The organism is Azorhizobium oxalatiphilum (genome assembly GCF_014635325.1).
GTDB lineage: Bacteria > Pseudomonadota > Alphaproteobacteria > Rhizobiales > Xanthobacteraceae > Azorhizobium > Azorhizobium oxalatiphilum.
Genome location: NZ_BMCT01000002.1, coordinates 451,000 through 566,342 on the forward strand (window position 1 = coordinate 451,000; position 115,343 = coordinate 566,342).

The window sequence follows — 115,343 nt, forward strand, 5'->3', positions numbered from 1 at the left end:
CCGATGGGAATGCCGGCACGGATGGGCGGCCCGCCGGGCAGGCCGGTGATGCTCATGCCCCCGCCCATGGCCTGCACCACCTGATCGAAGGCCGGGCGGTGCGGGTCCGGCCCGTCGCCGCCGAAGCCCGTGACCGAGCAGGTGATGATGCGCGGATTCACCTGCGCCAGCCGCCGGTGGTCGATACCGAGCCGCTGCGGCACGCCGACGCTGAAATTGTCGAACACGATGTCCGACACCCGCACCAGATCGAGAAACACCTCCCGCCCCGCATCGCTCTTCAGATCGATGCAGACGCTGCGCTTGCCGCGATTGAGGGTGAGGAAATAGGCGCCCATGCCGTGGCGCGCGTAGTCCGCGCTGTCGGCGAGCAACTGCCGCGTGCCCTCGCCCTTGCCGGGCGGCTCGATCTTGATGGTCTCGGCGCCCAGATCGGTGAGCAGCATGGTGCCATAGGGGCCGGACAGCATATGCGTCAGGTCCAGCATCCTGATGCCGGTCAGAGGTGTCATGCGCGTTCTTCCCTGAAGATTTATTCTTGTCTTCCTCTTCTCAAGCAAGCCGGGTGCCATCCGGCCAAAGCGCGCAGGGAAAAGGGTTTTGACGCGCTCTGCCGGGCGGCTATGTTGCAGGGATACGCAAGCCGCCAGAGCTTGAAACAGCGAATGAAACACGGACCAACAGTCCGTGACGGGAGGAGACAACCTTGGCTGCCGCACTGCGCGCACGGCCGGGCGAACGCCTGCGCCTGTGCTTCCTGAGCTATCGCCACCTCACCCATCTCGCCCGCACGGTGCTGGACGAATATGCCCAGCGGGCCGAGATCGAGGTGGTGGACCGCGCCTTCGAGGGCGCCCTTGCGGTGGCGCAGGAGCGCGAGCGCATGGGCACGGTGGATGCCTTCGTCAGCGCGGGCGCCAACGCCTCCTATCTGCGCGGCTCGCTGAAATCCCCCGTCGCCACCATCAATGTGGGCGGCTACGATATCCTGCTGGCCCTGCTGCGGGCGCGTGAGCATTCCGACCGCGTGGGCATCGTCACCCATCGCCGCACCATCCCCGAGATCGACGCCATCAAGGAGCTGCTGCGCATCGAGGTGACGCAGGGCGCCTACCAGACGGCGGAAGAAGCCTCCGCCCGCGTCAAGGAGATGGCCGCGCAGGGCTTTCCGGTGATCATCGGCTCAAGCGTGGTGATGGAGGCAGCGGAAAAACTCGGCATCCACGGCATCCTGGCCTATTCGCTGGCCGGCGTGCGGCAGGGGCTGGAGGATGCGCTGGAGCTGGCCCGCATCGCGCGGCTGGAGAGCGCACGCTACGAGCAGCTCAACGGCGTGCTCCAGCATGTGCAGGAAGCGGTGCTGGCGGTGGATCTGGACGACCGCATCACCGCCGCCAATCCGGCCATGGAGACGCTGCTGGGCCTCAGCGCCGGCGCGGCCATCGGCCGTTTCGCAGTCGAGGTGGAGCCGGAACTCTCGCTGGCGGGCGTTCTGGCCGGCGGGGAAGCGGAAAAGGGCATCGTGTTGCGCATCCGGCGACGGGATTTCATCGCCAACCGCATCCCCATCCGCGAGCATGGACAGATCAGCGGCGCCATGATCACGGTCTATGACGCCCGCACCATCTCGGAGGCCGACAAGAGCCTGCGCTCGCAGGCCCGCCGCCGCTCCGTCCTCTCCACCCGCTATGCGCTGTCCGACATTCGCGGCACCAGCCCGGCCATCGAGCGGGCGCGCGGCACGGCGGCCCGCTTCGCCGCCACCGATCTCACCGTTCTGCTCTCGGGCGAGAGCGGCACCGGCAAGGAAGTGTTCGCGCAGGCCATCCATAACCTGAGCGCCCGCGCCGGCCGCGCCTTCGTGGCGGTGAACTGCTCGGCCTTTCCCGAGAGCCTGCTGGAGAGCGAGCTGTTCGGCTATGAGGACGGCGCCTTCACCGGCTCGCGCAAGGGCGGCAAGGTGGGCCTGTTCGAGGCCGCCCACACCGGCACGCTGTTCCTCGACGAGATCGGCGACATGCCGCTCACGCTCCAGACCCGCCTGTTGCGGGTGTTGCAGGAGCGGGAGATCGTGCGCCTCGGCAGCGTGGCGCCCATTCCCGTGGACCTGCGCATCATCGCCGCCACCCACCAGCCGCTGGAGGAGCTTGTGCGCCAGCGCGCCTTCCGCGCCGATCTCTATTACCGGCTCAATACGCTCAATCTGCGCCTGCCAGCCCTGCGCGAGCGGCCCGAGGACGTGACCGTTCTGGCGGAGGGCTTCGTCACCGCCTGCCTGCTGCGCATGGGCAGCCGCCTGCCCGCTCCGGCGGTGGTTGCGCCCCTTGAGCGCTGGCTCACCGCCTATGACTGGCCGGGCAATGTGCGCGAACTGGAAAACCTGTGCGAGCGCCTGACCATGCTGGTGGTGCATTTCGGCAGCGCCGACGCCATCCCGCCCGACATATTGCGCCACGACTGCCCGGAGCTGTTCCGGCACGGCCCCGCCCCGGATGTGGCGCCGGAGGACGAGCGCGCCTATGTGGCCGGCGTTCTGGCCGCCTGCGACGGCAGCCGTCAGGCCGCCGCCCGCCGCCTCGGCATGAGCCGCGCCACGCTCTGGCGGCGCATGAAGCAGTTGGGGATCGGGGGGTGATGGGCGGGTGTTCAGGAAGGTGAGCATCCGGCGACGTCGCCCGCCCCCTTTCGGCTCAAGAAGCCGGCTGTCTCGCCTTTGTCAGGCAACGTATCAGCGACAGAAGACCGTCATGCCCGGGCTTGTCCCGGGCATCCACGTCGCGCCGACGGTGCAGACCTCCGAAGTATGTTCCTGGCCGCTGGGCGTGGATGCCCGGGACAAGCCCGGGCATGACGGTTCCTCTTGATGACGCACGCCGGGGACAGTTTGCCCAGTGGCAAGGTGGATGACGCGACCGACGCCGGACGCCCCCTCACCCCGCCTTGCGCCCGCCCTCAGCCTCCGCCGCCTGCTGGCGCTTCAGCCAGGCCATGGAGCGGCCGCCCAGCTCCGCTTTCAGCGCCCGCCCCCCGCCTTGCCTGCCCCTCCCACCCCTCCCCCGCAAGCGGGAGAGGGCTTTCCCCGCCCGGCTTTCGGGCGCGAGGCAGCGGCAAGCGCAACAGGCTCCCTCTCCCGCTTGCGGGGGAGGGTTGGGGAGGGGGAAGGACGCGACCGACGCCGGACGTCCCCTCACCCCGCCTTGCGCCCGCCCTCAGCCTCCGCCGCCTGCTGACGCTTCAGCCAGGCCATGGAGCGGCCGCCCAGCTCCGCTTTCAGCGCCCGACCGGCGAAGGCGATGGCCTCGCTGAGCAGGGCGAGGTCGACCCCGGTGACGAGCCCCGAGCCTTCCGCCAGCAGCACCAGATCCTCCGTGGCCAGATTGCCCGCCGCCCCCGGCGCGAACGGGCAGCCGCCAATGCCGCCCGCGCTGGAATCCAGCCGCCGGATGCCGGCGGCGATAGCGGCATAGGCGTTCGCCGCGCCCAGCCCGCGCGTGTCGTGGAAATGCACGCCGACCCGCTCCGCCGGCAGGCTTTGCAGCAGGTCCGCCAGCAAGGACGTCACCTGCCCCGGCGCGGCGGCGCCGATGGTGTCGGCGATCACCACCTCATGGGCGCCGAGGTCCGCGAAATGCTCCGCCAGCCGGATCACCTCGGCGGGCGCGACCTTGCCCTCGAACGGACATTCGAACGCCACCGCCACATAGGCCCGCACCCCCATGCCGGCGGTGCGCGCAGCCGCGATCACGTCTTCGGCGGCAGCGATGGCCTCGGCGCGCGTCATGCCGATGTTGCGCACATTCATCAGCTCGGTGGCCGCCACCACGGTCGCCACCTGCGGCGTGCGACAGGCCAGCGCCCGCTCGAAGCCGCGCCGGTTCATGGTCAGCGCCGAGACGGCCACGCCATCGAGGGCGCGACAGCCGGCGATCACGTCCTCGGCGTCCGCCATCTGCGGCACCGCCTTGGGCGAGACGAAGCTCGCCGCCTCGATGCGGGTCAGCCCCGCCGCCGCGAGGCGAGCGATGAAGTCCAGCTTGTCGGGCGTCGAGACCTGAACCTTCTGGTTCTGCAAGCCGTCGCGCGGCGCAACTTCCGTGATCAGCAGCCGGTCCATGGCGCCGCCTCCCTGTTATGCGTCCGGCCCGTCCCGGCCGGCTGCCGCGGATGCAGCAAGCGTCATGCCAGCGGATGCGAGGGCGGGAATGCGCCGCCGGCCGGCCGTCGTGGCGTTTCGTGCAACACCGCCGGCGCCCGCATGAAACGCGCGCTGAGGCATCAGCCCACCGCCACCGTCTCCCGCATCTTCCGGCCGGCCGGTACGGCAGCGCCGGGCGCGCCCAGCGCCAGTGCCGCCAGTTCCACCAGCAGCGTGGCGCTGCGGCCGGCCACATCGCGCAGCGGGTTCAGCTCCACCAGATCCAGCGAGCCCACCTGCCCGCTCGCCCCGAGCCGGATCATCATGTCCCGCGCCGCCGCGAGGCCGAAACCGCCCGGCACCGGCGTCGAGACGCCCGGCGCGAGGCGCGGATCCAGCGCATCGAGATCGAAGCTCACATGCAGATGCCCATCCGCTGCCGCCACCCGCGCCAGCAGGCGATCGAGCACCGTCAGCAGTCGCCCGCCCTTGAGGCGCGGCATGGGCAGAACCTCCACGCCGCGCGCCGCCAGCAGCGCCCGCTCGGGCGGATCGAGATCGCGGGCGCCCAGCAGCGTCACGCGGGCCGGATTCACCGGCGCATGCCAGCGGGCGTCCAGATGGGCGGAAAAGGCCGGCTCGCCGCAGGCCAGCGCCAGCGCCATGCCGTGCGGATTGCCGGTGGGCGAGATGTCGGGCGTGTTGAAATCGCCATGGGCATCCACCCACAGCACGAACAGCGGCCGATCAACCGCCGCGCAATGGCGCGCCACGCCAGCCAGGGAGCCCATGGAGAGGCTGTGGTCGCCGCCCAGAAAGACCGGGCGCTCGCCAGCCGCAAGGCTCGCTTCGGCCCGCAGGCTGAGCGGCCGGGCATAGGCCAGCACCGCCTCCAGCCGCTGCGCATCGGGCGCAGCCACCGGCACGAGGGGCGCTTCGGGATGGTCGGGCACCACATCGCCGTGGTCGCGCACCAGCAGGCCGTGATCGGTCAGCCGGTCGGCCAGCCCGGACAGGCGCAGCGCCGCTGGGCCGAGGCGCGCGCCGGGGCGGCCGGCGCCGATGTCCAGCGGAACGCCATGGAGCGCGACGGGCGCGAAAAGCGAAAAACCTCTCTCCATCTCTCTCCTCCGGTGCGTCGTCGGAAAAAGATGGGGTCTGGAAACGTCAGCCGGAACCCGAAAGACTGGCCAATCTGCGCAGACCATTGCACATTATGTAAGGCTCAACCGCGCAAATTGAGAGGTGCCGCATGCTGGATGACCTCGACCGCCGCCTGCTCGCCTTGCTGCGCGCCGACGCGCGCCGTCCGGTGGCGAAGCTGGCCACGGAGCTTGGCGTCTCACGCGCCACGGTGAGCGCCCGCATCGACCGGCTGGTGCGGGACGGCGTCATCCTCGGCTTCACCATCCTCACCCGCCCGGCCGAGGGCGAGGAGAGCGTGCAGGCGGTGACGATGGTGGAAGTGGACGGCAAGCATGCGGAGGCGGTGATCCGGCGTCTCAACGGCTTTCCGGAGATCCGCGCCCTCTCCACCACCAACGGGCGGTGGGATCTGGTGGCGGAGATCGAGGCACCGACGCTGAAAGCCTTCGACGATCTGCTGCGCGCCATCCGCCAGATCGACGGCATTTCGGCCAGCGAGACCAGCATCCTGCTCGGCGCACGCAAGGCCACGCGGCCCCGGCCGTGAAGGACGGGGCCGCGCTCAGGGCGTCAGGATCGGATGATCAGGGGGTCGTTTCGGCGATGATCTTGCACAGGCCCTCGCGCACCACGCCTTCGCTGGTGAGCTGGCCGGCCTGAATGTTGAAGATGGCGTCCACGCGGGTGCCGGTCTTGGTCTTGCGGGCGGTCACGCGCAGGGTCTGCGCGCGGCCGGAGCCGGTGGTCTCCTGCACGGCGTCGATGGCGTTCAGCTCCTTGTTGGTGCGGATGCCGTCGAAGCCTTCCGCCGCCACCGCCTGCGCCAGCCGCTTCAGCGCCGCTTCGGGCGTGACCTTCGGGAATTCCTGCCAGGTGCGGAAGCTCATGGCGCTGAGGCCGGGCACGCCGCCCACGGAGAAGTTGGCCTCGCAGGACGCCGCATGCGCGCTCGCGCCCGACAGAATCAGGACGGCGGCGATCAGAACTGGACGCATATTCACTCTCCGGGAAACAGTCTCTCTCCGGAGACCGTCGCGGGACGCCATCGGAGACAAGACTCTTGTCAGACGTTGCGCTTCTCGCATGGCAATTCCGCACGCGGCAATACATTTATCATACTATACTATTCTATGAACGCGCGTTTATTCTTGCGCGGTATCGAAATACAATCCAGCCGCCATGGCAGGCACATCCTGCCCACGCAGCGCTGGCTTGGCCGCGTACGGGACAACAAAAACAAAAACAGCGACTTTTTGTGCAACAGCGGTATGATGCAGAGGAAGACGCATCGTCCCCACGCTTGCACTGCCCCGTCTATTGGCTTCCGAGCATTGAAACTGAGCCTATTCTCCACGACTCTTGCAACCTGCGCGCGACATCCCCAAAGGCATGCGCGCACCGCTGCACACAACGGCCCCGCCCCCACCGCCATGCCCCTTCCCGTCCTGCCCCTTCCCGCCCTGCTCATGCCCGTCCTGCCCCTGCCTGCCCTGCTCCCCCACGCAGCCCGTCCCGGCGAGCGCTCCCATGGCGGATGATCCGCACGAGGCCCCTGCCCGCCGCCCGCTGCCCAGGGGCGCCCTGGACACCGGCCCCGATGGGGATGGAACCCGCCCGCGCCGCGCCCTCATGGACATCCTCCATGCCCTGCCCGTGGGCGTGGAGATCTATGACGGCGACTTCAACGCCGTCTTCTTCAACAAGGCCGCCGACGACCTCTTCCTCTACAAGGAACAGGTGGTCTTCCATCACGACGACTGGTGGGAACTGGGCTTTCCCGATCCGAAAGTGCGCGCCGTCGTCATCGCCGAATGGGAACAGGTGCTGGCGCAGGCCCGCAAGGTGCCCGGCAGCGTGCAGAGCGGGGAATGGGACGTGCGCTGCCGCGACGGCCAGCAGCACAATGTGCGCTTCCGCTTCTGCTTCCTCGGCGACATCTATGTGTTCGTGCTGTTCGACATCACCGAGCAGCGCCGGCTGGAGGCGGAACTGCGCCGGCTGGCCAATGTGGATCCCCTGACCGAGACCTTCAACCGCCGCCGCTTCGTCACCGAGGCGGATGCCGCTTTCGCCGCCTGGCGCCGCAACCGGCGCGATTTCGCTTTGCTGATGCTGGACATCGACCACTTCAAGGCGGTGAACGACCAGCACGGCCACGGCATCGGCGACGATGTGATCCGCCTCGTCGCCAGCCGCTGCCAGCGCGCCATCCGCGAGGGCGACGTGCTGGCCCGCATGGGCGGCGAGGAATTCGCCGTGCTGCTGCCCGACACCGGCGAGGCGGATGCCCGCCGGGTGGCGGCCCGCCTGACGGAGTCGATCTCGGCCACCCCGCTCGCCATCGACAGCCTGCGCCTGCCCGTGGGGGTGAGTATCGGCGGCACCACCGCCGGCGATGCCGACGAGGATCTCGACGCCGTGCTGCGGCGCGCCGACCGGGCGCTCTATGCGGCCAAGAATGCCGGACGCGGCCGGGTCATGTTCTACGCCGTGGGGTGATCCCTGTCCCTGCGGCAGACGTTCCACAGTCTGGAACCCGTCTGGCCGGGGTTTGGACGCGGGGGCCAAACCTGCTATGGCCCCGGCCAAGCCGCGCAACCCCAGCGCGAGAGACAGGTCGCAGAAACAGCGCCGAGGACGAGCCATGTTCCCCGAGAGACTGAAGGAAGGCTATCGCGCCTTCATCGACGGCCGCTTCGCCAGTGAGCGGTCCCGCTACGAGACCCTGGCGCAGGCCGGCCAGAAGCCCGAGATCATGGTGATCGGCTGCGTGGACAGCCGGGTGTCACCGGAAGTGATCTTCGATGCCGCCCCCGGCGAGCTGCTGGTAGTGCGCAACGTGGCCAACCTCGTGCCCCCCTATGAGAAGCACGGCGACACCCAGCACGGCACCAGCGCGGCGCTGGAATTCGGCGTGCAGGCGCTGAAGGTGAAGCACATCGTGGTGCTCGGCCATGCTTTGTGCGGCGGCATCCGCGCCTTCGCCGACGAGATCGAGCCCTTGTCCCCCGGCGACTTCATCGGCCGCTGGATGTCCCAGATCGCGCCCGCCGCCGAGAGCCTCGGCCCGCGCAAGGCCGAGGATGGCGATGCCTATCTGCGCCGGCTGGAATTCGCCTCGGTGGAGCTGAGCCTGAAGAATCTGATGACCTTCCCCTACCTGCGCCAGCAGGTGGAGGCGGGGGCGCTGCAGATCCACGGCGCCTATTTCGGCGTGGCCTCCGGCCGCCTTCTGGTGCGCGACCCGGCCACCGGCCAGTTCGAGCCCGTGGCGGATGCGGGCGACGCCCGCCTCGCCATGTTCCGGGCCGAGCAGGCGTGAGCGGCGGGCCGGGACGGTGAAGACCGTCCCGACGGAATTGCAATGCAACCAACGCCGAGCTGCACTGCATACCTCGCAGGAGATTGCATGGCTCGGACCGCCTGGAGCAGCTCCAACATGGCGGATTTGCAGGATTTTTCCTGACAGAGCGGTCCAGAATCGCGCTTTCGCGTCCGGCCGATGCACACGACTTTCACACGACGGTGAGATGACAAATCCGCCCAATCGGATAGGTTGTCCTCAGCCATATGGGACTGCCCCCTGAGTGGCCTCCAGACGCCTCGCCCCGGTTCGCCGGGCGGGGCGTTTTGTCTTTTGGGGCCGGCGTATGTCACCCGTATTTCACCGCGTTGCCCCCGCCGCCTCCAGCAGATCGAAGCTCGCCAGCACCGTCTCCGCGTGCCGCGCCATCAGCACGGACGCCGCCAGCCCCTGCCGGCCGCGCACGGCCTCCACAATGGCAAGGTGCTCGGCATAGGCCGCCCGGTGGCGGCCGGGCTCGAGGCGGGTGGCGAGCAGGCGCACCCGGTCGATATGCGCCTTCACCCCATGCAACAGACGCCACGCATCCGGCAGGCCGGCAAGGTCCGCCAGCGTGGCGTGGAACGCCTCGTCGGCGGCGAAGAAGGCCAGATCATCGCCCCGGTCCGCGGCCGCCTGCTGAGCTGCCAGCACGGGCGCGAGGCGCGCTTCCACTTCGGCGAAAGGCTGCGGGCGCATGGCGAGCAGCCGCACCACCTCCCCCTCCAGCGCCCGCCGGATCGCGACGCCCGCATTGAGGCTGGCGCGGTCGATGGCCGCCACCGCCGAGCCCACCTGCGGCCACGTCGTCACCAGCCCGTCCTGTGCCAGTTGCTGCAAGGCGGCCCGCACGGGGGTGCGCGAGACGGCGCAGGCGGCGGCGATGTCGCTTTCGTGCAGCGGCGCGCCGGAGGGCAGGGTTGAGCGGATGATCAGCATCCGCAGCGCCGCATAGAGCTGCGGGCCGATGGGCTGGGCGCGGTCGATCCGCACGCCCGACAGAGAGGCGGCGAGGTCGAAGCCCGGCAGGGTGCGTTTCACGCGCGGCATGGCGCCTCCCCCGCAGCACCCACGCCGCTCACGCGCCGCCCCAGAGCGGATGGCGGAGCGCGGTCATCACCCCGCGCAGCTCGGCGAGGCCCTTCAGGCGGCCGATGGCCGGATAGCCGGGCTGACCGCCGCGACCGATGTCGTCGAGGATGTCCTGCCCATGATCCGGCCGCATGGGGATTTCCGCATCGCGCCGGCCCAGCGCCCGGCGGCGCGCCTCCTCGGCGTGCAGCGCGGCGATGGTGGCCACCATGTCGGTCTCGCCGGCCAGATGCTCGTCCTCGAAGAAGGAGCGGCGCAGCCCGTCCACCGGCTCCTGCCGGCGCACATTGCGCAGATGCACGAAATGGATGCGATCCCCCAGCCGCTGCGCCATGCCCGGCAAATCGTTGTCCGGCCGCACCCCCAGCGAGCCCGAGCACAGGGTCACGCCATTGGCCGGGCTGTCCACCGCATCGAGGAAGAAGCGGTAGTCGGCCTCGGTGGAGACGATGCGCGGCAGGCCCAGCAGCGGGAACGGCGGGTCATCGGGATGGCAGCACAGGCGCAGGCCCAGCTCCTCCGCCACCGGCACCACCTCAGAGAGGAAATCCACCAGATGCGCCCGCAGGCGCTCGGCCGGGATGGCGTCATAGAGAGCGAGCTGGTCGCGCAGGCTGTCCAGCGTCCAGCCCTCCGCCGCGCCCGGCAGGCCGGCGGTGAGATTGGCGGCAAGGCGCGTGCGGGCTGCCTCGTCCATGGCCGCATGGCGGGCGGCGGCTTCTTCCTTCAGGGCGTCGCCATAATCGTCCGCCGCGCCGGGGCGGGCGAGCACGAACAGGTCGAAGGCGGCGAAGTCCACCAGATCGAAGCGCATGGCATGCCCGCCGTGGGGCACCACGTAGTGGAGATCGGTGCGGCTCCAGTCCAGCACCGGCATGAAATTGTAGCAGATGGTCTCGATGCCGCAGGCGGCGAGCGAGGCCAGAGACCGCTTGTAGGCGGCGATATGGTCGCGCCACGGGCCGGTCTGGCGCTTGATGTCCTCGGAGACCGGCAGGCTCTCCACCACGTCCCATGTGAGGCCGGTGGGCGCGTCGTCGGGGCCGCGCACGATGACCTGCCGTTTACGGATTTCACCTATGGTCCATTCCTGCGCGGTGGGGATGTGGTGCAGAGCGGTGACGATGCCCTGCGCCCCCGCCTGCCGCACCGCCTCCAGCGACACCTTGTCCGCCGGCCCGAACCACCGCCACGTCTGCCGCATACGCGCCTCCCCGCATCATTCTGGTATTCTTGGATTCAAGTATACCAGTTTACAGAGCGCGCGAAAGCGGTCTTGCGCGCCCTCAGGAGAGCCGGGGCTCGCGGCTGCATTCCCCTGCATCCCCTTGCCACGGCAAGACCTGCCGGCAGTCTCGCACGGCCTCGCCCGGCCGGCGCATCGCCGGGAACAGCAAACGTAAGTTCACCTGACCTCATCTCCCCTCCTCTGGCGTCCAGTGCAGGCACAAGCGCACAGGAACAGCGGCCAGATTCCGCAGAAGACCTGCGCAACACGCCCTGATTGCACTCCAGTCCTCAACCAATACTGCCCACCTGCGCCCCAACATTCGCCGAGCCGGTCCAGCACACGTGATGAAGAGAAAGTGAAACCAAATAAACCATCCTCACGACCTGCACCGAATCCCCCCAAAGATGTGCTTTTTCTGCAATAGACGGCGGACTGTTTTTGCTTAAATTCAAGCTGGGGCCGCAGGTAAGGGGAATCATTCCCCTATGGTTGTGGTGGGGGGCTAAATCGTCAGGGCTGCCGGCGAAGACCGGGGCGCAAGACCTTGCGGGCGCAGAGCCGGTGGGGTGTGCCCGTGGTTCACCGGTCGGCTGCTGGCCCTGTCCGCATCACAGCCAGAGACCACGCGGTCCCCAAAGCCGCTTCCGCACGATGCGGAGGCCGGCCATGGATCTGTCGGTGGGGGCTGATGGTGGGGCAGGATCGCGCGGGTAACGGTCACAAGCATAGCGACCGCAAGCGTAACGACCGGGGAACGTCCGTTCACGCCGAGGAGCGCCATGCAGGCAGCCACCCGGCAGGCGGGGCCATTGCGGGCGAGAGGCGCAGGAGCGCCAGCGATGTCCGGTCCACCGATGTCCGATCCGTGTCCGAACGCCAGAACACCGGCGCCGTCGTCCTCCACCAGCCGCAGGCGCCGGATGGCGCCCTTCACCAGCCGCAGGCGCCGGATGGCGCCTTCCACCAGCCGCACGCGCCGGATGGCGCCCTTCACCAGCCGCAGGCGCCGGATGGCGCCTTCCACCAGCCGCACGCGCCGGATGACGCCCTCCGCCAGCCGCAGGCGCCCGATGCCACCCGGCGTGTGCTCGTGCGCCGCGCCACGCGGCTGTGCGCCACCACCGCCCTCACCGCCGCCGCCCTCGTCGGCACGCTGCTCCTGTCCGCGCCATCAGCCCGGGCGCAGACGGTCAACACCTGGCTCGGCGGGGGCAACAATGCCAACTGGCTGACCTCCGGCAATTTCACGCAAACCCTCGCCAACGACCAGGCCCTGCATTTCGCCGGCGGCACCCAAACCACCAATTTCAACAACAGCGGCCTGTCCTACTACAGCCTCACCTTTGACGCCGGGGCCGCAACCTTCTTCATCCACGATGGTCTCGTGACACCGAACAGAATCAACCTGTCGAACGGCATCACCAACCTGTCCACCAGCCGCCAGTTTATCGCGCAAAACATCAGCCTGATTGCGTCACAGACCTTCCAGGCCAGTGCGGGCGATCTCGTCATTCAGGGCAACATCTTGGGCTCCGCCAGCCCCGCACCCAAGTCACTGACGATCGATGGCGCCTTCAATACGGAAATCAATGGTCTCTTCAACGGCACCGGCGACATTATTTCCCTGATCAAGATCGGCACGGGCACCCTCCTGCTCAATGGCGTGAACGACTATCAGGGCGCCACCACCATCAGCGCCGGCGTCGTCACCCTGCAGTCCTCCGACGGCCTCGGCAGCACGACAGCGGGCACCTCCGTCGCCTCCGGCGCGGCGCTGCAGCTTCAGAACGGCGTGGCCGTGGGCAGCGAGGCGCTCACCCTCAACGGCACCGGCATCGCCAATGGCGGCGCGCTGCGCAACATCGCCGGCACTGGCTCCACGCCGGTGAACGACAACAGTTGGGCCGGCGCCATCACGCTCGGCAGCGACACCCGCATCAACAGCGATGCCGGCACCCTGACCGTGTCCGGGGCTATCAGCGGCACCAATACCAACCTGACGGTGGGCGGCGCGGGCAACACCACCCTGTCCGGCGGCCTCACGCTCGGCACCGGCGGCCTCACCAAGGACGGCAGCGGCACGCTGACGCTGAGCGGCACCAACAGCTATAGCGGCACCACCACCATCTCCGCCGGCACGTTGCTGGGCGGCGCCATCAACGCTTTCTCCGCCACGTCCAGCGTGACCCTCGCCAACACCGCCGGTGCCCTGCTCGATCTTGGCGGCTGGAACCAGACGGTCGCCGGCGTCAGCGGCGGCGGTACCTCCGGTGGCAACATCGCGCTCGGTGGCGTGACCCTGACCATCGCGACGGATTCCTCTTCCTCTTTCACCTATGCGGGCCAGATCTCCGGGAGCGGGAACCTCGTCAAGTCGGGCGACGGCACACAGAGCCTCACCGGCGCCAGCACCTACACCGGCTTCACCTTCATCAGCGGCGGCGTGCTCAACATCCGGAACGCCACCGCGCTCGGCACCACGGCCGCCGGCGCCAGCGTCTCCTCCGGCGCGGCGCTGGAGATCCAGGGCGGCATCGCGGTGGGCGCGGAGACGCTGACCATCGTCGGCACCGGCGTCTCCAATGGCGGCGCCCTGCGCAACGTCTCCGGCACCAACAGCATGGCCGGTGCCATCACCCTCGGCGGGAGCACGCGCATCAACAGCGATGCCGGCACGCTCACCCTGTCGGGGGGCATCAGCGGCACCAACATCGGCCTGACGGTGGGCGGCGCGGGCAACACCACCCTGTCCGGCAGCATCGCACTCGGCTTCGGCGGACTGACCAAGGATGGCAGCGGCACGCTGATCCTTTCGGGCACAAGCACCTATCTCGGCGACACCCTCATCACGGCCGGCGTGGTCAACGTCCGCAATGCCGACGCATTGGGCGCCAATTACGGGGGCACGACCGTCTCGACTGGCGCCGCGCTGGAGATCCAGGGCGGCATAACGGTCGCTTCCGAACGCCTGCTACTGAACGGCACCGGCATCGCCAATGGCGGCGTCCTACGCAACGTTTCCGGCGACAACGGCTGGGGCGGAAACATCACGCTGGGCGGGACCACGCGCATCAACAGCGATGCCGGCACCCTGACCCTGTCGGGGACCATCAGCGGCACCAACACCGACCTGACCGTCGGCGGAGCCGGCAACACCACCATCTCCGGCGGCGTCAACACCGGCTTAGGCAGACTGACCAAGGACGGCAGCGGCACGCTGATCCTCTCGGGCGCCAGCACCTACAACGGCACCACCCTCATCACGGCCGGCGTGGTCAACATCAGGAACTCTACGGCCCTCGGCACCACGCAAGCCGGCACCACCCTCTCCTCCGGCGCGGCGCTGGAGATCCAGGACGGCATCGTAGTCGCGGGCGAGGCGCTGACGCTCAACGGCACCGGCATCGCCAATGGCGGCGCGCTGCGCAACGTTTCCGGCAGCACCGAGTGGGGCGGATCCATCACCCTCGCAAGCGCCAGCCGCATCAACAGCGATGCCGATTTCCTTTCCCTGACGGGGGCCATCACCGGCACCAACACCGACCTGACGGTGGGCGGCGCGGGCAACACCACCCTGTACGGCGGCCTCACGCTCGGCACCGGCGGCCTCACCAAGGACGGCAGCGGCACGCTGGTGCTGCTGGGCACCAACAGCTATAGCGGCACCACAACCATCTCCGCCGGCATGTTGCGGACGGCCGGCACCAACGCTTTCTCCGCCACGTCCAGCGTGACCCTCGCCAACACCGCCGGTGCCATGCTCGATCTTGGCGGCTGGAACCAGACGGTCGCCGGCATCAGCGGCGGTGGCACCACCGGCGGCAACATCGAGACGGGCGGCGCCCGCCTGACCATCGCGACGGATTCCTCTTCCTCTTTCACCTATGCGGGCCAGATCTCCGGGAGCGGGAACCTCGTCAAGTCGGGCGGCGGCACACAGACCCTCACCGGCGCCAGCACCTACACCGGCACCACCTCCGTCACGGCCGGCGTGCTCAACATCCAGAACGCCACCGCGCTCGGCACCACGGCCGCCGGCACCAGCGTCTCCTCCGGTGCGGCGCTGGAGATCCAGGGCGGCATCGCGGTGGGTGCCGAGTCGCTGACGCTGTCCGGCACAGGCGTCTCCGACGGCGGCGCGCTGCGCAACGTCTCCGGCAACAACAGCGCGTCGGGCGCCGTCTCGCTCGTCGCCGACGCCCGCATCAACAGCGATGCCGGCACCCTCACCCTGAGCGGCATCATATCGAGCACCGGCAGCCTCACCGTGGGCGGCGCGGGCAACGTCACCCTGTCCGGCCGGCTCAACAACAACGCGGGGACGCTCACCAAAGACGGCACCGGCACGCTGGTTCTCGCCGGTGCCACCGATTCCAGCGGCACCAACCTCTACAGCGGCGCCACGACGGTTTCGGCCGGCGTGCTGAACATCCGCAAGAACACCGCGCTCGGCAGCACGGCGGCGGGCACCACCGTCGCCTTCGGCGCGGCGCTGGAGCTTCAGGGCGACATCGCGGTGGGCGCCGAGGCGCTGACGCTGAACGGCACCGGCGTGTCCCTCCGCGGCGCGCTGCGCAACATCTCCGGCACCAACAGCTGGGCCGGCGACATCACGCTGGACAGCACCAGCCGCATCAACAGCGATGCCGGCACGCTCACCGTGTCCGGCGCCATCACCGGCACCAACATCGGCCTCACCGTGGGCGGCGCCGGTGCCGTCGTCCTGTCCGGCGATATCGCCACGGGGACGGGCACCCTCCTCAAGGACGGCGCCGGCCGGCTGACGCTCTCGGGCGACAACAGCTATACCGGCAACACCGAAATCTTCGGCGGCGCGCTCAACATCCAGAGCGCCACCGCGCTCGGCACCACGGCGAGCCGCACCTATGTGTCCGATGGCGCGGCACTGGAAATCCAGGGCGGCATCGCGGTGGGCGCCGAGGCGCTCACCCTCGCCGGCGCCGGCCTCGGCAACACCGGCGCCCTGCGCAATGTCTCCGGCGACAACAGCATGGCCGGAGACATCAGGCTCGTGAGCAATACGTTCATCGGCAGCACGGCCGGCACGCTCACCTTGTCCAGCGCCATCACCGGCATCGACACCGCCCTCAGCCTGACGGGTGCCGGCAATGTCGTGCTCTCCGGCGACATCGCCATCGGCGACGCCGCGCTCAACAAGTCCGGCACCGGGACGGCGACGTTGTCCGGCGCCAACAGCTATTCCGGCACCACCTCCGTCACGGCTGGCGTGCTCAACATCCAGAGCGCCAGCGCGCTCGGCGATACGGCGGCGGGCACCGTCGTCTCCGATGGTGCGGCGCTCGAAATTCAGGGCGGCATCGCGGTGGGCGCGGAAGCGCTGACCCTGAGCGGCACCGGCGTCTCCAATGGCGGCGCCCTGCGCAACATCTCCGGCGCCAACTCCTATGCGGGCGCCATCTCGCTGGCGGCCGACACCCGCATCGCCAGCGATGCCGGTACGCTCACTCTGTCCGGCGGCATCACCGGCGCCAGCATGGCGACGCCGGCCGCGCTCACCGTGGGCGGCGCGGGCAACACCACCATTTCGGGCGTGATCGGCGCCAATCTGACGGGCCTGACCAAGAACGGCACCGGCACGCTGACGCTCAGCGCCGCCAACACCTATACCGGCCCCACCACCATCAGCGCCGGCACGCTGGCCTTGTCCGGCTTCGGCAGCATCGCCAGCTCCTCCGCCGTGCAGGTGAACGGCACGCTGGACGTTTCCAACATCGTCGCCTTTACGACCATCAACAACGTGTCCGGCCTCGGCACGCTGGCGATCGGCAGCCGCACGCTGGTTCTCAACCAGAGCACCGACAGCATCTTCGCCGGCGGCCTCACCGGCGGCGGCACGCTGGCGAAGGATGGCGGGGGCACGCTACAGATGGTGGGCGACGCCAGCGCCTTCACCGGCACGCTCAGCGTCCAGGCCGGCACCCTCGATGTGAACAATGCATCCGGCACCGCCACGGGCCGGCTGGGCGGCAACGTGACGGTGTTCTCCGGCGCGACCCTGCAGGGCGTCGGCGGCACCATCGGCGGTGTCGTGACCCTGACCTCCGGCGGCACGCTGCGGCGCGACGCCACCGCCCCCGGCACCGGCGGCCTCACCATGGGCGCGCTGGCGATGAACGCGGGCGCGCTTCTGGACGTGAGCCTCGCCACCCCGGCCACCAGCCCGTCCGCCTTCACCGTCACCGGCAATGCCAGCCTGAACGGCACGCTCAACATCACCGACCTGCCCGGCTATGGCATCGGCGTGTACCGCATCCTGTCCGTCGGCGGCACGATCACCGACTACGGTCTGACGCTGGGCACGCCGCAGTTCGGCAACCTCGTGAACACCCTCGACGTGGGCGCGCACGCGCTGGACGTGCAGGTGACGTCGGTGGACACCAGCCTGCAATACTGGAGCGCCGACGGCACCACGCGCGGCGGTTCGGGCAACTGGACCTCCACCAACAGCTGGCTCAACGCCGCCGGCGGCGCCTCGCCCTGGGGCAGCGACACGGGCGTGTTCGACGGCACCGCCGGCACCGTCACGGTGGTCGGCGCGCAGACCTTCGGCACGCTGGAATTCCTCTCCTCCGGCACCGTGGTTCAGGCCGGCGCGGGCGGCAGCCTCGATCTCGGCACCGGCGGGCGGCTGTGGGCGGAGGGCGGGACCGTCACCGCCACCGTCTCCGCCCCCATCACCGGCACCGGCGCGCTGACCAAGATCGGCACCGGCACAATCATCCTCACCGGCACCAACACCTATGCCGGCGGCACGGTGCTGGAGGCGGGCACGCTGCAGGTGTCCTCCGACGCCAATCTCGGCGCGGCCTCCGGTGCGCTCACCTTCACCAACGGCAGGCTGGCGACCACGACCTCCTTCACCAGCGCCCGCGACGTTGTGCTCACGGGCACCGGCACCCTCTCGCCCGATGCCGGCACCACTTTGACCCTGAGCGGCACGCTCTCCGGCACGGGCGGGCTCAGGCTCGACTCCGGCACGCTCGTGCTGACCGGCACCAACACCTATCAGGGCGGCACCATTCTGGCGGGCGGCCGGCTGGAAGTTTCCGCCGACGCCAATCTGGGCGCCGCGAGCGGCAGCCTGTACTTATCGAGCGGCACGCTGGCGGTGACGGGCAGTTTCGCCACTGCCCGCAGCGTTGCTCCCGGCGGAACGGTCGAAGTGGCAGACGGCAGCGTGCTCGACCTGTCCGGCGCCCTCGGCGGCTACGGGGGGCTCACCAAGACGGGCACCGGCAAGCTGATCCTTTCGGGCGCCAGCACCGCCTATTTCGGCGGCATCGCCGTGAACAGCGGCGCGCTCGAGGTCCGCAACTCCGCGGCGCTGGGCAGCAGCGCGACGGGCGGCACCTTCATCGCCTCCGGTGCGGCGCTGGAATTGTCCGGCGACATCAATTTGGGCGCCGAGCTGTTCTTCGTCTCCGGCAGCGGCATCGCCAATGGCGGCGCGCTGCGCAACCTCTCCGGCACCAACAGCATCGGCGGCACCATCGGGCTCAGCGGCGCCACCCGCATCGCCAGCGATGCCGGCACGCTGAATCTGGGCGGCCCCATCGGCGGCCCCGACATCGCCCTGACGGTCGGCGGCGCCGGCAACACCAGTATCTCGGGCATCGTCTCCATCGGCACCGGCACGCTCACCAAGGAGGGCACCGGCACGCTGACGCTGGCCGGCGCCAACACCTACACCGGCCAGACCATCGTCACCGCCGGCACGCTGGCGCTCTCCGGCTCCGGCAGCATCGCGGCTTCCGGTGGCGTGGTGGTGAATGGCGTGCTGGACATCTCGGCCAGTACGGGGGCCGCGCCGGGCATTGTGGTGGCGACCGTCACTCCGACGGGAAGCGGAACGTCCACAGGCGCCGGCGGCATAATTAGGTCGGGCAACCCCCCGGTTGAACTCACAATCGATAGTGGCGCGATTATCATCGGCGGGACCGGCGGAACATTTATCAACGGCGTCTGGACGCCCCTGACGCCGCAAGGCAGCCTCGTGCTGTCCCCCGATGCACCCGGCGCCAGCGGGACGTACCGTGTCGCCTTCACGGACAGCACCCCCGCCGACAGCAGCTTCGCCGGCATCAGCGCCATCGACCCGGCCTCCATCACCGCCTCGGCGACCGTGCCCTATACGGCGGGCGCCAGCAGCTATGTCAGCGCCAGCGGCGGAACCGGCGCCACCATCCTCAACCTGTCCGGCGCCGGCAGCGTGGTGCTGGGCAGCAAAACGCTGACGATCTCCAATGCCTCGGGCAGCTTCTCGGGCGAGATCAGCGGCACCGGCGGCCTCGCCATCACCGGCGGCACGCAGACGCTCACCGGCGCCAATACCTATACGGGCGCCACCCTCATCGGCCCCGGCACGCTGGCCCTGGTGGGAAGCGGCAGCATCGCGGCCTCCAGCGGCGTGGTCGCCAACGGCACGCTCGACATTTCCGGCACCACGGCAGGGGCGTCCATCACCGGCCTCACCGGCACCGGCACGGTTGCGCTGGGCGGGCAGACGCTCACCCTCACCAACGCCGCCTCGCTGGCCTTCACCGGCATTCCCGCCGTCTTCTCCGGCGCCCTCACCGGCACCGGCGGCCTGGTGCTGACGGGTGGCAGCCAGTTGCTGGCTGGCGCCAGCAGCTATTCCGGCGGCACCACGCTGAACGGCGGCGTGCTCACGCTCGCCGGCAACACGGCGGCGGGCACCGGCACCATCACGCTCAACACCGGCAGCACGCTCGGCCTCATCGACGGCCTCAGCGTCGCCAATGCCCTCGTCCTCAACGGCGCCGCCACCTTCAATCTGGACAGCGGCGCAGCCACCCTGTCCGGCCCGCTGTCAGGCACGGGCAGCTCCAGCGTCACCGGCGCGGGCATCATCAGCATGACCGGCAACGCCTCCGCCTTCACCGGCACCACCAGCGTCACCGGCACCCTGTCGGTGAACGGCACGCTGGGCGGCACGTTGAATGTGGGCAACGGCGGCACGCTGAAGGGCAACGGCACGGTGGGTCCGGTCACGCTCGCCAATGGCGGCAGCATCGCGCCGGGCAATTCCATCGGTACGCTCACGGTGGCGGGGCCGCTGGTCTTCTCCTCGGGCTCCATCTACGAGGTGGAGATCGATCCCACCGGCCTGTCGGATCGTATCGTCGTCAACGGCGCGGCCACCCTCAACGGGGCCGGCGTTGCCGTCACCAAGGCGGCGGGCACCTATCTGCCGGGCACCCAGTACACCATCCTGCTGGCCTCCGGCGGGGTGAGCGGCACCTTCGGCAGCCTGACGCAGGACATGCCCTTCATCAATCTGGCGCTGTCCTACACCTCCGGCAGCGTGCTGCTGGATGTGCTGCGCAACGACGTGCCCTTCGTCGCCGCCGCCGCCACGGGCAACCAGCTGGGCGTCGCCTTCGCGGCGGAACAGCTGGGCGCGGGCAATGCGGTCTATGATGCGCTGGTCTCGCAGGCGAGCTTCGCCGAGACCCGGCAGGCGCTGAATGCGCTGAATGGCGAGGTTTATCCCTCCGCCATGTCCGTCCTTCAGAACGAGAGCCTGATCCTGCGCCGGGCGCTGCTCGACCGCGCGCGGGCGCCCGTCACCGGTCCGAACGCGGCGCCGCTGGCCTATGCCAGCAAGGCTGCCGGCACCGATGTGCTGGCGGTTCCTGGCACGCCCAACGCATTCTGGGCGCAGGGCTTCGGCACCTGGGGCCGGATCAATGGCGACGGCAATGCCGCCACCATCTCGGGCGACACGGCCGGTGCCATCGTCGGCTATGACCGCACCTTCGCGGGCGCTGGCGCCGACTGGCGGCTGGGCTTCGCGGCGGGCTATTCGTCCTCGCGCTACAGCGTGGACGCGCGCTCCTCGTCCTTCTCCAGCGACAATACCCATGTGGCGGTCTATGGCGGGGCCGATTTCGGCGCCCTCGCCGCCCGCTTCGGCGGCGCCTACAGCTGGGCGGACATGGACACCAGCCGCACCGTCGCCTTCCCCGGCTTCGGCGGCCGGCTGAGCGGCGACACCACGGCGCGCACGGGCCAGGTGTTCGGCGAACTGGGCTATCGCCTCGATTTCGCCGGCACGGCCCTGCCCGGCTTCGCTCTGGAGCCGTTCGCGGGCCTCGCCTATGTGAATGTGGACATGGACGGCTTCACCGAGCAGGGCGGCGCCGCGGCGCTGACCGGCTTCGGGGCCGGCCAGGGCGTCACCTATTCCACGCTCGGCGCGCGGGTGTCGGTGCCCTTCAGCCTCGGCGGTTTCACCGGCGCAAGCACCGCCTTCCGGGGCACGCTGGCCTGGCAGCATGCCTTCGGCGACATCACACCCGAAGCGACGTTCGGCTTCGCCAGCGGGCCGGTGCCCTTCACCGTGGCGGGCACGCCCATCGGCACCGATGCGGCGCTCGTGGAAGCGGGGCTGGACATCGCCTTCAGCCCGACCACCACCTTCTCGCTGTTCTACGCCGGCCAGCTTTCCGGGCAGGACACCAACAACATGGTGCAGGGCAGCCTGACCGTGAACTTCTAGAGCAGGTTCGGCTTCGATCGCATCGCAATCAAAGCCGTAGAACACTTTCCGCCAAAGCCTTGGAGCCGGATCGGCGGGCCAGATTTCATCCATCTGGCCCGCCGATCCGTGTCCGGCTGCTCAATAGAGACCGGTTGCCGCCGAGGTTGCGCGGCAATCGAAAGCCGGGCGGACGCCGACCCGGTGGCTTGGCCAAAATCCCGCCGCAGACAGGCGCACGCTTCTGCGCGAACGGCTCCAGAGCCTGATCCGATCCGCCTTCAGAGCCGATCGATCTCCCCTCCCTGACAGTCCGGCCACAAACGCCATCCCTCGCTCGTCATGAAGCCCGACGGTTCCGGCGATGGCGACGGGCCGGATCGGCTCCGCCCTGCCGCGCGCGCTCTGCATCAGCCAGCGACGGAAGACATCAGCCGGACCGAGGCCGGGTTCGCGCTGCGCCGGCCGGATGAACCCTCCCGGCGGTGTCCCTCACCCGTCCGATGACACGGACAGGGCTACGGCAGTTGCAGTGCACACCGGACGGACGGCGCCCCACCTCCGAAAAGGCCCCTTGACCACCCACAAATGCCAAGCAACATGGAGTCATGTCGGGATTCGAATTCAATAAAAACGCGACGAAATCAGAATCCATCACGAATTATAGCTTGCAATTTCAAAGTCGATTACACGCACACTGCACATAGAATCAAAAATAAAGACCACACTTACTTAGTGTAAGGCAACCGCATTGGAGGTGGATCCCCAATCCGGGGCACCGAAAGTACAGGTCAGCGAAGACATCGGCGAAACCTTCCCAAGGGGAAGACAGGATATTCCCGCTGCTTCACCCCTCCCGGCTTACGCCCTGTTCGCCTCAGTCTTCAGGACGGGCGCGGGGCAATAGCCTGAGCATTCCGCCTTTGGAACCATGAAAGCGCTGGTTGGCCGCCTTCTGCCAGACCGGTGACATTACAAGAACAACAGACGTGCCATTCCCGAAATCTTCGGCCCGCATTTTCGGCCGCGTGACGCCTGCGAAACCGTAAGCGACCGGGCTCAGCCCGACCGCGACATCCGTCACCTGCCGGCGCGCATGCCCACCATGCGGCGCGCCCGACGCTCCTCTGCGGCCAGATCATGCTCGTCACCTCCCATCGGCCCGCGCCCGCCGTGCCGGCGCTGCATCCGCTGCTCGCCCAGGGCTGGCAGCACCATCAGCACGGCGCGTGGGAAGCCGCCGCCGGCTGCTACCGGAAATTCCTGCGCCAGACGCCGGATCATGCCGACGCCCAGCACCTGCTCGCCATGGTGCGGGAGCGGCAGGGCAAGGCGGACGAAGCGCTGCGGCTCTATGAAGGCGCCGCCCGGCGCAAGCCGGACGATGCCAAGATCTGGTTCAACATGGCTCTGCTGCTCGGCGCGCAGGAGCGCACCGCAGCGGCGGCCCAGGCCATGGAGCGGGCGGCATTCATGCCCGGCGCCCCCGCCGACGCGCTGCCCATGCTGTTCCTCTATCGCAGGCAGCTCACCGACTGGCGCGACTTCACCGCCCTCACCGACCGTCTGTCCGCCACCCGCGATCCGCAGCGCCCCGCCGCGCCGCCCTTCTTCACCTTCTGGCTCGATGATCCCGCGCTCCAGCGCATCGCCGCCACGCGCGCCGCCGCCCGCTTCCCCGCCGCGCCGCGCCGGCCGTCGCCCCGCAGCACCGGGGGGAGACGCATCCGCATCGGCTATCTCGGCGCGGACTTCCGGGCCCATCCCACCGCCCGGCTGCTGGCCGGTGTGCTGGAATGCCATGACCGCGCGCGGTTCGAGACCTTCATCCTCTCCACCGGCGCCGACGACGCCTCGCCGGAACGACGGCGCATAATGGCGGCGGGGGAGCATGTCCTCGATCTCGCCGCCGCCCGGCCGGCCGAAGCCCTGCCCCGCATCGCCGCCCTCGATCTCGACATCCTCGTCGATCTCATGGGCCACACCACCGGCGCGCGCGGGGACATCCTCGCCGCCCGCCCCGCCCCCATCCAGGTGGCCATGCTGGGCTTTCCCGGCACCTCCGGTGCGGCCCATCTGGACTATCTGATCGCCGATGCCACGGTGGCGCCGCCGGAGCTTGCCCCGCACATCAGCGAGCAACTGGTGCATCTGCCCGACTGCTATCAGGCCAATGACGCCCTCGCCGACGCCCCGCCCGCCGGGGACGCGCCCGCCCCTCCTCTCCGGCAGGAGGCGGGATTGCCGGCGCAGGGCATCGTCTTCTGCTCCTTCAACGGCGTGGAGAAGCTGGACCCGGACCAGTTCGACCTCTGGGCCAGCGTGCTCGCCCGTGTGCCGGACAGCGTGCTGTGGCTGATGGCCCCTGCGGATGCGCAACCCAATCTGCGCGGGGAGGCGGCCGCGCGCGGCCTGGATCCGGCTCGCCTCGTGTTCGCGGAGCGGGTGCCGCATGCCCGGCACAGGGCCCGGCTGGCGCTGGCGGACATCGCCCTCGATACCTTCCCCTGCACCGGCCACACCACCACCAGCGACATGATCCGTGCCGGCGTGCCCGTCATCACCCGCCCGGGGCGCGCCTTTGCCTCCCGCGTGGCGGCGAGCCTGCTGCACTGCTGCGGCCTCGATGATCTGGTGACGGCGGATGCCGGCGCTTACGCGTCGCTGGCTGTGCACCTTGCCACCGATCACGCGACGCGGGCGGATGTCGCCCGGCGGGTGGCGCTGGGCCGGAACGCCTCGCCTCTATTCCGGCCGCAACTCTATGCGCGGCATCTGGAGAGCGCCTTCACCACCATGCTGGCCCGCCACGCGGCAGGACTGGCGCCGCAGGCATTCGCCGTGGCGCGGCTGGCGGAGGCGTGAACAGCCGCGTCAGTTCGCCTTCGCCGCGTCCGGCACCACCACCACGACCCGCCGGTTGCGGCTGCGCCCATCGGGATTGTCGCGCCCATCGGGCAGTGCATTGGGGGCGACGGGATCACGTTTGCCGAGGCCCTGCACATCGAACGGCACATGCGCCAGCTTGCCTTGCGTGGCCAGCCATTGCGCCACGCTGGTGGCGCGGTCCTTCGACAGGCGGTCGTTGTAGGCGTCGCTGCCCTTGCCATCGCTATAGCCCGCCACGATGACGGGGCCGGATTTCCAGCGATCACGGATCAGTTGGGCGATGGGCTCCAGCGCCGCCTGCGCATCGGGGCGCAAGGTGGACTTGTCGTAGTCGAAAAGCAGGTCGGCGGGGAGTTGGGCGACCGTCGCCGTCGGCGTTTTCACCACCTTGGTGTCAAGCTGCTGCACGGCGAAGGAGGATGCCGCGAGCAGCAGAATGACGGACACCGCAAGCGGGATATAAAGCAGGAACAGCAGCAGTTGCGCCGCCACCAGCGAGCCTCTGGTCCAGATCCATTCCGGCACGGCCCGATCGCACCCGCAGAAATAGTTGCGGGCATCGGAAGGCCTGTCCTCGTCCGAGAAGGTGCGCTCCAGTGGAAGCGGCGGCGGCCCCTTGTCGTTGATCAGCACCCGCCATGCATCCCGCTGAAGACGCAGGCCCCGCACATAGGTCTTCGCCTCGCCGGGGCACTGTAAGGTCAGCAACTGATAGGCCACCACATAAACGATGGCGGACACCAGCAGGATGGCCGCCGTCCAGATGGCCACCTGAAGAAAGCTGAGCGTCGTGTCCCCGCCCCGACTGGCCGCATAGAGGATCACCACCCCGACCAGCGCCAGAAGGCCTGCGATGCGCGGGGCGAAATCCTGCAGGCCGTGTCCGGGCGGCGCCCACAGCCGGCGGCCGGCGCCGATCAGCAGAAGCGCGAGCACGGCCGCCAGAATCTGGCCCGCGACCGTGACCATGCCGGCAAAAGGCCCGAACCATTCGAGAGCGTGACCGCGCAGCGTGTCGGCCAGAGGCAGGAGTTCGCCCATGACGCCATCGAGGATCAAAACGCCCTCAGCGTAGCATTGGTGTGGCTGGCGTCGGCCTGATAGAGGCCGCCGTCCGGCGTCACGTGACCGCCGATCCAGCCCTGAAAACGATAATGGTTGACGGGGATGTGCGCACTCACCGGACGGGTCAGGCAGCCCCCGAAGACGACGGGTGAATAGAGAAAACGCGGCCAGTATTCGAGCTGGTATCCGTGGCTGGCACAATCGACCGTGAAGTTGATCGTCGCCACGCCGCTCTGGCTAACGCTCTTGCGGGCCGACCAGAAGCTCACGGTGAACAGGCTGAAGAAGTTGCGCGCAACCGTGCGATGCGGCTGCATCTCCACGAACCCGACCGCGCGCGCCGCCTCCTGCCATTGTTCGGCGCCCACATGCTCCTCGCCGCCGATCGCGCGTCCGCCCGCCGGCCGGCGCGCGTCCGACTGCGCGACGGCCATGATGCTCTCAAGGGCACGACGGTTGCCCGCATCGATCGGCACCAGATCGCCCGGCACGCCTCTGTCCGGCCCCACGCGCAGCTCGGGCAGGCCGTCCAGACGCCGGAAATCGTCCCGGTGGAGCACTTGCAGAAAGCGCATGACATAAGGGGCAAGGAGGATGCCGATTTCGTAATCGGCGGCGGTATCGCGCCTCAGCTCCTCATCCCGCTCGGTGATTGCCGTGGCAATCGCCTCCACCACCCGCCGCCCGCTCGGCTGGTGGGCGAACTCCGTGCTGCGCTCCGCCGCATCGGCAATGAGATCGCCGATCTGCTCGCCGATCGCATAAGCGCTCTCGATCAGCCGATCATCCAGCAACCGTATCTCCGGATCAGGCGGCTCACGATATGGTGGCATGCGCTCCTCCCGCCATCAGCATGGCGCAGATGCGCGAGGGTGAGGCTTATTCGTTCGGACAAGGGTCCTTGCCCAAAAGCGCCATTGCATAGCTCGCCTTGCGGCAGATCCAGCGCGCAAGCTTGCCGTCGCATGATGCTGCGCGGGAGCGGGACGCCTCAGGCCGGCAGGCCCTCCGGCACCCGGCGCCGGCTGAGGGCGGCACCCAGCTTCTGGCCCGGAAGCTCCACCAGATAATAGCCCAGCGCCGACAGCAGCAGCGTCAGGACCAGCGCGACGGGGATGAAGCCGCCGCCCATGCGCTCGGCAAGGCCGATGGCGAGCGGATGCAGCAGATAGGTGGAGAAGCTGATGCTCCCCAGCCACGCCAGCGTCCGGCTGCTGAAGAGGCGCGAACCGCGCACCGCCGGCACCAGTATCACCGCTGCGAACAGCAGCGGCGCGACGAGCCATGGCACGAGCGCCTGATTGAGCGTGATGTTCGGATGCCGGAAATGGCCGAACGCCACCCCATTGCACAGCGCCATCACCAGCAGAAACACGGCGACATCCAGCAGCAGGCGCGCCTGCGGGATGCCGCCCGCCGCGCCATGATAGAGCCGGCAACCCAGCATGGCGGCATAGATCATGCCCAGCCGGCCGAACGGCAGCCGGACGCCGCTCGCCACCGACAGCAGCGCCAGCACCAGCAGGGCCAGCGGCACCGCGATCGCCAGCCGCCTGTGAAACCCCTCACCCCAGATCATGAGCGACAGGGCGAACAGCGCGTACCAGCCGACTTCCAGGCTCAGGGTCCAGGTGACGCCCCAGAGCGGCTTCGCCCCGGTGTAGTCCTGCACGAGGAACAGGTTCGCCAGCCAGTCGAAGAGGCTTGCCGCGCGCACATAGGCGAAGGCCGGCACCGCGCCGCTGAAGCCGGCAAGCGCCAGCAGCGCGAAGGTGACGAGTACCAGCGGATAGATGCGGAACAGGCGCCTGATGGCGAAGCGGCTCAGCTCGAAGCGCCCGCGGGCGGCCATGGGAATGACATAGCCGCTGACGAGGAAGAACAGCACCACGCCGAACACGCCCGGCGACAGCAGGCCCACCAGCGCGGCGCCACCGGGGCTGCTCACCTCGGCCACATGCTGGAACACCACGGCGGCGGCGGCGATGAAGCGCAGCGCATCGAGACAGGTCACGCGCCGCGCCGGGTCCGGAGGGGAAAGAGACGGGGCGGCCGGAAAATGCTGCTTGGCAATCATGCTTGACTTCAACTCCGCACCGAAATGAACGGTGCAGAGTGGAACCGGCGGATCTGCTCAACAACGACCCCATTCGGGCCGGAGCCCTGCCCTTTGCGCCGTGAGAGGCGGCATGAGGCCGCCGAAAGGCTTAGGGAGCCCCCTCGCTTCGTATTCGCCATGGCCGGGTCACGCCGGCCATGGCGGGGTTTCAGGGCATCGATACCGGGCTGGAATGCGGATCAGCCCTAAAAACCTCAGAATTTGCCGCCGCGATTATAGCTGTCCACGAGGTCGTTATAATCGCGGGTCAGGCGCGGCGGGGAGCCTTCCACCATCCAGCCGCCGGAGCCGGACAGCAGCATCTTGTCGCCGTGGCTGTAAGGCACCTTGTCGCGGATGCGGCGCATCAGCTGCTTGGACGTGACCAGATAGGCCTTGGCGCTGCGCATGAAGCTGGAGCCAAGGAGCGGTTCCGCCGCCTTCACATTGGCCTCATAGAAATCCAGCGCCGGCGTGATCTTCGCAAGATCGGGCGGGTTGGCGCTTTCGAGACGGACGAGGCGCTTGGCGCTCAGCATCACCGCCTCCAGATAATAGCGCTCCTTGCGCCCCTCGGCCTTCTCGATCTCGGCCAGTCGATCCTCGGCCCGCTTGTCCTGGATCTCCTCGACCGTGGCGCGCAGGGTCTTGTCGGCGGCGGCGAAGGCGTCCCAGGCGGCGACGAGGCGCGGATGCATGGCCTTGCCCTTGGCCATCTTGTCGTCCTTGTAATTCTCCTGCTCGTAATAATCGTCCGCTTCCTTCAGCAGCGGGGCCAGCGCGACCACCGCCTGCACATAAGCGGTGGCGGCCGTCTCCAGCGCCGGCTCGTGCGGCTCCAGCGCATTCACCTTCTCCACGCTCTGCTGGCAGTCGGTGGTGTCATAGATGGTGTAGGTGCCGTAGACGATCCGCTCCTTGCCGGTGGGGCCGTTCTTGCCCACCCAGCTGAAATAGCGCTCGCGCGCATCGAAGGAACGCCCCGACAGCCGGTTGATGCAGCCGATATAGGCGTTCATCTTCTGGGTCAGCGCGTTCTGGGTCGGCACGGAGGATTGGGCGCGGACCGGGCTGCTGGCCATGGGGGCGAGAAGCCCCAGTGCACCGAGAGCGAGAACGAAGCTCCGTACGGATCTCATGACGACCTTCCTGTTGTTTTGACGATCTTGGCCCGGCACTTCCCCCAAAGGCCGGCAATGGTTTCCCCCCGGAAACGGATGGCTTGATCAATAGTTGCGGCGTTTTTCACCCAAAGGCTGGCGGCAGCATTTTTACCCAAAGGCTGGTGGCAGCATCTTTACCCAAAGGCTGGCGGCGCCTGCACCTCGATCGGCTTGCCGTGCGGCGTGGCCTTCGCCGCCGCGTCCCACGCCTCCCGCCAGTCGTTGAGCGCCTGCGCGGTGGTCACGTCGCGGGCCACCACGAGGCGTTCCAGCGCCGCGAGCCAGGCGGCATAGTCCGCCGCGCCCGAGCCCTTGGCCGCCTCTTCCGCCAGCGTGCGGGTCCACTCGGGCCAGTCGAACAGGCCCTTGCGATGGAGCGCCACCACCAGCCCGAACGCCTGCGCCTCCCACGGCGCGGCGAACACGGGCTCCAGCGCCTCGGGGCTCACGGTTTCAGGCGACGGGTTCAAGATAGCTCTCCCACGCTTCCACGCTGACGCGCGTGCCCGGCTCGGCATCCGCGCCCCACAATTCCTCGCCCGTGAAGCAGACGCTGAACAGCCATTGCGGGTTCTCGCCCAGCCCCTGCGCATGGCTGTCCGGAAACACATGGACGCCGTGCACGGTCTCGATCACGCCCGTCTTGCCCCGCGCATAGCGCGGCAGGCGGGTGTGATGGACCGGGTTCATGATGCGGGTGCGCACCGTGTCGCCCACCCTGAAGGGTGCCGGATGGGGCTCCGGCCGGCTGGCCGGCCAGCCTTTCGCCAGCGCGCCCGCCACCTCTTCCGGCCGCAGGATGCGCTTCACCGGCACCGGCGGCGTCTCGATGACGCCGGTCGCCACCTCGCGTTCTGTGGCGAGGCCGGCATTGACCATGGTGGTGGCGAGCGCCTTCAGCCAGATGCCGTAATAAGGCGAGGTCAGATATTCGCCCGGCGGCAGGCTCTCGCGGGCGGCGCGGGCGTGATCCAGCGACCACATGCCGGTGGTGCCGGCGGCGAGCGTCAGGCCCATGGCCTTGCGCTCCCACGGGGCGTGGAAGAAGGGCTCGTTCTCCTCGCGCACGATGGGGCCGAAGCCCATCATGCCGCCCATGTCCTGCGCGCCGTTCATGACAGGCTCTCCGGCAGGGAGACGAGTCCCGTGCCCACCATGGAATCGCGGCTGACGATGGCGGCGAGCGCCTCCTCGTCCCAGCCTTCGGTGCCGGTGGGGCGGCGGGGGATGACCATGTAGCGGGTCTCGGCGGTGGAATCCCACACCCGCACGGTCGTCTCGGGGGGCAGGCTCACGCCGAATTCGGACAGCACCTCACGCGGGCGGATCACCACCCGCGAGCGATAGGCCGCGCTCTTGTACCAGGCCGGCGGCAGGCCGAGCACCACCCACGGGTAGCAGGAGCACAGCGTGCAGACGATGACGTTATGCACCTCCGCCGTATTCTCGACCGCCACCATGTGCTCGCCACCGCGCCCGCCGAACCCCAGCGTGGCGATGGCGGTGGTGGCGTCGCGCAGCAGGAGGGCCTTGAATTCCGGATCGGTCCAGGCTTTGGCCACCACCTGCGCGCCGTTGCGCGGGCCGACCTTGGTCTCGTAGGTCTGGATGATCTCCTCGACCGTGCCGGGATCCACATAACCCTTGCCGACGAGGATGGATTCCAGCGCCCGCACCCTCAGCTCATAATCGGAGAGTTCGCTGCCGTGGTCATGGTCGTGGTGGGCGTGATCGTGGTGGGCGTGATCGTGGTGATGGTGGGCGTGCGCATCGTCGTGGGACTGATCGTGCCCGTCCCCGTCGTGATCGGCATCATGCATGGTCGTCTGTCCGTCTCGAACCGTCTGTCCGCGCGCCGGGGCAGCGGCGCAGGGAACGACTCCGGCGCGAAGTTTGGTCGCAACGCCGCCCCGCGTCACCCCTCCCGTGCAGCCGCATGGGGAAAACGCCGGCCCTACGGCAAGGGAGTACGGCATGATGCGCTCCTATCGACAGCGCCCGCCCCGCCCTCTATGCAACGCGGCCTGACCCGGCACATGTGCCCCGAACACGCCGGTCCTCCGGTACAGACGCTTTCAAGGCCCTTCCCATGCGTATTCTTCTGGTCAATCCCAACACCTCGGCCGACATGACCGAGCGCATGGTGGCGACCGCCTCCGCCGTCCTTGATCCCGGCGTGGAACTGGTGGGCATCACCGCCACCCGCGGCATGCCCTATATCGCCAGCCGCGCCGAAGCGGCGGTGGCCGGCAGCCTGACGCTGGAGATGATCGCCGAGAACCAGCAGGGAGCGGATGCCATCGTCATCGCCGCCTATGGCGATCCCGGCCTCATCGCCGCCCGCGAGCTGTTCGACGTGCCCGTCACCGGCATGGCCGAAGCCGCCATGCTCACCGCCTGCATGCTGGGCCAGACCTTCTCCGTGGTGACATTCTCGCGCACGCTCACCGCCTGGTATGAGGATGCGGTGCGGCTGGCCGGGCTCGATGCCCGCTGCGCCGGCATTCGCGTGCCGGATGCCAGCTTCCAGTCGGTCGCCACCGTCCAGCACGAGCTGGAAGGCGAGCTGGTGAAGCTGATCGACGAGGTGGTGGCCCGCGACAAGGCGGATGTGGTGATCCTCGGCGGCGCGCCGCTCACCGGCCTTGCCGAGCGCATCGCCGACCGCGTGCCGGTGCCGCTGGTGGACCCGGTGAGCGCGGCCGTCGGGCAGGCGCAATTGCTCGCCCGCCTGAAGGTGCGCCCGGCCCGCGCCGGCCGCTTCGCCCGCCCCGGCGCCAAGCCGGCGGTCGGCCTCTCGCCGGCGCTCGGGGCATGGATCGAGCATCGCGACTGAGGGCACTCAGGGGGCGGCGGGGTCCGCTGCCGCCTTCTCCTTGTCCTCGCGCTCGATGAGGGCGCCCGCCCAGGCGTTGATCTGGAGGGCGACGTCCCGGCCCGGTTGCGGCAGCGCGGCGTGGGGGATGGCCAGCACCTCGCCGTGGAACACCAGCACCAGATGCTCCGGCTGGTCCACAGCCAACAGATAGCGCCGCCAGCCGAGGAAGACATCGTCGGTGCGGGTGCGGCAGCGCATGCCCTCGGGGCCGATGGTCACATGGCGCGGGCCGGCATAGGTCTGCTCGAACCACAAAAGGCTGGCGAAGCAACTGTCCTGATAGGCGCGGTTGAGGCCGTTGCCCGTGAAGCGGAGCACCAGCCAGATATCGAGCATCGCCAGCGGCAGGGGCAGGAACACCCAGAGCCCATCCGCGCTGCCGCCGATCACCGGCAGCGCCCAGATGCCGAGCGCATAGACGCACGCGCCCGAGAGCGCCGCATGGCCGGCATTATCGAAAATGGCCTTGCGCCAGTAGCGCCGCCACTTCCCTTCACCCAGCAGCCACTGCTCGTTCTCATAGGCCTGATGCTGCCGGCCGAGCTGGAAGTCGTCCTTCTGGGTGGCGTCGAAGTCGTAAGCGAAGGCGATGGGTGGGGCGTCGGGCGAGGCGGGGGTGGCGGAGACGTCCGTCTCGGTCTGTCCCGGTTCGGTCTGTCCCGGTTCGGGCTTTGCCGGTGGTTCGCTGCTCATCTGGCCTCGCTGGCTGCGCCGGTGCCGCGCCGGAACCGACTGCATGGAGCACGGCTTAGACCACGCTCCAGCTGACCCAATGCCGAACCGGCGTGCTTGTTCCCCGGCGCGGCCGGCCCCCGCCCGACAAAAAACGCCATGCCCGGCAGACCCGGACATGGCGCTTCATCAAGCTTTCCTGGATGTCCCGCAGGATCAGAAGGCGGCTGCCTGGCTGTCCTTGCGGCTGTCGCAGCCGGCCACGTAGCAGCCGTTGTCACCGCGCGCGATGAGCTGGGCCGAGCCGAAGGCGAACACCGCTTCCGGCGGATCCACCACGATCTCGTGGCCGAGCGCCTTCAGCCCTTCCAGCACTGCCGGGCCGGCGCTGGCCTCCACCGCCACCTTGCGGCCGGCCACCACGCGCCAGCGCGGGGCATCCGCCGCCGCCTGCGGGTTCTGCCTGTGGCGCAGCATGCGCAGCGCCATCTGGGTGTGCCCCTGCGCCTGCATCGGCCCGCCCATGACGCCGAACGACAGCAGCGGCTGGCCGGAATGGTCCATGGCGAAGCCGGGGATGATGGTCTGGAACGGGCGCTTGCGGGGCGCCACCTCATTGGCATGGCCCGCCTTCAGCACGAAGCCGGCGCCCCGGTTCTGCAGGCTGATGCCCGTGCCCGGCACCACCACGCCCGAGCCGAAGCCCATGTAGTTGGACTGGATGAAGGACACCATCATGCCCTTCTCGTCGGCGGCGGTCAGATACACCGTGCCCGCCTGACGCGGCGCGCCATAGGTGGGCAGACCAGCGGTTGAGCGATCGATCAGTTTCGCGCGCTCGGCCAGATAGGCGGGCTCCAGCAGCGATTTCGGGTCGATGTTCATGAAGGCCGGATCGGCCACATACTGGGCAAGGTCCGCCAGCGCCAGCTTGGTGGCCTCGAGCGCGAGATGGATGGCCTCGGGCGAATCCACATCGAGCCCGTCATCTCCGAGCGCCTCGAGGATGCCGAGGGTGATCAGGGTGGCGATGCCCTGCCCGTTCGGCGGCAGCTCGTGCACCACGCCTTCCGCGAACGGCGTGGACAGCGTCTCGACGAAATCGGCCTGATGGTTGCCGAGGTCGTCCAGCGTCATGTCGGCGCCATGCTCTTTCGCATGGGCGATCATCTTCTCGGCCAGTTCGCCGCGATAGAAGGCTTCGCCCTCGGTCTGGGCGATCAGCTCCAGCGAGCGCGCCATGGCCTCGCTGCGGAAGATCTCGCCCGCCTTCAGCGCCCGGCCATCGGGCAGGAAGCATTCGGCGAAGCCCGGCTGGCCGGAGAGCACCTTCTCCGCATTGGCCCAGAGCTTCGACACGGCCACCGACACCGGATAGCCGTAACGCGCATAACGGATAGCCGGCTCGGCGATCACCTCCAGCGGCAGCGAGCCGAACTTGCGCCACAGCGCGATCCAGCCGGACACCGCGCCGGGCACCGTCACCGCGTCCCAGCCACGCTCGGGCATCATGGCCCGGCCCTTGAAGCGCTCCGGCGTCCAGGCGGCGGGGGAGCGGCCGGAGGCGTTGAGGCCGTGCAGGGCCGAACCGTCCCACAGGATGGCGAATCCGTCCGAGCCGAGGCCGTTGCCCGAAGGCTCCACCACCACCAGCGTCATGGCGGCGGCGATGGCGGCATCCACCGCATTGCCGCCGCGCGCCAGCATGGACAGGCCCGCCTGCGCGGCCAGCGGCTGCGAGGTGGAAACGATGTTGCGACCGAGCACCGGCTGGCGCGCCATCAGGTAGGATTTTTGATAGTCGAACGAGGAAAGGTCCACGAGGCTGCCTCATGCGGGGCGCGCTGCCGGTCACGGCGCGCAGTGTCGGAATACGTGGCATCCGCCGAAACAACGGACAGGAACAGGGCTTCAAGGATTGGCCCTGCGCCGCGCGAAGCGCACGATACGAGCCTGCTTCCCGACGCACAATCGCTTGCAGCGTGCGCTTGAAATCTCATGCTCGCATGCGACCCTGAGCGGAAAATTCCATGCTCACGATCGGCGCAAAGGGCGGCATATTCCTTCACAAAAGGTCGGGGCTTGGCCGAACTTTGCAATGTTTTTTCGCCGCTTCGCCCGTCTAATTGGATGACCCGAACGGAAACCAGATTTTCGACGTGGAAATATACCTCCCCGTCAATTTTTCGGGAAAAATGAATTTCCCACCTTTTATATGTCTTATATCGTTATATAACTGCCAAAGGCTTCCTGCGCCGGCTACCGCCGGTTGCGCATCAAGGAGATGAGGCTGTGTCCGACGCTGCGAATGCCCTCCCCGGCCCCGTCCTGGACCATGTGGTGGTGAATGTGATGGATCAGCTGGATCCCGCGCTCGCCGCCTACGAGAAGCTCGGCTTCCTGATGACGCCGCGCGGCCATCACTCGCTGGGCTCGGCCAACAATCTCTCCATCTTCACCACCGATTATCTGGAGCTGCTGGGCTTTGAGCCCGGCAAGAACACCAATCGCGCCGATCTGTGGAAGCATCCGCCCGGCCTCACCGGCCTCGTCTTCAAGCCCGGCGATCCGGACGCGCGCTATACGGACCTTCAGAAGCGCGGCGTGCCCGTGGACCCGCCGGCGGAATTCACCCGCCCCGTGGATGTGCCCGGCGGCCCGAAGGACGCCCATTTCCGCGTGCTGCGCATCGGCGCCGACGAGGTGCAGAACGGCCGCACCTTCTTCTGCCACCACTACACGCCCGAGCTGGTGTGGCAGCCCGAGATGCAGACCCAGCCCAACGGCGTGACCGGCGTGGCGGAATTCGTCATCGCCTCCACCGATCCGACGCGCACCGGCGGCATCTATGAGCGCATGTTCGGCCCCGGCCTGCTGCAATCGGTCTATGGCGGCGTTGCCTTCCGGGCCGGCGTGCCGGTGGTCCAAATCCTCACCCCCGAGGCCATCACCGCCAAGTTCGGCATCGCGCCGGAACTCGGCCCCGACGGCACCGACCACATGGTGGCGCTGGTCTATGGCACCAGCTCCGTGGAACAGGCCAAGGAAGAACTGGCGAAGAATGGCGTGCCCTTCGGCCCCTATGGCGCGGGCATCCTGGTGGCCCCGGCGCATGCGGCCGGCGTCATCACCGCCTTCGTCCCCGTCTGAGGGCGCCGCTTATTCGACCGGCGGCACCGCCGCCGGGTCGCAAGCAAGAGCTGAACCAACCGGACAATGACAAGAAAAGGGGACCTTATGCGTGCCGTCGTAATGCGGGAACATGGCGGGCTGGACAAGCTCGTGCTCGAAGCCGACTTCCCCACCCCGACCGCGGGGCCGGGCGAAGTGCTGCTGCGGGTGCGCGGCGCCTCGCTGAACTATCATGACGTGTTCACCCGTCGCGGCATGCCCGGCATCAAGATTCCCATGCCCCTCGTCATCGCGCTGGACGTGGCCGGCGAGATCGTCGCGCTGGGCGAAGGCGTTTCCGGCTGGTCCAAGGGCGACCGGGTGCTGGTGGACCCCATCAACCGCGTGGAAGGCGGCCTGATGGGCGAGACCCAGAATGGCGGCCTCGCCGAATATTGCGTCGCCAAGGCGCACCAGCTGTTCAAGATCCCCGATGGCATCAGCTTCGAGCAGGCGGCGGCCCTGCCCGTCGCCTATGGCACCGCCTATCGCATGATGGTGGCGCGCGGGCAGGTGAAGGCCGGCGAGAAGGTGCTGATCCTGGGCGCCTCGGGCGGCGTGGGCATCTGCTGCGTGCAGCTGGCCAAGCTGGCCGGCGCCTATGTGATCGCGTGTGCCGGCTCGAAGGAAAAGGGCCAGCGGTTGCTGGACATCGGCGCCGACGAAATTATTTACTACCAGGAAGAAGATTTTCTGAAGGTTGTGCAGGAACGTCACGGCAAGGCCAGCCGTCGCCGCAGCCAGAAGGGTGGCGGCGTGGACGTGGTGGTGAACTTCACCGGCGGGGAAACCTGGGTGAAGTCGCTGCGGACGCTGCGTCTTGGCGGCCGTCAGCTGACCTGCGGGGCGACCGCCGGCTTCAGCCCGCCGGAAGACCTGCGCTACATCTGGACCTTCGAGCTGGAGATCAAGGGCTCCAACGGCTGGGAGCCGGAGGATGTGGTTTCGCTGCTGGAGCTTGTGGGTTCGGGCAAACTGAAAGCTGTGGTGGACAAGACTTACGCGCTGGAGGACGCTGCGGAAGCCCTCCGTGTGATCGAGGATCGCGAAGTGATCGGCAAGGTGGTTGTGACGCCATGAGTGACGTGAAAGCAAGCGATGTAAAAGAAGCCCCCAAGACCCTCGATGCCGCTGGCATCCAGGCCTATCTGGATGGCTCACCCTGCATCGCCTTTTCGGGCCTCACGGTCACATCTGTCGATCATGATAAGCAGGAACTCACCATGCGCTGCCCCATGCGCCCGGAATTTGAACGGCGCGCGGGTACCAAGCAGTGGCATGGCGGTCCTCTGGCGTTCGTCATCGACACGGTGGGTGATTTCGCGGTGGGCATGATGGTGGGCCGTGGGCTCCCCACCATGAACTTCCGGGTGGATTATCTCCGTCCGGCCATCGACACGGATCTGATCGTCGTCGCCAAGGTCCGGCGGCTTGGCAAGACCGTCGGCATCGCCGACGTGGACGTTTTCAACGAGGCGGGAGCGCTGCTGGCCATCGGCCGCGCCGCTTACGCCACCCAATGATCGCCCATCCGGCACGCCCCCCAGCGGTTTGCCGGGCCCGTTAGGACCGGCGCCGGGTTCGCTTGCTGCGGCCCCGGCGCCGAGCACTCCCGCCGGATCAGCCGGGCTGCAACGACGGCCCGCCCCCGGCGCGGAAAAGACAATATAATTCAAATATATAATTCAAAAACGACCGGACCTTAGGGATAACGAGGAGGATCTACCAGATGAGGCCCATGACCAGCATAAGGTAGAACTGACCAATGATATCCAGGCGTCATTTCCTGACCACCACCGCCGGCGTCGCCGTTGCGGCTGGCCTGCCTTTGTCCGCCTTCGCGCAGGGCGCCGCGACCGCGACTCCGAAACGCGGCGGCACGCTGACGGCCACCTGGGGCGGCTTCGAGCCGCAGGCGCTTTTCGTGCCCCCGGGCGGCGGCTCCAGCCCCTATTTCACCTCCACCAAGGTTCTCGAGCGCCTTCTGCGTCTCGACACGTCGCTGAACTTCCAGCCGGTTCTGGCCACCGAAGTGACCCCCGCGGCGGACTTCAAGAGCTACACCATCAAGCTGCGCCCCAATGTGACGTGGCATGACGGCAAGCCGTTCACCGCCGACGATGTGGTCTACAACGCCCTCTCCTACTGGAAGCCGGTCTCCGCCGGTCTGGCGCTGAAAGCCCTCACCGGGGCCGAGGCGGTGGACCCGCTCACCGTGAAGCTCACCTTCAACACCACGGTGCCGGAGTTCTTCCTCAAATCCGTGCTGGCGGGCAAGGCGGGCCTCGTCATCCCGAAGCACCTCTATGACGGCAAGGAACTGCTCACCAACCCGGCCAACAACCTGCCCGTGGGCACCGGCCCGTGGAAGGTGAAGGAGTGGGTGCGCGGCTCGCACGTGGAGATGGAGCGCTTCGACAAGTATTGGGACGCCGGCAAGCCCTATGCGGATCGCCTGGTGATCCGCTGGTGGCGTGACCCCGCCTCCCGCTCGGCCGCCTTCGAGGCGGGCCAGCTGGACATCGGCTGCTTCAACCCGATCCCGGCTCCGGACATCAAGCGCCTTGAGGCGACGAAGAAGTTCGTCTCCACCACCAAGGGCTATGAGAACTCGGCCTGGATCGCCAGCATCGAGTTCAACGGCCGCCGCGACATCACCAAGAACGTCGCGGTGCGGCAGGCGCTGATGCATGCCATCGACCGCGAGTTCATCGCCGACACCATCTATTTCGGCCTCGCCAAGCCGGCCACCGGCTTCATCCCGTCCAGCAACGCGCTGTTCTACACCAAGGACGTGGAGCAGTATCCGTTCGACGTGGAGCTGGCGGCCAAGAAGCTGGATGCGGCGGGCTACCCGCTGAAGGGCAAGACGCGCTTCAAGATCTCGCTGGTCGCGGCCGGCTGGTTCGAGGAGAACGTCAAGCTCGGCCAGTATCTGAAGCAGGCTCTGGAGGACGTGGGCGTCGAGGTGGACCTCGCCATTCCCGACCGCGCCACCTCGCTGAAGCGCATCTATGGCGATTACGATTACGACATCGCCATCTCCAACAATTCCGGCCCGGTCGAGCTGGTGCCCTACTGGACGCAGTTCGTGACCACGGACGGCATCGTGAAGGGCGCGGCGTTCCGCAATGCCAACGGCTTTTCGGACCCGAAGATGGACACGCTGGTGGAGAACCTCGCCACCAACACCGACCCGGCCAAGCGCAAGGCGCTTGCCGTCGAGTTCCAGCAGACCGTGGCCAAGCAGTTGCCGATCACCGCTCTGGTGGACATCAACTCGGTGACGGTGGCCCGCTCGGACGTGCGCGATCATTCGCAGGACGCCGACTTCATGGGCGAAAGCTGGTCCCGCGTCTGGCTTGATCGCTGAGCCGTAGGGAGAGAGAGACGCCATGCGCCGCATTCTCCTGCGCCGTTTCGCACAGATCATCCCCCTCATCCTGGGGGTGATCGTGCTCAACTTCGCACTGATCCAGATGTCGCCGGGAAGCTTCCTGGATGTCATGACCGCTGAGCAGCAGGTCAGCGACCCGGCGATGATCGAGCGCATGCGCGTTCTCTACGGCATGGACAAGCCGGTCGTCGTCCAGCTGCTGAAATACATCTGGTCCGTGATGACCCTGGATTTCGGCTACTCCTACCGCCAGAACGAGACCGTTCTGGCGGTAATCGGCCAGGCTTTGCCTGCCACCGTCATCCTGATGCTGGCCTCCATCGCCATCGCGCTGCTCATCGGCGTGCTGGCCGGCGTCATCGCCGCGGTGAAGGTCAACACCATCTGGGACAACCTGATCTCGGTCGGCGCGGTGTTCTTCTTCGCCGCGCCCACCTTCTGGCTCGGCATCATGCTGATGATCGTGTTCTCGGTGCGCCTCGGCTGGCTACCGGTGGGCGGCATGCGGGACATCGGCGTGGACCATGGCGTCTTCGGCGATGCGCTGGACGTGATGCGGCATCTGGCGCTGCCCGCGCTCTCGCTCGGGCTGTTCTACGCCGCCATGTACACCCGCGTCATGCGCGCCTCCATGCTGGAGGTGTTCCGGCACGATTTCGTGCGCACCGCGCGGGCCAAGGGCCTGTCGGGCGCGCAGGTGGTGCTGCGCCACGTGTTCCGCAACGCGCTGCTGCCGGTGGTGACGCTGCTGGGCCTCCAGCTCGGCACCGTGCTCGGCGGCTCGGTGGTCATCGAGACGGTGTTCTCCTGGCCGGGCATCGGCTCGCTGATGCTCGACAGCGTGATGAGCCGCAACTATCCGGTGGTGCTGGGCGTGCTGGTGCTGTCCTCGCTCATCGTGGCGGTGGCCAATGCGCTGGTGGACATCGCCTATTTCCGCCTCGATCCCCGCATCCGGGCCCGGTGAGGAGGACGCCATGTCCATGACAAGCACCGCCTCCCCCGCCGTCACCGCCCCTACGGAAACCGTGACGCCGCCCGCCGCCATCACCCCCGTGGTGCTGTCGGGCAAACGGCGCGCGCCCTTCATCGACTTCGTCCTGCGCTTCGCGCGCAACCGGGCGGCGCTGGTGGGGCTGCTGCTGGTGGTCATCCTGATCGCGGTGGCCCTCGCCGCGCCCTATTACTATCCGCGCGATCCGCTGCGCATCGTGGGCCGGCCGGAGCTGTGGCCGTTCGCCAATCCGCGCTTCCCGCTGGGCACGGACTCGCTCGGCCGCGACATCGCCGCCGTGGTCGCCCATGGCGCGCGCACCACGCTGATGATCGGCCTGTTCGCCAGTCTGACCGCCACCATCATCGGCGTGAGCGTCGGCGCCACCGCCGCCTATTTCGGCGGCTGGGTGGACGAGGTGCTGATGCGCGTCACCGAGCTGTTCCAGACGGTGCCCAACATCATCTTCATCCTCACCGTGGTGGCTGTGCTGGGCCAGAACATCACCAACATCACCATCGCGGTGGGCGTTGTGAGCTGGACCGCCATCGCCCGTATGACCCGCGCCGAATTCCTCTCGCTCCGCGACCGCGAATTCGTGCAGGCGTGCCGGGCCATGGGCATGGGCAACATCCGCATCATGCTGGGCGAGATCCTGCCCAATGCGCTGCCGCCGGTGATCGTGCTGTCCTCGCTCGTGGTGGCGAGCGCGGTGCTGTTCGAAAGCTCGGTCTCCTTCCTCGGCCTCGGCGATCCCAACGTGGCCAGTTGGGGAGGCCTCATCGGGCAGGGGCGCACGCTGATCCGCTCCTCCTGGTACATCTGCGCCGTTCCCGGCCTTGCCATCATGCTCACCGTGCTGGCGCTCAACCTCGTGGGTGACGGTCTCAACGACGCCCTCAACCCGAAGCTGAGGGACCGCTGATGCTGGCTCTGACCGAAGACAAGCGGCCCCAGCCCGGCCGCGATGCCGGGCCGCTGCTGAGCGTGGACGAGATCGAGGTCACGCTCTTCACCCGCGCTGGCAAGCTCACCGCCGTGGACCGCCTCTCGCTGGAAGTGAAATCCGGCGAGACGCTGGCCATCGTGGGCGAGAGCGGCTGCGGCAAGTCCATCTCGGCGCTGGCGCTCATGGGCCTGCTGCCGTGGCCGCCGGCCAAGCTCACCCACGGCAAGGTGGTGCTGGAGGATCGCGACCTCGCCCGCCTTTCGGAGCGGGAGATGCAGGACGTGCGGGGCAAGGACCTCGCCATGATCTTCCAGGATCCCATGAGTTCGCTCAACCCGGTGCTGACGGTCGGCGAGCAGATCGTGGAAGTGATCGCCCGCCACGACCCCGCTTCCCGCAAGGCCATGCGCGAGCGCGCTCTTGAGCTGATGCGCAAGGTGAAGATACCGGACGCGGAGCGGCGCTTCGGCGACTATCCGCACCAGCTCTCCGGCGGCATGAACCAGCGCATCGTCATCGCCATGGCCATCGCCTGCCAGCCCAAGCTCCTGATCGCCGACGAGCCCACCACCGCGCTCGACGTGACCATTCAGGCGCAGATCCTCGAACTGATGAAAGACCTTCAGGCCGAGACCGGCATGGGCCTCATCATCATCACCCATGATCTTGGCGTGGTGGCCGAAACCGCCGACCGCGTGCTGGTGATGTATGCCGGCCGCAAGGTGGAGGAAGGCACGGTGGACACCGTGTTCGACGAACCCCTGCACCCCTATACGCGCGGCCTCATGGGCGCGACGCCCTCGGCCACCGACCAGCCGCACGGCCGCCTCTCCGAGATCCCCGGCAGCGTGCCGGCGCTGGCAGCCCTGCCGGTGGGCTGCGCCTTCAACAACCGCTGCCCCTCGGCGTTCGAGCGCTGCTTCGCGGAGCGGCCCGTCCTCACCCGTCCCGCCGCCGGGCGTCAGGTCGCGTGCTTTGCCGTTCAGCAGGAAGGAGCCTGACATGTCGATCCTCTCGGCGCGCAGCCTCTCCGTGCGCTTTGAAACGCCGCGCGGCACCCTGCAGGCGGTGAACGACGTCAGCCTCGACGTGAACGAGCGCGAGACGGTGGGTCTCGTGGGCGAGAGCGGCTGCGGCAAGTCCACGCTGGGCAAGGCGCTCATGCGCCTCGTGCCGGCGGCGGAGGGGCGCATCTTCGTCAGCGGACAGGACATCACCCGCCTCGGCTCGAAGGCCATCGCCGCCATCCGCTCCGACGTGCAGATGATCTTTCAGGACCCCTACGGCTCGCTGAACCCGCGCCATACGGTGGGCAAGATCATCGGCCAGCCGCTCTCGGTGGCCGGCTGGAAGCGGGCCGACATCAAGGCCCGCGTCTGCGAGCTGGTGGACAAGGTTGGCCTGCCGCAGGCGGCGCTCGACCGCTTCCCGCATGAATTCTCCGGCGGCCAGCGCCAGCGCATCGGCATCGCCCGCGCGCTGGCGCTGAACCCCAAGGTGGTGATCTGCGACGAGCCGGTCTCGGCTCTCGACGTCTCCGTGCGGGCGCAGGTCATCAACCTCATGAAGGACCTTCAGGCGGAGACCGGCGTCTCCTTCCTGTTCATCTCCCATGACCTCTCGGTGGTGGAGCACATCTCCGACCGGCTGCTGGTCATGTATCTCGGCCGCGTGGTGGAGAGCGGCAAGGCGGCGGACATCTGGCCCGCCCCCGCCCATCCCTATACGGCGGCGCTGCTGGCGGCAGCCCCCGTCGCCAACCCCAAGCTGGCGCGCAGCCGCACCCGGAAGACCCTGCAGGGCGAGTTGCCGAGCCCGCTCAATCCGCCACAGGGTTGCGCCTTCCACACCCGCTGCCCCATCGCGCAAGCCCGATGCCACGAGGAGCGCCCGCTGCTGCGCTCCATCGAAGGCCATGCGGGCCGGCAGGTGGCCTGCCATTTCGATCTTGTGACCCACCAGAAGACGCCGGATCTCGCGGCGACGGAAACCAGCTATGTCAGTGCTTGAAGCCCCCGTGACGGCCGTCCCTCTTGGTCCGCAGACCCGCTGGACCAATCTCGGCGACCTGATCGACCGCACCGCCGACCTCTCCCGCCCGGCCCTGATCGACCTCTCCACGCCCACCCCCCGCCAGTACAGCCACGCCGAGGTGGACGGCCTCGCCAACGGCGTCGCCCGCTTCCTCACCGACCGCGGCCTCAAGCGCGGCGACCGGGTGGCCATCCTCTCGCTGAACCGGGCTGAGTATCTGATCAGCTTCCTCGGCATCATGCGCGCCGGATTCGTGGCCGTGCCGGTCAATGTGAAGCTGCCGCAGGAGACGGTGGACTATGTGCTCGCCGACGCGGATGCCCATTTCGCCTTCGTGGACAAGGGCGGGCGCGCGTTCGTGGAGGGCAAGCTGCCGTTCGCCGAGTTTGACGATGCGGGCGAGACCGGCTTTGCGGCGGTGATCAAGCCGACCACGTTCGAAACCGTGGCGATGAACGACACCGACATCGGCCAGATGCTCTACACCTCCGGCTCCACCGGCAAGCCGAAGGGCGTTCCGCTCTCCCATCGCGGCCAGCTCTGGGCGCTGTTCATGCGCACCCAGAACGGCAAGACGCAGCCCACCGAGCGCGTCATGATCGCCCAGCCGCTGTTCCACATGAACGGCCTGTTCTCGGCCAAGAGCGCGTTCGCCACGACCGCCTCCATCGTGCTGATGCCGGGCTTCGACGTGCGCCCCTATGTGAAGGCCATCTCCGACTGGAAGGTCACGGCGCTCGGCTCCGTGCCCACCATGTTCGCCCGCATCGTCAAGGATGCGGACTATGTGCGCACGCTCGACACCACCTCGCTGAAGCGCATCATGATGGGCTCGGCCCCGGTCACTCTGGCGCTGTTCGAGCGGGTGAAGGAGCTGTTCCCCAACGCCGTCATCGCGCTGGGCTTCGGCACCACGGAAGCGGGACCTGCCATCTTCGGCCCGCATCCGGACGGCCGCCCGACGCCTCCCGGCTCGCTCGGCTACCCCGTGCCGGGCAGCGAGGTGAAGCTGATCGAGGCCAGCGACTTCCCCGATGGCTCGCAGGAGGGGGTGCTGATGATGCGCAACCCCTCGCTCATGTATGGCTATCACGGTTTGCCGGCGCAGACCGCCAAGGCCCTGCGCGACGGCTGGTACTATTCCGGCGACGTGCTGCGCCGGGACAAGGACGGATTCTATTATTTCGTGGGCCGCGCCGACGACATGTTCGTCTGCTCGGGCGAGAACATCTATCCGGTGGAAGTGGAGAAGATGCTGGAGCGTCACGCCGACGTGCAGCAGGCGAGCGTCGTGCCGCTGCCCGACGAGGAGCGCGGCCAGATGCCGGTGGCCTTCATCGTCGCCCGCCCCGGCGCCCATCCCACCTATGGCGAGCTGAAGACGTTTTCGCTCGCCAACGGCCCCGCCTACCAGCATCCGCGCCGGGTGGAGTTCGTGGACGATTTGCCGTGGGCCGGCACCAACAAGGTGGACCGCAAGGCCCTCATCGCCCGCGCCCGCGAGCTGGAGGCGAGCGGCGGCTGGTCGAAATAAGCCCTTGATCAGCTCTCCTTGAAACGTCATGCCCGGGGCAAGCCCGGGCATGACGGGGATGCACTGTTACCGGCAAAGGCGGCTTTCGACCCGTTGCGGACGCTCAAGCCTCGTGGTTTCATAGCCAGATGACAATCACCCGAAAGCTCAACGAGGACGAGTTCAGCGCCTGCTTCGCTCATCCCATGAGCAACGTGACGGAAGATGACGATGCGGTCATAGATATATGGCCGTATGTCGAAGCGATAGACTTGGACGATCTCGTCATTACGTCCCTCAATGACGTTCATCACGTCTATCGTGACGCGCATGGACGCTACGATCAGGTGCTCATCGGCACCGAACGCCGCAATGTCTTTCTCGTGATCGTCGTTGATTTACAGGCGCAAACCGTTTTCGGGCATGTGCTGCTCGATCTGAACAAGGAATATGGCGTCAGCGGCGGCCATCCGCGCACCGTCACCTGACCACCCCTTCACGGAACCCGGCGGGTCAGCCTGGATCGCGACCTTGAGCAATTGCCGGCCCCGGATCACACCCGCCCCGGGGATGACGGGCCCTTTTGCCTGAGCCTGCGTCCCCGTCCTTTGATCGTGGGAGACAACCTCTTCCCATCAAGCCTCCGCCACCAGCCTTCCACCCATCCCCCAAGCCTCCACACAGCAGCGAGCTTCGTCTCATGAGCCAGGACCTGTCGGGTAAGATCGCCCTCGTCACCGGCGCCAGCCGGGGCATCGGCCGCGCCATCGCGCTGGCGCTGGCGGCGCGCGGCGCCACCATCGGCGTGCACTATGCCACCGGCGCCGACAAGGCCGCCGAAACGCTGGCCGCGATCGAGGCCGCCGGCGCCGCCGGCTTCCTCGTCGCCGCCGACCTCTCGGGCGCGCAGCCGTGGGAGAGCGTCACCGCCCAGCTCAGGACCGAGCTGAAGGCGCGCGGCGCCGAAAAGTTCGACATCCTCGTGAACAATGCCGGCGTCTCCAAGCGCCTCGCCATCGAGGAGGTGGACGAGGCCGAGTTCGACCGCGTGCTCACTGTGAACCTGAAGGCGCCCTTCTTTCTGATCCAGTCGCTGGCGCCGCTGCTCAATGACGGCGGGCGCATCGTCAACATCTCGTCCATGGGCACGCGGGCGGCCTATCCCTTCATGGCCACCTACGCCCCCTCCAAGGCCGGGCTGGAGGCGCTGACCAAGCTGCTGGCGGTGCATTACGGCCCGCGCGGCATCACCGTGAATGCCGTCATGCCCGGCGCCACCGCCACCGACATGAACGCCGTCTCCCGCGACCCCAACGTGCGCGCCGCCACCGCGAAAACCATCGCGCTCGGCCGCGTGGGCGAGCCGGAGGACATCGCCCGTGTGGTGGCCTTCCTGGCCTCGCCGGACGGCGGCTGGGTGACGGGCCAGATCATCGACGCCAGCGGCGGCCAGCGGCTCTGAGGGGCGCCTCGCTCAATCCATAAAGCGCTCAGGCGGCGCGGCTGCCCGCCGCTCCGTCGAGGGCGAAGGCCACGGCGGCCTCCACATGGATGTCGGCGCTGTCGAAGCCGGGCAGCGCGAGGGCGTCCGGATCGAGGATCATGCCCAGTTCGGTGCAGCCGAGGATCAGGCTGTCCGCGCCCTCAGCCTGCGCCGCACCGATCAGGCCGACCAGCACCTCGCGCGAGGCATCCAGCACCTTTCCGGCGCACAGTTCGTTGAAGATAATGTCATGCGTGAGGGTGCGCCCCGCCTCGTCGGGCACCATCACCTCGATGCCGTGGCCGGCCATGCGCGCCTGATAGAAACCCTGCTCCATGGTGTAGCGGGTGGCGAGCAGCAGCGGCCTGCGGCAGCCCGCCGCCTTCAGGCGCTCGGCGGTGGCGTCGATCACATGGATCAGCGGCACCGACACCGCTGCCGCCACGGCGGGGGCGACGAGATGCATGGTGACGGCGCAGATCAGCACACTCTCCGCACCGGCCTGTTCGAGGCCGCGGGCGGCATCGGCGAGATACCGGCCGGCCTCGTCCCAGCGGCCGGCCTTCTGCATGTCCACGATGAGCTGGAAATCCACCGAGCGCATGAGGATGTCGGCGGAGTGATTGCCGCCCAGACGGTCGCGCACCGCCTCATTGATCTTCCGGTAGTAGATGACCGAGCTTTCGAAGCTCATTCCGGCGATCAATCCGAGCTTGCGCATATGTCCCTCGCCTTCAGTCCCTGATCCTGCCGCAGCTATAGCACGGGGCAGGCCCTACCCCATCCCCTCCAGCCGGCACAGATGCAGCCGGTCCTCGCTCCACACCGCCATCTGCGTGCCGTGGAAGGCGAGGCCCACCTTGCCGGGCTTCAGCTCGCCGAGGGACTGTTTCGGGGTCAGCGACAGTTGCCCGAACGGCTTGGCCGCACCGGGCCGGAAGAAGGCGACCTTGTTGGTCTTCGCCAGCCGCACCGCTTCATAAGCGTCATCGCCGCTGAACAGCAGCGCCCCCTCCGGCCGCTCCTGAATGTCGCGCAGTTCGAAGCCCGGCGGCGCCGGGGAAGGCGGCGGTTCGCTCCTGCGGCCGAACAGGCTCTTGAGGAAGCCGCCACCTTGCGGCGGCGCCGGCGGTTCCGGCTTCGTGAGGCCATAGGTGGCGACGAGATTGGTCTGGAAGGCCGGGCCGTGGTTGAGCATGGTGGCGGTGCCGCCCCGCGTCACGCAGGCCACCCGGTCGCCGGCACCGTGGATGGCGTGGATGAGCGGCGTCTCATGCAGGCTGAAGGTGCGCTCGGTCCAGCGGTCGAGCACGTCCGCCTCCTCCATCTGCCGGAAAGCCCCCACCCAGTGCAGCGCATCCCCGCGCCGTTCCAGCCGCGCCAGATAGCGCCCGCCGCGCTGGTAGAAATTGTCCGAGAACAGCGCCACCGCCGCCCCGTCGCGCAGCGGTTCCAGATGCAGCAGGCTGGGCTGGCGCCGGTGCGGGTCGGCCAGCACCATGGGGTCGGCGTCGAAATGAGCGGGATTGGCCACCGGCAGGACGTCGGGCGGGCCGCCGGCCAGATCGCCCGCCAGATCGCCCGCTAAGTCCGGCCAGACCAGACAGCTCTCTCCGCAGAACAGCGCCAGCCGGCCGTCGAGGCGGAACCAGCGGCGCTCGCCCCGTTGTGGAGCCGGCGCAGCAATGTCGCTCTTGAGCCGCCTTATCGAGACGATGTCACCGGATGCAGCGTTGACGACGGCAACGCCACTTTTCTTCTGGAAATCTTACGGAGAGAAGAAGACGTTTCGCATCGTGAAACACCACCGAGCGGATGCGCTCGAACCGGCCCTCGGCCGCGATGTGCACTGCGATGCTGGACGAAAGGGTCGTTCCGGTCATGCCGCCTCCGTCTGTTGCGTGGGCCGGATGAGGGAATAGCCATGGGATGGCCTGAAACGGCCGCGAAGGACAATGGGATTACGCCGAGATACGTCCGGACGAGAATAATTTTGCGCTACATCTGGATAATGTACTCGCCGGCATAGCGGCGCGGGCTACCGTCATTTCAGCATGTAGCTGGTTGGCACGGCGGTGGTGAACTTCATCTCTTCCATGGCCAGCGAGGACGAGAGGTTGGAGAACTCCAGCCGCGAGATGAGGCGCTTGTAGACCGCATCATAGGTATCAATATCCGGCACCACAAGGCGCAGCAGATAGTCGGTCTCGCCGGTCAGGCGCCAGGCCTCGACGATCTCGGGAATGTCGGAGATGACGCGACGGAAGGCTTCCAGCCACTCCATGGCGTGGCGCGGAGCCTTCACGGAGACGAAAACGGTGAGCGGCACATTGGCCTTGCGGCGATCCAGCAGCGCCACGCGCTTCAGGATGACGCCGTCGTCTTCGAGCTTCTTGATCCGGCGCCAGCAGGGCGTCGGGCTCAGCCCCACGCGGTCCGCGATCGCGGCGGCCGACATCAGCGCGTCTTCCTGAAGAAGGTCGAGGATCCGGCAGTCAATGGCGTCGGGCAACGGTCCTCTCCTGAGAAAGCGGTCGCGCAAAGGATGGGCCTTTTAGCACAAACATTGCGCCAAGGCCCATGGCCATTGAACCACACGCGCAGGAAAAGGATAGCTCGCTCTATGGTTGCATGGCAGCGACGGCGGCGGCGAAGAAGTCCGGACCGCCGAAATTGCCGGACTTCAGCGCCAGCAGCATGGCCGGCGCGTGATCCACCGTGCGCAGCAGCGGCACGCCGGCCGCGATCTCCCGCCCGATGGCGAAGGCGGCAAGGCCCAGCCGGTCCACGCAGGCCCCCGACGTCTCCCCGCCCGCCACGATGAGCCGCCGCACGCCAGCCTCCACCAGCCCCTCGGCCAGACGCGCGGAGGCCTGCTCGATGGCATGGCCGGACGCCTCCCGCCCATAACGCGCCTGCAGGGCGGCCACCTGATCCGGCGTGCCGCTGGCGGCGATGAGCACAGGAGTGCCCTCCAGCTTCGGCCGCGCCCAATCCAGCGCGGCGACGATGGCTGCGTCCGGCGCCGTGACCAGCTGTTCGGGATCCAGCCGCAGCACGGGCATGATGGCTTCGGCACGGGCGATCTGCTCCAGCGTCGCCGCCGAGCAGCTGCCGGCGATGGCGGCGACGGCACCGGCGACCGGCGCGCCCGTGGCGGCGTCCGATCCGCCGCTTACGCCCTGCGCCACCAGCGCGCGGGCAAGGCCGAGGCCGAGGCCCGAGGCGCCGACGGAAAGGGGCGCCTCCAGCGCCACCAGCCCCAGCGTCTCCAGATCGCGCTCGAACACCGCATCGGCGATGGCGGCCCCTGTTCCCGCCTGCGCCAGCGCGCCAAGGCGGGCCCGCACCGCCTCCGCGCCCTGCACCACGGTGGCGAGGTCCACCAGAGCGACGCCGGCCTGCGATTGCCGGGCGAGCACGCGCACGAGGCTGGAATCCGTCATGGGATTGAGCGGATGATCCTTGAGCGGGCTTTCATTCAGCGGCACGCCGTTCACGAACAGATTGCCGAAATAGACCGTGCGCCCGGTCTCCGGAAAGGCGGGGGTGACGAGCACCGGCCACTGCCCGGCCTCCGGCCCGAGATCGCCGCGCAGCGCATCCAAGACCTGGCCGATATTGCCGGCATCGGTGGAATCGAAGGTGGAGCAGATCTTGAACAGGATGTGCCGCGCCCCCTGCCTCTTCAGCCAGTCCCGCGCCGCCTGCGACTGCGCCACCGCATCAGCGGCCGGGATGGAGCGGCTCTTGAGCGCCACCACCACCGCATCCACATCGGACAGGACAAGGTCCGGCGCGGGCACGCCGATGGTCTGCACGGTGCGAAGGCCCGCCTTGGTGAGCGTGTTGGCGAGATCGGAAGCGCCGGTGTAATCGTCGGCGATGGCCCCAAGCCTGATGCTCATTTGCCCGCTCCCGGCAGAGTGACGCCGGACATGCCGGCATAAAGGCGCGCAAGCGAACTGTCGTCGTCCCGCCCCATGCCCGCGCCGGATGCGCCGAGATAGAGCTGGAGCGCGGCGGCGGCCAAAGGCACCGGATAGCGGGCGGTGCGGGCCATATCCTGCACGATGCCCAGATCCTTCACGAAAATCTCCACCGCGCTGAGCGGCGTATAATCACCGGCCAGCACATGGGGCATGCGGTTCTCGAACATCCAGCTGTTGCCCGCCGAGGCGGTGATCACCTCATAGACCTGCGCGAGGTCCAGCCCCTGCTTCGCGGCGAAGGTGATGGCCTCGCAGGCGGCCGCGATATGCACGCCGGCCAGCAACTGGTTGATCATCTTGAAGGCCGCGCCGGTGCCGGCCTCGTCCCCCAGCCGATAGAGCTTCGCGGACATGGCGTTGAGCGCCCCTTCCGCAGCCGCGAATGCCTCCGGCCGGCCGGAGGCGAGAATGGTCAGCTCCCCCTTGGCCGCCCGCGCGGCGCCGCCGGAAATGGGTGCGTCGAGATAGAGCCGCCCCATGCCCTCCAGCCGGGCCGCCAGCGCGCGGGCCCGCGCCGGGTCCATGGTGGCGCAGGAGAGGAAGACCGCCCCTTCGGGCATGGCCTCGGCCACCCCGCCGGGGCCGAACAGCACCGCTTCCGTCTGGTCCGCATTCACCACCACGCACACCACCACGGCGGCGCCTGCCGCCGCCTGCGCCGGGCGCGCGGCGGCGGTGCCACCCCCGGCCTCAAGGCGCGCGAGAGCGTCGGACGAAAGGTCAGCCCCGGTGACGGCGAAACCGGCGGCCAGCAGGCTCTGCGCCATGCCGAACCCCATGGCGCCGAGGCCGATCACCGCCACCTGCGGCTGGCCGCGCGCGGCGCCGGGCCTGTTGTCCTGTGGGGCCTGCTGCGGGGCATTCTGCTGCGGGTCGCGCGCCGGCGCGCCCGGCGCCGTGCCGCCGGTGCCTGTCTCAACCGTCATGGCCTGCCCTTCCCGTGTTCCGTCCCGTATGTCTGGCTTTGGGTGCCGTTTCCGGCTCCCTTTGGGCGCGCTTTGGCAGCGCTGCCATCCCGTAGCCTATCCCTTCCCCAAATCGTTTCAAGCCTTCCATGGCAGCGCTGCCGGAGATCCTTGCGCGCGGCGGCGCGAGATGGGACAGTCCGGCCCGAACCGGCTCCGGGATCATGAGCGAGCGCCGGACAGGTTGGGAAGGAAACATCCGCGTGGACGACCGCGTGCCCCGCCCGCCCGCCGCGACACTCGCGGATGTGGCCGCTGCCGCCGGCGTCGGCGAGAGCACGGTGTCGCGCGTGCTGCGCAGCCACGGCTCCTTCTCCCCCAAGACCCGCGAACGGGTGATGGCCGCCGCCGCGCGCCTCGGCTATGTGCCGAACCGCATCGCCGGCACGCTGGCCTCCTCCGGCTCGAAGCTGGTGGGCATCGTCATTCCCTCGCTGGCCAATATCGTGTTCCCCGATGTGCTGCGCGGCGCCAGCCAGTCGCTGGAGGCGGACGGCTACCAGCCGGTGATCGCGGTCTCGGAATATGATCCGCTGCGCGAGGAGCAGAGCATCGCCGCCATGCTGGCGTGGCGGCCGGCGGCGCTCATGGTGGCCGGGCTGGAGCACACGGCGCAGGCCCGCGCGCTCATGGCCTCCTCCGGCACCCGCATCATCGAGCTGATGGACCTCGACGGCCCCTCCATCCATCTGGCGGTGGGTTATTCCAATCTGGAGGTGGGCCGGGCCAGTGCCCGCCATCTGCTGGCGCGCGGCTACCGGCGCATCGCCTATGTGGGCCATGATCTGGCCGCCGATACCCGCGCCGCCAAGCGCCTCGCCGGCTTCGAGCAGGTGCTGCGCGAACAGGGCCTCGCGCTTCAGGATCGCGAGACGGTCGCCGCGCCCACCTCCGTGGAGGCCGGACAGGCAGGTCTTGAGCGCGTGCTCGCCCGCGCGAAAGGTGTCGAGGCGGTCTATTTCTCCAATGACGACATGGCCTTCGGTGGCTATTTCCTGTGTCTGTCGCGGGGCATCGTCCTGCCGGAGAAGCTGGCGCTGTTCGGCTTCAACGGCCTTGCCATCGGCCGGGTGCTGCCGCAGCCGCTCTCCACCATCCGCACGCCGCGGGTGGAGATCGGGGCCGCCGCCGCCCGCCTCGCGGTGGCGCCCTTCACCTGCGATCCGCCGCCGGATCCGCGCCTCGACCTCGGCTTCGAACTGGTGCCCGGCGGCACCGCCTGAGACTGGACATGTCATGACCTCTGAGACCGCGCTCCGCGAGGACATCTGCCGCTTCGCCCGCTCCCTGTTCGAGCGCGGGCTGACCCCCGGCTCATCAGGCAACATCTCCGTCCGGCTGGAGGATGGCGGCTGGCTGGTGACGCCCACCAACGCCTCGCTGGGCCATCTCGACCCTGCCCGCCTGTCGCGGCTGGATGCGGACGGCAACCTGCTCTCCGGTGACAAGCCCACCAAGGAGATCCCGCTGCATGGCGCGCTCTATGACACCCGCGCCTCGGCCCGCGCGGTGGTGCATCTGCACTCCACCCATGCGGTGGCGCTCACCATGCTGCCGGAGATCGACCCGCGCTCGGCTTTGCCGCCGCTCACCCCCTATTATCTGATGCGCGCCGGCCAGACGGCGCTCGTACCCTATTACCGGCCGGGCGACCCGGCGGTGGCAGACGCCATCAAGGGGCTGGCGGGGAAGTACAGTTCCGTTTTGCTCTCCAACCACGGGCCGGTGGTGGCGGGCGAGAGCCTTGAGGCGGCAGTGTTCGCCACCGAGGAGCTGGAGGAGACGGCGAAGCTCTATCTCCTCACCCGCAACGTGAACCCGCGTTATCTGACGCGCGCCCAGGTGGACGATCTGGTCTCCACCTTCAAATGCGAGATCGCCGACGAGGACGCACTGGACAAGCAGTGCCGCGCCGACGACTGCCCGGCGCACGGCTTCGGCTTTCTGAGCGGACGCGGGCGGGAGCCGGTGGAGGACTGAGCAGCCGCGCCACCCCTCCCGCAACGATACGCCCATGCTCCCCATCAGACCCATGGCCGAGGCGGCGGCGCACGCGCTGACGGCGAGCCGCGACACCATTGTCATCGACCTCGCCGGCACGACGACCGCGCAGGAGGCTCTTGTGCGCATCGGCAGGGTGCTGAAGGGCGCCGACAGCCCGCTCATCGCGGGCCGGTCGCTGGATGCCTTTCAGGATGTGGTGTCGGACTGGATGCTGGAGAACATCCACCATCGCCGGCATGTCACGCTGATCCACGCCGAGGCACTGCGGCGCATCGACAAGGCGCTGCTGCCTGAGATCGCCGCATGCCTCGACGAGGCGCGCGCACTGGCTATCCGCCACAGCCCCGACGCCATGGCGGTGAAGGACAATATCGTCATCCGCATCTTCGCCTGACAGGACGCCGCGCCCGGCGCCGGCCGGAAGGTGCCCCTCCCGACCAAGTCATATTGCAGTGCAACACGCTTCTATTCTTGGTCGCCGATTCTATTTCAAATGACGAAATCATCGCAGATGCAACAGGCAAAGTTGATGCGAAATGATGGGATATAAAAGCAAGCCTCAGGACAGCACCGCCTTATAATAAGGGTAGCATAGTGCCGCCTTGAGGCTTAGCCATGCATTTGACTGTCAAAACAACGCTTGTTGCCCTGTTCTGCGCCACCAGCGCCCTGCTTGCGGGCGTGTCCGCAACGTCGCTGCAGTCGTCCTACGCACGCTATCAGGCCGCCGATCGCGCGTCGGATCTGGCGGACATCAATCGCAACCTGTTCGAGATCCTCGCCAATTATCGCCTTGAGCGATCCGACGGCAACTCCCTGCTTCAGACCCCGCCGGACAAGAACCAGGCCTCCGTCACCAGCCTGAATGGCCGCCGCGCAAAGGTGGATGCGGGCATGAAGTCGGCCTTCGCCAAAATGGCCGTCGTCAGCGATCCCAAGATCACCCGCCTGAGCCAGGACCTCACCGCCGCCTATGACGCCATGAAGCGCCTGCGGGTCGAGGTGGACGCGGCAACGCCCCTGCCCATCGCCAGCCGCAACCCGCAGCTCGGCGGACGCGTCATGTCGGAGGGCGAGAAGCTGCTCGACACGGTGGCCGGCTATTCCCAGAGCGTGGAGCGCGACATCCGCCAGCTCCAGCCGGGCCTGTTCCGCTTCATCGCCGTGCGGGCGGCGGCGGGTGACGCCCGCACAGCCGCCGGCAACTCGGCGCTCGTCGTCACCGGCGCGCAGCGCGATGCCCGCCCCTTCACGCCGAAGGAGACGCTGGCCATCACGGCGGATGACGCCAACACCACGCTGGCCTGGGCGAGCGTGCGCCAGATGGTCGGTGCCGACGACATGCCCGACAGCCTGAAGGCCGCCGTCGCCAAGGCGCAGGACACCTATTTCGGCGGCCCCTTCCGCACCATGCGCGACCCGCTGGTCTCCAACCTCGCCAGCGGCAACAAGGGCGAGATCGACGTGACGCAATGGCGCGCGCAGGTCATCCCGGCACTGGAGACTGTGGGCAATGTGGGCGTCGTCGCCATGGACGAGCTGTCCAATGCCGCCGACCGCACCTCGGCCGACGCCCGCTCCTCGGTGATCACCAATGCCGGCGTCCTGCTGGCGGCGCTGCTGATCGGCCTCGCCGGCCTGTTCGTGGTGCTGCGCCGGGTGGTTCGTCCCATCTCGCGCCTCACCGACACCATGCAGGCGCTGGCCGGCGGTGATCTCACCGCCGATGTGGCCGGCACCGAGCGCAAGGACGAGATCGGCGCCATGGCCGGCGCGGTGCTGGTGTTCAAGGAAGAGATGGTCCGCAACGCCACGCTGGAGCGCGAGGCGGCCGAGGGCCGTCAGGCCGCCGAGGCCGAGCGCCGCGCGAGCATGCTGAAGCTCGCCAGCGATTTCGAGGCTGCCGTGGGCGGCATCATCGGCAACGTCTCCTCGGCGTCCGATCAGCTGCACTCCACCGCCCAGTCCATGACCGAGGCGGCGCAGAAGACGTCGAGCCAGTCCACGGCGGTGGCCGCGGCGGCTGAGGAAGCGTCCACGAACGTGGTGATGGTCGCCTCCTCCGCCGAGCAGCTCGGCTCCTCCGTGGACGAGATCGCCCGGCAGGTGCAGCAGTCGGCGGAGCTGTCCGCCAATGCGGTGTCGGAAGCGGCAAAGACCGGCTCGGTCATTCAGGAGCTGGCGCAGGCCGCCGCGCGCATCGGCGACTTCATCGGCCTCATTTCCAACATCGCCTCGCAGACCAATCTGCTGGCCCTCAACGCCACCATCGAGGCGGCGCGGGCGGGCGATGCGGGCAAGGGGTTCGCGGTGGTCGCCTCCGAGGTGAAGGCGCTGGCCAACCAGACCGCCAAGGCCACCGAGGAGATCGAGGCCCAGATCAACGCCATCCAGGGCACCACCAAGCATGCGGTCTCGGTGATCGAGGGCGTGGGCACGCAGATCCGCCGCATGAGCGATGTGGCGTCCGGCATCTCCGCCGCCGTGGAGGAGCAGGGCATCGCCACGCGGGAGATCGTGCGCAACGTGGATCAGGCGGCTTCCGGCACCAACACCGTGACCACGCACATCACCGACGTGGCCCGCACGGCGGATGCCACCGGTGCTGCGGCGAGCCAGGTTCTGGCTGCCTCCTCCGCGCTCACCGATCAGGCCCAGCAGTTGCACACGGAAATGCAGCGCTTCCTGTCCACGGTGCGCGCTGCCTAGAGCATGTTTGGCTTGGACTGCTCCGCAATCCAAGCCGAAAAACATTCTCTATCAATAAGTTGGAGTGCTTCAGTGTTTCCATGAAGCAATGAAGCGCTCCAAGGCGGATCAGCTAAAGAAAAAAGCGCGGCGGCTGTCACGAGACGGCCGCCGCGCTTCTTGTTTCACGCCCCGCCGGGCAACGGGGCCGCCAGGTCCACCAGCCCCGCCGCGCGCAGCTCGCGCCAGAAGTCGGCGGGGACCTGCTCGCGGAAGGCCGCGCCGTCCTCGGCGATGCGCTCGGGCCGGCTGGCGCCGGGGATGATGGCCGCGACCGCCGGATGGGCCAGCGAGAATTGCTGCCCCGCCGCCTTCATGCTGACCTTGTGGCGGTCGGCGATGGCCTTGATGCGGGCGATCTTCTCGGCCATGGGCGGGGTGACGGGCGCATATTCGAAGTTCGGCCCACCCACGAGGGCGCCCGAGCTGTAGGGCCCGCCGACCACGATGCCGAGGCCCCGCTCCGCCACCATGGGCATCACCCGCTGCAAGGCACGGGAATGGTCCAGCAACGTGTAGCGGCCGGCCAGCAGGAAGGCGTCGGGCTTCGGCTCCTCCAGCTCCAGCACCAGCTCGATGGGCTCCACCTTGTTGACGCCGAGGCCCCAGGCCTTGATCACGCCCTCATCGCGCAGCCGGTCCAGCGCGCGGAAGGCGCCGGTGCGCGCCTCCTCGAACTTTTCGAGCCAGCGGTCGCCCCAGAAGTCCTGCGCCAGATCATGCACGAAGGCGATCTCGATGTGATCGGTCTTCAGCCGCTTCAGGCTGTCCTCGATGGAGCGCAGGGTGGCGTCGTGGGTATAGTCGTTGACGACCTTGTTCGGGCGGCCGTGCTTGAACACCTCGCCCTTCTCGCCCTGATCGCGGGCGCTGATGTCCTCGATCTCGTCGAGGATGACGCGGCCCACCTTGGTGCTGATCACATATTCATTGCGCGGCTTGCCGCCGAGCGCCTCGCCCATGCGGATCTCGGCAAGGCCCGCACCGTAGAAGGGCGCGTTGTCATAATAGCGGATGCCGTCGGCCTACGCCGCCTCCACGGTGGCGAGCGCCTCGGCTTCGGGAATGTCGCGGAACATGTTGCCCAGCGGCGCGGCGCCGAAGCCGAGGCGGCCGGGGAGAATATCTTTCAGTGCCATGGTCAGAATCCTCTGTCCGGTTGGATGAAATCATGGCCTCCGACCGGCTCGGGCGGGGGCGTTGCCCCCCCCCGCCCGCCTGCCGCCGGCCGGTTCAGAACTCCTGCGCCGTGGGGCGCAGAACGATCTCGTTGATGTCCACGTCCGCCGGCTGGGCGATGGCGAAAGCGATGGCCCGCGCAACGGAGCTGGCCGGAATGGCCTGCTTGTAGAAATCCAGCACGGCGGACTGCGCCGTGCCGGTGGTGGCGAGCTTCAGGTCGCTGTCCACGGCGCCCGGCTCGATGGAGGTGACGCGCACCTTGCCGCCGACTTCCTGCCGCAGGCCCTCGGAGATGGCCCGCACGGCGAACTTGGTGCCGGAATAGACCGTCCCGCCCGGTGCGAAGACCTTGAGGCCGGCCACGGAGCTGAGGTTGATGATGTGGCCGCGCTCCTGCTTAAGGAAGCCCGGCAGCACGGCGGCGATGCCGTAGAGCGTGCCCTTGATGTTGACGTCGATCATGGCATCCCATTCGTCCGTATTGACTTCGGCCATGGGACGGATGGGCATGAGCCCGGCATTGTTGATCAACACGTCAAGCCCGCCGAAATCGGCGATCACCGCCGCTACGACGGCCGTCACCTGCTGCTTGTCGACCACGTCGAGCGCATAGGCCCGCGCCTCGCCACCGGCTGCGGTGATCGCGGCAACCACCTCATCCAGCTTGTCCTTGCGCCGGGCGGCCACGGCGACGCGGGCGCCCTTCGACGCCAGATGGCGCGCCGTCTCGGCGCCCAGCCCGGTGCCGCCGCCGGTGATCAGGACGATCTTGCCCTTGATGTCTTCACTCATGATTTCAATCCTTCCGACGTCCATGCGTGCCGGCCCGCGGATCATCGCAGGCCCCGGCGCGCGATCCCTCAGGCCACGTCCACCGGGTCGAGCAGCTGCGACGCGCGCTCGGCCAGATCGTTGATGTGGGCGAAATAGTGCTTGAAGTGCTCCGTCTCGCGATGGGCGGTCACGGCCGCCTGATCCACATAGAGCTCATCGAGGATGAAGCGGCCGGCATCGGCCTGATCCACCCAGATGTCCCAGCGCAGGTTGCCCGGCTCGGCCCGGCAGGAGCCGACCATGCCGGCGAGCAGCGCCTTCAGTTCCTCCGTCTTGCCCGGACGGGCCTTCAGGATGGCCACGATCTTCACGTTCGACATGTCTTTGGTCCTTGTTCGCAATTGAATCGGGTCGAAAGCGGCTAGCCGCCCGGCCATGCCTTGAGCACCTGCACACCCGGCGGCATCGCGCCGGGCCAGAGCTGGAGCAGGTAGACGTCCCGGCCCTCCAGCCCATCCGCGCTCAGCGTATCCAGCCCGGACAGGACGGCGCGGACACCGAGCGGACCCGCCGGCACCGCGAGGCGCGGCGCGGTGGGTTCGTAATCGGTGAGGCCCGCCAGAACCAGCGTGCCGGAAGGACTGGCGAAGCCCGCCTCCACCACGTGCTGGCCGGCGGAAAGGTCCGGCTCCGGCCGCGCATTGTGCCACTCCACGCGCAGCGGCACCGGCATGTTGCGCGCGGTGTGCAGGATCACCGCATACGGCCCCGCCATGAGGCGACGGGCGATGGCGGCATCGTCATAACCCTCCGGCAGGGCCGGATGGGCCGCATCGCGCAGATAAATCTGGAAGAAGTCGGCGAGCAGCGTGCCCTCGAACAGCACTTTTGCGGGAGCCCCGGCAGCGGCCTTCTGGCTGAGAGCCCGATCGGTCATGGCCAGTCCTCCCCATGCTGAGCCCAGTACAAGCAGCGTGCGCCGGCTAAACGTCATGATGGCCTTGCGGAAATGACCTCACCCGGAGCCAACTATGGCCTGTATCAGGAGAATTCGGCAAATCCGCAGGCCGCGGCGGCGGGTTTCAGCCCCGCCGCGCGCATCTTCAGGCCGCCACCAGCACGCGGTCCAGCGCCGCCACGAAGCGTTCCGCAATCGGGTGGTCCGAGCGGGGGTTCTGGCCGGTGATCAGCTCGCGATCCTCAACCACATTGGGCTCGAAATTCACCGGGGTGGTGACGACCTTGCCGCCCGCCGTTTCCAGCGCGTCCACCACGCTGAAGTAGAGCTTGGCATGCAGCACATAGTCCTCCACCACCTTCTCCTCGCTGTTGGAGAAGACGGTCATGGCATAGCCCTCATACTGCCAGCCCTTCGCCCACTCGCGGGCCTTGGCCGTATCACCGGCGATGAGGGCGGCGCGGAACTCGCGGGCGTGGGGCATGGCCGCCGTCACCGCGATCGGGCCGTGGCACAGCAGTGCGGTCGGCTTGGAGCGCGCGTGGAAGTGGCGCAGGATCACGCCGACCTCGGCATCCTGCATCAGATCCACCCCCGGCGCCTGCCCGCCGGGCACGAACACGCCGGCATAGGGCTCCAGCCCGTCCGCGATCACGTCCTTCAGGGCGCGGACGTTGGTCATGGCCGGGTCGGTGGCGAAGAAGGCCTTGGCCCGCTCATAGGCAGCCACGTCATCGCCGAAATGCTCGGCGCTGTCGGAGGCCGGATCGATGGTCGGCTGCGTGCCGTCCGGGGTGGCGAACACCACCTCATAGCCGGCGGCGATCACCGCCATGGCCGGCACCACCGTCTCGTTGAGATACTGCCCGGTGGGCGCCCATCCGCCGCCCTCAATCTCGATGCGGGTGGCATTCGAACCGATTACGAGAACCTTGCCCTTGCTCATGTCTGCCTCCATCGGATCAGGGGCCGGATTTGCGTGACCCCGTTTGGATGGGCAGACCATGCGCCTTCCCCACATATTGCAGAAGTTTATTGCTGTGATTTCAGATATTCACGTGGCATTATAACTGATGCGCTACGATCTGAACCTGCTGCCGGTCTTCCTCACGCTCATGGAGGAGCGCAGCGTCACCCGCGCGGCGGAGCGCCTCGGCATGACGCAGCCGGCCCTCTCCAACGCCCTCGCCCGGCTGCGGGTGGTGCTGCGCGATCCGCTGTTCGTGCGCGAGCGCTACGGCATCCAGCCCACCGAACTGGCGCTGGAACTGGCGCCGGTGCTCGCCTCAGCGCTCGGCCAGATCGACGAGATGGTGCGCGGCCAGCAGGAGTTCGATCCCGCCACGGCGGAACGCCTGTTCACCCTCGCGCCCAACTCCTATGTCGAGTTCGTGCTGGTGCCCGCCGTGGTGGCGCGGCTCAACGAGGTGGCGCCCGGCATCCGCCTGCGCCTCACGCCCTATGGCTCGGATCTCGCCGAGACCGGCGTCGTCTCCGGCACCACCGCGCTAGCGCTCGGGCGCTTCACCGAGGTGCCGGACAATCTGGTGGTGCAGCATCTGATGGACGACGGCCTCGCCTGCGTGGTGCGGGCCGGCCATCCCGACGTTGGCGACAAACTCACCCGCGCCACCTACGAGCGCCTGCGCCATGTGAACGTGCTGCCGCCGGGGCGGCTCAAGGCGGGCCTGTTCCAGGCGCTGGAGCGGCAGGGGCTGAAGCGGGAGGTGGCGGTGTCCGTGACGCACTTCCTCGCCATTCCGGAGATGGTGGCGGTGAGCGATTATTGCGCCACCCTGCCCCGGCTCATCTGCTCCCGCATCGCCCATGACACGCGGCTGAAGATCCTGCCGGCACCGGTGGATCTGGGCACCTTCCCGGTGGACATGGCCTGGCACGTCCGCTACCGCGCCGACCCCGCCCACCGCTGGCTGCGCGGGCTGATCAGCGAGGTGGCGCGGGAGGTGGTGGCGGGCGCGTGAGGGGGCGCGCGGGAGGGTAGAGGGGACCTGTTGCTCTGGCCGGGAGCGGTCGGCAGAATGCCGGGCGGGCAAGCCCTCTCCCGCTTGCGGGGGAGGATTGGGAGGGGGCCCAGCGGGACATATAGGGCGCGCGCGACCTGCGGGATTGGCGCAGTGGCGGGCGTGCCGGGGACCGCTGGAGACCACAGCCGCGGCGACAAGGGGGGACGGCGCTCTGCCCCCTCCCCAACCCTCCCCCGCAAGCGGGAGAGGGAGCCTGTTGCGCTGGTGGAAAGGAACCACGCCGCATCCCTGCCGCAAAGCCCCCAATAGCTAAGAGAAGGGACGCGTTGCGCGTCCGCTCAGCGTCCCCCTCACAACTCCAGCACCAGCCGCTCACCCGCCGACTGCGCCACGCAGGGCATGAGCTTGTGCCCGCGCTCCGTAGGCGACAGGCAGCGGTCGCGGTGGAGCGGCGTGCCTTCCAGATACGTCACCGCGCAGGTGCCGCAGATGCCGCCGCCGCAGGAGACGTGCACGTCCGCGCCCGCCGCGCTGAGCGCATCCGCCATGCTGGCGCCCGCCGGAACCTCGATCTCAAGCCCGGACTTCGCCAGCACCAGCGTATAGGCGCGCGCATCCGGGTCCGGCACCAGAGGCGGCGGCACGAACAGCTCCAGATGCACCCGCTCGGCCGGCCAGCCGTCGGTGAGCGACGAAAAATCCTCCAGCATGGGCACGGGGCCGCAGCAGGCGGCGCTCGCCCCCTCCGGTGCCCCGGCCAGCATGTCCGCCAGACGCGGGCGGGCGATGCGCGTGGTGTCATGCACCTGCGCGAGACCCGAGGCCACCAGCGGCGCGATCTGGTCGGCCAGCGGCGGCGTGCCCCGGCTCATCACATGCAGGCGGAAATCGCTGCGCCCCTGGGCCAGCAGCGCGGAGGCCGCCGACAGGAAGGGCGTGACGCCAATGCCGCCGGCCACGAACAGATGGAAGCCCGCCCCCAGCGGCACGCCGCCGCGCGGCAGGCTCACATGCATCTCGTCGCCGCATTTTACCTGATCATGCAGCAGCATGGAGCCGCCCCGCCCCTCCACCTCGCGCTTGACCGCGATCACATAGCGGTCCTTGGCATGCGGCGGGCCGCAGAGCGAATAGGTGCGGATCAGCCCGCCGGGCAGGAACAGGTCCAGATGCGCGCCGGGCCGGGCGGGCGGCAGCTCCCACCCTTCCGGATCCTGAAGCGTGAAGCGCTTGACGCCCTCCCCCACCTCCTCGATGGCGGTGACGCGGGTGAGGATGGCCGAGTGCCGACGCATCAGAGGCTCCGCACCAGATCGCCGATGCGCACCGTGCCGCCTTCCAGAATGCGGCAGTTGAGGCCGGAGCGGTTGATCAGCGGGTCAAAGATCACCTTGCCGGTGATCTCCTCGATGTGGCGGCAGGGAATGGAGAGGCGGGTCGCCTCCAGCAGCGTCTCGCCCAGCCAGAAGCGGCGGCCCACCAGATGGTTGAGCGGCACGCCTTCCACGGTCACGTTGCGGCGGTGCTCCTCGGGGCCGAGGTCGATCTTGTGGTCGCGCTTCAGAGCTTCCAGCGTCTCGATCTCGAACAAAGTCACCTGCCGGCCGTCCTCGGGGCGGTCGGAGTAGAAGCCTTGCTCGCGGCCGATCATGTAGCGGTCGCCCTCGATGCCCTTGCCGGCGATCAGCTTGATCTCCTCCATGGCCCGCATGGGCAGGAAGGCGCGGGCGGTGATGTGCAGATGGCGCACCACGCCGGTGAAGGCGAGGGTCGCGGTCTCGACAGAGGGTTGCAGGGTCAGCATTCTTGGGGCCTCCCGGTTGAGCGTTGAGACGGAAAAGTCCCCGGAGGCGCGCAACCTCCGGGGACAGGGACGGGATGAGCGTCAGATCAGTTCCTTGCGTGCGGTCTCCGGCGCCATGATCGTGGCGAAGGCGGTGATCAGCGCGCAGCCGATGAGGAACAGCGAGATCGGCCAGGTGGCCCCCGTCCAGGCCAGCAGCGAGGCGGCGACGAAGGGGGTGAGGCCGCCGGAAATGGCCGCGCCGATCTGGAAGCCCAGCGAGGCGCCGGAATAGCGCAGGCGGGCCGGAAACAGCTCCGAATACCAGGGGGCACCGACGCCGAACATCACCATCTGGCCGCAGGAGATGGCCACCACGATGGTCGCGGTGACGATCATCGGATCACGGGTTTCCAGCAAGGCGAACATGGGGAAGGCGAAGCCGGCGCAGAACAGGCAGCTCAGCAGGAACATGGTCTTGCGGCCGAGCTTGTCCGACATCCAGCCGAACAGCGGGATGGTGAACAGAGCGATGAAGGCCGACGCCCACACGCCGTTGAGGATGGTCGCGCGCGCCATGCCGAGATTGGCGGTGGCGTAGGAGATGACGAAGATGGAGGCGACGGAGGCGTAGGAGATCTCGGCGATCTTCAGACCCACGGCGGTGAAGAAGGGCCGGCGGTGATCGCGGAAGATCTCCACCAGCGGCGCCTGCGCCACCTGGCTCTTGGCCTTCATCTCGCGGAAGGCTGGGGTCTCGTCCAGCTTCAGGCGGATGAACAGGCCGACCACGATCAGCAGGATGGAGAGCAGGAAGGGAATGCGCCAGCCCCAGCTCAGGAAGGCGCTGTCGGGCATCTGCGAGACCAAAGCGAAGATGCCGATGGCGGCCAGATTGCCGATGGGATTGCCCACCTGCACCATGGAGCCGAACAGGCCGCGCTTCTTGGCGGGGGCGTTCTCCACCACCATGAGCACCGCCCCGCCCCACTCGCCGCCGATGCCGATGCCCTGAACGAAGCGCAGGATCACCAGCAGGATGGGCGCGAGGATGCCGACCTGCTCATAGGTGGGCAGAAGGCCGATGCAGAAGGTGCCCAGCCCCATGATGACGATGGTGGTGGCGAGCATGGCCTTGCGGCCGAGCTTGTCGCCATAATGGCCGAAGATGGCGGCGCCCAGCGGCCGCGCGAAATAGCCCACCGCATAGGTGCCGAAGGCGGCGATGGTGCCCATGGCCGGATCGCCCACGGGGAAGAACAGCTTGTTGAACACCAGCGCAGTGGCGGCGGCATAGATCAGGAAGTCGTACCATTCGACAGCGGTGCCGATGACCGACGACCAGACGATGCGGCGCATCTCGTCGGGCGCCACCGCGCCGGCTGCGGCCGGCTCCGACTGGGTTGGGGACAGGGTTCCGGTAAACGTCATGTGGTGCCTCTCTGGATTATGGTTCTGGACGCACGCGGCCGGTCCCCGTCCGGCTTCTGCGTCCGGGCGGAGGGGCGGAACTCTTATGGGTCTTCCGGAGCGGCCCCGGCCTGCCGGAAACCGCCGTTTGACAAGGCTTGCGCAGGCGCCGGACGCGCGGGCACGGCCCATCGCTCCCCGCGCGACAGCGCAGGCGGTTCGGTGATCAGCAGATCAGGAACGCAACCTGATGATCATCTGCTCATGAATGGGCTACGTCTTCGCCGCAGGCGAAGGCGCGCGGAAAGCTTGAGGGGGCGGACGGCCGCAAGGGCCGGAACCGGGGCTCGGTGCCAGGGTGTGCAAGGCCATGCGGCTGCTCTCTTCCCGAGGAGGCGAAACCGGCGCCCCGACAAGGCCCGCGATCCCGTCCATGTCGCAAAAGCAACATGTTTACTGACAGAAATCAAGCGCGCCGAAACCGTGGAAACGCGCCCCCACGGGCCGTTGCGGCGCCTAGGGGAAGCGCAGGCGCCTGTTTGCATTATTTTCCGTCAGGCAACAGGCTGGCGGGCTGGCTTTGCATGAATTTGATGCGCCGCACTGGCGAGAATTTCCGCATCACGCCCCCGCATCTGCTAAACAGATTTTCGAATTTTGCGCCGCGCGCCCGCCCCTGCGGGCGGCGCTGCGGCAATCGGGGATTTTCGCGTGCTAGACGCCAGCAAGGCCGACCGGCTCGGTCCCAACCTGCGGCAGCTTCGAACCGAGAAGGGCCTGACGCTGGACCGGCTGGCGACCGCCAGCGCGCTCACGCGCGGCTATCTCTCGCTGGTGGAGCGCGGCCTCAAGACGCCGTCCATCACCGCTCTGCTGCGCCTTGCCGAGGCGCTGGGCGTCAACATCGCGCAGCTGTTCGACCTCAATGCCAAGCCGAGCGCGCAGTATACGCTGACCCGCAATGGCGAGGCGATGCAGGGGCCGGATGGCGGCTTCGGCCTGTTCCCGCTGGCGGCCGGCCGCACCCGGAAGATGATGGAGCCCTTCCTCATGACGCCGGACATGAAGCCGGCGGTGCGCTCGGACCCGCGCTGGGCCCATGGCGGCGAGGAACTGCTGTTCGTGGTCTCCGGCCGCATCGCCATCCAGCTCGGGGCGGAAGAGCTGGAGATGAGCGCGGGCGACTGCCTCTATTTCGAGGGCGAGATCAAGCACGAGGTGCGCAGCGTAGGCCCCGTGCGCGCGCAGGTGCTGGTGGTCATCGCGTTGCCGCAGGATGCCCCGGACGCTGGCACGCCCGCGAGCTGACGCCTTCGCCCAGTTGGCGCGGGTGTCGGAACCCGCGCCGCGCCGCACCCCGGCGCTGACCGCAGGGCGCGAACCGGCCTCAGCCGAAGCGGTTCGGCCCCGCGGTGCCGCGCTGCGCCCAGAAGACGATGAGCACGATGATGCCGACCAGCGGCACCAGCGCCAGCAGCACCCACCAGCCGCTGCGGTCGCAATCGTGCAGGCGGCGGACGGACTGGGCGATGGAGGGCAGCAGCACCGCCAGCGAGAACAGGTTCGACAAGGGCGAGAAATCGCCCCGCGTCAGCCCCAAGTCCACGAGCCCGAGCGCAAAGCCGACCACCGTGGTGAACAGCAGGAAGTACCAGAATTCCGAGCGGCTGGCCCGCCCGGAGAAGGTGGCGTATTTGTTGAACGCCGTGAGGATGGCATCCTTCATGTCCACGGATGGCGGCGGCGCCCAGCCGGCGGCGCCATAGGCCCCGTGCCCGTAAGCGCTGCCCGAATATCCGCCGCCCGCGTATCCACCGCCCGCATAGCCGCCGCCCGCGCCGAGCGGCGGCGGCGCGCCAGCAGTGGTGTGGGCCGAAGCCAGCGGCGTTTCGGCCAGCGGCGCCCATCCCGGCATGTCCTCGGTCCAGACCAGGGTCTGGCCTGTCACGACCCCGGCCTCCATGAGCGCGGTCATCTGCGGCGTCGAATACGGCCCCTTCTGGACCCCGTTTTCACCATAGAACCACTGGGCCGAACTGAAATCGGACATGCGTCGCTCATCCTCCAGGGAATCCGGAACCGGAAACAGGGTCAGGATCTGGCGGAGGAATGATCGAAAGGTCAATGGGGCGGGCCGCATGCCCGCCCCTCGTGAGAAGCGCTCTCAGCCGAAGCGGTTCCGGCCCTGCGTGCCCTGCGAGGCCCAGAAGACGATGAGCACGATGATGCCGATCAGCGGCACGAACAGCAGCAGATACCACCAGCCGCTACGGTCGGTGTCGTGCAGGCGGCGGGCGGACAGCGCGATCTGGGGAATGATCACCGCCAGCGAGAACAGATTGCTGAGCGGCGAGACGCCATCCTCCAGCATGGTGCTGAACACCATCAGATCGACCATGCCGAGCACGAAGGCGGCCAGCAGGCAGAACAGCGCGAAATACCAGAATTCCGAACGGCTCGCCCGGCCCGAGAAGGTGAAATACTGGCTGAACGCCCGCTTCACCGCCTCGCCCATGCCCACCGGACGCGGGCCGGGCGCGATGCCCCCGCCGCCCACCGCCCCGTTGCCCACGCCGCCGCCCTGCGGGGCATAGCCGCCCGGTATCTGCGGCGGGCCGCCGGCCGATGCTGTGGCGAGCGGGCTCTGGGCCAGCGGCAGCCAGCCCGCCATGCCCGCCGTCCACACCACCGTCTGCGAATTGATGGCGCCCGCCTGCAGCAGCGCCTTCATCTGCTCGGTGCTGTAGGGGCCCTTCTGCTCCCCGTTGGCGCCGTAGAACCATTCGTCATGTCCAGCCATGCCCGCACCATCTTCCCAGTGAGTTGCGCACGATCCCCGAGCATCCGGTCCCCCGTCCCAGCCGGCCTGCGCCGAACGCCCGTCCGTTACGATGCCCCCGGCCTTACGCCGCCCGCGCACGGGCCGCGTCCTCGGCAGCGCAGGGCACATCGAATCCCCCGCGCCGTGGCGGGCCGGCCACCTGCCGCCTCGGCATGACGCAACGATACCGGCGCCCCATACCAGCGGCAATTGCAATCGCGCCCCGCAGGTTGTGGCGGCATCTCTCCCCTGTTCCGCCTCGGGCGCCAGATGAAGAAGAAGGGCGAAACCACGGCGCAGCGATTAACGATGCGGCCGTGCATGATACCTCACGATTGCTTGAGCACATCCCTGCGCCAATCCGCCGCCATTCCTTGCATGACACCTGCCGGTGCGGGGAAATGCGTGGCTTTATCCTGTCGGATTTCGAAACAAATCGAAACCTTCTCTTAAGACGTGCGACCGAATTTCGAGCGCGACCCAGACCACAAGGAGCCCCCGAGATGTCTGCACGCACGATCGCCACCGCGCTCGCCGTCCTCGCCCTCGCCGGATCGAGCGCCATGGCCGAGAAGGTCACGAACATCGGCGCATTCGAGGACTGGACCGCCTATAGCTACAAGCTGAACGGAAAGCCCGAGTGCTATACCTTCAGCCGCCCGACAGCCATGAAGCCGGCCCGGCTGGACCATGGCGAGGTGGTGTTCATGATCACCGCCAAATCCAACGCCGCCTCGCGCACTGAAGCCAATTTCCAGGCGGGCTACACCTTCAAGGCCGGCTCCAACGTGGTCGCCAGCATCGGCGACGACACCTTCACCCTCACCACGGACGGCAGCAACGCCTGGCTGCGCCGGGCCGACCGCGAAGCGGATTTCCTGAAAGCCATCCGCGCCGGCGACAATATGGAGCTGACCGCCACCTCGGCGCGCGGCAATGACACCAGCTATGTGGTGTCGCTGGATGGCGTCACCGCCGCCACCAATCGCATCCTCACCCAGTGCCGCTGATGCGCCGGCTCGGCGCCCTGCTGCTGCTCTGCCTTCTGTTGCCGGGTCCGGCCGTCGCCTCAGGCACGGCCCCGGCGGCGGAACCGGAGGCGCCGAGCCTGATGCAGATCGGCGCCGATATCTGGGCAGGGATCGAGGCCAAGGCCAAAGCGGCAGCGCAAGCCGGGACCGCCCCCCGCGCCCCGGCCGGCGCGACGGAAGATGCCAATCTACCGGCGCTGCCCTATTTCGCCTCGCTGAAGCGCGAAGTGACCAATGTGCGCGTGGGGCCGGGCTTCGATTATCCCGTGCTCTGGGTCTTCCGCCGCGCCGGCTGGCCGGTGGAGGTGCTCAACCGCTTCGGCAACTGGCGCCGCATCCGCGACAGCGAGGGCGAGATGGCCTGGGTTCACATGGCCATGCTCTCCAACACCCGCACCGCCGCCATTCAGGCACCCGCCGGGCAGAATGTGGGCCTGCACAGCCGCCCGCAGCCCGAGGCACCGCTCATCGCGTGGCTGGCCCCCGACGTGCAGGTGCGGCTGGAACGCTGCCGCAACGACTGGTGCCGGGTGGCGGTGAAGGGCCGCCGGCTGGATGGCTACGTGCCGCAGGCCCGGCTCTGGGGCATCTATCCGGGCGACGACTACCCGGCCCGTCCGGCTCAGCCTGCGGCCGGGACACGCAACGAGGGCTGACAGGGCGCATAAGAGAGCAACCGCTCAACACCCGCGCGCGGCAAGACCCTCACCCGCCAGAAACCGGCCGATACCGGCATCGGCGACACAGCACCGAAGCCGGAACATCCGACTTCGGCACGAGGGAGGGCTGGGAGGGAACCCCGCCTTCGGTGCAGACGCCTTTCGCTTTGGTGCGTGCTTCCCACCTGACGGATTGCTCCACATTACGCACCACGCGAAATGAATGGCCTCAAACACCCTGCAACATCAGTAATCACCCCCATCAAATACAACTATATAAAGTATTTCCAGAAAATATAATTACGACAACACGCCATACATTGTGCGGTGCAAATTCAATATCACTGCAACTGCGAGATGACCGAAACAAAATGCAACCGACATCATCCTTTTGCAGATGAGGTCAGTGCAACATGTGCTAAGGTCGCAAGTGCCCGCGTAGCTCAGCTTACGTACTCATGCATCCGTGCAGGCATCTGTGCGTAGGTCCGGGCGGGCGCAAGCGATCGATCCCTCGTACCGGGAATTCGGCTCGGAACCCGTTTGGGAAATCGGCGGCAGAAGGCCGCCGAGGGATTTTCGGTGATCCGTCAGGAGAAAATGCAGCCCCGATGCCGCGCATCGGGGCAAGCTTGCCACGCACCGGGCGCCGGAAAGACCCGGCGGACCGACCCGTCCGACTTTTCCAAACGGGCTCTCAAGTCGAATAGATCGCAGACCTGTTCAAGAAGGTTAAAAACCCGGAGGAGGCATCGATGACTCGAGCTATTCGATTGGTGTTGCCTTGTACTTTAGCAGCCTTGCTCACCATGGCCGGACCGGCCACATCCCAGACCGCCCCCCAGGCCGCGAGCGGTGTTCCCGGCCTGGCCAGCACCACGGTGATGTCCGGACGTGAATTCACCTGGGACATGGCCTTTTTGCCCGACGGCACGATGTTCTTCACCGAGAAGTGCCGCGGTCTCTCGGTTCGGCTGCCATCCGGCGCCGTCAATGCATTGCTCGGGATGAAGGATACCAAGGGGTACGCCGACACTGCGGCGGACCTGTTCTGCAGCGGCCAGGCCGGCATGAACGGCGTGGCCGTGGACCCGGATTTCGCCACTAACCGCTTCATCTATGTGTATTCGGCGTCGGACATGACCGCGCCCGGAACAAACCGGGTGCTCCGGCTGACCGTGAATTCCGATCTGAACAAGGTCTCGAACCGGCAGGACATCGTCACCGACATCGCCTACAAGCCAAAGCCAAGCGACCATCCCTTCGGAGATCCCGGCGCGCACAATGGCGGCCGGCTCCGCTTCGGCCCCGCCGACGGCTTCCTCTATGTGACGACCGGCGACACCCATAATGGCGAGGTGCCGCAAAGCCCGACCCGCATCGGCGGCAAAGTGCTTCGGATCGACCGTGACGGAAAGCCCGCGGCAGGCAACAACCCGCCCCAGGGCTTCGACCCGCGCATCTTCACCTATGGCCACCGCAACCCGCAGGGCATCTGCTTCCGCCCCGGCACGAACGAGCCCTTCACGGCGGAGAACGGGCCCTGGCATAGCGATGAGGTCACGCTGCTCAAGGCCGGTGGCAATGGCGGATGGGATCCGCGCCCGAACATGGCTGGGCGCGGTGCGTGCCCCGACAACTATTGCGGATACTCCCCCAACCAGATGGGAGAGATGGATCCGAAGGAGCGCTCGGCCTACATGCCGATGACCGACACCAAGACCTATCCCAACGCCATGAAGCCGGCCTGGAACAATGAACTGCTCTCGCAGGGCATGTCCTCCTGCGTGTTCCTGAGCGGCCCGCAGTGGAAGGACTGGAACGGCAGGATGGTGGTGTCCTTCATGGGCATCGGCATTCACGGCACGCCGGTCGGCAACCGCCTCGATGTGCTCAACATCACGCCCGACGGTTCTTCCGCCACGCGCACGACCGTGTCCCTGCCGATGCCGGCAGGGCGCTTCCGCTCCCTCGTGCAAGCCCCCGATGGCAACATCTATGTCGCCACCGATCAGGGCGATATCTACCAGCTCAAGCCCAAATGAGACCGATCGGCAGCCGCGCCAGCGACTTCGCGGCGCGGCTGCCGTACTGCCTCCAAAGAGGAAGGTGCCCGTTCACGCGGGCCGATGGCATTCAACCAGCCGGATCGTTTAGGCCGGGAGGGCCGCTGGATGACAGACCTTCGCCAACTCGCTCTTACGACCTCCATTGCGCTTTTGATCTCAACACCTGCCGATGCGAACCCCGATCTCGCCAAAGCCAAGAATTGCGTGGCATGTCACTCCCTCGAGAGAAAGATGATCGGGCCGGCCTTCAAGGCCATCGCAGCACGTTATGCCAAGGATGAGTCCGCGGTCAGTGTTCTGAAAGAGAAGGTCATCAAGGGCGGCGGGGGCAGTTGGGGCCAGATGGCGATGCCGCCCCAGCCCGGCGTCTCCCCCGAAGAAGCCGAAAGCCTGGTCAAATGGATCTTGTCCCAGGAGCCCTGATTTCGCTCGCCGGCAAGGGCATGTCCGGCTTTGATTGCTTCGCAATCCAAGCCGCAAGACATTCTCTATCAAAGACTTGGAGCGTTTCAGCGTTTCCGTGAAACGATGAAACGCTCTAGGGCAGGACACGGCTCCGCATTGCCCCATCGTCGCGAGCCGCCCGCGTCGTCCGGGGGGGCTCGTCCCGGAATGAAGCGGCGCAGGAAGGCAGCGCGCGCCTGATAGGCAGGCCGGACCAGCAGCCGGCCGGAATCGGCTGATGCCATCACCGTTTTGATAATCCATTGCTCACCAGACGCGGCAGCGACCTGCCGGCGCCGTTGCCGCACTCCATCCGCGCGGGCACACCGTCGACACACGGCGGTCGCCGGGAGAACGGAGCGACTGTTTGCTCCGCCGTGGGGGGCGCGTTGATAGCCTGCCATTGAGATCGACCGGCAGGGAGGTCCGTGCGATGGAATGACGTACATTGCCAGCAATCCATTTCGCGTCGGACGGCCAATGTCCCGGCCATTCTCCCCAGCCAATGTGCCATGGTGCGGCCATGTCCCTGTGCCATGCCGTGCCATGCGCGACTGTCCGTGACCACCACGCACGGCCGGTCCGGGCGAAACCCTTGCCCCGCAACCCTCCGGACCCGATGCGCCCGCGCACCCGGCCAATGTGCCAAACCGTGGCTCACCGGGGCCATGCGCACCCGTCCGTGGTCGCGTGTGCTACTTCAGCCGTTGCAACAATGACAGCAGCTGCGCCCGCTCAGCGGTATCCAGCGGCGTCAGCGTCTCCTCGGTGATGGCGAGCGCGGTGGGAGCGAGTCGCTCCGCCAGTTCCGCCCCTGCGGCGGTCAGGCCCACCACGAGGCGGCGGCCATCTTCCGGATCGGGGCTGGTCTCCACGAGGGCGCGCTTCACCAGCCGGTCCACCACCCCCTTGATGGTGGCCGCATCCATGGCGGTGTGCCGGCCGAGCAGGTTCTGCGAGCACGGCCCCTTCTCGGCGAGCTTGGCCAGCGCCGCCCATTGGGTGGAGGTCAGGTCATCCCCCATGCGGGCACCGAAGATGATGGCGTGCCGCTGCCCCACCTGCCGCAGGATGAATCCCACTTGATCATCAAGCACATAGGCAGACAGCGGCACAGTCCGCGACCGGCGCTTGCGGGCTCCGCTCTCGGCCATGCTCGGATTGCCCTCGGTCTTGCTCATCGCCCGCCCTGCCCCACCTCAGACCGCCAGATAGGCGTCGCGAATCTCCGGATTGGCCTCCAGCTCCGCCATGGTACCGGAAAAGCGCATCCGCCCCTTCTCGATGATATAGGCGCGATCCGAGATCAGCTTGGCAAAGTGCAGATTCTGCTCGGAAATCACGATGGAGAGCCCTTCCCGCTTCATGGTCAGGATGGCATCCGCCATCTGCTCCACGATCTTCGGAGCGAGCCCCTCCGAGGGCTCGTCGAGCAGCACCAGCGAAGGATTTCCCATCAATGTGCGGCCGATGGTGAGCATCTGCTGCTCGCCGCCGCTCATCTGCCCGCCGGGGCGCTTCCTCATCTCGCCAAGGTTCGGAAACAGCTCGTAAATCCGCTCCGGCGTCCAGGTGGCGACACCGGGCCGGGCCGGCTGGCGGCCGACGACGAAATTCTCCTCCACCGTCAGCTCGGTGAAAACACGCCTGTCCTCAGGCACATAGCCGAGGCCGCGGCGGACGATGTCGTAGGTCGGCAGCCGCGAGACGTCCTCGCCCTCGAACCTTATCTGCCCGGTGCGCTGGGAGACGAGACCGACGATGGAGCGGAAGGTGGTGCTCTTGCCGGCGCCGTTGCGGCCCAGCAATGCCACCACTTCGCCCGCCCCCACCTCGAAGCCCACATCGAACAATATATGGGCGGGGCCGTAATGGCTGTTCAGCCCGGAAACCTCGAGCTTCATGCCGCGCTCCCCTGATCTTTATCGTGATACAGCAAGCCTTCGCCGAGATAGATGGCCCGCACCTGTGGATCGCGCCGCACCTCTTCCGGCGTGCCCCGGGCGATCAGCTCGCCGCGGTTCAGCACCATCACGGCATCCGCATGCTCGAACACCACGTCCATGTCGTGCTCGGTGAAGAGCACGCCGATGCCCTTCTCCCGCGCGATGTCGGCGGTGAGGCGCATGAGGTCCACGCGCTCTTTCGGCGCCATGCCGGCGGTGGGTTCATCCATCAGCAAGAGCCTGGGATTGTTGGCCAAAGCGATGGCCAGCTCCAGCCGCTTCAGGTCGCCATAGGCCAGCTCCCCGCAGGGTCGCTCGGCCTGCTGCTCCATGCCCACGAGGGCGAGAAGCCGGTTGGCCTCGTCGCGATAGGCCGCGCCCGCATAACCCACCATGGCCCACAGGCGGTGATGGAAGGAGAGCAGCGTCACCTGCACGTTTTCCCGCACCGTCATGGAGGGGAAGGTGGCGGTGATCTGGAACGTGCGCCCCACCCCGCGCCGCCACACGGCGCGTGGCGGCAGGCCGATGATCTCCTGCCCCTCCAGCCGGATGGAGCCGGCATTGGGCCGGATCTGGCCGTTCAGCATGTTGAAGCAGGTGCTCTTGCCGGCGCCGTTGGGGCCAATGAGGGCAAGGATTTTCCCCGCTTCCAGCGCGAAGGAGACACCCCGCACCGCATGCACGCCGCCATAGGATTTGGCGAGCTTTTCCACTTGCAGCAGCGCGTTCATTCCGCAGCCTCCGCCTTGGCCACAAGGGCTGCCTCAGGTTTGGCCCCGTTCTGCCTCGGTGGCTTGAGGCGATGGCGCAAATCCTCAAGGAAGCCCACGATCCCCTTCGGGAAGGCCACCACGAGAAGAACGATAGTCGCGCCAAGGATGAGCTTGGACAGCTCGGTCTTGCTCATGAGCCAGATCGCCAAAGCCTTGTAGACAATGGCGCCGATGACCGCGCCCGACACCGTCTCGATGCCGCCCAGCAGCACCATGACCAGCCCGTCCACGGAGGTCGGGATGGCGAGGTTCTCGGGGAAGACCGAGCCCTTCAGGAAGGCCAGCAGGGAGCCGGCCACGCCCGCGAACGTGCCGGCGACGATGAAGGCAACCCATTGCGTGGACTTGCGATTGATGCCGATGGCCTCGGAGCGCAGGGAACTGTCGCGGGCCGCCCGCAGGCCGAAGCCGAAGGGCGAGAACACCAGCATCCGCAACACCCCGACGCCCACGGCGACGATGCCGAGCGTCAGCCAGAAGAAGGCCTGCGGGCTGGAGGCCCAGGACGACGGCCAGATGCTGAGCATGCCATTGTCGCCGCCCGTCACCTCCACCCACTGGAAGGCCACCGACCAGGCGATCTGGGCGAAAGCCAGCGTCAGCATGGCGAAATAGACGCCCGACAACCGCACGCAGAACCAGCCGAACAGCACCGCCCCCGCAAGGCCAAGCAAGGGGCCAGCCAGCAGCGCCAGCTCCATGGGCGCGCCCAGATACTTGACCATGAAGGCGGCGCCATAGGCCCCGAGGCCGAAATAGGCCGCATGGCCGAAGGAGGCGAGCCCGCCCACCGTCATCAGGAAGTGCAGGCTGGCCGCAAACAGCACGAACACAAGGATTTCCGTGCTCACGCTCAGCACATAGTTGCCGGCGAAGAGCGGCAGCGCGGCCGCCGCCACCACCGCCAGCGCCACCAACATCCGCTCCACACCGGACATGGGCTTCCACGGCCGGATGGACAGGCCGGCGGCGGCGCGGGGCGTGCCTTCCGGCTTGCCGAACAGGCCCCACGGGCGGACCACCAGCACCACGGCCATCACCAGGAACACCACCACCATGGAGATCTTGGGCAGGACGAGGATGCCGAAGGCATTCAGCTCAGACACCAGCACGGCGGCGACGAACGCCCCCGGCACGCTGCCGAGGCCGCCGATCACCACCACCACGAACACCTCCACGATGATGGAGAGGTCCATGGCATGGCTGACCGTGGTGCGCGGGATCTGAAGAGCCCCGCCAAGGGCCGCAAGGAAGACGCCGAGGGCGAAAACGCTGGTGAACAGCCACTTCTGGTTCACGCCCAACGCCGCCACCATGTCGCGGTCCTGGGTCGCGGCGCGCACCAGCACGCCCCAGCGGGTGCCGTGGAACAGCAACCACAGCAGGCCCAGCACCAGCGGGCCGAGGCCGATCAGCAGCAGGTCATAAGTGGGCACGCGGCGGCCCAGCAGCTCGATGGCGCCGGTGAAGCCGGGGGCGCGCGGCCCCATCAGGTCTTCCGGGCCCCAGATCAGCAGCACGATATCCTGCACCATCAGCGTGACGCCGAAGGTGGCGAGCAGCTGGAACAGCTCGGGGGCATGGTAGATGCGGCGCAGCAACAGCATTTCCATCAGCGCGCCGACCACGGACACGATGAGGCAGGCCACCAGAATGCCGCCCCAGAAGCCGAGCGGCCCCGAGAACCGATCGGTGAGCGTGAAGGCCACATAGGCACCCAGCATGTAGAATGCGCCATGGGCGAAGTTCACGATGCGCATCACGCCGAAGATGATCGACAGGCCCGACGCCACAAGGAACAGGGACGCGGCGCTGGAAAGCCCGCTCAGGGCCTGGACCAGAAGGAATTCCACGGCTCAACCTTTCGTTGAACGCTCGAGAAGGCTTTTGTTTTCTTGTGGGAGGCTGGCGGATGCCGCCCGCCTCAAAGTCTTGTCAGCCGCTCCCCGCCCCGTGAGACAGATCCCCTCTCCCGCTTGCGGGGGAGGGTTAGGGAGGGGGAATGGCGGGCGCTCAGACTTCAGAGGAACCGCCTGCAACAGGCGTTTTCCGCCTGCGGCGCCCCCTCCCAACCCTCCCCCGCATCGAAGTCGGATACTTCCGCCTTCGACACCTTGTTGCCGAAACCGGCAACAGCCGGTTTCGGGCGGGAGAGGGCTTTAACTCCTTCAGTCCTTGGGACGCAGCTTGGCGGCGTCGGCCTCGGACGGCAGGTAGTCGGCGCCGGCGCGGAAGGCGAACTCGGTCATCACGCCCTTGCCGTCCTTGATGCCGGTCTTGCCGATATAGGCGCCCATGGTGCTCTGGTGGTCGGCCGCGCGGTACACGACGGGGCCGAACGGGGTGTCCACCTTCAGGCCCTTGAAGGCCTTGATGATGCCCTCCGACGAGGTGTCGTCGGCGGCCTTCAGCGCGGCGGCGACGCTCATGACCGTGGAATAGCCCACCACCGAGCCGAGGCGCGGATAGTCCTTGTTGGCAGCCTGATAGGCATCCAGGAACGCCTTATGCTCGGGCGTGGTGATGCCGTACCAGGGATAGCCGGTGACGATCCAGCCTTCCGGGGTCTCGGCCTTCAGCGGATCGAGATATTCCGGCTCGCCGGTCAGATAGCTGACCACCGCGCGGTCCTTGAAGATGCCGCGGGTGTTGCCCTCACGGACCAGCTTCACCAGATCGCCGGCGAAGGTGGCGTTGAGGATGGCGTCGGGCTTGGCGGCGTCGATGGCCTGCAGCACCGGGCCAGCATCGATCTTGCCCAGCGGCGGCCACTGCTCGGCCACGAACTCCACGTCCGGGCGCTTCTTGGTCAGGAGTTCCTTGAACACGGCGACAAACGACTGGCCGTATTCATAATTGGGGGCGATGGTCGCCCACTTCTTGGCCGGAAGCTTCGCGGCTTCCTCGGCCAGCATGGCCGCCTGCATGTAGTTCGAGGTGCGCAGGCGGAAGGTGTAGTCGTTGCCCTTCGACCAGACGAGGGCGTCGCTCAGCGGCTCGGCGCCGAGATAGACCACCTTCTTCTGCTTGGCGAAATCCGCCAGCGCGAGGCCGACGTTGGACAGGAAGCCGCCGGCGATCATCACCACGCCGTCGCGCGACACCAGTTCGTTGGCGGCGGTGAGCGCATCGCCGGGCTTGCCGCCGTCATCCTTGGAGATGATGACCAGCTTCTTGCCCTTGATGCCGCCGGCATCGTTGATCTGCTTGAGCGCCAGCTCCATGCCCTTCTTGTAGGGCTCGGTGAAGGCCGGCAGAGCCGAGTAGCTGTTGATCTCACCGACCTTGATCTCGCCCTGCTGGGCTTTGGCCATGCCGGTCGCCAGCAGCGTCGCCGCCAGCGCCACCCCAATCATCTTCTTCATACGGTCATCCCCTCTGGTTTTTTCGACGTACCGTTTGCTCTGCAATTCGCGCGCCGAAACCCGGCGCAAATCCTATCTCAATCCGTCCTCGCCTTTGATCTCTTCCACCTTCAATCCGCCGACCCGCGGCAGCGGCCGGCCGCTATCTGTCACAGCCACCGCAACGACGATTTCATTGGCGCGCGGCGCATCGCTGATGCTGATCTGCATGCCATCGAAATGACTGCGCACGAATGCCGCGTCCTTGTGTCCCAACGGGATGTCCAGCTCTGCGCCCAGGCCGCCCCGGCGCTTGGAGGACGGGATCAGCGCCGCGCCCTTGCCCAGTACCTTGCGCACCGGCGTGCCCATCTTGGGGTGCAGAAGGGCGGCGGCATGTTCCAGCTCGCCATTCTCGCCCACGAGGGCCGCCTTGCCGTAGCTCTCGGCCTTCGAACCCTCGATGCCGAGGGCCGCGACCGCGCGTTCCGTGAGCAGGCCGCCCAGTTCCTCGCCGATGGCGATGAGGTCGGACAGGTCTTCCACATAGGTACCGGCGAACGGGTTCTCGATCACCGCCACCGCCGCTGCGCGACGGGTGGCGGGGGAGATGGGCTTGCCCATCTCCGTGTGCGTCTCTTCGAGAAAGGTGACGATCTTGCGGATTTTCGCGCTCATCGCAGGCCGTCCTCGCCCTTGATCTTGTCCGCCGCCAGACCGCCAACACGAGCATGGACGCGGGCACCGGAGGTCATCACCAGCACCAGCGCGATCTCGTTCGCCTTCGGGCCATCCGGCACGCCCACTTCCATGGCGTCGAAATGGCTGCGGACATAGGAGGCGTTCACATGCGTCACCGGCACGTCGAGCCGGGTGCCGGGCCCGCCCACCTTCTTGGTGGAGGGCACGATGGCCTTGGCGTCGCCGAGGATCTCCCGCATGGCGTAGCCGCCGGGCACATGCCAGAGCGCGCCGTGCTCGATCTCGCCGGCCGCGCCCACGATGGCGCCCTTGCCGTAGCCGTCGATGGCGCTCTTGTCGCCGCCGAGCGCCGCCAGCAGGTCGCCGGCCATGGCGACGCCGAGGGGGGTGAGGTCATCCATGAAGCCGGCGATGTCCTCCACATAGCGGCCCGCGAACGGGTTCTCGATCACGGTGAGGATCGCACCCCGCTTACGCGGCGCGGCAGCCACGGGGCCGCCTTCGTGGAAGATGTCCTCCAGCACCAGAAGACGCTTGCGAATCTTGACCTCAGGCATGTGTGCGCCCTTGTTGTGGTTGTGGCGTTACGGGAATGAAGGCAGCCCCTGCGGGACTGGACAAGCTATCGAGGCCAGCGCCGGTGCCGACGGTCTCGCCCTGCACATGCAGAGCGGCACCTGAGATCCGCCCCCGGCGCATCAGGTCGCGGGCGACGGCAAGGCCGGCCTCCAGCGCCTCAGCCCGTTCTCCGGCGGTGAGAGCCGGCACGGCGCGGGTGACGAGGCGGGCACCGAGATCGCTCTCGGGCTGAAGATCATTGGCCTGCGTCCGGACAATGCCCGGATGGCGCGGCAGGTCCACCGCATTGGCAACCACCGTTGCCGCCGCATCCGCCTGCGCGGCGGTGGGGGCGAGGATGGTGACGGCGTCTGCAATGCCCAGGGAAAAGCTGCGCCCGCGCCAGCCGCTGGTGGCGACCCCGCGCACCGGACTGTCGAAGGACAGCACCGCCGTGCCAATGATACGCGGCTGGTCGGGCCGGTCCACGAGGCCGACGGTGAAGCTGGCCCCCTCGGGCAGATACAGCGCGATGTCGCCGCCATTGTTCACATAGGCGCGGGATATCCCCGGCAGGACAAGGGCTTGCAGCACGTCTTCCGCCACCGCCCCGGCCACCGCCGCCATGGGGGTGATGAAGACCTCACCCGCGAACGGGGCCACCGCCTGCCACATGCGCCGGGCCACCGGGCCGGACACCGGACAGAAGTCCGGAGAGGCTGCCGCCCGCAGGGCCGGAAGCTCGTCGCACAAGGCATCGAGCAAGCCGGAGAAGCGCTCCGTCGCTGCCGCATAGGCGGCTCGCACCACGTCTTCGGCGCCCACCGCCTCGATCACGAGGTCGATTGGCCCGTCCTGCAGATGCAGACGGTGCCCATCGGCCAGCAGGGCCACCTGGGGCGCCCGCCGGATCGAGGGAGAGGGAGGCGTGGCGCGGGTCATGCGCTCAGCCGTGGGAACGCTTGGCGGTCTGCGGGGCGAGCGGCCAGGGATTGTCGGAGATCGGCGCCACCGGGCGCGTTCCGTCTCCCTGCGGGATGGAGGCCAGCGGCCGGACCTCACTCATATGACCGCCCAGTGCCTCATAATCCGACAGCTTCAGGGTGAATTCGATGGGCGCCACGAGGGCCGGCGTCGGCACATAGCCGAAGGCATTCTCCGGCAGACGGGTGACATCCACCATGAAGGTGATGCCGCCCCCCGGATAGACATAGACCGGCGCGCCGCCACTGGTGACATAGGTCAGCGCATCCTTGACCGAGCGGGTGAGCCGCACCGGGTTCTCGGTGACGCCCGAGCGCAACGAGCCGCCTGCCCCGGCCATGAACAGCACGGTGCAGAGGGCCGGCTCGCAATTCTCCTTCACCCGCTCCGTGGAGGCCATGAGGTCTTCCGGCATGGGTTTCTCGACAGGGGCGAGCGTTTCATCCAGCTCATAATAGGCCGAATGCTCTCCGGTGGTGGAGATGAAGAACAGGCGCGTGCCGGCCTTCGCCACCTTGGCGTCGAAGGGGCCGATGATGGAGAGCGGATCGGAGATGTTGGTGCCGCCCCAGCCGGTGCCGGGCTCGGCCACCTGAAAATAGCGGCCGGGCGTGGAGCGGCGACCCTTCATCTTGATGCCGGTATCAGGGATGTCCAGCAGCTTGCCGGCCTGATGCTCGGACAGAACGCCGGTAATGTGGTCATCCACCACCACCACCTCGTCGGCCTTGCCCAGCCACTGCTTGGCGAACATGCCGATGGTGGCCGAACCGCAGCCCACCCGCATGCGCTCTTCCGGCACGCCATTGACGATGGGGGCCTTGCCGGCCTGCACAACAACGGTTGCACCGCCGTCGATCACCAGTTCGACGGCCTTGCCGTTGCACAGGTTGAGCAGGGCATCGCAGGTGACGCGCCCTTCCTTCTTGCCGCCGCCGGTCAGGTGATGCACGCCGCCCAGCGACAGCATCTGCGAGCCATATTCGCTGGTGGTGACATGGCCGATGGGCTCGCCTGCCGCCCGCACCACCGCCTGCTCGGGGCCGAGATAGCGATCAGTGTCGATCTTCACCTTCACGCCGCAATAGCTGAAGATGCCCTCGGTCACGACCGTCACCATGTCCACGCCGTCCACCTCGGACGAGACGATGAAGGGCGCCGGCTTGTAGTCGGGATAGGTGGTGCCCGCGCCGATGGCGGTCACGAAGGTTTCGGGGCTGGAGACGATCTTGCCGTCCCAATCACCGCCCCGGTTGAAGGGCACGATGTTGCCGCCCTGCGCCAGCGTGCGGTCCAACACAACATGGGGGTCCACGCGCACCAGCTCACCGGCGTCATTGGCGTAGCGATCGCACGCGCCGGTCATGCCCGGCTTGATGTAGCACATCACCGGACAGGCATCGCAGCGGATCTTCTCGTCTGCGGCCGGACGAGGCGCGGCAACGGTTTCATCGAGCATGGCGCTCACAGCTCCCGGGGCGAAACCCCGCCCCCTCAGAAGACACCCGCCTCGCGGCGCAGTTCATATGTGTACTAATGAAATATGAGCTTAGAACCATGTCAAGCACAAGGAACGGGCACGCTGCCTGAAAGGGCAGCGTGCCTGACCTTTCACCAGAGATCGCCGGCCTTGAAAGCCGCCGTGTGCCCGCCCAGAACCGGTGACGGCTGGCCGGACACCATGGGTTCGCCGTCGATGGTGATGGGCGTGCGCACCCCGCTGATGAAGCCGCCTTCGGCCTCCGCGGACGGCATGTCGATGCGCAGGCCGCGCGCGATCACCTGAGGATCGGCGAACACCTCGTCGATCTTGTTGATGGGGCCGGCGGGGACGCCTTCCTTTTCCAGCTTTGCCAGCAGATCGGTCTTCGCAAACCCGGCCATCCGTTCCGACAAAAGCGGCACCAGCACATCCCGGTTCCGCACCCGGTCCCGATTCGTGGCGTAGTCCGGATTGTCGCCCAGCTCCGGTACGCCGAGCACGGTGCAGAAGCGCCGGTATTGGCCGTCATTGCCCACCGCGATGATCACATGACCATCGGCCACAGGAAACACCTGATAGGGCACGATATTCGGGTGGGCATTGCCGAGCCGGGCCGGCGCCTTGCCCGAGACCAGAAAGTTCATGGCCTGATTGGCGAGCACGCCCACCTGACAGTCCAGCAGCGCCATGTCCACCACGGCCCCCTGCCCGGTCTCGTCCCGCCGCCGGAGCGCCGAGAGAATGCCAACCGTGGCATAGAGGCCGGTGAAGATATCGGCGAAGGCGACCCCCACCTTCATGGGCTCGCCTTCCGGCGCGCCGGTGAGCGCCATGATGCCGCCCATGCCCTGCACGAGGTAATCGTAACCCGCCCGCTCCGCATAAGGCCCGGTCTGGCCGAAACCCGTGATGGAGCAATAGATCAGCCGCGGATTCACCGCCTTCAGGCTCTCCGCGTCGAGCCCGTATTTCGTCAGGCCGCCGACCTTGAAATTCTCCACCAGCACGTCGGCCTTGGCGACCAGCCGGCGCACCTCCGCCTGCCCCTCCGGGGTGCGGAAATCGATCACCACGGACTTCTTGCCGCGATTGGCCGCATGGAAATAGGCCGCCGAGAGATCGCCGCCATCCGCCGCCGCCACGAAGGGCGGGCCCCAGGTGCGGGTGTCGTCGCCCTCCGGGCTCTCCACCTTCACCACGTCGGCGCCGAGATCGGCCAGCACCTGCCCCACCCACGGGCCGGCAAGGATGCGGGCGAGTTCGAGTACCTTCAGCCCTTCCAGCGGCCGGGTCATGAGCGGGCTCCAAAGGCGCAAGTCAGCTGAAACGCAAACGATTTGGCGTGCATGGAGCGGTTTCTTCCCTGTTCGGACTGCGGCAGCATGGGACCGTCCGGCCGACCCTGTCGAGGGTGGACGGGCGCACGCGCCGCTTGACGCCCATTCATTAGTATAGAAACAATCTAGTCAAACAAATCGCGCAGGCCAGCCGAACAGAGGGGCGGACATGATCGCGAACCCAAATCCCGTGGCGGGCCGGAAGGCGTGCCGTGGGCGCTGCCGGCTGTCGTCCCGGCGGTGGTTTTGAGATGGCCGAACCCGTCGCCGTCACGGTGAATGGCATCGCCTACAGTTTCGCGCTGCCGCGTGAGACGCCGCTCATCTACGTCCTGCGCAACGATCTGAAGCTCAACGGCCCGAAATTCGGCTGCGGCCTCGGCGAATGCGGCGCCTGCACCGTGCTGGTGGACGGCGTGGCATCGCGCTCCTGCGTCACCAAGCTCGCCACCGTCGAGGGGCGGTCCGTGACCACGCTGGAAGGCTTGGGCACGCAGGAGAATCCACACCCTGTGCAGGCCGCCTTCATCGCCGAGCAGGGCGCCCAGTGCGGCTATTGCCTGAACGGCATGATCATGACTACCACCGCCTTCCTCGCACGCACCCCCGCCCCCACCGAGGCCGAGGCGCGCGAGGCGCTGCGCTATAATCTGTGCCGCTGTGGCACCCATGTGGAGATTCTCCGCGCTGTGATGCGCGCGGCGTCCGAAATGGGCGCGCCCGCACCGGACGCGGCCTCATGAGCGAGCCCACCCCCGTCCCCGACGACCTGCTGGCCCGCACGGGTACGCTCGCGGTCCTGCGGCCTTCCCAACATGTGAAAGGGCTGGTCCCGACCACCCCGCCGCCCGAGGGCGCGCTGGACCTGTTCCTGTTCCTCGATGATCAGGGCGCGGCGCTTGCCTTCAACGGGCATGTGGACCTCGGCACCGGCATCCGCACCGCGCTGGCCCAGATCGTGGCCGAGGAACTGGACGTGCCTCTTGGCCGCGTCACCATGGTGCTCGGCCATACCGGCGGCACGCCCAATCAGGGCGCCACCATCGCCAGTGACAGCATCCAGATTTCCGCCATCCCCTTGCGCCGGGCCGCCGCGCAGGCCCGCCACCACCTCGTGGCACTGGCCGCCGAGGCTCTCGGCCTGCCCGCTGATGGGCTGACCGTCACGGACGGCGTGGTGCATCCCAAGGCGGGCGGCAATGCCGGCATCCCCTATGCCGACTTGCTCGCCGGCCGACAGGACCGGCTCATGCTGGCCGAGAGCGTGGCGCTGAAGCCGGTGGCTGACTATCGCATCGTCGGCCAGCGCATGCCCCGCGTGGACATCCCCGCCAAGGCTACGGGCGATTTCGTCTATGTGCACGATGTCCGTGTCCCGGACATGCTGCACGGCCGTGTGGTGCGCCCGCCCTATGCGGGGGTGGATGCCGGCGACTTTATCGGCAACAGCCTGATCGCGGTGGACGAAAGCTCAGTAGCCGGCCTGCCCGGCGTGGTGGCGGTCGTCACCATGGGCGATTTCGTCGGCGTGGTGGCCGAGCGCGAGGAACAGGCCGCAGAAGCCGCCCGACGCCTCGTGGTGCGCTGGAAGGAGCCGCCCCCCATCCCGGCGGACCTGAAGGATCTTGCCGGCGCCCTGCGCGCCAATCCCGCCAAGACCCGCCTGCTGCACGAGACCGGCGACGTGGAGGGCGCGCGGAGCGAGGCCGCCCGGCAGATGGACCGCACCTACGTGTGGCCCTACCAGATGCACGCCTCCATCGGCCCCTCCTGCGCCGTGGCCGACGTGCGGCCGGACGGCATAACCGTCTGGTCCGGCACGCAGAACCCGTTTCCGCTGCGCGCGGACATCGCCCTGCTGCTTGGCCTGCCGGAGGACGTGATCGAGATCGTCCGCTTCGAGGCGGCTGGCTGCTATGGCCGCAACTGCGCGGACGACGTGGCGGCGGATGCGGCACTGCTCTCGCGCGCCGTGGGCAAGCCGGTGCGGGTGCAGCTCACCCGCGAGCAGGAGCATGCGTGGGAGCCCAAGGGCTCGGCGCAGCTCATGGAGGTGCGCGGCGGCCTCAATGCGGACGGCTCGCCTGCGGCCTACGACTTCTCCACCCGCTATCCCTCCAACGCCGCCACCACGCTGGCGCTGCTACTGACCGGGCGTGTGCCGGCGGACAATCCCGTCTTCGAGATGGGCGACCGCACGGCCATCCCGCCCTATGCCTATGACAACATGCGTGTTGTGGCGCACGACATGGCGCCCATCGTGCGCGCGGCGTGGCTGCGCGGCGTCTCGGCCCTGCCCAACTCCTTCGCCCACGAAAGCTATATCGACGAACTGGCCGCCGCCGCCGGGGTGGACCCGGTCGAATACCGTCTGCGCTATCTGCACGACCCGCGTGCCGTGGATCTCGTGAAGGAGGTGGCGGCCAAGGCCGGCTGGGAGCATCGCACCGGCCCGCGCCAGCAGGTGGTGGAGGGCGACATCGTGCGCGGGCAAGGCTTTGCCTACGCCCTCTATGTGCACTCGAAATTCCCCGGCTATGGCGCCGCCTGGTCCGCCTGGGTGGCGGACGTGGAGGTGAACAAGGCTACCGGCGACGTGAACGTGACCCGCGTGGTGGTGGGGCAGGACAGCGGCCTGATGATCAATCCCGCCGGGATCGAGCACCAGATCCACGGCAATGTCATCCAGTCCACCAGCCGGGCACTGAAGGAGGAAGTGACCTTCTCCGGCACCGAAGTGACCAGCCGGGAATGGGGCGCCTATCCCATCCTCACCTTCCCCGAGGTGCCGGTCATCAAGGTGGTGCTGATGCCCCGGCCGGAGGAGCCGCCGCTGGGCTCGGGCGAAAGCGCCTCCGTTCCCAGCGCCGCCGCCATCGCCAACGCCATCTTCGACGCCACGGGCGTGCGCTTCCGCGAGCCGCCCTTTACGCCGGACCGGGTGCGCGCGGCCCTCACTGGGGAGGCTCCGCCGCCGGACCCGAAGCCTTTGAAGAAGAAGCGCTCATGGTTCGCCATGGCCGGCGCGGCCATGGTCGGCGCGCTGGGCATGGCGACGGTGGCGCTACCGATGCGGGGCGCCATTGCCCCCATATCGCCGCCCGATCCATCATCCTTCTCGGCCGAGATGATCGCACGTGGCAAGCAACTGGCGGCATTGGGCGATTGCGCCGTGTGCCACACGCTGCCCGGCGGCAAGACCAATGCCGGCGGGCGGCCCATGAAGACGCCCTTCGGCACCGTCTATGCCACCAATCTGACGCCCGATCCCGAGACCGGCATCGGCCGCTGGTCCTATGCCGCCTTCGAACGGGCCATGCGTGAGGGCATCTCGCGGGACGGGCGCCACCTCTACCCCGCTTTCCCCTACACCGCCTTCACCAAGAGTTCGGACACCGACCTTCAGGCGCTCTACGCCTATCTGATGTCGCAGCCGCCCGTCTCCGCCCCGACGCCCGAGGCGAAGATGGCCTTCCCCTTCAACATCCGCCCGCTGATGGCCGGCTGGAACGCGCTGTTCCTGAAGCCCGGCCAGATGCAGGCGGACCCGGCCCGCTTCCCGCAATGGAACCGGGGCGCCTATCTGGTGGAGGGCCTCGGCCATTGCGGCGCCTGCCACACCCCGCGCAATGCGCTGGGCGCCGAGAAGACCGGCGCCGCTTATCTCGCCGGCGGCATGGTGGACGGCTGGGAGGCCCCTGCCCTCACCGCTTTGTCCTCCGCGCCCATCCCATGGACCGAGGACGCGCTCTACGCCTATCTGCGCACCGGCTTCTCGCCCCATCACGGCACGGCGGCCGGCCCCATGGCGCCGGTGGTGCAGGAACTCAAGCACCTGCCGGACGCGGACATCCGCGCCATGGCCACCTATCTGGCGTCCTTCTCCGGCCCGGCCCCGACGGATCCGGCTACGAAGGCGGCCGAGCTTCAGGCCAAGGCCACCGCCTCCCTGCGCCCGCTCGATACGATCGGCGGAAAGCTCTATGAGGGCGCCTGCGCCGCCTGCCATTCGGAAAGCGGCCCGACGCTGTTCGGCGTGCGCCCGGCGCTGGCGCTGAACACCAATGTCCACGCGACCAGGCCGGACAATCTGATCCGCGTCATCCTCGACGGCATCCCCTCACCGGCCGCCGCCGACCTCGGCGACATGCCCGCCTTCCGCGACAGTATGGACGACGGGCAGGTCGCCGCTCTGGTGCGCTACATCCGCGCCAAATTCGCCCCCGATGCCAAGCCGTGGGAGGGCGTGGAGGCGGAGGTTTCAAGGTTGAGGGCGACGGTGGGGACGCATTGAGGCATTTCGTCCTCCTCCCAGCCCAAAAAACCGCACATAGTCTTTGCTGACGGCAAGAACCACTGTCTGCGTCGCGGGCTGGAGCATAGTCGAGAATGAGCCTTGTTCAGAACGAGCAGACCAAACTCATGGCCAATGCTCTGGACAGGGCCTCGACCGCCTGCCTGACTGTCGGAGTTCTGGGACCGGCAGCAGCCTATCTCTATGGCATTTCGCCCGGAGCTGGCCCGGCTTCGCAAGGCGTGCCAATCCTGTTTGGAAGCCTCTTTTGGCTGGCCGCTGCCGCGGTGTTACACTATTGGGCCCGGACGATACTGGGACGCCTAATATGAACGCCCTTTGGGTCTACGCTTATGTGGTGATGCCGCTCATCGTCGTGGCGATGGGTTATGCCGCCGTGTGGCTGACCGATCCGGCGCGCTCCCGCCGTAATGGCCCGGCGGAATAAGCCCAGCCTTCCTCCCCAACTCCCGATTGACTGAGCCCTGCGGCAGGTCCTGCCCGCCCGCTGCGCAGCCTTGCCCAAAAAGTCCTCACCTTGCGCGGTTGCAACCGATTGACAGCAGCGCGGCTTGTCTTATTTTCATTTGTATACGAACAATCTGCATCGCCTGATCAGGGCGTTGCCGGACCGGGACTGTTTCCATGGCCTATGTCGTCACCGATGGCTGCATCCGCTGCAAATACATGGACTGCGTGTCCGTCTGCCCGGTGGACTGCTTCTATGCCGGGGAGAACATGCTGGTGATCAACCCCGACGAATGCATCGACTGCGGGGTCTGCGAGCCGGAATGCCCGGCCGAGGCGATTCTGCCCGACACCGATCCGCGCGCCGCCGAATGGGTCGCGCTCAATGCCGACTATGCGGCCAAGTGGCCGAACATCGCCGAAAAGGGCGAGGCGCCCGCCGATGCCGACGAGTGGAAGGGCAAGGAGGGCAAGCTGGCCCTGCTCGACCCCGCCCCCGCCACCCACTGATCTCCCACAAGAACCACCGAGCCCGATCCCATGAGCAACCTGATGGAAGAGCGCGTTCTCAGCGTCCACCACTGGACCGACCGCCTGTTCAGCTTCACCACGACGCGCGACAGCGGCTTCCGCTTCCGCAATGGCGAATTCACCATGATCGGCATGAAGGTGGACGGGAAGCCGCTGCTGCGCGCCTATTCGGTGGCGAGCCCCAACCACGAGGAGACCCTCGAGTTCTTCTCCATCAAGGTTCCGGAAGGCCCGCTGACCTCGCGCCTCCAGCATCTGCAGGTCGGCGATCCCATCATCGTCGGCAAGAAGGCCACCGGCACGCTGGTGCTGGATAACCTCAAGCCCGGCGAGAACCTCTATCTGCTCGGCACCGGCACGGGCCTCGCGCCCTTCCTGTCCATCATCCGCGATCCGGAGACCTACGAACGCTTCAACAAGGTGGTTCTGGTGCACGGCTGCCGCGAAGTGGCGGAGCTGGCCTATGGCGAGATGATCACCGAACACCTGCCGAACCACGAGTTCCTCGGCGAGGACATCTCGGCCAAGCTCATCTACTACCCGACCGTCACCCGCGAGCCCTTCCGCAATCGCGGCCGCGTCACCGATCTCATCGAGAGCGGCAAGCTGTTCGAGGACATCGGCCTGCCGGCCATCGACAAGGCGCGCGATCGCGTCATGCTCTGCGGCTCGCCGGAGATGATGGTGCAGTTGCGCGACATGTTCGAGGCGCGGGGCTTCGAGGAAGGCTCCTCGGGCGAGGCCGGCGAGTTCGTGCTGGAGAAGGCGTTCGCCGAACGCTGACGATTTCCCTGCCGGCACGGTTCCCAAGCGCCGTGCCGGAGCCTAACATTCGTATGCTTACAAATAAAAAGCCGGGGCCTCCCGTGCCTCCGGCATTGCCTTCCGGAGATTGAACAGATGGCCCACGACGCCCCGAGCGGCCCTACCGGCCCCACCAAGCTCGTCATCCGCAACATCGGCCTGCTGATCAGCGGCGACCTTGAGAAGCCGATCCTCGACGCGGATACCATCGTCGCCGAGAATGGACGCATCACTGCCATCGGCCGGCTGAAGGACGTGGACGTGGAAGGCGCCACCACCACGGTGGACGCCAATGGCGCGGCCGTCACCCCCGGCCTCATCGACAGCCATGTGCATCCGGTGGCCGGCGACTGGACCCCGCGCCAGAGCCAGCTCAACTGGATCGACAGCTTCCTGCATGGCGGCGTCACCACCATGATCTCGGCCGGCGAGGTGCATTATCCCGGCCGCCCGCGCGACGTGGTGGGCCTGAAAGCCATGGCGATTACCGCCCAGCGCACCTTCACCAATTTCCGCCCCGGCGGCGTGAAGATTCATGCCGGCGCCCCGGTGATCGAGCCCGACATGGTGGAGGACGACTTCAAGGAGCTGGCCGCCGCCGGCGTGAAGCTGCTGGGCGAAGTGGGCCTCGGCGGCGTGAAGGACGGCCCCACCGCCCGCAAGATGGTCGGCTGGGCGCGCAAGTACGGCATCCAGTCCACCATCCACACCGGTGGCCCCTCCATCCCCGGCTCGGGCCTCATCGATAAGGACGTGGTGCTGGAGGCGGACACCGACGTGGTGGGCCACATCAACGGTGGCCATACGGCTTTGCCGGACGACCAGATCCGCTGCATCTGCGAGGGCTGCAAGCGCGGCCTCGAACTGGTGCACAACGGCAATGAGCGCTCGGCGCTCTATACGCTCCGCATCGCCAAGGAGATGGGCGACCTCAATCGCGTCATCCTCGGCACCGACGCGCCCGCCGGTTCGGGCGTGCAACCGCTGGGCATCCTGCGCATGGTCTCGCTGCTGTCCTCGCTGGGCGATCTGCCGGCGGAACAGGCCTTCTGCCTCGCCACCGGTAACACCGCCCGCATGCGCGCGCTGGACTGCGGCATCATCGAAGTGGGTCGCACGGCGGACTTCGTGATCATGGATACCGCTCAGCACTCAGCCGGCAAGAACCTGCTGGAGAGCGTGCAGCTCGGCGACCTGCCGGGCATCGGCATGACCATCATCGATGGCATCGTGCGCACCGAGCGGTCGCGCAACACCCCGCCGGCGACAAAGGTGCCCTTCCTGGTGAAGTGAGCGTACGGTCGGGGTGGCGCAGGCGCGCCGCCCCGATCTGACCCCATACGGCGTCCTCCGAACCGGGGGTCAGTGGGCCGCCGGACGGGACTGGATCACCGGCGTGGCGGCCTCGAAGACGGCCTCGCGATCTGGCGCGCGCGGTGGGTAAATGCGCGTACCATTTATCATCTGTTTGATGGCTTTCGCCTCACTGCCGCAGGCCACCAGCCGACCACGCTCCCAGCCCTCCGTATACAGGGCGCCAGCCGGCCCGAGGTCGAGGATGGTGACGTAGTCGGGCGCGGAGAATGCGATGCGCTCCTCCGGGCGCCCCATCAGATCGCAGGCTGCATTGTGTCCGGCGAGTCGCCCCATGGGCCGAGCGTGCTGACAGGACATCACCGTCTTGTGCCCCGCCGCATCCGCTGACGCGCTGGCGCAGTCGCCCGCTGCATAGATGTCTGCCAGTCCCTCAACCTGCATGAAGGCATCGACCGGCACCCTGCCGAGCGTATCGCAGGTAACGCCGAGCGTGGACACCAGCGGGCTTGCCCGCATGCCGGTGGCGAAGATCACCGTGGCTGCCGGAATGTGCGTGCCGTCGCCGAGCGCGACACCATCGGCCTCCACGCCCGCCAGCACGGTCCGCGACCTGACATCGACGCCGACCCGTGCGAGGGCGTCCCTCACGATTTGCGCCCCTTCGCCCATGTCCGCCCCCACATCGCCCCGATCGATAAGCACGACACGGACTGGACGGTCATCTGCGAACAGGCCACGCAAACGCTCCGGCAGCTCGCAGGCGACCTCGATACCCACCAGCCCGCCGCCAATCACCACCGCAGTGTGCGTCGCCTCGCCCGGCGGCAGGTTCTTCAGCGCCGCAAGATGCGTGTCCAGGCGCGCAGCCCCATCATAGGTATCTACATCGAAGGTCTGTCCCGCGATGGGCACTGGCGGGAGCGTCAGCGCGCTGCCCGGCGCGAGAATGAGCCGGTCGTACTCCAGTCGATCGTCCTCCCCATCCCGTCCAGAGCGCAACAGGATGTGGCGGGTGGCGTCGATCCCGGTGACCCGTGCCTGAAGTCGATAGACCCCAATGGGAGCAAGCGTTGCATCGAGCGGCAGACGCAACGGGGCAAGATCCGTCTCATAGCAGCGCACACGGATCGTATGGAACGGGTCCGGACTGACCAGAACGATCTCGAAGTCCTTCCCTTGCGCGGCACGGGCGCGGGCCGCGCTCGCAGCGGCCCACAGGCCGGAGAACCCACCACCGACAACAACGATGCGGCTAGCCATGCCCGAGCTCCCCCGCAGGTCAGATCATGCAGACGCCCACGCGCTCACACCCGCTTGCATCAGATTTTCCCGCCATCTTGCAGCCGTCAACACGGGCAATCGGAGGCGCGGCTATACTTTGTGACATCGGCAGCGCGCGGCGGCCGATGTCACGGAATGCTTGCTGCCTCAGATAATATCGCTCTCGCAACCGGCCGGTCGGACGAAAAACGGGCACAGGAGATAAACCGCCCGACGTCTGGCTCCGACGCATAGCCCGCCCTCCTGACGGCCCCGCCATGCCGGAACATGGCGGGCGAGAGGCAGAACGGAGAGGGCTCGCACCTGCCGACACCCGCACCATTCAAGCAGGAGAGCCCTTCCCGTGCCGATGGCCGAGCCAGCCCGCGCTCAGAGCACCTGCCCGAGGAATGCCTTGGTGCGCTCGTCCTTCGGGTTGGCGAAGAACTCGGCCGGCGGACCGTGCTCCACGATCAGGCCCTTGTCGGTGAAATAGACATGGTCCGCCACCTCGCGGGCAAAGCCCATCTCGTGGGTGACGAGGATGCAGGTCATGCCCTCTTCCGCCAGTTCGCGGATGGTGACGAGCACTTCCTTCACCGTCTCCGGATCGAGCGCCGCCGTCACTTCGTCGAACAGCATGACGTCCGGGCGCATGGCGAGCGAACGGGCGATGGCCACGCGCTGCTGCTGGCCGCCGGAGAGCTGGCCGGGATAGGCGTCTTCCTTGCCCTGCAGGCGCACCTTGGCCATGAGGGCGCGGGCACGCACTTCCACTTCCTTGCGGTTCTGCTTCAGCACGTTGATGGGCGCCATCATCACGTTCTGCAACGCGGTCCGGTGCGGGAAGAGGTTGTACTGCTGGAACACCATGCCGACCTTCCGGCGCAGGGCCAGCTTGTCGAGATCGGGGTCGTTCACCTCCTGCCCCTCGACGCGGATGGTGCCGCTGTCGATGGGCACCAGCGCGTTGATGCAGCGGATCAAAGTGGATTTGCCCGAGCCGGACGGCCCGATGATGCAGATCACCTCGCCCTTGCGGACATCCAGCGACACGCCGCGCAGAACCTGCAGCGAGCCGAAGGACTTGTGAACGTCCACGAGACGGATCAGGGGCTGGTCCGGGGTCCAGCCGAATTCATTCTGGGTAACGGGAGCGGCAGCGGCCAAGACGGGTCTCCGGCGCGAAAGTTAAGATCACTGATGAAGGTGGAAGCGCCGCTCCAGACGGCGGGTCCAAAGCTCGATGGGGTAGCAATAGATGAAGAAGCAGAGCATGGCGAAGCCATAGAGTGGCGCCAGAAGATCCGGCCTCCCGCCTTCCGCCGCATGCACCTGCGCGATCAGGGTGAGCATCTCGGTGACGCCCACGATGGAGGCCTGCACGGTGGCCATGGCGACCAGCGTATAGAGGTTCATCCACGGCGGGATCATGCGCTTCACGCACTGCGGCAGGATGATCATCCACATGGTCTGACGGCGGGAGAAAGCCAGCGATTCCGCCGCTTCCCACTGCCCGCTGGGCAGCGACTTCACCGCGCCGCGCACGATCTCCGACATGTTCGCCATCACCGGCAGGGCGAAGCCGATCACCGCCTTCACCCAGTCCGGGAACGGGATGGTGGTCCCGAAGATGGTGAACTGGAACGGGATCATGAACATGGCGAAGAACAGCAGCACCAGCCACGGCGCATTGCGGAAGAACTGGGTGATGCCCCAGGCCACCTGCCGCAGCAGCGTGTTGTGGCTGATGGCCCCAAGGCCGAGGCCGAGGCCCGCGACCGTACCGAGCGCCATGGACAGCAGCGAGATCAGCACGTTGAACAGGAAGCCGCTCATCAGAAGCGGAAACCACTTGATGATGACCCCGATGGCCGAGAGCTGACCCGGCCCGCTCTGGGCATGGGCGGTTCCGGCAATGACCAGGCCGAGGCCGACGATGCCGCATCCATGCAGCAGGGTGGCCCGCCAGGTCGGGAACCGGCGCTGGCGCGCGCCCAGCTGGAACGGCAGCAGCACCGGCATGGGGTTGGCCGGCGCGGGATTGACGGCGGAGAGGGACGACATGTGAGAGGTCATTTGGCCGCTCCCTGTCCATAGCCTGGAATGGCGAGCGCGCGCTCCCAGCGATGCATGATGAAGACCAGGATGCCCACCAGCCCTGTATAGAGCAGCAGCAGCACCGTCATCATCACCGGCACGTTCTGGCTGTCGTTCCAGATCTGCTTGGAGACGTAGAGCGCTTCCGGCACGGCGATGGCGTAGGCGAGGGTCGTGGTCTTGAGCAGATTGACCAGATTGTTGTTCAGCGCCGGCAGGCAGATGCGCAGCGCCAGCGGCAGCAGCACGTGGCGATAGACGCCCATGCGCGTATAGCCCAGCGCCTCGGCGGCTTCCGTCGTGGTCCGCGGCACGGCCTCGATGCCGGAGCGGAAGATCTCCACATTGTAGGCGCCGGCGAACAGCGACAGCGAGATGATCGCCCACTGCACGTTGCTGATGATCTGCACCATCATGCCGTCTTCATTCTCGACGCGCGGCAGGATCTGCCCGAGGCCGAAATAGAAGAAGAAGATCTGCACCAGCGGCGGGGTGTTGCGGAAAACGACGACGAAGCCGTTGACGGCTGCCCGCACCGCCCGCAGAGGCGAGCCCTGAGCCCAGGCGCCGATGGCGCCGATGACGATGGAGATGAGGATCGAAACCACGGACAGATAGATCGTCATGCCGACGCCGGAGATGAACCGCTGCCGGTCATAGGCGTCATAGACGATGGTCAGGTTGATCCCGGTGGTGTCGTAAAGCTGGCGGAACCACTCCGCGACAAGATCCATGCAATCAGGCCAGTCGAACGAGGGAAACGGGAGAACGGCGGGTGGCTCAGCCTGCGCTGAAGCCGGAGCGGATCAGACTCAACGAATCCGGGCCTCTCTAAAGCACATGAAGGCCGTTCGGGCATCCGGTTAACAACAACCCCGCCCGCCCCGGAGGAGCACGCGGGGTCGCGCAATCAGGCGCGCCGCCGGGCTGGCGGCGCGCCGGGCAGGCTCAGCTGCCCTTCTTGTACTGCTCGTTCATGCGCTTGGAGTAGTCGGTGGGCTCGATGCCCCACTTCTTCTCCTCGCTGACGATGAAGCCGGTCTTCATCCAGTCGATGGTGGTGTCGGTCATGAACTTGGCGAACTTCTCCTCGCCGGGAGCAACCGCCAGAATCCACGGGGCTTCCATCACGCCCGGAAGCGGCATGGCGAAGTCGGTGTTCCACTCGGCGTCGAGCAGCTTGCCCTGCACGAAGGTCTGGTCATACAGGTAGCCGATGCACTCGCCGCCCTTCAGGGCGAACAGCGGCTTCTCGGAACCGTCGAAGGCCTTCACCTCGGCACCGTACTTGGTCGAGACGTCCTTGTTGTACCAGGCGCCCGAGGTGCCGCAGAGCACCTTGCCCTTCAGGTCTTCCCACTTGGTGACGTTCTTCACCTTCTTGGAGAGAAGGATGTTCACCGCGTCGGAATAATAGGGCGGATCGACGGCGAGCACGACCTTGCGACGCTCGGGCTTGTCCGAGGTGGTCGCGATCATCAGATCGATCTTGCCCTGCTGCAGGAACTCGATGCGGTTCGCGGAGACGACCGGAACCAGCTCAAGCTTCACGCCGAGGCGCTTGGCAACGTCGGCGGCCAGATCCGGCTCGATGCCGACGATGGCGCCCGACGGATCACGGAAGCCGAAGGGCTTGTAGTCGGCCTTCACGCCGACGACGAGGACGCCCTTTTCCTTCACCTTGTCCAGCACATCGGCGGAGGCGGCAACGGTGCCGGCCAGAAGCGCGAGGCTGGCGGCGATCAGAAGCTTTTTCATCAAGAACCCCATTTTTGTGCCATCCCGAAGCGGAGCTGCAGGACGGTTTCTGGTTCGGCGAGCAAGCGTGGTGCCGCGCCCCCGCAAGCGTGACAGCAAGTTCCATGCCACCCATACAGCTGGATGGACCAGCGGCACCGGGATCGTGATTGTCCTACCGTCACTGCGAGAACATGGCACACGCTTGAACTTCGTGCACAATAAAGATGCACCGGCTTGCCACCGAAAGCCAAGCCTGTGGACGACTCTTCATACCGCACAGCTTGGCCCCTGCCTTTGGGTGGCTAGAATGCCGCAGGACTCAAGGCGACGGGGGCACGTCCATGACCAACATTCTGGCGAAGCGAATACTCTTCTGGCTGGGGCTGGTGATCGCCCCCGTGGTCCTTGTCGCCATCGAACTGTTTCATCCGGCGAACTTCACCCAGGAACCGGGCATGTTCGCCTATCTCTGCGTGCCGCAGCCGTTCGAGACCGATCATCGTGCCCTCGCCTATTTCGGCCCGCGCTGGTGGGTGACGCTGCACATGATCCAGCTGCCCATGCTGGGCCTCGTCTCCGTCGGCCTGTGGGGCCTCATGGATGACGTAGACGGCGGTCTGGCCGGCGCGCTCGCGTGGCTCTCCCGCATCCTCACCTTCATCTTCATGGTGCTCTACACCGCGCTCGACTCCATCGGCGGTATTGGCCTCGGCCGCTCCATCCTCAATGTGGAGGCGATGCAGGCCGACGGCAGATTGACGCCTGATGAGGTCATGGGCGCCATCAAGCTGCTGAACACCGACTGGGTGGATCCTCTCACCGGCGGCGTCGGTTCCTTCATCAGCCTGGGTGGCTCCTGGGCCATCCTCGGCGCCACCCTCACCGGCGCTTCCGCCCTCGCGCTGGCGGCCCGCGCACCCTGGCCGGCTCTGGTGCTTCTGGTGGCCTTCGGCTGGCAGATCCAGGTCAGCCACGCCTCGCCCCACGGCCCCATCGGCTTCACGCTGCTCCTGCTGTCCGCGCTCTGGATTGCCTGGAGCCGCAGGAAGCTGCACAGCCGCGCCGACATCGCAGCCGTCGCCACCTGATCAGACACACCGCCGCGCTTCCGCCCCGAAGCGCGGAAACAAGAGCCGGAACGGCCAACCATAATCATGTTCGGAGGAAATCTGTGGGCAACAGGACACTTGTGCAGCCCGGCCCGGTCGCGCCGGAGCGTATCGAGAGCGTCATCGCTCCCCTGGAAGAACTGGACTTCGTCCTTGAGGCCGGCCTCACCCTCAACGAGGCCGTTGCCCGCCCCTTGCAGGCGGCCGGGCTCACGGCCGCGGCCGTGCAGTTCGAAGGCGGAACGCTGAGCCCCTTTCATTATGTGATGCCTGCCCCCTCCAGCGACCCGGCGCACGCAGCCTGGTACAGCCAGACCTATGCCCCCGAGGGCGAAACCCTGATCGAGCAGGCCAATGTGACCTTCGGGTTCCGGGACGGCGCGCCCTTCACCCATTGCCACGCCTTCTGGCGCCTGCCCGACGGCACCCGCGGGGCGGGTCATATCCTGCCGCTGGAGACTCGAATCGCTCAGCCCACGCGGGCCAGGGCCTGGGGTACGCGGCATGCGCAGATCGCGGTGCGCCCCGATGCCGAGACCAACTTCTCGCTGTTCACCCCCGAGTGTCTGGAAACGGCCGCTTCGGACGATGGGCGGCTCCTCGTGCTCGCCCGGCTGCGACCGAACATCGAGATCGGCGCCGCGCTTGAGGAAGTCTGCCGGCGGCACGGGCTCGCCCGGGCCCGCGTCCGTGGCAGCCTCGGCAGCATTGTCGGTGCCGTCTTCGACGATGCGCCGGAACTGGTGGATCCGGCGACGGAATTCCTGGTGCAGGAAGGGCATGTCGCCCCCGACGAGAGCGGTGCCCTCAAGGCGCGGCTGAAGATCGGCATCGTCGGCCTCAGCGGCGCGGTGCGTGAGGGGTGGCTGACGCAGGGGCGCAATATGGTCTGCATCACCTGCGAATTTGCGCTGGAAGGCGAGGCCGCATAAGCAGAGGCGTTTCGGCGCACTGGGTGGACGCCCGGCAGGCAATATGCGACCAGAAGCTGCAAATATGGAGAGGGACAGGGGAATGGCGGCGGACCTGAAGATCGTTCCGGTGATCCTTGCCGGCGGAACGGGCACCCGCCTCTGGCCTTTGTCCCGGCAAAGCCTGCCCAAGCAGTTCCTGTCCCTTGTCTCCGACCACACGCTCTATCAGGACACGTTGCGCCGGGTCGCGGCGCCGGACCTGTTCCACCCGCCGGTGGTCCTCACCAATGCCGATTTCCGCTTCTTTGCCCGCCGGCAGGCCGCCGAGCTCGGCATCGACGCGACGGTGGTTCTCGAACCCGTGGCCCGCGATAGTGGCCCGGCGGTGCTCGCCGCCGCCGCTTATGTGCGCGAGCGCTATGGCAAGGATGCCCTGGTGCTGGCGCTGGCCGCCGATCACGCAGTGAAGGACCCCGACGCCTTCGTGGCCAGCGTGCGCACCGCCGCCGCCGTTGCCGCCAGCGGCCAGATCGTCACCTTCGGCATCAAGCCGAGCGCCCCCAGCACCGCCTACGGCTACATCAAGCTCGGCGACAAGCTGGCGGAGGGCGGCTATCAGGTGGCCCGCTTCGTGGAGAAGCCGGACGTGGAGACCGCCACCCGTTATGTGGCGGATGGCTACCTCTGGAACTCCGGCAACTTCCTGTTCCGCGCCGAGCTGCTGCTCTCCGAAGGTACCGCCTTCGTGCCCAAGATGGTGGAAGCGGCCACGCAGGCCGTGGCCGGCATCAGCGAGGATATCGGCTTCCTGACGCTGGGGGCCGAGGCCTTCACCGCCGCTCCGTCCCAGTCCATCGACTTCGCCATCATGGAACGCACCAAGCATGCGGCAGTGGTGGAAGGCGATTTCGGCTGGTCCGACATCGGTGCCTGGAATTCGGTCCGCGAGGTAAGCCCCGCCGACGCGGACGGCAATGTCACGCGCGGCCCGGTGGCGCTGATGGATAGCCACAACAGCTATGTCTATTCCGACAGCACGCTGGTGGCCGGCATCGGGCTGGAGAACGTGGCGGTGGTCGCGACCGACGACGCCATCCTCGTGATGCCCGCCGACCGCAGCCAGGACGTGAAGGCGCTGGTGACGGCGCTGCGCGCCTCTCACCCCCGCGTGGTGGACGAGCATCTGCGGATGCATCGCCCGTGGGGCACCTATGAGACCATCTGCCGGGGCGAGCGCTTCCACGTGAAGAAGATCGTCGTCAATCCGGGCGGCAAGCTCTCGCTGCAGAAGCACCATCACCGGGCGGAGCATTGGGTGGTGGTCAAGGGCACGGCCGAGGTCACGCTCGGCAACGACGTGTTCACCCTGAACGAGAATGAATCCACCTACCTGCCCTTCGGCAGCATCCACCGTCTGGCCAACCCCGGCCGCATTCCGCTGGAGCTGATCGAGGTGCAGACCGGCTCCTATCTCGGTGAGGATGACATTGTGCGTATCGAGGATGTCTATAGCCGGGTTTAGACAGATTGGCGGCTTGGCGTTAAAGACACCCAGACCATGACACCTGTGGCGCCCGATGGCGCGCCGCGCCGGAGCCTGCGGAGACGCAAGGAAACATGACATCCATTACCCGCCTCGACATCCCCGAGGTCGTGCTCATCACCCCGCCGCGCTTCCAGGATTCCCGGGGCTACTTCAGCGAGACCTACAAGAAGGCCGCGCTCGACGCGGCCGGACTCGACTTCACCTTTGTTCAGGACAACGAGTCCCTCTCCACCACGCCCGGCACCATCCGCGGCCTGCACTATCAGGCCCCCCCCTTCGCCCAGGCGAAGCTGGTGCGCGTGGTATCGGGTTCCATCTTTGACGTGGCCGTGGACATCCGCAAGGGCTCTCCCACCTACGGCAAGTGGGTGGGCGCGACGCTGACCGCAGAGGGCGGCGAGCAGTTGCTGATCCCGCACGGCTTCGCCCATGCCTTCTGCACCCTCACCCCGGACGTTCGGGTGCTGTACAAGGTGGACGGCGCCTATTCCAAGGCGAGCGAGGGCGGGATCATCTGGGACGATCCCGACGTTGCCATCACTTGGCCGGTCAAGGAGGCCGTGGTGTCGGAAAAGGATGCGATCCTGCCGCGCCTGAAAGACCTCGACAGCCCGTTCGTCTATTCCTGAGGTGGCTCCCATGACGAAACGCGTTCTCGTCACCGGCGGTGCCGGCTTCATTGGTTCCGCCGTGGTGCGCCACCTCGTGGGCACCGGCGCCGAAGTGCTCAACTTCGACAAGCTGACCTATGCCGGCAACCTGGCCTCGGTCGGCCCCGCCGCGGACAAGCCGAACTACCGCTTCGTGCAGGCCGACATCTGCGATGCCGATGCCGTGCGCGCTGCGCTGGACGGCTTCAAGCCGGATCTGGTGATGCATCTGGCGGCGGAGTCCCACGTGGACCGCTCCATCGACGGACCGGGTGCCTTCATCACCACCAATATCAACGGCACCTATGTGATGCTTCAGGAAGCGCTGCGCTACTGGCGCACGCTCTCCGGCGCCGCGCAGGAAGGCTTCCGCTTCCACCATATCTCCACGGACGAGGTGTTCGGCAGCCTCGGCGCGGAGGGCCTGTTCCATGAGGACACGCCCTACCAGCCCAACTCGCCCTATTCCGCCTCCAAGGCGGCATCCGACCATCTGGTCCGGGCGTGGCACCACACCTATGGCCTGCCCACGGTGATGTCGAACTGCTCGAACAATTACGGGCCGTACCACTTCCCCGAGAAGCTGATCCCGCTGACCATCCTCAACGCCCTCGACGGCCTCAAGCTGCCCGTCTACGGCACCGGCGAGAATGTCCGCGACTGGCTCTATGTGGAAGATCATGCCGAGGCATTGGCTCTGATCGCCACCACCGGCGTGCCGGGCGAGAGCTACAATGTGGGCGGCCTGAACGAGCGCCGGAACATCGACGTGGTGCGCACCATCTGCACCATCCTCGACGAGGTGCGCCCGGACGCCAAGATCGGCCCGCGCGAGAACCTCATCACCTTCGTGACCGACCGCCCCGGCCATGATGCGCGCTATGCCATCGATGCCACCAAGCTCACCACGGAGCTGGGCTGGAAGGCGCGCGAAACCTTCGAGACCGGGCTGCGCAAGACCGTGCACTGGTATCTCGACAACCAGGTCTGGTGGGAGCCGCTGCGCAACCGCTATGCCGGCCAGCGTCTGGGGCTCGCCTCCTGATGCGCGTCCTGCTGTTCGGCTCCGACGGTCAGCTCGGCCGTGAACTGACCGCCCTCGCCGCCCATCGCGGCGTCGCGCTGACAGGTCTCAACCGCGCCGCCGTGGACATCACCGACCCGGTGGCGGTGGCCCGCGCGGTGGATGCCGCGCAGCCGGACATCGTTGTGAACACCGCCGCCTATACGGCCGTGGACAAGGCCGAGAGCGAGCCGGATCTCGCCGCGCGAGTGAATGCAAGGGCGCCGGGCCTGATCGCCGAGCGCTGCGCCCGCAACGGCACGCCGCTGATCCACATCTCCACCGACTATGTGTTCGACGGCACCAAGGTCGGCGCCTATGTGGAGACCGACCCCATCGCGCCGCTGGGCGTCTACGGCCATACCAAGGCGGCCGGCGAGGCCGCCGTGCGAGCGGCGGGCGAGAAGCACCTGATCCTGCGCACCGCATGGGTCTATGGCGTCTATGGCAACAATTTCCTGAAGACCATGCTGCGCCTCGCCAAGGAGCGGGACCGGCTGACCATCGTCGCCGACCAGCGCGGTTGCCCCACCTGTACCCGCGACATCGCAGAGGGCATCCTCGCCGCTGCCGCCAAGTCGGTGGAGGGCAAGGGCCGCTGGGGCACCTATCATCTCGGCGGCACCGGCGTGACCACGTGGCACGGCTTCGCGCAGGAGATCATCTCCCACGCCGGCCAGACCACGGGGCGTACCCCCGAGGTGGCGCCCATCACCACGGCGGACTATCCCACACCGGCCAAAAGGCCTGCGAATTCAGAGCTTAACTCGCGTCTGTTCGAGCGCACCTTCGGCTTCCGCGCCGCCGCCTGGCAGCAGCGCGTGACGGAAGTGGTGGATGCCCTGCTCGCCCCAACCCCTGCGGAGGCCCCGTGAAAGGCATTATCCTCGCCGGTGGGTCCGGCACCCGGCTTCACCCCATCACCCTTGTCGTGTCCAAGCAGTTGCTGCCGGTCTACGACAAGCCGATGATCTATTATCCCCTCTGCACGCTTATGATGGCGGGCATCCGGGACATCCTGATCATCACCACGCCACATGACTCGGCGCTCTTTCAGCAGTTGCTGAAGGATGGCAGCCAGTTCGGCCTGAACATCACCTATGCCGTCCAGCCCTCTCCGCGCGGGCTCGCGGATGCCTTCATCGTCGGCCGCGAGTTCGTGGGCAACGACAAGGTGGCGCTGGTGCTGGGCGACAACCTGTTCTTCGGTCAGGGCCTCTCGGACCTGCTGAAGAAGGCCAAGGCCCGCGAGACCGGCGCCACCGTCTTCGGCTATCCGGTGCAGGATCCCGAGCGCTACGGCGTGGTGGAGATGGACGCATCCGGCAAGGTACTCTCCCTCGAGGAGAAGCCGCTAAAGCCGAAGTCCAATCTGGCCGTGACCGGGCTCTATTTCTACGACAACCGGGTGGTGGACATCGCCGCAGATCTCGCCCCCTCGCCCCGTGGCGAGATCGAGATCACGGACGTCAACAAGGCCTATCTGGACCTGGGCGAACTGACCGTTTCCATCATGGGCCGTGGCTTCGCCTGGCTCGACACGGGCACGCCCGCCTCGCTGGTGGAGGCGGCCCAGTTCGTGCAGATTCTCGAGCAGCGGCAGGGACTCCGCATCGCCTCGCCGGAAGAGATCGCCTACCGCTCCGGCTTCATCACCCGCGAGCAGCTGGCGGTTCTGGCCGACGCGCAGAAGAAGTCCACCTACGGCACCTATCTGGCCAACCTCGCCGCCAACGGCTGATCCCGACCTCCCGGAGGGCGGCACCGCGCCGCCTTCCTGTCGCCCCGGCCACGAGGCATGGTGCCCGGCATCCGCGCCGGCTCTCCGCACGAAATGTGAACGACAATGCCCTACGGTTTCGCCCCGAACATTCGCGATTACTACATGCAGTCGCGCGATGCCCTGGACCGGGCGCTGGCGTCGCCGGAGTTTCTGCGGGCGACAGCGGACATCGCGGGCCTCTGGACCGAGCGCTTTGCGGCGGGCAGGAAGATTCTGCTGTGCGGCAATGGCGGCAGCGCCGGGGACGCCCAGCATATCGCCGGCGAACTGCTGTGCCGCTTCCGCTTCGACCGTGCCCCTCTGCCCGCTTTGGCCCTGACGGTGGATTCCTCCGTCATGACCGCCATCGGCAATGACTATGCCTATGACCAAATCTTCTCCCGGCAGGTGCTCGGCCTTGCGACTGAAGGCGACGTGGTGGTGGGCATCTCCACCTCGGGCCGCTCGCCCAATGTGGTGAAGGCGCTGGAAGCCGCGCGCAGCAAGGGCGCCACCACCGTTGCCTTCACCGGCGAGGATCCGCGCGATCTCGGCGCGCTGGCGGATCTGGTGCTGAAGGCTCCGTCCGCCTCCACGCCCATCATCCAGCAGATCCACATGACGGCGGCGCACATCATCTGCGAGTTGGTGGAAGTCACGCTGTTCCCGAAGCCGAACGCCTGAGAATGCCCGGCCCCGGCGCAGGCAGGACCGCGACCGCCATCATTCCCCTCGGTTTCGGCCCACCCGCCCCCGCCGCACTGGCGCGGGCGCTGGTGGATGCCGCACGCTTCGGCTTCACGGAGCTGCTGGTGCCGGTCATCCCCGAGCTTCTGGCCGAAGCTCAGCAGGCCGCCGCTGCATCCGGCATCCTGCCCCATGGCGCGCAGGTCGCGATCATCCCATGCGCGGCCCGGACGGCTGGAGTGGCCCTGGCCGACATCGGGGGACGCATCGCCACGGACGTGCTGCTGGTCGATCCGGCCCGGACCGTAGAGGCCAACTGGCTCGATCTTCCCGCCGGCAAGCACGCTGCGGTCCTTTCCGTGAGCGGCGCCGCTGATGCGCTTGCCCCTGCGGGCCTCGCCTACCTCACACCCGACACGCTTGCCGCTTTGCCGCCCGAGGCTGATCTTCCCGGCCTGCTCGCCCATCTGCTCCATCAGCCGGACACGGCGCTGTGGCACCTGCCTGCCGAGGTCACGCGGCCTGCCCGCGCGAACGAACCCACACGCCCACCCCGCCCCGCCTTGTTTCTCGATCGCGATGGTACGCTGAACGAGGACTATGGCTACGTGAGCGATCCTGACCGCCTCGTCCTGCTGCCCGGTGCTGCCGCAGCCGTGAAGCGGGCCAACGATCTGGGCTGGTATGTCTTCCTCGTCACCAACCAGTCGGGCGTCGGGCGCGGCTACTATGCCGAGGCGCAGGCCGCGGCCTGCAATGCCGCCCTTCAGGAAATGCTGCGCATCGACGGCGCCCATCTCGACGACATGCGCTATGCCGCCGACCATCCGGACGCCATCGAGCCACGCTACCGCGTACCCACGGGGTGGCGGAAGCCTGAGCCCGGCATGTTGACCGACCTCATGGCGCACTGGCCCGTGATGCGGGAGAAGAGCCTGATGGTGGGTGACAAGGACAGTGACGTGGCCGCAGGCGAGGCGGCAGGCATTCGCGGCCTGCTCTTCAACGGCCCCGATCTGGACGCGGCGCTCGCCCCTCAAATGGCGGTCCTTTGAAACCGCTAAAAAGAATGGGTGCTGCGCTGCAGCGCCTGAAATACGTGATATAGGGTGGAAGCACACGTATCACATTGCGCGTTCGTAATACGATGCGCATCACCTTGCACCGGCCGGCGGCCGGTGATTTCGAGATTTCGAGCCGGCCCGACATGAGCAATCTGAACGAAGAGACGGTCAAGAGCGTCCATCACTGGACGGATAATCTGTTCACCTTCACCACGTCCCGTGATCCGGGTTTCCGCTACCTGAACGGCCAGTTCGTGATGATCGGCCTCATGGTGGAAGGCAAGCCGCTGCTGCGCGCCTATTCGCTGGCCAGCGCCAATTACGAGGAAGACCTGCAGTTCTTCTCCATCAAGGTGCAGAACGGCCCCCTCACCTCGCGCCTCCAGCATCTGAAGCCGGGCGACAAGGTGCTCGTTGGCCGCAAGGCCACCGGTACGCTGATCCAGGACAACCTGACCCCCGGCAAGCGGCTCTACCTGCTCTCCACGGGTACCGGGCTCGCGCCCTTCCTCTCGGTGGTGAAGGACCCGGACGCCTACGAGCGGTTCGAGCAGATCATCCTCATCCACGGCTGCCGCACCGTGGCCGAGCTCGCCTATGACGACTACCTCACCAAGGAGCTGCCGAACGACGAGTACATCGGCGAGCAGGTGAAGGAGAAACTGGTCTACTACCCGACCGTCACCCGCGAGCCGTTCCGCAATCAGGGCCGCATCACGGCGCTGATCGAGAACGGCAAGCTGTTCACGGACATCGGCGTGCCGCCGCTGAACCCCGCAGAGGATCGCCTGATGCTTTGCGGCAGCCCCGCCATGCTGAAGGATCTGGTGGAAGCGCTGGAAGCGCGCGGGTTCAACGAGGGTAGCCAGTCGAGCCCAGCGGAATATGTGATCGAGAAGGCGTTCGTGGAGCGCTGACCGCACGCCTCCAGATGAGACGAAGGACCGGCCGGACACCCGCGCCGGTCCTTTTTCGTTTCGAAGCCGGCTCGGAATACCGGCGCAATGAACGGAGACGCCAGCGGGACGATATCGCCTGTCGCCAGAACGCCGGCCTCCGAAGCCGCCTCCTAAAAACGCAGTTGAGCCCCCACACGCCTGCGCAAATCCGCATTCGCACACCAAGCCCCATGTAGTGACTACAAGGCATTCCCACCCCCTCAGGCCAATTTCTTATAACTGTTCCATTCAAGCCTGCGGCAAGTTGAGAGACTGCTGACCCGTTGCTATGCATGGCTTCGAAATATTCTGATTTCGGAAAAATCTGTCTGGGGCCGGTGCCATTTTCTGCATCGCGTACCGCAGGCTTTTCCGGTCGCGTGGGTTCAAGCCACGCGGCGGAAGCGTGGTAGGCATGATCAAGGCAGTTCTTTTCCAGTTGCACTGGTTCTTCGGCATCACGGCCGGCATCGTGCTCGGCGTGGTGGGCCTCACGGGCGGCATGCTGTCGTTCGAGGACGAGATTATCAGCGCGCTGAATCCCGGCATCATTACCGTCGCGCCGCTGCCCTCTCCCCTGCTCACGCCCGATGCGCTGCTCGCGAAGATCCGGGCCGCCGAGCCCGATCGTGCCGTCACCATGCTCGTCCTGCGCGCAGAACCGGACCGCGCGGCCCGCGTCCTGATCGCGCCACCGCCGGGTACGCAGGGGCGGGGTGAGGTCCGCTATGCCAATCCCTATGACGGCGCCCTGCTGCCCCCGCCCCGTGGGCAGGAGACGATGCGCTTCATCATGCAGATCCACCGCTGGTTGGCGGCGGGCGAGGTGGGCAAGCAGATCGTCGGCGCCTCCACCGCCATCCTGATCTTCTTCGCCCTCAGCGGGCTCTATCTGCGCTGGCCCCGCAATGCCCTGTCGCTGAAGCGCTGGTTCACGCTCGACCTGTCCAAGCGCGGCCGCTCGCTGTTCTGGGAGCTGCATTCGGTCATCGGCACATGGGTGCTGCCCTTCTATCTTCTGGCGGCGCTCACCGGGCTCACATGGTCCTACGAGTGGTACCGCATGGGCTTCTACGACGTGCTCGGCGCCCCCCGCCCGACCGCCCGCGGCACACCGCCCGCAGCCCCGCCCGGCCAGCAGGCGCAGCAGGGCACGCGTCCCAACGGCGAAGGCGGCGAGCGCGGCGGCAATCGGGGCCAGACCGGCACGGGCGGCGGCAACCGCGCGACAGCCGACCTCGCTACCCTGTGGCCCGTTTTCCTGAAGGAAAGCGGCGGCTATGAGCAGGTCATCCTGCGCCTGCCTCAGGGCGGAAGCGGCAGCACGCAGAGCTTCCAGTACCTGCCCCTCCACGCCCCCCACGACCGCGCCAGCAACACGCTGGTACTGGACGCCGCCGGCAAGGTACGCGAGCACAAGCGCTATGCGGACCTGCCGCTCGGCCAGAAGCTGGCAGGCAGCATCTTCCCGCTACATTCCGGCAGCTTCTTCGGGCTGCCCGGCACTATCCTCATGATGGTGGCCAGCCTGCTGATGCCGCTGTTCACCGTCACCGGCTGGTTGCTGTATCTGGATCGTCGCCGGAAGAAGCAGGCCATCGCCCGGCAGTCGGATGTGCTGGACGCGCCCCATTCCCCCGTTGCCGCCGCCCTGTCCGCCGATGTGGCGGCACCGGTTCTGGTGGCCTTCGCCAGCCAGAGCGGCACCGCCGAGCGCCTCGCCTGGCAAAGTGCTGGCGCGCTCAAGGCCGCCGGCTTGCCCGTGGAGGTGAAGGCACTGGGCGCGCTCGGGCCGGACGCGCTCACAGCCACGCGCCGTGCACTGTTTGTCGTCTCCACCTTCGGCGAAGGCGAGGCACCGGATGCCGCCCGTGCCTTCGCGCGCCGGACCATGGCTGGGACGGCGGCGCTCGGCCAGCTCGACTATGGCGTGCTGGCGCTTGGAGAGCGGTCCTATGACCGCTTCTGCGGCTTCGGCCGCGATCTGGATGCCTGGCTGCGCACCCACGGCGCCACGCCCTTGTTCGATCGCGTGGAGGTGGACGGCGAGGATCCGAGCGCGCTACGCCACTGGCAGGCACAACTGGGGGCCATTTCCGGGGCCACCACCCAGCCGGACTGGGTGCCGCCCGCCTATGGCCGGTGGCGTCTCACCATGCGGCAGCTACTCAATGCCGGCAGCCAGGGCCTGCCCAGCTTTCATCTTGCACTTGAGCCCATGGATGCAGCGGATCTCGCCTGGATTCCCGGCGACATCGCAGAGATCGGCCCCCACAACGCGCCCGCCGCCGTTGAGGCGTTCCTCTCAGCCACCGGCCACACAGGTCAGACCCAAGTGGCGACCGATACCGGTATTCGATCGCTGCGCGACGTGCTGGCCGAGCGCCTCCTCCCCGCCCCAGCCGAAGTGGCCGGCCGCACGCCGGACGATCTCGCGCGCACGTTGCCGCCTCTGCCGCATCGGGAATATTCCATCGCCTCCATCCCGGAAGATGGGCGGCTGGAGCTTCTGGTGCGCCAGACGCGGACGGATACGGGCTTCGGCCTCGGCTCCGGCTGGCTGACGTCCCATGCGCCCAAGGGCGGCGAAATCGCGTTGCGGGTCAGGCGCAACTCCGCCTTCCACCCGCCCGCCGGCGACCAGCCGCTGATCCTCATCGGCAACGGTACCGGTCTTGCCGGATTGCGGGCGCATCTGAAGGCACGGATCCGCGCGGGCCATGATCGCAACTGGCTGATCTTCGGCGAGCGCAATGCCGCCCACGACTTCTATTTCCGCGACGAGATAGCCGGATGGACGGCATCGGGCGGACTGGAACAGCTCGACCTTGCCTTCTCGCGCGATGGCGGCACGCGCTATGTGCAGGATGTGCTGGCCGCAGGCGCGGACAGCCTGAAGGACTGGGTAGCGAACGGGGCCGCGATCTATGTGTGCGGCAGCCTCGCAGGCATGGCGCCGGCCGTGCATGACGTGCTCGTGCGCACGCTGGGAGCGGACCTGCTGGAACAGATGGCCGAAGATGGCCGCTACCGGCGCGACGTCTACTGATCGCGCCGGGATTGCTCAATAGAGGCCGGATCAGTCGAGGACGGCGGCCTTCAGCAGGCAGACCATGAAAGCGTGCGCCGGCACGTCGCCCACGTTGCGGATGATGTGCTGGCGGTCGCAGCGATACCGCAGCGTCTCGCCCGCCTTCGCGCTTTCCACCACGCCGCTCACTTCCACCTGCAGCTCGCCTTCGATCACCGAGAGGCATTCCACCGAGCCCAGCTGATGGCCTTCGCTGTCCAGCACCCCGCCCGGCTCAGCGTGGAAGTCGTAATATTGCAGCCATTCGACGGTCTTGATCCAGCCGATGATGGCGAGGCGGCACAGGCCGTCCTCGGACTGGAGCATGGGCGTGTCGGCGCGGGTCAGCTTCTCCACGAAGGGCGCTTCGTCCGAGGCAGCCAGCACGCGCTCCACCGTCACGTCCAGTGCCTGCGACAGGCGCCACACGGTGGCAAGGGTGGGATTGGTTTCGTTGCGCTCGATCTGGCTGATGATCGACTTGGCAACGCCCGATTGCTCGGCGAGGTCGGACAGCGAGAGATTGTAAGCCTTCCGCAGGCGCTGGATGGTCTTGCCAAGCTGGCCCGTGATGGCCTGTGCGCCCGGCTCCAATCCGCTGCCTCGCTCGGCGGGCTTCTCACGCTGAACCATGACTCTCCCTTTTATCGAACACTCGTTCGCTTCCCCGGACGATAGCGGCAAAGCCACAGACCGGGCAAGGAGAAAGCGGGTACGATCAGAGGGATCGGGACGGCCAGAGGGCGTGGAAATGGTGCACCGGGCCGTGTCCGCTGCCCACCTTGAGCTGGTCGGCGGCGGCGATGGCCCCGGTGATATAGCGCTTGCCCTCGGTGACGGCGGCCAGGAGATCATCACCCTTGGCCAACCCCGCCGCGATGGCGGAGGAGAGCGTACAGCCGGTGCCGTGCGTATTCATCGTGGCATGGCGCACCGCCGGCAGCCGCAGCACACCGTCCGGCACCACCAGCAGGTCCACGCTCTCCGCGCCGGCACCGTGGCCGCCCTTCATGAGCACGGCCCTGGCCCCGAGCGCCAGCAGCGCTTCGCCCTGCGCCTGCATCTGGCCCTCATCCTCGGCAATACCCGTCTCAAGAAGGGCAGCAGCTTCCGGCAGATTGGGGGTGAGGAGGTCCGCGAGTGGCAGCAGGCGCGCCTTCAGGCTGTCGATGGCCGCATCTTCCAGCAGTCGCGCACCGGACGCGGCCACCATGACCGGATCAAGCACCACCGGCCCGACCTTCAGCCGCACGAGGGCATCGGCCACGGCGGCAATGGTGGCGGGGCGCGAAAGCATGCCGATCTTCACCGCTGTCACCTTCAGATCACTGAAGACCGCGTCCATCTGCTGCACGATGAAGTCGGGCGGCGCGTCGTGGATGGCGGTGACACCCAGCGTATTCTGGGCGGTCAGCGCGGTGATGACGCTGGCACCATAGACGCCAAGGGCCGAAAAGGTCTTCAGATCCGCCTGAATACCGGCCCCGCCGCCGGAATCGGAACCGGCGATGGTGACAGCGATTGGCGTTGAGGCCTCGAAGGTGGGGATGCTGCTGTTTGCCACGCTACGCCTCAGAGCATCGGAAGGCGAAAAGGGGCGCCCCTGCGCCGCGTCTCGGTTCCCTCCGCCGGCATGATCCGGATCAGGTTCGCGGGTTGGCCCTTTCAGGCCTCTCAGCCGTCCATGACGGACGGCACCCCGACGAGATGAGTGAGATGTAGCCGCCCCCCACGCCGGCTTCAAGCACCAGCGTTCGGGCGCCCCGTTTCGGATGCGCGTCTTGACAGACGACCGGCCGACGCGCTTGTCACGGCGGGTGCTTTTGTCCACCCTGTCGCGCGCGCCGCTCGACGGCGCCATGGAGCGTTCCGGTGATTCCCTTTTTCGTCCAGATCAAGTGCCAGCTCGGCAAATCCTACGAAGTCGCCAATGCCCTGGCCGACGCGGAGATCGCCTCCGAAATCTATTCGACGGCCGGTGACTTTGACCTGCTGGTGAAGTTCTATGTCCCGGAAGGCTCCGACATCGGTCACTTCGTGAATGAGAAGGTCCAGAAGCTGCCCGGCATCCAGGACACACGGACGATCATCACTTTCAAGGCGTTCTGACGCTCTGGCGGAACATTGCTCCGCAGCCGTCCCGTTCCTCCCGCTCCGGCCGGAGGCGCGGGCAACCGGAAAGGCATCGGCGCCACAGGCGTGAAAGGTTTCGCGCATGCGTTCGCCGGCCCCTTCCGAAGCTTCGCGGCCCGCAGCGCGCGGATCTGACGGCACTTTGGCGCACGCATCACCCGGCGCCTCCGGCACCGCCTCTCCCGACACACAGGCTGCCGCGCACGAGCCTTCCGGTGAGGCCACGCAGACACAGACCACCCTGCTCGCTCCCGCGCCCCGCGTCACAGGACCACAGGGGCTCTCGCCCGCCGAGGCCGCGCGCCGGCTGAAACTGTTCGGCCGCAACAGCCTTGAAGACCTGCCCCGCCAGCCCCCCGGACAACTGCTGCTTGGCGCGCTGAAGCATACGCTGGCGCTTCTTCTGCTGGCTGCCGCCGCGCTCTACACGGCCATGGGCGATGTGACGGAAGGCTTTTTCCTGATCGGCTGCGCCGGCCTTTATGTGCTGCTCGCCGTCATCCGGCAGATCCAGCGCGATCGCATCCGGGTTGCCCTGCACCGGCTGGCCGAACCGGCGGTGCGCGTTCGCCGCGACGGCCGCCCGATCCGCCTGCCCGCCGGCGATCTCGTGCCCGGCGACGTCATCGCCTTCGCGGAAGGCGAGCGCATGCCGGCCGATGGCGTGCTGCTTTCCAGCGATCCGGTCACGGTCGACGAGAGCATGAACGGGACAACCTCCATCCGGACGGAGAAATATCCCGCCGGGGTTGCGGCATCGCAGACGCTCGCCTCCGATGCCTGGACTCCGGAGGCGGTGGCGCAAACCTGGATCTTCCCCGGCCGTGTGCCCTCCACCGTCCTGTTGCGAGGCGCGCTGAATCTGCGCGGACGGGGCTTTGTGCAGATCGCCGCCACCGGCGTGGCCGCGCTCGGGCGTGGCGGCCCGACGCGCACACTGCTGGATGACAGTCCCTCCCCGCTTCAGCTGGCCGCCGGGCAAATCGCCCGCAGGTTGGCCCTCGTGGGCATCTGCTTCTGCGTGCTGGTCACGGTGGTCACGGGTCTGTTTCAGGATGACTGGTACCTCGGCGGTCTTGCCGGCATCGCGCTGGCGCTGGCACTCGCACCGCAGGAATTGCCGCTGCAGCTCGACCTGCTGCTGGCCCACGCCGCCCGCCGCCTGTCGCGCGTGAAGGTTCTGGCCCGACGTGGCACGGTGGTGGAAACCATCGGCGCCACGACGGTGCTCTGTGTCGGCAAGACCGGCCTGCTGACCGAGGGGCGGATCACACTCACGGCCTTGCGTGAAGCCGGCGGCACACTGGTCCTGGCCCCCGGCGTGCCGGTTCCCACCCGCGGCCACGCGCTGCTGCGCCTCGCCCTCTACGCTACGCCTCCGGCCCCGACCGACGCCCTGGATCGGGCTATTCTGGCGGTGACGGACACAGCACTGCCGCCGCCCGATGCACGGCTGGTGGAAGCCTATCCCCGGCGCCGCGATCTCAACGCTTACGTGCAGCACTGGCGGGCCCCCGGAGGTGGCGACCTGTTCGCCGCCAAGGGGGCGCCCGAAGCCATCGCCCGCCTCTGCCATCTGGAAGGCCATGCCTACACCGCCATGGAGCGGGATGCGGCTGAGTTCGCCGCCCATGGCCTCCATGTGCTGGCAGTGGCCTATCGGCAGGTCGCGAAGGATGTCCCCACGCCCAAGGGCACGCTGTTCACCTTCGCCGGCCTCATCGCCTTTTCCGATCCTGTCCGTTCCGACGTGCCGCAGGCCATGGGCGAGGCGAGGCGCGCGGGCGTCAAGGTGCTGCTGGTGACAGGCGATCACCCGGCCACGGCCCGCGAGGTGGCGCGCCAGTCCGGCATCGACACCACTGCCGGCGTACTGACCGGGGCCGAGATCGCACGCCTGACACCCGAGTCGCTGATCACGCGCGTCAGGGAGGTGCGGGTATTCGCCCGCATCCAGCCCGAGCAGAAGCTGGCCATCGTCACGGCTCTGCGAAACGATGGCGAGGTGGTGGCCGTCACCGGCGACAACGAGGGCGACGTGCCGGCGCTGGCAGCCGCTCAGATCGGCATCGCGGTGAGCCGTCGCGCACCGGACGCCGTGCGGCAGGTGGCGGGGCTGGTGCTGCTCGACGATCGCTTCGCCTCGCTGGTCGCGGGCATCCGCAGCGGTCGACGCGTGTTCAACAATCTCAGACGGTCGTTGGTCTTCATCGCCACGGTGCGCGGCGCCATGGCGGGACTTGCCTTCGTGCCCCTGCTCATGGGCGTGCCGCCTCTGCTCTATCCCGTGCATGTGGTGCTGGTCGGCCTGCTGGCCGGGCCGTTGACGGTGCTGGTGTTCCGGAGCGAACCCGGCAACCGGCACGCCATGTCACGCCCGCCCCGCGCCGCATCGGAAGCCCTGTTCGGCAGCGCGGAGATCACCTCCAGCCTGCTTCAGGGTCTGGTCCTGCTGGCGGTGTTGCTCGCCCTCTATGTGGGTGCCGTGCGCCTCGATCATCCCGGGCTGGAGGCGCGCACATGTGCGTTCCTGGCTCTCCTCATGACGCTGCCAGTCCTGGCCTTCGCCAGCTCCGCCGAACCGGGCGCGCGGCTGTTCGGCCGACAGCGCGGAGGATTCTGGGCAGTTACGGCGCTGGTCGTGGTCATCGTCGCGCTGGTGCTGCTCTTGCCACAGGCTGCCATCCTGTTTCGCCTGGGCCCCATCACCCCCGTACAGATGGCGCTTGCCCTGATCCTCGCCCTTGTGGCCGGAGGGTGGGGAGGCCTGCTGCGTCGATTCGGCCAGCCCTGAACGTCACGAACCGGCCGCATCATCATGAAACGGTGCGCCTGCCATTCCAGTAGCATTCACGCAGACAAAACAACCGACGTTGCTTGAAATCACGCAATCGTCGCTTGGCTTGCACCATGCGCTTTGCCATGTGCTGGAGATCATCTGATCAAGGGACGTTTGTATGTCGAGCACGCAACTGCGCTGGGTGAAGGTCTGGGACGCGCCGACGCGGCTGTTCCATTGGAGTCTCGTGATCCTGGTCGCCTGCGCCTATTTCACGGCGCGCTTCGGCATGATCGAATGGCACTTCCGGGCCGGCTACGCCATTATCGCGCTGCTACTGTTCCGGCTCGTGTGGGGCTTCGTCGGCAGCGATACCGCGCGTTTCAGCCGTTTCCTGCGTTCGCCTTTCGCCGCGCTCCAGCATCTCGCGCATTTCCATCGCCGCGAGCCCGACACCGAGGTCGGCCACAATGCGGCCGGCGGCTGGATGGTGCTGGTGATGCTTGCACTGCTGCTGTTCCAGGTGGGCAGCGGCCTGTTCTCCAATGATCAGGTCTTCTCCGAAGGGCCGCTCGCGCAGTTCGTCGACTCCGGCACCAGCGACAGGATCACGGGCTGGCACGAGTTCAACTTCAATCTCATCCTCGGCCTCGTCGGCCTGCATGTGCTGGCGGTGATCGGCTATGCGGTGGTGAAGCGCCACGATCTGGTGCGGCCCATGGTGACGGGCTCCAAGCGCCTGCCCCGTTCCATCGCGGCTCCGCGCATGACCAGCCTTGTGCTTGCAGCCGTGCTGTTCCTGGTAGCCGCGGGTATCGCCTACGCCTTGTCCACACTTTCCTGAGCGGACGATCAAAATGAAAGAGCCGGCCGGACAATCGCTGTCCGGCCGGCTCTTTTTGTTTGTCAAAGTCCCGCGCGCGGGAGGCTGCCCTCAGCGCTGGGTGTAGGACTGATGGCAGGCGCGGCAGTTGCTGCCGACGGCAGCCATGGCGGTCTTCAGCCCATCGGGCGTGCCCACCTTGTCAGCGTTGGCGGCGATGTCGGCCTTGAACTTGGCAAGCGCCGCGTCGAAGCCCGCGCGGTCGGTCCAGAGAGCCGGAGCAGCCTTGGTCTCGCCGACGTTCGAACCCTCGGGGAACAGCGTGCCGAACTTCTCGGCATCGGCGGCGTAATCCTTGAAGATGGCTGCGGCCTTGGCGGCATCGTAGGGCGTCTCACCCTTCATCATGGCCGCTGCGACCTTCGTATCGTCGCCGATCTCCTTCATGAGCGCCCGGCGCTCCTGCATCACGTTCTGGGCCAGGGCAGCCGTAGTGGCCAGAGGAACAAGAAGGGCGGCGAGAAGGGCAAGACGCATCGGCAACTCCCGAGGGACGATTAGAACCACTCTCGTTCTAAACGGCGAAAGGTGAAGCGACCATGGCACCGCAGTACGTCTCGCGAAAGCGTGATGGTAACAGCGGTTTCGAGCAACCAAAGATTGCACGCCCACTCATCAACTCGCGCTTTACGCAGAGTTTCCCGGCGGTAACTAGGCGATTCACATCACCTTTTCACTCAAGCGGAACGTCGCACCGCGCGGATGGCGTCGAACACCGCGAGCGGTGTCGCCGGCATGTCGAGATGGCCAATTCCGTGCGAGCGCCACAAAGCGTCCACCACCGCATTCATCACCGCCGGACAGGAGCCGATCGCCCCCGCCTCCCCTGCTCCCTTCACGCCAAGCGGATTGGTGCGGCAGGGCACGTTGCGCGTCTCGAAGCGGATATCGGGCAGGTCGGCTGCGCGCGGCATGGCATAGTCCATGAAGCTGGCGGTGATGAGCTGACCATCCTCGTCATAGACGGTGCGTTCCAGCAGCGCCTGCCCCACGCCCTGCGCGATGCCGCCGTGCACCTGCCCAGCCAGCAGCAGCGGGTTCAGCGTCATGCCGAAATCGTCCACCACCACATACTCCACCAGTTCCACCGAGCCGGTGTCGGGGTCGATCTCCACCTCGCAGGCATGGGTGCCATTGGGATAGGTCGCCTCGGACGCGGCAAAGGCATCCGTGGCGTTGAGATGATCGGCCGTGGCAGAGGGTAGGTTCGCCAGTTCGGCCAACGAGAGGCGTCGGTCAGTGCCGGCCACGGCGAGCGCACCGTCGAGGAATTCGAGATCAGCGGGATCCGTCTCCAGCGCGTCGGCGCCGAGTTCCTTCAGCGCCTCTGCCATCCTGCGCGCCGCGCCCGCCACCGCCGCACCGCCGATGGGAATGGAGCGTGAGCCGCCGGTGCCAGAGCCGTTGGCGAGATCGTCCGTGTCGCCCTGAAGCACCCGCACATCGGCCAGCGGCAGTTGCAGTTCGTTGGCCACCAGTTGGGCGTAGGCAGTCTGATGCCCCTGCCCGCTCGACTGGCTGCCGATCTTCACCGTCACCCGTCCGTCGACGCCAAGGGTGAGGAAAGCCGGCTCCGCCCCGCCACCGCCGCAGGCTTCGATATAACTGGCGAAGCCGAAGCCCCGGAGCTTGCCGACGGCACGGGATTTTGCCGCGCGCGCCGCGAAACCCGCATGGTCCGCCAGCTCGAGAGCGCGCGTCATGTGGCCGTTGAATTCGCCACTGTCATAGAGACGGCCGGTCTTGGTGCGATAGGGCATCTCGTCCGGCGAGATGAAATTGCACCGGCGCAGCTCTTCCGGTGGGATTCCGATCTGGCGTGCGGCGGCATCCACGATGCGCTCGATCACATAGGCCGCCTCCGGGCGACCGGCGCCACGATAGGCGTCCACGGGAGCGGAGTTGGAATAGACACCGCGCACGCGCGCATGGAAGGCGCCGATCTTGTAAAGACCCGGCAGCATGGAAGCGCCGCCCCACGGCACGAAGGGGCCGTAATAAGAGAGATAGGCGCCCATGTTGGCGAGCGTATCCACCTCAAGGCCGAGGAAGCGGCCGTCCGCATCGAGGGCCAGAGCCACGTCGGTGATGTTGTCCCGCCCCTGGCTGTCGCCCTGAAAGTGCTCGTTGCGTTCACCGATCCAGGCCACCGCATGATTGAGCATGCGGGCGGCCAGCGCGGTCAGCGGATATTCGCAGAAGGGGAACATCTTGGTGCCGAAGCCGCCGCCCACATCGGGCGTGATGACGCGCAACTGCTCACGATCCCATTTGAGCACCTTATCGGCGATGGCATTGCGCAGCAGGTGGCTGCCCTGGCTGCCCAACGTCAGGCGAATGCGCCCGCTCTCTTCGACTTCCGCCAATACACCGCGCGTCTCCATGTAGTTGGTGACGATGCGGTTGTTGACGAGCCGAAGGCGCACCACGTGCCGCGCCGTTGCAAAGGCGGCCTCGGATGCGGCGGCATCTCCGAACTC

The 115,343-nt window shown here is 67.4% G+C and carries 96 protein-coding genes, 2 pseudogenes and 1 riboswitch (2 of these 99 only partly in view); of the genes and pseudogenes, 47 read left to right on the forward strand and 51 right to left on the reverse strand.

All coding sequences use genetic code 11. From position 1 onward, the window contains the following. Positions 1-512: the 5' end (the start) of a CaiB/BaiF CoA transferase family protein gene (locus tag IEW24_RS10625; RefSeq protein WP_188578253.1), read on the reverse strand. Its footprint begins 688 nt before the window's first position; only the first 512 of its 1,200 coding nucleotides appear in the window; it begins with the start codon at positions 510-512; its stop codon lies off the left edge, out of view. A 194-nt stretch (positions 513-706) separates the two neighbouring features. Between IEW24_RS10625 and prpR the strand changes: the two genes are divergently transcribed. Next, positions 707-2,635: a propionate catabolism operon regulatory protein PrpR gene (gene prpR / locus IEW24_RS10630; protein ID WP_210324179.1), complete on the forward strand. Its 1,929-nt coding sequence runs from the start codon at positions 707-709 to the stop codon at positions 2,633-2,635. A gap of 552 nt (positions 2,636-3,187) precedes the next feature. On the opposite strand, the gene IEW24_RS10635 is transcribed toward prpR, so the two are convergent. Together IEW24_RS10635 and IEW24_RS10640 are read right to left on the reverse strand one after the other, a co-directional pair. Next, the gene (locus IEW24_RS10635) at positions 3,188-4,114 is read right to left on the reverse strand and encodes a hydroxymethylglutaryl-CoA lyase (protein ID WP_188578255.1); all 927 of its coding nucleotides are present in this window, start codon (positions 4,112-4,114) and stop codon (positions 3,188-3,190) included. A gap of 161 nt (positions 4,115-4,275) precedes the next feature. Next, the gene (locus IEW24_RS10640; RefSeq protein ID WP_188578257.1) at positions 4,276-5,256 is read right to left on the reverse strand and encodes an arginase; all 981 of its coding nucleotides are present in this window, start codon (positions 5,254-5,256) and stop codon (positions 4,276-4,278) included. Between the two features lie 131 nt (positions 5,257-5,387). Between IEW24_RS10640 and IEW24_RS10645 the strand changes: the two genes are divergently transcribed. After that, entirely contained in the window at positions 5,388-5,828 is a 441-nt protein-coding gene (locus tag IEW24_RS10645; protein WP_188578258.1) for an Lrp/AsnC family transcriptional regulator, read from the forward strand. 37 nt (positions 5,829-5,865) lie between these two features. Here IEW24_RS10645 and IEW24_RS10650 read toward each other — a convergent pair whose 3' ends face one another. Further along, a complete protein-coding gene (locus IEW24_RS10650) occupies positions 5,866-6,276 on the reverse strand; it encodes a hypothetical protein (RefSeq protein WP_188578260.1) in 411 nt (136 codons plus the stop codon). Positions 6,277-6,808: 532 nt separating this feature from the next. Between IEW24_RS10650 and IEW24_RS10655 the strand changes: the two genes are divergently transcribed. Further along, complete coding sequence (locus tag IEW24_RS10655; RefSeq protein ID WP_188578262.1) at positions 6,809-7,780, forward strand: GGDEF domain-containing protein; 972 nt, start codon at positions 6,809-6,811, stop codon at positions 7,778-7,780. 145 nt (positions 7,781-7,925) lie between these two features. Further along, positions 7,926-8,603, forward strand: a complete 678-nt coding sequence (locus IEW24_RS10660) for a carbonic anhydrase (RefSeq protein ID WP_188578264.1) — start codon at positions 7,926-7,928, stop codon at positions 8,601-8,603. Positions 8,604-8,945: 342 nt separating this feature from the next. Here IEW24_RS10660 and IEW24_RS10665 read toward each other — a convergent pair whose 3' ends face one another. After that, positions 8,946-9,674 (reverse strand): GntR family transcriptional regulator, encoded by a 729-nt coding sequence (locus IEW24_RS10665; RefSeq protein WP_188578266.1) that lies wholly within the window; start codon positions 9,672-9,674, stop codon positions 8,946-8,948. A 28-nt stretch (positions 9,675-9,702) separates the two neighbouring features. Next, positions 9,703-10,920: a mannonate dehydratase gene (gene uxuA / locus IEW24_RS10670; RefSeq protein ID WP_188578268.1), complete on the reverse strand. Its 1,218-nt coding sequence runs from the start codon at positions 10,918-10,920 to the stop codon at positions 9,703-9,705. Between the two features lie 892 nt (positions 10,921-11,812). On the opposite strand from uxuA, the gene IEW24_RS10675 reads away from it, so the two are divergent. Together IEW24_RS10675 and IEW24_RS10680 are read left to right on the forward strand one after the other, a co-directional pair. Then, the gene (locus tag IEW24_RS10675) at positions 11,813-21,511 is read left to right on the forward strand and encodes an autotransporter-associated beta strand repeat-containing protein (protein ID WP_188578270.1); all 9,699 of its coding nucleotides are present in this window, start codon (positions 11,813-11,815) and stop codon (positions 21,509-21,511) included. Positions 21,512-22,630: 1,119 nt separating this feature from the next. Further along, complete coding sequence (locus IEW24_RS10680; protein WP_188578272.1) at positions 22,631-24,355, forward strand: O-linked N-acetylglucosamine transferase, SPINDLY family protein; 1,725 nt, start codon at positions 22,631-22,633, stop codon at positions 24,353-24,355. A gap of 9 nt (positions 24,356-24,364) precedes the next feature. Here the strand turns inward: IEW24_RS10680 and IEW24_RS10685 are convergent, their stop codons facing one another. From IEW24_RS10685 to nthA, 7 genes are all read right to left on the reverse strand, one after another. Then, a complete protein-coding gene (locus tag IEW24_RS10685; protein WP_188578274.1) occupies positions 24,365-25,420 on the reverse strand; it encodes an OmpA family protein in 1,056 nt (351 codons plus the stop codon). A gap of 14 nt (positions 25,421-25,434) precedes the next feature. Beyond that, positions 25,435-26,238, reverse strand: coding sequence for a hypothetical protein (locus IEW24_RS10690; protein WP_188578276.1), 804 nt, complete (start codon positions 26,236-26,238; stop codon positions 25,435-25,437). 197 nt (positions 26,239-26,435) lie between these two features. After that, a complete protein-coding gene (locus IEW24_RS10695) occupies positions 26,436-27,458 on the reverse strand; it encodes an acyltransferase family protein (protein WP_188578278.1) in 1,023 nt (340 codons plus the stop codon). A 299-nt stretch (positions 27,459-27,757) separates the two neighbouring features. Next, positions 27,758-28,681, reverse strand: a complete 924-nt coding sequence (locus IEW24_RS10700) for a YiiG family protein (protein ID WP_188578280.1) — start codon at positions 28,679-28,681, stop codon at positions 27,758-27,760. Positions 28,682-28,839: 158 nt separating this feature from the next. After that, positions 28,840-29,175: a nitrile hydratase accessory protein gene (locus IEW24_RS10705; protein WP_244644298.1), complete on the reverse strand. Its 336-nt coding sequence runs from the start codon at positions 29,173-29,175 to the stop codon at positions 28,840-28,842. Further along, positions 29,159-29,821, reverse strand: coding sequence for a nitrile hydratase subunit beta (gene nthB / locus IEW24_RS10710; protein ID WP_188578284.1), 663 nt, complete (start codon positions 29,819-29,821; stop codon positions 29,159-29,161). Before nthB ends, IEW24_RS10705 begins: the two co-directional genes overlap by 17 nt. Then, positions 29,818-30,525: a nitrile hydratase subunit alpha gene (nthA, locus tag IEW24_RS10715; protein ID WP_188578285.1), complete on the reverse strand. Its 708-nt coding sequence runs from the start codon at positions 30,523-30,525 to the stop codon at positions 29,818-29,820. Before nthA ends, nthB begins: the two co-directional genes overlap by 4 nt. 269 nt (positions 30,526-30,794) lie before the next feature. On the opposite strand from nthA, the gene IEW24_RS10720 reads away from it, so the two are divergent. After that, complete coding sequence (locus tag IEW24_RS10720) at positions 30,795-31,541, forward strand: aspartate/glutamate racemase family protein (protein ID WP_188578287.1); 747 nt, start codon at positions 30,795-30,797, stop codon at positions 31,539-31,541. 6 nt (positions 31,542-31,547) lie between these two features. Here the strand turns inward: IEW24_RS10720 and IEW24_RS10725 are convergent, their stop codons facing one another. Continuing rightward, a complete protein-coding gene (locus IEW24_RS10725; RefSeq protein ID WP_188578289.1) occupies positions 31,548-32,276 on the reverse strand; it encodes a hypothetical protein in 729 nt (242 codons plus the stop codon). Positions 32,277-32,471: 195 nt separating this feature from the next. Continuing rightward, positions 32,472-34,037: a gamma-glutamyltransferase family protein gene (locus IEW24_RS10730; RefSeq protein ID WP_188578832.1), complete on the reverse strand. Its 1,566-nt coding sequence runs from the start codon at positions 34,035-34,037 to the stop codon at positions 32,472-32,474. Positions 34,038-34,547: 510 nt separating this feature from the next. Here IEW24_RS10730 and IEW24_RS10735 point away from each other — a divergent pair. The 11 genes from IEW24_RS10735 (at position 34,548) to IEW24_RS10785 (ending at position 45,775) form a co-directional block, all read left to right on the forward strand. Then, entirely contained in the window at positions 34,548-35,405 is an 858-nt protein-coding gene (locus tag IEW24_RS10735) for a VOC family protein (RefSeq protein WP_188578291.1), read from the forward strand. A gap of 87 nt (positions 35,406-35,492) precedes the next feature. Continuing rightward, complete coding sequence (locus IEW24_RS10740) at positions 35,493-36,506, forward strand: quinone oxidoreductase family protein (protein ID WP_188578293.1); 1,014 nt, start codon at positions 35,493-35,495, stop codon at positions 36,504-36,506. After that, positions 36,503-36,949, forward strand: coding sequence for a PaaI family thioesterase (locus IEW24_RS10745; protein WP_188578295.1), 447 nt, complete (start codon positions 36,503-36,505; stop codon positions 36,947-36,949). Before IEW24_RS10740 ends, IEW24_RS10745 begins: the two co-directional genes overlap by 4 nt. Before the next feature lie 242 nt (positions 36,950-37,191). Further along, positions 37,192-38,799, forward strand: coding sequence for an ABC transporter substrate-binding protein (locus IEW24_RS10750; RefSeq protein WP_188578297.1), 1,608 nt, complete (start codon positions 37,192-37,194; stop codon positions 38,797-38,799). A 22-nt stretch (positions 38,800-38,821) separates the two neighbouring features. After that, positions 38,822-39,790, forward strand: coding sequence for an ABC transporter permease (locus IEW24_RS10755; RefSeq protein WP_188578299.1), 969 nt, complete (start codon positions 38,822-38,824; stop codon positions 39,788-39,790). Between the two features lie 121 nt (positions 39,791-39,911). Beyond that, positions 39,912-40,742 carry an ABC transporter permease gene (locus tag IEW24_RS10760; protein ID WP_210324190.1) on the forward strand — a complete coding sequence of 277 codons (831 nt, stop codon included), beginning with the start codon at positions 39,912-39,914 and terminating at the stop codon, positions 40,740-40,742. Beyond that, on the forward strand, positions 40,742-41,767 hold the full coding sequence (locus tag IEW24_RS10765; protein WP_188578300.1) for an ABC transporter ATP-binding protein: 1,026 nt from the start codon (positions 40,742-40,744) through the stop codon (positions 41,765-41,767). The genes IEW24_RS10760 and IEW24_RS10765 overlap by 1 nt, the downstream gene beginning before the upstream one ends. A 1-nt stretch (position 41,768) precedes the next feature. Then, positions 41,769-42,776: an ABC transporter ATP-binding protein gene (locus tag IEW24_RS10770; protein WP_188578302.1), complete on the forward strand. Its 1,008-nt coding sequence runs from the start codon at positions 41,769-41,771 to the stop codon at positions 42,774-42,776. Then, positions 42,763-44,334 (forward strand): class I adenylate-forming enzyme family protein, encoded by a 1,572-nt coding sequence (locus IEW24_RS10775; RefSeq protein ID WP_188578304.1) that lies wholly within the window; start codon positions 42,763-42,765, stop codon positions 44,332-44,334. Before IEW24_RS10770 ends, IEW24_RS10775 begins: the two co-directional genes overlap by 14 nt. A 128-nt stretch (positions 44,335-44,462) precedes the next feature. Continuing rightward, positions 44,463-44,801, forward strand: a complete 339-nt coding sequence (locus IEW24_RS10780) for a hypothetical protein (RefSeq protein WP_188578306.1) — start codon at positions 44,463-44,465, stop codon at positions 44,799-44,801. Between the two features lie 212 nt (positions 44,802-45,013). Further along, positions 45,014-45,775 (forward strand): SDR family oxidoreductase, encoded by a 762-nt coding sequence (locus IEW24_RS10785; protein WP_188578308.1) that lies wholly within the window; start codon positions 45,014-45,016, stop codon positions 45,773-45,775. Between the two features lie 28 nt (positions 45,776-45,803). Here the strand turns inward: IEW24_RS10785 and IEW24_RS10790 are convergent, their stop codons facing one another. The 6 genes from IEW24_RS10790 to ltnD form a co-directional block, all read right to left on the reverse strand. Beyond that, positions 45,804-46,517 carry an aspartate/glutamate racemase family protein gene (locus tag IEW24_RS10790; RefSeq protein WP_188578310.1) on the reverse strand — a complete coding sequence of 238 codons (714 nt, stop codon included), beginning with the start codon at positions 46,515-46,517 and terminating at the stop codon, positions 45,804-45,806. A gap of 54 nt (positions 46,518-46,571) precedes the next feature. Continuing rightward, positions 46,572-47,330 (reverse strand): hypothetical protein, encoded by a 759-nt coding sequence (locus IEW24_RS10795; RefSeq protein WP_188578312.1) that lies wholly within the window; start codon positions 47,328-47,330, stop codon positions 46,572-46,574. A 184-nt stretch (positions 47,331-47,514) separates the two neighbouring features. Then, complete coding sequence (locus tag IEW24_RS10800) at positions 47,515-47,679, reverse strand: hypothetical protein (RefSeq protein WP_188578314.1); 165 nt, start codon at positions 47,677-47,679, stop codon at positions 47,515-47,517. Between the two features lie 161 nt (positions 47,680-47,840). After that, a complete protein-coding gene (locus tag IEW24_RS10805) occupies positions 47,841-48,308 on the reverse strand; it encodes an Lrp/AsnC family transcriptional regulator (RefSeq protein WP_188578316.1) in 468 nt (155 codons plus the stop codon). Positions 48,309-48,417: 109 nt separating this feature from the next. Further along, entirely contained in the window at positions 48,418-49,704 is a 1,287-nt protein-coding gene (gene otnK / locus IEW24_RS10810) for a 3-oxo-tetronate kinase (RefSeq protein ID WP_188578318.1), read from the reverse strand. Then, entirely contained in the window at positions 49,701-50,567 is an 867-nt protein-coding gene (gene ltnD / locus IEW24_RS10815; RefSeq protein WP_244644332.1) for an L-threonate dehydrogenase, read from the reverse strand. Before ltnD ends, otnK begins: the two co-directional genes overlap by 4 nt. Before the next feature lie 350 nt (positions 50,568-50,917). On the opposite strand from ltnD, the gene IEW24_RS10820 reads away from it, so the two are divergent. The 4 genes and pseudogenes from IEW24_RS10820 (at position 50,918) to IEW24_RS10835 (ending at position 55,466) form a co-directional block, all read left to right on the forward strand. Beyond that, the gene (locus IEW24_RS10820; RefSeq protein ID WP_188578322.1) at positions 50,918-51,976 is read left to right on the forward strand and encodes a LacI family DNA-binding transcriptional regulator; all 1,059 of its coding nucleotides are present in this window, start codon (positions 50,918-50,920) and stop codon (positions 51,974-51,976) included. Between the two features lie 13 nt (positions 51,977-51,989). Then, a pseudogene (gene otnC / locus IEW24_RS10825) lies at positions 51,990-52,631 on the forward strand (3-oxo-tetronate 4-phosphate decarboxylase); the annotation flags it as partial. A 136-nt stretch (positions 52,632-52,767) separates the two neighbouring features. Then, positions 52,768-53,151 carry a barstar family protein gene (locus IEW24_RS10830; protein ID WP_188578325.1) on the forward strand — a complete coding sequence of 128 codons (384 nt, stop codon included), beginning with the start codon at positions 52,768-52,770 and terminating at the stop codon, positions 53,149-53,151. Between the two features lie 221 nt (positions 53,152-53,372). Then, the gene (locus IEW24_RS10835; RefSeq protein ID WP_188578327.1) at positions 53,373-55,466 is read left to right on the forward strand and encodes a methyl-accepting chemotaxis protein; all 2,094 of its coding nucleotides are present in this window, start codon (positions 53,373-53,375) and stop codon (positions 55,464-55,466) included. Positions 55,467-55,630: 164 nt separating this feature from the next. Here the strand turns inward: IEW24_RS10835 and IEW24_RS10840 are convergent. From IEW24_RS10840 to IEW24_RS10860, 5 genes and pseudogenes are all read right to left on the reverse strand, one after another. Next, positions 55,631-56,644: pseudogene (locus IEW24_RS10840) on the reverse strand (aldo/keto reductase). A 94-nt stretch (positions 56,645-56,738) separates the two neighbouring features. Then, complete coding sequence (locus IEW24_RS10845; RefSeq protein ID WP_188578329.1) at positions 56,739-57,479, reverse strand: SDR family oxidoreductase; 741 nt, start codon at positions 57,477-57,479, stop codon at positions 56,739-56,741. 68 nt (positions 57,480-57,547) lie between these two features. Continuing rightward, complete coding sequence (locus IEW24_RS10850) at positions 57,548-57,841, reverse strand: putative quinol monooxygenase (protein ID WP_188578331.1); 294 nt, start codon at positions 57,839-57,841, stop codon at positions 57,548-57,550. Positions 57,842-57,882: 41 nt separating this feature from the next. Continuing rightward, a complete protein-coding gene (locus tag IEW24_RS10855) occupies positions 57,883-58,398 on the reverse strand; it encodes a hypothetical protein (RefSeq protein WP_188578333.1) in 516 nt (171 codons plus the stop codon). A gap of 166 nt (positions 58,399-58,564) precedes the next feature. After that, the gene (locus tag IEW24_RS10860; RefSeq protein WP_188578335.1) at positions 58,565-59,365 is read right to left on the reverse strand and encodes a type 1 glutamine amidotransferase domain-containing protein; all 801 of its coding nucleotides are present in this window, start codon (positions 59,363-59,365) and stop codon (positions 58,565-58,567) included. Positions 59,366-59,492: 127 nt separating this feature from the next. Between IEW24_RS10860 and IEW24_RS10865 the strand changes: the two genes are divergently transcribed. After that, the gene (locus IEW24_RS10865) at positions 59,493-60,401 is read left to right on the forward strand and encodes a LysR family transcriptional regulator (protein ID WP_188578337.1); all 909 of its coding nucleotides are present in this window, start codon (positions 59,493-59,495) and stop codon (positions 60,399-60,401) included. A 353-nt stretch (positions 60,402-60,754) separates the two neighbouring features. Here IEW24_RS10865 and IEW24_RS10870 read toward each other — a convergent pair whose 3' ends face one another. The 3 genes from IEW24_RS10870 to IEW24_RS10880 form a co-directional block, all read right to left on the reverse strand. After that, positions 60,755-61,699, reverse strand: coding sequence for a PDR/VanB family oxidoreductase (locus IEW24_RS10870; RefSeq protein WP_188578339.1), 945 nt, complete (start codon positions 61,697-61,699; stop codon positions 60,755-60,757). Continuing rightward, a complete protein-coding gene (locus IEW24_RS10875; protein WP_188578341.1) occupies positions 61,699-62,208 on the reverse strand; it encodes an MOSC domain-containing protein in 510 nt (169 codons plus the stop codon). The genes IEW24_RS10870 and IEW24_RS10875 overlap by 1 nt, the downstream gene beginning before the upstream one ends. Positions 62,209-62,289: 81 nt before the next feature. Then, positions 62,290-63,618: an MFS transporter gene (locus tag IEW24_RS10880; RefSeq protein WP_188578344.1), complete on the reverse strand. Its 1,329-nt coding sequence runs from the start codon at positions 63,616-63,618 to the stop codon at positions 62,290-62,292. 690 nt (positions 63,619-64,308) lie between these two features. Here IEW24_RS10880 and IEW24_RS10885 point away from each other — a divergent pair. Further along, entirely contained in the window at positions 64,309-64,905 is a 597-nt protein-coding gene (locus IEW24_RS10885) for a helix-turn-helix domain-containing protein (protein WP_188578346.1), read from the forward strand. Between the two features lie 79 nt (positions 64,906-64,984). Here the strand turns inward: IEW24_RS10885 and IEW24_RS10890 are convergent, their stop codons facing one another. Both IEW24_RS10890 and IEW24_RS10895 read right to left on the reverse strand, forming a co-directional pair. After that, positions 64,985-65,647 carry a DUF805 domain-containing protein gene (locus IEW24_RS10890; protein WP_188578348.1) on the reverse strand — a complete coding sequence of 221 codons (663 nt, stop codon included), beginning with the start codon at positions 65,645-65,647 and terminating at the stop codon, positions 64,985-64,987. Positions 65,648-65,761: 114 nt separating this feature from the next. After that, on the reverse strand, positions 65,762-66,397 hold the full coding sequence (locus IEW24_RS10895; RefSeq protein WP_188578351.1) for a DUF805 domain-containing protein: 636 nt from the start codon (positions 66,395-66,397) through the stop codon (positions 65,762-65,764). 524 nt (positions 66,398-66,921) lie between these two features. Here IEW24_RS10895 and IEW24_RS10900 point away from each other — a divergent pair. Both IEW24_RS10900 and IEW24_RS10905 read left to right on the forward strand, forming a co-directional pair. Further along, positions 66,922-67,428 carry an invasion associated locus B family protein gene (locus IEW24_RS10900; RefSeq protein ID WP_188578353.1) on the forward strand — a complete coding sequence of 169 codons (507 nt, stop codon included), beginning with the start codon at positions 66,922-66,924 and terminating at the stop codon, positions 67,426-67,428. Then, complete coding sequence (locus tag IEW24_RS10905; RefSeq protein ID WP_188578355.1) at positions 67,428-68,105, forward strand: SH3 domain-containing protein; 678 nt, start codon at positions 67,428-67,430, stop codon at positions 68,103-68,105. The genes IEW24_RS10900 and IEW24_RS10905 overlap by 1 nt, the downstream gene beginning before the upstream one ends. A gap of 700 nt (positions 68,106-68,805) precedes the next feature. Here IEW24_RS10905 and IEW24_RS28635 read toward each other — a convergent pair. Beyond that, on the reverse strand, positions 68,806-69,129 hold the full coding sequence (locus tag IEW24_RS28635) for a hypothetical protein (RefSeq protein WP_210324196.1): 324 nt from the start codon (positions 69,127-69,129) through the stop codon (positions 68,806-68,808). Between IEW24_RS28635 and IEW24_RS10910 the strand changes: the two genes are divergently transcribed. Together IEW24_RS10910 and IEW24_RS10915 are read left to right on the forward strand one after the other, a co-directional pair. Further along, a complete protein-coding gene (locus IEW24_RS10910; RefSeq protein ID WP_244644333.1) occupies positions 69,044-70,153 on the forward strand; it encodes a PQQ-dependent sugar dehydrogenase in 1,110 nt (369 codons plus the stop codon). The two genes, IEW24_RS28635 and IEW24_RS10910, sit on opposite strands and share 86 nt — an antisense overlap. A 129-nt stretch (positions 70,154-70,282) precedes the next feature. Then, on the forward strand, positions 70,283-70,600 hold the full coding sequence (locus tag IEW24_RS10915) for a c-type cytochrome (RefSeq protein WP_188578360.1): 318 nt from the start codon (positions 70,283-70,285) through the stop codon (positions 70,598-70,600). A gap of 716 nt (positions 70,601-71,316) precedes the next feature. On the opposite strand, the gene IEW24_RS10920 is transcribed toward IEW24_RS10915, so the two are convergent. The 10 genes from IEW24_RS10920 to IEW24_RS10965 form a co-directional block, all read right to left on the reverse strand. After that, positions 71,317-71,775 carry a MarR family winged helix-turn-helix transcriptional regulator gene (locus IEW24_RS10920; protein ID WP_188578837.1) on the reverse strand — a complete coding sequence of 153 codons (459 nt, stop codon included), beginning with the start codon at positions 71,773-71,775 and terminating at the stop codon, positions 71,317-71,319. Between the two features lie 45 nt (positions 71,776-71,820). After that, complete coding sequence (locus tag IEW24_RS10925; protein ID WP_188578362.1) at positions 71,821-72,525, reverse strand: ABC transporter ATP-binding protein; 705 nt, start codon at positions 72,523-72,525, stop codon at positions 71,821-71,823. Continuing rightward, a complete protein-coding gene (locus tag IEW24_RS10930) occupies positions 72,522-73,301 on the reverse strand; it encodes an ABC transporter ATP-binding protein (RefSeq protein ID WP_188578364.1) in 780 nt (259 codons plus the stop codon). Before IEW24_RS10930 ends, IEW24_RS10925 begins: the two co-directional genes overlap by 4 nt. After that, positions 73,298-75,196 carry an ABC transporter permease gene (locus IEW24_RS10935; RefSeq protein WP_188578366.1) on the reverse strand — a complete coding sequence of 633 codons (1,899 nt, stop codon included), beginning with the start codon at positions 75,194-75,196 and terminating at the stop codon, positions 73,298-73,300. Before IEW24_RS10935 ends, IEW24_RS10930 begins: the two co-directional genes overlap by 4 nt. Before the next feature lie 315 nt (positions 75,197-75,511). Next, the gene (locus tag IEW24_RS10940) at positions 75,512-76,708 is read right to left on the reverse strand and encodes an ABC transporter substrate-binding protein (protein ID WP_188578368.1); all 1,197 of its coding nucleotides are present in this window, start codon (positions 76,706-76,708) and stop codon (positions 75,512-75,514) included. Positions 76,709-76,780: 72 nt separating this feature from the next. Next, positions 76,781-77,365: an amino acid synthesis family protein gene (locus IEW24_RS10945; protein WP_188578370.1), complete on the reverse strand. Its 585-nt coding sequence runs from the start codon at positions 77,363-77,365 to the stop codon at positions 76,781-76,783. Next, positions 77,362-77,946, reverse strand: coding sequence for an amino acid synthesis family protein (locus IEW24_RS10950; protein WP_188578371.1), 585 nt, complete (start codon positions 77,944-77,946; stop codon positions 77,362-77,364). The genes IEW24_RS10945 and IEW24_RS10950 overlap by 4 nt, the downstream gene beginning before the upstream one ends. Next, the gene (locus IEW24_RS10955; protein ID WP_188578839.1) at positions 77,939-78,859 is read right to left on the reverse strand and encodes a UPF0280 family protein; all 921 of its coding nucleotides are present in this window, start codon (positions 78,857-78,859) and stop codon (positions 77,939-77,941) included. Before IEW24_RS10955 ends, IEW24_RS10950 begins: the two co-directional genes overlap by 8 nt. A gap of 34 nt (positions 78,860-78,893) precedes the next feature. Next, the gene (locus tag IEW24_RS10960; RefSeq protein WP_188578374.1) at positions 78,894-80,390 is read right to left on the reverse strand and encodes a 6-hydroxynicotinate reductase; all 1,497 of its coding nucleotides are present in this window, start codon (positions 80,388-80,390) and stop codon (positions 78,894-78,896) included. A 152-nt stretch (positions 80,391-80,542) separates the two neighbouring features. Beyond that, on the reverse strand, positions 80,543-81,709 hold the full coding sequence (locus tag IEW24_RS10965) for a CaiB/BaiF CoA transferase family protein (RefSeq protein ID WP_188578375.1): 1,167 nt from the start codon (positions 81,707-81,709) through the stop codon (positions 80,543-80,545). Positions 81,710-82,002: 293 nt separating this feature from the next. Between IEW24_RS10965 and IEW24_RS10970 the strand changes: the two genes are divergently transcribed. The 5 genes from IEW24_RS10970 (at position 82,003) to IEW24_RS10990 (ending at position 89,141) form a co-directional block, all read left to right on the forward strand. Continuing rightward, positions 82,003-82,494, forward strand: a complete 492-nt coding sequence (locus tag IEW24_RS10970; protein WP_188578377.1) for a (2Fe-2S)-binding protein — start codon at positions 82,003-82,005, stop codon at positions 82,492-82,494. Then, complete coding sequence (locus IEW24_RS10975) at positions 82,491-86,045, forward strand: molybdopterin cofactor-binding domain-containing protein (RefSeq protein ID WP_188578379.1); 3,555 nt, start codon at positions 82,491-82,493, stop codon at positions 86,043-86,045. Before IEW24_RS10970 ends, IEW24_RS10975 begins: the two co-directional genes overlap by 4 nt. 645 nt (positions 86,046-86,690) lie before the next feature. Beyond that, the gene (gene fdxA, locus IEW24_RS10980; RefSeq protein ID WP_188578381.1) at positions 86,691-87,023 is read left to right on the forward strand and encodes a ferredoxin FdxA; all 333 of its coding nucleotides are present in this window, start codon (positions 86,691-86,693) and stop codon (positions 87,021-87,023) included. A 30-nt stretch (positions 87,024-87,053) separates the two neighbouring features. Further along, positions 87,054-87,827: a ferredoxin--NADP reductase gene (locus IEW24_RS10985; protein WP_188578383.1), complete on the forward strand. Its 774-nt coding sequence runs from the start codon at positions 87,054-87,056 to the stop codon at positions 87,825-87,827. 117 nt (positions 87,828-87,944) lie between these two features. Further along, positions 87,945-89,141, forward strand: a complete 1,197-nt coding sequence (locus IEW24_RS10990) for an amidohydrolase family protein (protein ID WP_188578385.1) — start codon at positions 87,945-87,947, stop codon at positions 89,139-89,141. 69 nt (positions 89,142-89,210) lie between these two features. Here IEW24_RS10990 and IEW24_RS10995 read toward each other — a convergent pair whose 3' ends face one another. The 5 genes from IEW24_RS10995 to IEW24_RS11015 form a co-directional block, all read right to left on the reverse strand. After that, on the reverse strand, positions 89,211-90,425 hold the full coding sequence (locus IEW24_RS10995; protein ID WP_188578387.1) for an NAD(P)/FAD-dependent oxidoreductase: 1,215 nt from the start codon (positions 90,423-90,425) through the stop codon (positions 89,211-89,213). 390 nt (positions 90,426-90,815) lie between these two features. Then, a complete protein-coding gene (locus IEW24_RS11000) occupies positions 90,816-91,595 on the reverse strand; it encodes an amino acid ABC transporter ATP-binding protein (RefSeq protein WP_280514972.1) in 780 nt (259 codons plus the stop codon). 27 nt (positions 91,596-91,622) lie between these two features. Then, positions 91,623-92,504, reverse strand: coding sequence for an amino acid ABC transporter permease (locus IEW24_RS11005; protein ID WP_188578389.1), 882 nt, complete (start codon positions 92,502-92,504; stop codon positions 91,623-91,625). Then, a complete protein-coding gene (locus IEW24_RS11010) occupies positions 92,501-93,259 on the reverse strand; it encodes an amino acid ABC transporter permease (RefSeq protein ID WP_188578391.1) in 759 nt (252 codons plus the stop codon). The genes IEW24_RS11005 and IEW24_RS11010 overlap by 4 nt, the downstream gene beginning before the upstream one ends. A gap of 214 nt (positions 93,260-93,473) precedes the next feature. Further along, positions 93,474-94,283: a transporter substrate-binding domain-containing protein gene (locus IEW24_RS11015; RefSeq protein ID WP_244644300.1), complete on the reverse strand. Its 810-nt coding sequence runs from the start codon at positions 94,281-94,283 to the stop codon at positions 93,474-93,476. Between the two features lie 323 nt (positions 94,284-94,606). On the opposite strand from IEW24_RS11015, the gene IEW24_RS11020 reads away from it, so the two are divergent. The 11 genes from IEW24_RS11020 (at position 94,607) to IEW24_RS11070 (ending at position 107,047) form a co-directional block, all read left to right on the forward strand. Further along, complete coding sequence (locus IEW24_RS11020; RefSeq protein ID WP_188578395.1) at positions 94,607-95,353, forward strand: hypothetical protein; 747 nt, start codon at positions 94,607-94,609, stop codon at positions 95,351-95,353. A gap of 83 nt (positions 95,354-95,436) precedes the next feature. Beyond that, positions 95,437-96,306 (forward strand): DUF296 domain-containing protein, encoded by an 870-nt coding sequence (locus tag IEW24_RS11025; RefSeq protein ID WP_188578397.1) that lies wholly within the window; start codon positions 95,437-95,439, stop codon positions 96,304-96,306. Positions 96,307-96,388: 82 nt separating this feature from the next. Next, complete coding sequence (locus tag IEW24_RS11030; protein ID WP_188578399.1) at positions 96,389-97,810, forward strand: mannose-1-phosphate guanylyltransferase/mannose-6-phosphate isomerase; 1,422 nt, start codon at positions 96,389-96,391, stop codon at positions 97,808-97,810. Positions 97,811-97,905: 95 nt separating this feature from the next. Further along, on the forward strand, positions 97,906-98,463 hold the full coding sequence (rfbC, locus tag IEW24_RS11035) for a dTDP-4-dehydrorhamnose 3,5-epimerase (RefSeq protein WP_188578401.1): 558 nt from the start codon (positions 97,906-97,908) through the stop codon (positions 98,461-98,463). A gap of 10 nt (positions 98,464-98,473) precedes the next feature. After that, positions 98,474-99,529, forward strand: a complete 1,056-nt coding sequence (gene rfbB / locus IEW24_RS11040) for a dTDP-glucose 4,6-dehydratase (protein ID WP_188578403.1) — start codon at positions 98,474-98,476, stop codon at positions 99,527-99,529. Continuing rightward, positions 99,529-100,422 carry a dTDP-4-dehydrorhamnose reductase gene (gene rfbD, locus IEW24_RS11045; protein WP_210324181.1) on the forward strand — a complete coding sequence of 298 codons (894 nt, stop codon included), beginning with the start codon at positions 99,529-99,531 and terminating at the stop codon, positions 100,420-100,422. Before rfbB ends, rfbD begins: the two co-directional genes overlap by 1 nt. Then, complete coding sequence (gene rfbA, locus IEW24_RS11050) at positions 100,419-101,288, forward strand: glucose-1-phosphate thymidylyltransferase RfbA (protein WP_188578405.1); 870 nt, start codon at positions 100,419-100,421, stop codon at positions 101,286-101,288. Before rfbD ends, rfbA begins: the two co-directional genes overlap by 4 nt. A gap of 105 nt (positions 101,289-101,393) precedes the next feature. Further along, positions 101,394-101,993, forward strand: a complete 600-nt coding sequence (locus IEW24_RS11055) for a D-sedoheptulose-7-phosphate isomerase (protein ID WP_244644301.1) — start codon at positions 101,394-101,396, stop codon at positions 101,991-101,993. Between the two features lie 2 nt (positions 101,994-101,995). Further along, the gene (locus IEW24_RS11060; RefSeq protein WP_188578407.1) at positions 101,996-103,051 is read left to right on the forward strand and encodes an HAD family hydrolase; all 1,056 of its coding nucleotides are present in this window, start codon (positions 101,996-101,998) and stop codon (positions 103,049-103,051) included. A gap of 152 nt (positions 103,052-103,203) precedes the next feature. Continuing rightward, positions 103,204-103,977: a ferredoxin--NADP reductase gene (locus IEW24_RS11065; RefSeq protein ID WP_188578409.1), complete on the forward strand. Its 774-nt coding sequence runs from the start codon at positions 103,204-103,206 to the stop codon at positions 103,975-103,977. Positions 103,978-104,413: 436 nt separating this feature from the next. Continuing rightward, a complete protein-coding gene (locus IEW24_RS11070; protein WP_188578411.1) occupies positions 104,414-107,047 on the forward strand; it encodes a sulfite reductase flavoprotein subunit alpha in 2,634 nt (877 codons plus the stop codon). Positions 107,048-107,077: 30 nt separating this feature from the next. Here IEW24_RS11070 and IEW24_RS11075 read toward each other — a convergent pair whose 3' ends face one another. Further along, on the reverse strand, positions 107,078-107,701 hold the full coding sequence (locus tag IEW24_RS11075) for a helix-turn-helix domain-containing protein (RefSeq protein WP_188578413.1): 624 nt from the start codon (positions 107,699-107,701) through the stop codon (positions 107,078-107,080). Positions 107,702-107,786: 85 nt separating this feature from the next. Continuing rightward, positions 107,787-108,632 (reverse strand): bifunctional hydroxymethylpyrimidine kinase/phosphomethylpyrimidine kinase, encoded by an 846-nt coding sequence (gene thiD, locus IEW24_RS11080; protein WP_244644302.1) that lies wholly within the window; start codon positions 108,630-108,632, stop codon positions 107,787-107,789. A 38-nt stretch (positions 108,633-108,670) separates the two neighbouring features. Further along, positions 108,671-108,780, reverse strand: a riboswitch (TPP riboswitch). A 160-nt stretch (positions 108,781-108,940) separates the two neighbouring features. Between thiD and IEW24_RS11085 the strand changes: the two genes are divergently transcribed. The 3 genes from IEW24_RS11085 (at position 108,941) to IEW24_RS11095 (ending at position 112,824) form a co-directional block, all read left to right on the forward strand. Beyond that, a complete protein-coding gene (locus IEW24_RS11085) occupies positions 108,941-109,177 on the forward strand; it encodes an Lrp/AsnC ligand binding domain-containing protein (protein ID WP_188578415.1) in 237 nt (78 codons plus the stop codon). 166 nt (positions 109,178-109,343) lie between these two features. Then, positions 109,344-111,995 carry a cation-translocating P-type ATPase gene (locus tag IEW24_RS11090; RefSeq protein ID WP_188578417.1) on the forward strand — a complete coding sequence of 884 codons (2,652 nt, stop codon included), beginning with the start codon at positions 109,344-109,346 and terminating at the stop codon, positions 111,993-111,995. Positions 111,996-112,158: 163 nt separating this feature from the next. Next, positions 112,159-112,824 (forward strand): cytochrome b/b6 domain-containing protein, encoded by a 666-nt coding sequence (locus IEW24_RS11095; RefSeq protein ID WP_188578419.1) that lies wholly within the window; start codon positions 112,159-112,161, stop codon positions 112,822-112,824. Between the two features lie 90 nt (positions 112,825-112,914). On the opposite strand, the gene IEW24_RS11100 is transcribed toward IEW24_RS11095, so the two are convergent. Then, the gene (locus tag IEW24_RS11100) at positions 112,915-113,340 is read right to left on the reverse strand and encodes a c-type cytochrome (RefSeq protein WP_188578421.1); all 426 of its coding nucleotides are present in this window, start codon (positions 113,338-113,340) and stop codon (positions 112,915-112,917) included. A gap of 200 nt (positions 113,341-113,540) precedes the next feature. After that, on the reverse strand, positions 113,541-115,343 hold the 3' portion of the coding sequence (locus IEW24_RS11105; RefSeq protein WP_188578423.1) for a xanthine dehydrogenase family protein molybdopterin-binding subunit. 507 nt of this gene lie beyond the right edge of the window; 1,803 of the gene's 2,310 nt are visible here — the last part of the coding sequence; its start codon lies off the right edge, out of view — the gene reads right to left on this strand; its stop codon occupies positions 113,541-113,543.

Excerpts from the sequence above, each read along its gene's own strand:
- IEW24_RS10680 (WP_188578272.1), top strand. The coding sequence starts at position 22,631 with ATGCTCGTCACCTCCCATCGGCCCGCGCCCGCCGTGCCGGCGCTGCAT.
- IEW24_RS10845 (WP_188578329.1), bottom strand. The coding sequence starts at position 57,479 with ATGAGTGAAGACATCAAGGGCAAGATCGTCCTGATCACCGGCGGCGGC.
- IEW24_RS10900 (WP_188578353.1), top strand. The coding sequence starts at position 66,922 with ATGTCTGCACGCACGATCGCCACCGCGCTCGCCGTCCTCGCCCTCGCC.
- IEW24_RS10740 (WP_188578293.1), top strand. The coding sequence starts at position 35,493 with ATGCGTGCCGTCGTAATGCGGGAACATGGCGGGCTGGACAAGCTCGTG.
- IEW24_RS11060 (WP_188578407.1), top strand. The coding sequence starts at position 101,996 with ATGCCCGGCCCCGGCGCAGGCAGGACCGCGACCGCCATCATTCCCCTC.
- IEW24_RS10930 (WP_188578364.1), bottom strand. The coding sequence starts at position 73,301 with ATGAACGCGCTGCTGCAAGTGGAAAAGCTCGCCAAATCCTATGGCGGC.
- IEW24_RS10905 (WP_188578355.1), top strand. The coding sequence starts at position 67,428 with ATGCGCCGGCTCGGCGCCCTGCTGCTGCTCTGCCTTCTGTTGCCGGGT.
- IEW24_RS10700 (WP_188578280.1), bottom strand. The coding sequence starts at position 28,681 with ATGAGATCCGTACGGAGCTTCGTTCTCGCTCTCGGTGCACTGGGGCTT.
- IEW24_RS10720 (WP_188578287.1), top strand. The coding sequence starts at position 30,795 with ATGCGTATTCTTCTGGTCAATCCCAACACCTCGGCCGACATGACCGAG.
- ltnD (WP_244644332.1), bottom strand. The coding sequence starts at position 50,567 with ATGGGGTTCGGCATGGCGCAGAGCCTGCTGGCCGCCGGTTTCGCCGTC.
- IEW24_RS10730 (WP_188578832.1), bottom strand. The coding sequence starts at position 34,037 with ATGGCGCGCCAGCCGGTGCTCGGTCGCAACATCGTTTCCACCTCGCAG.
- rfbB (WP_188578403.1), top strand. The coding sequence starts at position 98,474 with ATGACGAAACGCGTTCTCGTCACCGGCGGTGCCGGCTTCATTGGTTCC.
- IEW24_RS10910 (WP_244644333.1), top strand. The coding sequence starts at position 69,044 with ATGTTCTTCACCGAGAAGTGCCGCGGTCTCTCGGTTCGGCTGCCATCC.
- IEW24_RS10770 (WP_188578302.1), top strand. The coding sequence starts at position 41,769 with ATGTCGATCCTCTCGGCGCGCAGCCTCTCCGTGCGCTTTGAAACGCCG.
- IEW24_RS10790 (WP_188578310.1), bottom strand. The coding sequence starts at position 46,517 with ATGCGCAAGCTCGGATTGATCGCCGGAATGAGCTTCGAAAGCTCGGTC.
- IEW24_RS10940 (WP_188578368.1), bottom strand. The coding sequence starts at position 76,708 with ATGAAGAAGATGATTGGGGTGGCGCTGGCGGCGACGCTGCTGGCGACC.
- IEW24_RS10860 (WP_188578335.1), bottom strand. The coding sequence starts at position 59,365 with ATGAGCAAGGGCAAGGTTCTCGTAATCGGTTCGAATGCCACCCGCATC.
- otnK (WP_188578318.1), bottom strand. The coding sequence starts at position 49,704 with ATGAGCATCAGGCTTGGGGCCATCGCCGACGATTACACCGGCGCTTCC.
- IEW24_RS10950 (WP_188578371.1), bottom strand. The coding sequence starts at position 77,946 with ATGCCTGAGGTCAAGATTCGCAAGCGTCTTCTGGTGCTGGAGGACATC.
- fdxA (WP_188578381.1), top strand. The coding sequence starts at position 86,691 with ATGGCCTATGTCGTCACCGATGGCTGCATCCGCTGCAAATACATGGAC.
- IEW24_RS10850 (WP_188578331.1), bottom strand. The coding sequence starts at position 57,841 with ATGTCGAACGTGAAGATCGTGGCCATCCTGAAGGCCCGTCCGGGCAAG.
- IEW24_RS10890 (WP_188578348.1), bottom strand. The coding sequence starts at position 65,647 with ATGTCCGATTTCAGTTCGGCCCAGTGGTTCTATGGTGAAAACGGGGTC.
- IEW24_RS10660 (WP_188578264.1), top strand. The coding sequence starts at position 7,926 with ATGTTCCCCGAGAGACTGAAGGAAGGCTATCGCGCCTTCATCGACGGC.
- IEW24_RS10835 (WP_188578327.1), top strand. The coding sequence starts at position 53,373 with ATGCATTTGACTGTCAAAACAACGCTTGTTGCCCTGTTCTGCGCCACC.
- IEW24_RS10635 (WP_188578255.1), bottom strand. The coding sequence starts at position 4,114 with ATGGACCGGCTGCTGATCACGGAAGTTGCGCCGCGCGACGGCTTGCAG.
- rfbD (WP_210324181.1), top strand. The coding sequence starts at position 99,529 with ATGCGCGTCCTGCTGTTCGGCTCCGACGGTCAGCTCGGCCGTGAACTG.
- IEW24_RS10755 (WP_188578299.1), top strand. The coding sequence starts at position 38,822 with ATGCGCCGCATTCTCCTGCGCCGTTTCGCACAGATCATCCCCCTCATC.
- IEW24_RS10970 (WP_188578377.1), top strand. The coding sequence starts at position 82,003 with ATGGCCGAACCCGTCGCCGTCACGGTGAATGGCATCGCCTACAGTTTC.
- IEW24_RS10685 (WP_188578274.1), bottom strand. The coding sequence starts at position 25,420 with ATGGGCGAACTCCTGCCTCTGGCCGACACGCTGCGCGGTCACGCTCTC.
- IEW24_RS10925 (WP_188578362.1), bottom strand. The coding sequence starts at position 72,525 with ATGAAGCTCGAGGTTTCCGGGCTGAACAGCCATTACGGCCCCGCCCAT.
- IEW24_RS10820 (WP_188578322.1), top strand. The coding sequence starts at position 50,918 with ATGAGCGAGCGCCGGACAGGTTGGGAAGGAAACATCCGCGTGGACGAC.
- IEW24_RS10985 (WP_188578383.1), top strand. The coding sequence starts at position 87,054 with ATGAGCAACCTGATGGAAGAGCGCGTTCTCAGCGTCCACCACTGGACC.
- IEW24_RS10945 (WP_188578370.1), bottom strand. The coding sequence starts at position 77,365 with ATGAGCGCGAAAATCCGCAAGATCGTCACCTTTCTCGAAGAGACGCAC.
- IEW24_RS11070 (WP_188578411.1), top strand. The coding sequence starts at position 104,414 with ATGATCAAGGCAGTTCTTTTCCAGTTGCACTGGTTCTTCGGCATCACG.
- IEW24_RS10960 (WP_188578374.1), bottom strand. The coding sequence starts at position 80,390 with ATGCTCGATGAAACCGTTGCCGCGCCTCGTCCGGCCGCAGACGAGAAG.
- IEW24_RS11075 (WP_188578413.1), bottom strand. The coding sequence starts at position 107,701 with ATGGTTCAGCGTGAGAAGCCCGCCGAGCGAGGCAGCGGATTGGAGCCG.
- IEW24_RS11010 (WP_188578391.1), bottom strand. The coding sequence starts at position 93,259 with ATGGATCTTGTCGCGGAGTGGTTCCGCCAGCTTTACGACACCACCGGG.
- IEW24_RS10785 (WP_188578308.1), top strand. The coding sequence starts at position 45,014 with ATGAGCCAGGACCTGTCGGGTAAGATCGCCCTCGTCACCGGCGCCAGC.
- IEW24_RS10765 (WP_188578300.1), top strand. The coding sequence starts at position 40,742 with ATGCTGGCTCTGACCGAAGACAAGCGGCCCCAGCCCGGCCGCGATGCC.
- rfbC (WP_188578401.1), top strand. The coding sequence starts at position 97,906 with ATGACATCCATTACCCGCCTCGACATCCCCGAGGTCGTGCTCATCACC.
- IEW24_RS11095 (WP_188578419.1), top strand. The coding sequence starts at position 112,159 with ATGTCGAGCACGCAACTGCGCTGGGTGAAGGTCTGGGACGCGCCGACG.
- IEW24_RS10800 (WP_188578314.1), bottom strand. The coding sequence starts at position 47,679 with ATGACCGGAACGACCCTTTCGTCCAGCATCGCAGTGCACATCGCGGCC.
- IEW24_RS10855 (WP_188578333.1), bottom strand. The coding sequence starts at position 58,398 with ATGACCGATCGGGCTCTCAGCCAGAAGGCCGCTGCCGGGGCTCCCGCA.
- IEW24_RS10865 (WP_188578337.1), top strand. The coding sequence starts at position 59,493 with ATGCGCTACGATCTGAACCTGCTGCCGGTCTTCCTCACGCTCATGGAG.
- IEW24_RS11055 (WP_244644301.1), top strand. The coding sequence starts at position 101,394 with ATGCCCTACGGTTTCGCCCCGAACATTCGCGATTACTACATGCAGTCG.
- IEW24_RS10650 (WP_188578260.1), bottom strand. The coding sequence starts at position 6,276 with ATGCGTCCAGTTCTGATCGCCGCCGTCCTGATTCTGTCGGGCGCGAGC.
- IEW24_RS10920 (WP_188578837.1), bottom strand. The coding sequence starts at position 71,775 with ATGGCCGAGAGCGGAGCCCGCAAGCGCCGGTCGCGGACTGTGCCGCTG.
- IEW24_RS10870 (WP_188578339.1), bottom strand. The coding sequence starts at position 61,699 with ATGCGTCGGCACTCGGCCATCCTCACCCGCGTCACCGCCATCGAGGAG.
- nthA (WP_188578285.1), bottom strand. The coding sequence starts at position 30,525 with ATGCATGATGCCGATCACGACGGGGACGGGCACGATCAGTCCCACGAC.
- IEW24_RS11030 (WP_188578399.1), top strand. The coding sequence starts at position 96,389 with ATGGCGGCGGACCTGAAGATCGTTCCGGTGATCCTTGCCGGCGGAACG.
- IEW24_RS10990 (WP_188578385.1), top strand. The coding sequence starts at position 87,945 with ATGGCCCACGACGCCCCGAGCGGCCCTACCGGCCCCACCAAGCTCGTC.
- nthB (WP_188578284.1), bottom strand. The coding sequence starts at position 29,821 with ATGAACGGCGCGCAGGACATGGGCGGCATGATGGGCTTCGGCCCCATC.
- IEW24_RS10655 (WP_188578262.1), top strand. The coding sequence starts at position 6,809 with ATGGCGGATGATCCGCACGAGGCCCCTGCCCGCCGCCCGCTGCCCAGG.
- IEW24_RS11065 (WP_188578409.1), top strand. The coding sequence starts at position 103,204 with ATGAGCAATCTGAACGAAGAGACGGTCAAGAGCGTCCATCACTGGACG.
- IEW24_RS10750 (WP_188578297.1), top strand. The coding sequence starts at position 37,192 with ATGATATCCAGGCGTCATTTCCTGACCACCACCGCCGGCGTCGCCGTT.
- IEW24_RS10665 (WP_188578266.1), bottom strand. The coding sequence starts at position 9,674 with ATGCCGCGCGTGAAACGCACCCTGCCGGGCTTCGACCTCGCCGCCTCT.
- IEW24_RS10830 (WP_188578325.1), top strand. The coding sequence starts at position 52,768 with ATGCTCCCCATCAGACCCATGGCCGAGGCGGCGGCGCACGCGCTGACG.
- IEW24_RS10645 (WP_188578258.1), top strand. The coding sequence starts at position 5,388 with ATGCTGGATGACCTCGACCGCCGCCTGCTCGCCTTGCTGCGCGCCGAC.
- IEW24_RS10780 (WP_188578306.1), top strand. The coding sequence starts at position 44,463 with ATGACAATCACCCGAAAGCTCAACGAGGACGAGTTCAGCGCCTGCTTC.
- IEW24_RS11100 (WP_188578421.1), bottom strand. The coding sequence starts at position 113,340 with ATGCGTCTTGCCCTTCTCGCCGCCCTTCTTGTTCCTCTGGCCACTACG.
- IEW24_RS10725 (WP_188578289.1), bottom strand. The coding sequence starts at position 32,276 with ATGAGCAGCGAACCACCGGCAAAGCCCGAACCGGGACAGACCGAACCG.
- IEW24_RS10880 (WP_188578344.1), bottom strand. The coding sequence starts at position 63,618 with ATGACGTTTACCGGAACCCTGTCCCCAACCCAGTCGGAGCCGGCCGCA.
- IEW24_RS11020 (WP_188578395.1), top strand. The coding sequence starts at position 94,607 with ATGACCAACATTCTGGCGAAGCGAATACTCTTCTGGCTGGGGCTGGTG.
- IEW24_RS10915 (WP_188578360.1), top strand. The coding sequence starts at position 70,283 with ATGACAGACCTTCGCCAACTCGCTCTTACGACCTCCATTGCGCTTTTG.
- IEW24_RS10965 (WP_188578375.1), bottom strand. The coding sequence starts at position 81,709 with ATGACCCGGCCGCTGGAAGGGCTGAAGGTACTCGAACTCGCCCGCATC.
- IEW24_RS10895 (WP_188578351.1), bottom strand. The coding sequence starts at position 66,397 with ATGGCTGGACATGACGAATGGTTCTACGGCGCCAACGGGGAGCAGAAG.
- IEW24_RS11005 (WP_188578389.1), bottom strand. The coding sequence starts at position 92,504 with ATGACCTCTCACATGTCGTCCCTCTCCGCCGTCAATCCCGCGCCGGCC.
- uxuA (WP_188578268.1), bottom strand. The coding sequence starts at position 10,920 with ATGCGGCAGACGTGGCGGTGGTTCGGGCCGGCGGACAAGGTGTCGCTG.
- IEW24_RS10775 (WP_188578304.1), top strand. The coding sequence starts at position 42,763 with ATGTCAGTGCTTGAAGCCCCCGTGACGGCCGTCCCTCTTGGTCCGCAG.
- IEW24_RS10745 (WP_188578295.1), top strand. The coding sequence starts at position 36,503 with ATGAGTGACGTGAAAGCAAGCGATGTAAAAGAAGCCCCCAAGACCCTC.
- IEW24_RS10875 (WP_188578341.1), bottom strand. The coding sequence starts at position 62,208 with ATGCTGACCCTGCAACCCTCTGTCGAGACCGCGACCCTCGCCTTCACC.
- IEW24_RS11015 (WP_244644300.1), bottom strand. The coding sequence starts at position 94,283 with ATGAAAAAGCTTCTGATCGCCGCCAGCCTCGCGCTTCTGGCCGGCACC.
- IEW24_RS10975 (WP_188578379.1), top strand. The coding sequence starts at position 82,491 with ATGAGCGAGCCCACCCCCGTCCCCGACGACCTGCTGGCCCGCACGGGT.
- IEW24_RS10995 (WP_188578387.1), bottom strand. The coding sequence starts at position 90,425 with ATGGCTAGCCGCATCGTTGTTGTCGGTGGTGGGTTCTCCGGCCTGTGG.
- IEW24_RS10640 (WP_188578257.1), bottom strand. The coding sequence starts at position 5,256 with ATGGAGAGAGGTTTTTCGCTTTTCGCGCCCGTCGCGCTCCATGGCGTT.